Below are 115,343 nucleotides of genomic sequence, written 5' to 3'. Positions count from 1 at the left end.
TCGGGAAGCTCAAGGGCTTCGGTGATGGCAGGGGACAAGCCACAGGCGATATCGAAGAACCCTGCCCAGCAGCCGCCAAGGTCCTTGGCCCTGAGGGCAAGCTCAAAGTAAGTGAGGGCAATGGTGCCCATCAGCACGGTCATTCTCTCTTCGCCGGCGGCATGGGCTGCCACGAGGTGGGGAGCACCCCTGAATATCATATCGTTTCCCATCTCAGATATCTTGAGGATCGTGGGCATTGAGAGGGCCTGGGCCAGGGGGTGGCCTTTCGCCACCATCTCTTTCATCCAGTCAAGCACAAGGCTCTCAAGCTTTGAAAGGTTCTTCCGGTCATGGATGACCTTCCAGTGGACCGGCTGGAGGTTATGGCCCGAGGGGGCGTGGGAGGCAAGGGCAATCACTTCATATATCACTTCCCTTGGCACTTCCTTTTCCTGGTATGAGCGGATCGACCGCCTGGAGAGGAGGAACTGCCTTATCTGGCCGCCTGAAGGATCAAGGGCTTTCTCAAGGGGCATGCAGTCGCCGGGGAGCATATCCTTATGGGCTACAGCGCTTTTCGGGCACACGGCCACGCAGTGACCGCACACGATGCAGGCCCGCTCGGCGCGGGGATGGACAGAGGGAACGGCCTGATCCCTGCGGATTATTATCCTTGTAGGGCACACGTCAACGCAGGCGCCGCACTGGATACAGAGATCCTGGTCAAAAGTGAGCGAGCTCATAGGTAACCTCCTTATCCGGGCTTTTCTCCCGATTATACCAGATGGGCCCCCTGGTGACAAGGAGAGCCCCGCTTTTCAAGTGCAGGATTACAAGGGACCGCAGAGAATAGAATACTCTATGTTTACCATCAAAGAGATGCCGAGAGGCGGAACGCTCGTAGAAAATGACGGTTTCCTGCTGCAGGTGGGAGCCTACCCTGAAACGATCAAGGACACGATGACGTCAGAACGGGGCGTGCCGGACCTGTACCTGCTGCCCGACGACCTCTTCGATACCGGCCTGGGCATAAGCATCAGTGACCTTGAGTTCCCTGTCTATTTCAATTTTTACCTTAAGAAGAAAAAGTGCCGCTTCATCTGCAGGAGGAACCAGGTAAAGCCGATACTGAAAATGCTCAAGGAGGCCGTGTTCGGCCCCACCGTTCTCTTCACCGGACAGGAGTTTCCGCGGGGCGAGGAGACGCCCGGCTACCCCGATCTGAGGAAGGAGATGCTGTCGTACAAAATTGACCCGGCCCTGCCGGGAGGGCGCCTCCGCCTCAAGCACATAATCGAGGTCCATACTTTTGACGGCGGCAATAAGGTTCAGGTGGACGGCGTGACGATTTCGGCGCCGGCCCACAACTCTTACCTCTTCGAGGCATGCGGGGAGCACTGCGAGTATCGCTTCAGGCCGAAAGATGAGGTGCTTCTCCCCTGCGCCCTCCCTGAGGCATGCATTCCCGGTGAGTGCTCTTATGTTCCCCCTCTCTTCGGCGTCACTGTAATAGGGAGCGGTCATGGATTCGACCCCGGGGCCGACACTTCAGGCTTTATTGTCTGGATAGACGGGAAAGGCATCCTTGTGGACCCTCCTGTCAACTCGACGGCCTGGCTGAAGCACAACAGGGTCAATACAAGGCAGATAGAGGACCTGATTCTCACCCACTGCCATGCCGATCACGATTCCGGAACCCTTCAGAAGATCCTGGAAGAGGGGCGCATCAGGGTTCACACGACGGAGACCATAATGCACAGCTTCGTCACCAAGTACTCCTCACTGATAGGGCTGAGCCGCCGGGAATTCCGGAGCCTCTTCGAGTTTGAGCCGGTCACCATCGGCAAGGCTACCACGCTCGCAGGTGCGGAGTTCCTCTTCAGATATACTCTTCATTCCATTCCTACCATCAATTTCGAAGTGACATTCCAGGGTAAGTCCTTTTTCTATTCATCTGACACGCTGAATGACCCCTCGGCCATCCGGTCCCTTCACGAGAAGGGCATTCTCTCAGAAGGCAGGATGAACGATCTGCTGAAGGTCCCTTTTGATGACAGCCTGGTCTTCCACGAGGCGGGAGTCCCGCCCATTCACACCCCCATCGCAATCCTTGCGGAGCTTCCCGACTTGGTGAAAGAGCATCTCTACCTTGTCCATGTCTCGGAGAAGACCATTCCGGCCGGGAAGGGGCTGAAGCTTGCCCTCCCCGGCGTCGTCAACACTCTTGCCATCGATGTCCCCCTTCCCGAGGCAAGCCCTGCGTACAGGATACTGGACGTGATGGCTCATATCGATCTTTTCTCGTCGATGACGGTGAAGAAGGCCCTGGAGTTTCTGGAGATCACCCACCACAGCGTTCATGAGCCCGGGGAGATCATAATAAAGCGCAATACCCCGGGAGACAGGTTTTTCATGCTCCAGTCGGGAGAGGTGGAGGTCATCAGCGAGAATCTCCCGAAGAGCGTCGTGTACGGCCGATATGACTATTTCGGCGAGACGGCCCTCATCCTTGGAGAGCCCAGGAATGCCGACATAAAGGCCCTGACGCGCACCGAGCTCATATATATCAATGCCAACGACTTTCTCCACTTCATCCGCGGCACTGGCCTTGCCCAGATTTTCAAAAGGCTCAACGCCAACAGGCTCTTCGGGGCACGGTGGCTCTTCGAGAAGCACCGTATCCTCGATGGGCTCACGCCCCTGCAAAAGAACCAGCTCATGTGCATGATGGAGATCAGGGAGATTCGGAAGGGAGCCTCCCTTTTCCGGAAGGGTGAGCCCGTCTCGTCGTACTTCCTTATAGATACCGGCACCGTTCAGATCAGCAGGGACGGCAAGGAGGCTCCTGCCGGCTCCGGCACCCTTGTAGGTGAGTTTGACCGTAACCTCGATGCGGCGCGCTATTCATCAGAGGCACAGGCTCTCAGCGATGTGAGGGCATACCGGATAGATGCCATTGATATGAAGGCTTTTTTCAAGGCCAATCCGGGAACTTATGTAAGGCTTGTCAAGTCGGCAAAGATCTGAGCGCCCAGGCTGTATGAACCAGCATAACCAGCCCAAATCCCAGCTCAAGGCAATTCTGACTGCCGATATCAAAGGCTTTTCCTCCCTTCTCAAAGAGGACGAGGATGGAGTAATACGCCTTCTCACCACGAAGTACTATACCCTTGCTGCCGAAGAGTCGGAACGGGCCGGCGGTATGCTGTTCCGCAAGGAGGGCGATGCCGTCTGGTGTGCCTTCGACAGCGCCATCGCAAGCATTCGCGCGGCTGTCGCCATCCAGGAGAAGTTTTTCGAATGGCGCCTGGACCCCGGCACTCCCTCGGTGCATCTGCGCGTCGGTATTCATTTCGGCGAGGTGACCATCACGGAGGAAGGCGATATCCTGGGCCATACCCTCTCGGTGGCAAAGCGCCTGGAAAGATCCTGCGAGATGGACGGAATCCATGTCTCCGAGCCTCTTTACCGGCAGGTCTCCCATCTTCCCTGTGGAGTGACCTTTACTGAGTGCAGCTCCATCAGTCTCAAGGGGATAGGAGATTACCGGTCGTTCAAGGGAAGGCTTCTGGAAGAGCGGTGCATTGAGATTGATCGCTCCCTCAGCGAGAGAGCACGGCTCCTGTCACGATCACGGGTGGTCATTGGTGCTTATCTTGACAGCCTTCCTGATGAGAGAGAGCGCGGAAGGTGGGAACGTGCCGCGCTCAGGGCTGCATTGAGCTATGGCGGGGTGCTCGCCGAGCTGCCGGACTCGGTCTTCATGCTTGTCTTTCCCCCTCAGGTGAATATTGCCGATCTGCTCTCTGAGCCTGAGCTCAAAGGGCCCCGCCGCTCGGTGGGATTCGGCCCTGTTATGATGGAATGCCCCAAAGGAGGCACCGTTGAAAAAATATGGGGTGCTCCCGCTATGGAGGTGTGCTCCTCGCTGACGGAAACAGGACTTGACCCCGGGGAGACCATCATCCTGGAAAGCCTGCTCCACCATTTTTCACTCCCTGTCATCTCCTATGGAGATTCCCAGGGCCAGGAGGCAGGGCGCCTCTACCGCTTCCGCCCGGGAGAGGGATCCCATAATCCCCCTGCCGGCGGCTGCCGCGCAGGCACCGTGACGCTCTTCCCCGCCGTGAAGCCTGCAGATATTGTTATCGGTCATACCAGGGGCCATGGGAAAAACTTTCCAGAGGGACTCAAGCCTCTTGCCATGGATTCAGGTGCCGGCGATGCCTGCCCGTTTCTTGATAGTGAGGCTGAAGCCCTGCTTGAGGGAGATCGGGGCGTGGGCCTTGCTTTTGCTGCCGCTTACCTCTCCTCACTGGATATGAAAAAGCTTCCGCCGCGTGTTGCGGCACTGGGCACCCTCTCACCTGACGGTTCTTTTACCGCGCCGGATGGCTTCGAAGAGCGGCTTTCCATTCTCTCTTCAGCATGCCCTGCCCCATCGTTGCTGCTTGCCCCTCCAGGGACGCCGGCCCTCCCGGGAGTGCCCGTCAAGGTGATCGCGAATATCAGGGAGCTTCGCCAGTGGCTCGGCTCCCTGGCAGGCGCCGCCTGCCATGAAGAGTTTATCAGCCAGGCCTGGAGGGAGAGGAAGATTGTCCTCGTCACCGCGGGCCCTGCGGGCGGGAGCGTCGAGAGAGAGTCGCTGGAGATTTTATGGAGGAGTGCGGCAGGACTGGAGAACCCTTCGCCAAGCTCCCTGGAAACCGTCGCGGAAATGGCCGAAGAGCTGCTCGGGCGCGGTGGGATGCTTGATTGTTTTGCGAAGTGGAGCGGGAGTCTTGAAGAGAGCTCCCTTGTCGGCCTCGTGAGCAGGCTTGATCCGCCCCTTGTGGTGACGCTCTTTCCCGACAGGCGATGGAAGGAGAGCTTCGCGCATTGCCCGCCGGACCAGGGCGCTTATACGCCGGCACTCCGCGTGGCAGAACTTGCTGGCAGCGTGGAAAAGCCCGAGACCCTGGCCCTCACGGAAGCCGATTCAGAGAAGATGCTCAGGCGCCTGCCAGGCCTCTCGCAATGGCAGAAAGCTTTATCGGAGCACCTTTTTCTGCTGATGTGCACTGACGGCAGCGAGCAGGCGCTGAAAGATTTTATCCGCAGGATCCGCCAGGTATTTCCTCCCGCACCGGAGCAGAAAATTCTCCTGATAAGCCGGGAGGCAGGGGAGGGGGCAGCCTCCTGGTGGGGGCGGCGCGGGGTGATGATAGTGAGGAGGGACCCCGAGGAGCTCTTCTCCTCTCTCCTCATGGCTTGTCGGCAGGGCACACCGGCTGCTTCTGCCCCTCTCAAGGCAAGGGCTTTGCCCTCCAGGCCATACAAGTTCCTGAATTATTTCTGCCCCGAAGACCGATCCATCTTCTTCGGCAGGGAGCAGGAAAGTGAAGCCCTTCTCACCGCTGTCACGACGTCGCCCTGGCTTGTGATCTTCGGCCTCTCCGGCTCAGGGAAGACTTCGCTTCTGAACGCGGGCGTGGCTTCGCGCCTGAAGCGTCCTCATCACATGGTCCTCCGCCTTCGTACCCTCAAAGACCCGCTGGTAACGCTCAGGGAACATCTTGAGGCTCTCGGGATCCCTGTGGTAAGCGGCACTGGCTCATTGAGGCTCATGATGGAAGCCTCCGCCGCCCTGGTTCCAGGCCATGTGGTAATAATCTATGACCAGTTCGAGGAGTTCTTCCTGCGCTGCTCTCCCGGCGAGCGCGCCCTTTTCATAGAGGAAGTCTCCGTTTTCATGGCCCGGCCTCCTCTCCGCTGCCACCTCATAATAGCGCTGCGAGAGGACTTCCTGCCCGAGATGTCGCAGTTTGAGAAGGCTTTTCCCGCTGTCCTGAAAAGCCGCTACCGTGTCCGTCGCCTCACTGTGGAGCAGGCAAGGAGATCACTGATGGGACCTGCGGCCCTCTTCGGCATTGCCGTTGAAGAAAAGCTCGCTGACGAGCTCCTCGTGTGCCTCTTTGAAGACGGTATCGATCCCCCCGAGCTTCAGATCGTCATGGACAGCCTTTACACCGCCCGCGACAAAAAGCGAAGGCTGATATCCATGGAGACATTGCGAGATCTTGGCGGAGTAAAGGCTATTCTCTCGCAGTATATCAATGAGGCGCTCCAGGGAATGGGTCGGGACCAGGAAGCCTGCCGGGGAGTCATGAGGCGAATGATCACAGACCAGGGAACAAAGGCAGTGGTGGCGCTGAAGGACCTCAAGGCGCCAGAGGAGCCGCCGGCAGAGATCGAGCGCCTCATGGCGCTTCTGGTCAATGCCCGCCTGGTCAGGACTTTCAGCGAGGGAGGTGAGAGGCGCTATGAGCTGGCCCATGAGCACATGATAGAAGAAGTGGGCTCATGGGTTTCAGATAAAGAGGTAGTGATCAGGCATGTCTCCACGGTGCTCAGGGCCGAGCTGCTGAACTGGCGGAAGCACGGCAGTGTCGTGGGGCTTGACAGGCTTGCCATAATCCACAGGGAGCGCCATCTTCTCAGGATAGGGGAGCAGGAGCATGGAATGCTCATCATGGCATCAGCCATCCATGGCTATCACCTTGAAGACTGGCTTGAGAAGAGCCAGTGGCGCGGGCAGGGCCTTGCCATCCTTCTCAGGATGCTGGAGGACGGCGAAACCAGGGGTGCCGTCGCCCGCGGGATAATAGAGTGCCTCTTTTACCTGGATATGGGAGCTGGTGAGCTTGAGGTGCTCTTTGCCGCAATGCAGAGGCATGGGAATCCCCATCTTCTTGAGCGCCTCAGGAAGATGGCTGACGGGACCGGGCGGGGGCGCCTCTACGATGAGCTGGCGCTGAGGGTGCACCGCCGCTATTTTGGGAAGCCCGCAATGGCCCTGGTGCAGGGCGGGCCTGCCCTCTTAGGCTCGACGCGCACCGAAAAGGACGCCAGGAAAGCGAAGCTCCGCCCCGACCTCCATCCCATGATAGAGAGCGAGAGTGATCTCCACGAGGCTGAGATTCCCCCTTTCTGTATCGACCGCTGTCTCACGACCAACGAGGAATATGCTGAATATCTCCCGGCCTGTCACTTTCCGCCTGATGAAGGCCGCCACCCTGTCGTGGACGTGAGCTGGTATGATGCCGAGAAGTACGCTGCCTGGATCGGAAAGATGCTTCCCACAGAGGAGCAATGGGAGAAAGCGGCGAGGGGGACGGACGGGCGGCGCTTCCCCTGGGGCGAAGAGTATGACGCTCATCGTGCCAACACTGCGGAATCAGGCCTGAAGAGGACCGTGGAGGTCACAAGCCACCCTGAAGGGGCAAGCCCTTGCGGGTGCCTGGGAATGGTGGGAAACGTCTGGGAGTGGACGTCCACCCCCTGGTCCCCCGGCAGCCCTCTTTTCGCCAAAAAGGGGGGATGTGCCGTGAACTTCATGGCCCTGGCGCAGGCCCCGGGGCGTTACGGTGACCTGCCTTACGTGATATCGCAGTGGATTGGGTTCCGCCTTTGCTGCGAGGCTGAATAGAGCCCGCCGCTCTTACCGGGGCAGCAGGTATTCAGGGGAGGGAATCATGGCTTCAGAATCAGGATCAGGAGCGCTCAGGACGGTCCTCGTCATCGAGTGCCTCCGGCCCGGGGAGAGCCCTCCGATCCTCATAGGGGGGAAAAGCCGCCAGAATTCTGCCGAGAGCTGTATACTGGCCCATGGGGGGCAGGTGCATGGGAAGTGGGAGGGAGACCTCTGGGTTTCCTTTGGAAGCGCCATTGAAGCCGTGAATGCGGCCATAGCCATTCAGCGGGCTTTTGCCGCCCCGGGGCTCGAGCCTCCCATGCCGATTGAGCACAGGCCGCGCATTGGCGCCCATACCGGTGAGATGGCGGCAGCATTTTATGCCGGGCCGGATGATGAGCCTTTCAGAAGCGCCGTGTATCTGAAGAACTGCTGCAGCGGCGGGGCGATTGCCCTTTCGGGCACTCTTCTCTCCGGCCTGGAAGGACGGCATCTCCCCCTGGCCATTCACGAGATGGCGATAGACGATCTTTCGAGCCCTTCGCCGGCCTTCAAGGCATTCCTTGGCATACTTCAGGCCGTGGAGGATTCCTCTTCACGGGGAGCTCAGCCTGGCCGTAAGTGGATTGTCCTGGCGGCGGACCTTGGGGCTCTTGCATCCCAGGCACAGGTGGCATGGGAGCGCGAGGCAATGAGGGTGGCTTCATCTCTCGGGGGGCGCTGGTACAGGGCAAAGGACGGCACCGGCTTTCTCATGGCAGAGGCGGGATCCAAGGCTCTCGATGCAATGCTGCAGGAAAAGCTGGAAGGTCCAAGAGCCGTTCTTGCCGCAGGGGAAGTATTGGTATCTGACCCGGCGGAGAGGGTGACGATCCTGTCCGGAAAGACCGTTGAGCATTGCCTCGGTGCTCTGAGATGCGGCGGGGAGAAGCCTCTCCTCATCGCCACGGAAGAGGCAGTGAGCATGGCAGGCTCCCGCCGCTCGTGGGAGCCATACGGGAGGCTTGGCTATGAAGGCCCCCTGCTATATAAAAGCGTGCCGGGCCCTCCATTCCCCTTCTACGGCATCCCTCAGCGGATTACTGCGACAGGCAGGCATGGCCTGGTGGACTTCATCACAGGCGCCGGGCGGGGCCTTGTGCCTGCCGCCGGCAGCGTGATGTCAAGGATTCACCGCCTCGTTGCGGAGGCTGATCCCGTCTGGAAATCTCTTTATCCAGTGCTCTCACCTTCCCAGGCTGAGCTTCTTGAAGGCGATGATGGCTGCGGTCTTGCAGTGCTGCTTGGCTTCCTTGCCGCGGGGAGCGGGAGCGGCTTTGATTTCAATGTTGCTGCGGCAGGAGCTGTGGAAGACGAGGGTGCAATCGGCGCCGGCCACCACCTGGAATCCTCTCTGCCAGGCTTTTGCCTTGTTGCTCCTCCAGGCATTATGAAAGGTGAAGTGAGCATCGGGAGTGTCCATGAGGCGCTCCTGTGGGTACAATCGCTCAGGCAGGAGGCTGTCAACCGGTCCCTGGCAGAGGCCAGCACCGCTGGAAAGCTGGTGGTCATTATCAGCGGGCCTTTCGGCGGTGCCGATGAGGCTCCGTCCCTGGCCGGGGCTCTTGAAGAAGCCCTGGGGATTGACCCTCAGGGGAAGGATATAGCCGGGCTTGCCGAGGAAATGGAAGCGGGACCGGGCAGAGATGCGCTCCTGTGCGTTTTTAATCAATGGTGCTCGTCCCTGGAGGCTTCGCCATTGCCTTCAAAGCTCTCCTCCCTCAGGCCGGCGAGGACAATCTCCCTTTTCCCCGATCCGCGGCTTGAGGGGAGCTCTGTGAAAGCCCTGGGAGGATCTGTGTCTCAGCCTGTACTGAGCGAGGCGGGCTTTGAGAAGATCCTGTCCGGCCTCTTCAGGATGGGAGATCGCCATGGCGAGCTAATGGCCACTCACCCGGTTCTCCTGTGCAGCCATCCTCTCACCGATATGATCCTTCGAATATTTATAAAGTTTATGCGCCAGGAAGTAAGCGCAGGTCCCACTATGCCCATGGCATTGGTATGCCCCGGGATAACGGCGGTGGCGAGGCATTACTGGGAGCGCCGCGGAGTGAGAGTTCTCGAAGGGAGCGCCGTAGAAGTCCTGGATAAGGTTGCCTGTGCCGCCGGCACCATGCCATCGGTTTCAGAGGAGCCTCGAGCCCTGGCGGAGAGCATTGCTGCGCCGTATAAATTTCTTGAGTCTTTTGAGGAGCAGGACCGCTCCATCTTCTTTGGCCGTGATGGGGAAGTCCCCCAGGTGCGGGAGAGAATACTCTCCCACGCTGTCACTGTCGTCTATGGCCGCTCCGGCGTGGGAAAGACATCGCTTCTCAAGGCAGGCGTTCTCCCCTCTCTTCCCCCCCCGCAGAACCTGAGCATCGTTATCCGATGCATTGATGACCCCCTTGCCGCAATTAACAGGAGCCTTTCCCAGTGCCTTCTCACCGGCGCCGGGGAGGCATCTCTTCCCGATCTCGCAGGCCGGCTCCTGGCGCACCTCTCGGGCAGCCTGATCATCCTTATAGACCAGTTCGAGGAATTTTTCGTGCGCCTGACCCGGGAACACCAGAGGCGCTTCTGCGAGGAGATCGCCCTGGCAATCGCGTCAGTGCCCTCCCGTCTCCATGTGATCTTTTCCCTGCGGGAGGATTTTCTTGCCTCCATGGCAGACCTGGAGCCCTGGCTTCCCGGGGTACTGGACAACCGTTACCGCCTTGGTGCACTCAGTGACGAGCAGGCCCGCCTTGCCATCGAGGGGCCCGCCGGGCTGTTCGACGTCTCTGTCGAGAAGGAGCTTGCCGATACGCTCATCAATGAGCTCAGGGGAGAGGGCGTTGATCCACCTGAGCTTCAGATTGTCCTTGACAGGCTTTATGCCTCCCGCAACGTCAGAAGCCGCTCCATGACGATGGAAAGCTACCGGGCTCTCGGCGGGGTGAGCTCCATTCTTGTCGATTACCTGCGAAGGACTATTGCCGATGATATGAGAGATATCACCGGCAATCTTCCCCGCAGGCTCATGGGAGCAATGGTAACCGATCACGGCACGAAGGCCGTCGTCACCATCGCGGACATCGCCTGCCGTGTGGGCGTCCCCGAGTCCGACGCAGCCTCGATGATGGAGCGCTTCGTGCAGGCCCGCATTGTCCGGAGCCTCTCCGATGAGGAAGGGCAGACTCTGTACGAGCTTGTCCATGAATACCTGCTCTCTGAGATCAGGAGCTGGGCCACCGAGGAAGACCTCGAGGTGCGCCACGGGGAGCTCATTGTCCGCTCAGAGCTTGAAAGCTGGCAGCACTTCGGGAGCCTCATAAGCCCTGACCGCCTCGATCTGCTCTACAAGGTGCGCCTCTGCCTTTCCCTCAGCGCCGATGAGCTTGCGCTGGTAGTTCGCGCCAGCGCTATCCACCAGCGCCCCATTGAGGGCTGGACGCACCATGCCCTGTTCCATGAGGCAGGGGTGCCCGTGCTGCTTGAGATGCTTGATGATCCCTCTCTCGATGGCTTTATAAAGAGGGCGGTCATAGAGTCCTTATTTCCCCTTGCCATAAGCGGGGAAGCCCTGGAAAAAATCCTGGAGGCTGCTGAATCGGTAGGCCACCCGGCACTGATGGCCAAGCTCAGGGAATCTGAAGTCGCCGGAAGCCGCACGGTCCTTATTGACGAGATGAATGCCCGCGTAAAGAGGCGTTTTACCGGCCCCCGCAGGATGGCGAAGGTAGAGGCGGGGCCCTTCCTGTTCGGCTCTACGCGTGAGAACAGGGAGCTTCGCAAGAAGCTTCTCGGGGCCCACCTCCATCACTCCATAGACCACGAGGCCGATATTGGCGAAGAGTGGCTCGAGACTTTTTATATAGACCTCTGCCCTGTGACCAACGAGGAGTACGCCGAGTTCAGGCCGGGGCACCTTCAGCGCTATCCTCCCGGGCAGGACCGTTATCCCGTGACGCGCCTGAGCTGGCATGACGCCAGGGACTATGCGGCATGGCTCGGCAAGGAGCTGCCCTCGGCGCAGCAATGGGAAAAGGCAGCCCGCGGCCCCGAAGGCCGCCTCTTTCCATGGGGAAACGAGTTCTCACCGGCGCTGTTGAACTCTGCAGAGTCAGGGCTCGCCTCTACGACGCCGGTAGGTATGTACCCGCAAGGTGCGAGCCCATACGGGTGTCTTGACATGGCAGGAAACGTGTGGGAGTGGACCTGCAGCGAGTATGAGGGAAAGGGCCCCCTGAAAGTGCAGAAAGGGGGTAGCTTCGCCGATTATGAGCCGCAGCAGCAGGCTTCGTCGCTCCAGGACGGCCATCCCGATTTTATTATACTGCTGGTCGGCTTCCGGACTGTCTCCACAGGAAATATGGCAGGACAGGGGCACTTCATGCTATAATTCACCATAGGGCCCAATTTCTCAGGAAAGGGAGGCCTTGCCATCAGGGAGCTTTCGCTTATTATATATTTTACCGTCACAGGACTCATCCAGGAGCTTTTTCTCTTTATCTACGAGTCCCTGCTCTTCGGGGGAAAGCTCTGGTGGTGGAGGCTCAATTTCTGCTATTTCATTGAATATTTCTGGGGGATTCACTGGATTGTCCGGCGCGAGGCAAAGAAGCTTCCCGGCGACGAGGTGAGCTACACATGCGGCGAGACGCCGCCAAGTACCCTGAGGGCCGTGCTTCGCGCCCTCACCCTCCGGGAGGGTGACGAGTTCGTGGACCTGGGATGCGGCAGAGGGCAGACCATCTTTTTCTCCCGCCTTCTCTTCGGTCTCAAGGCAAGGGGCTATGATCTCGTGGCGCCCTTCATCCTGAAGGCCAGGCTTATCAACTGCTTCCTCAGGCTGAGCGACGTGGATTTTTTCTGCCAGTCCCTCACCATGGCGGACCTTCACCTCGCGCGGGTAATCTACCTCGTCTCCACGACCTTCAGCGACGAGTTAATGAAAGAGGTGATGGAAAAGCTCCGGGAGGCCCCTGCCGGCGCTTACGTCGTGTCGGTGTCGCGCCCCCTGGAGGAAGAGTTTCTTGAGCGCTTCAGGAAGGAATACCTTCTCTTCACGTGGGGTCATGCGCCGGTCTATTACTACACCAGGAAGGGAGAGCCCGGCCCTTTACCAGATGAGGGCCTTATCTCGGCTCAATCCCGACGGTGATCTGAATTACTGCACTGCCGGGACGATCCCTCCAGGAGCTTTCCTGTTTGACATGAGAGCGGACCCATATTATAATTTATGTGCAGGTGAAGAAATTCCAGAGAGACGGTTCCGGGAGGCACCATGGAAATAAGGCCCTCAGAGATAAGAACCCCCCAGTCGGTCCGGATTGAACAGGCAGCGAGACCGGACCTTCAGGATTCGCCACCGGAAGCTCCGGCTCAGGGCTGCCTCAATGACCGCCTCGCGCCATCTCCGCCCCCGCCCATGGACCTGGCGAGGGCTTCTGCGCTCATTTCCGAGACCACGGGAAAAATGGAGGAGCTCTGGAGGGAGAAGCCTTCGAAGTGGATTGACAACATCACGATAAATGACGAGGGAACTCTCTTTGCCGAAGGCGCCGGTGAGACCTGCCTGATCTCCGCCGACGGCTCGGCGAAAGGGAAGATAAGCGGCTACAGCGGCTGTGTCAACGGACTCGCCCCGGGTCCCGGCAACACCCTCTTTGTGGCGACGAACCAGGGCGACCCTGACGGCATCTTTGCCTTTGACGGAACCACCGGCAGGGAAAAATGGCACCGCGACGCCAAGGGAGATACTTTTTTCGGCGGCGTCACCCCTTCGCCTGACGGCACGCTTTTTGCCTCGATTACCCCCTATCAGGGAAGCTCCGCGGAAGACCGCCTTGTGGCCCTTGACGGGGGGAGCGGAGAGACGGCCTGGCAGTTCAGAGCGGGCGGGAGAATACAGGGAAAACCCCTGCTTGGTCCCGAAAACACGGTGATTTTGGGCTCCCATGATCACAAGCTTTATTCCCTTGACCGGAAGACAGGAAAAAAGCGCTGGGATTTCGATTCCGGCGGGCCCATCGCCTGCGGTATAATACACGGTCCCGACGGCACCATAATCGGCATCACCAGGGAGGGCAGTCTCTTTGCTGTTGACGGCGTGAGCGGCGCCGGGAAATGGGCTGTCCCGACAGGGGAGAAGGGATACACGTCAGGTGCGCCGGCCTGCAGCGCCGACGGCACAGTCTTCGTCATCACCCCCGATACCGAAGGGGTGCTGAAAGCCTTTGACGGCAGGACAGGGGCGCTCCGCTGGGAGGACCGCAGAGAGAAGTGGGTCAAGGCCTCGCTGGTGGCTGACGGTGAAGGCACCCTCTACGTGGGCTGCAAGGACAGCGAGAAGGTGATCCTCTATGACGGCGCCACCGGCAGGGTGAAAGAGGAGATCAAGGTGGGAGAGCAGGTTGACGCCCTCGCTTACGATGATGAGAGAAAAGTGCTTTACTGCGGCACTTCCGACGGCTCTGTCATTGCCTTCTCAAGGCCCGGAGCAGGAGAGCCCGCAGAGAATGTCACCGCGGAAGCACCGGGGAATGGCAGGCCGGAACTGCAGGACGAGGAGGATTTTATCGTCATAGACAGCCTCAGGCTCCCCAAGAAAAAGCAGGGCCTGTGAAAGAACACATACTCGCCCGGGGAGAAATCCTCAAGGAGCGCTACCGTATAGAGAGTGTCATCGGAAGAGGCGCTTACGGCGTTGTGTACCTCGCCGGCGATCTCCATGTCGCCGGCGCTGCCTGGGCCGTGAAGGAGATGTGGGAGGGAGCCCTCAGCGGCGATGAGCGTGCCGAAGCGCTTGAGCTCTTTGAAAAGGAAGCTTCCCTTCTCTCCGAGCTTAACCATACGGGAATCCCCAAGGTCGTTGATCACTTTTCACTTGGCATGCGCCATTACATGGTGATGGAGTACATAGAAGGCGCCACCATCGACAAGGTGGCAGAGAGGCCTGACCCAAAGACCGCGGCGGGATGGGCGATAAAAATCTGTGACATTCTCGAGTACCTCCACGGCCATGAACCCTCGCCGGTGATATTCAGAGACCTCAAGCCTTCCAATATCCTTATGACCCCCCGGGGCAGGCTCTCTCTCATTGACTTCGGCATCGCGCGCCTCTTCAATCCCGGCAAGACGAAGGATACCCATGTCATGGGGACTCCCGGCTTTTCGCCGCCCGAGCAGTACGGCACGGGCCAGTCCGACACCCGCAGCGACATATACTCACTTGGAGCGACCTTATACAGTCTGCTCTCCGGCGAGGACGTGGCGCAGTTCAGGTTTTCCTTCCCGCCCCTCTCGAAGTACAATCCCGCCGTGACCCCTGCCCTTGAAGCCATCGTGGGGAAATGCCTTGCCGCCAACCCTGGAGACAGATACCAGTCGGTAAGGGAATTGAGGGATCACCTGAAAGCCTTTGAGGAGGGGAAGGCCTCTCTGCCGCCTCCCGCCGTGACCCGGTCGCTGGCTTCCCCATCCCCTGCGAAGCACTCCAGTCTGCCGCCTGTGCTCTGGATCTGGATTCTATATTTTGCAGTATTGTTTTTAAAGAGTCATGATTATGAGATGCTGATCTATGCTCTCCTTGGCCTTATGGTCATTTTCCTGGCCTCCCTCTTGCTGATAGTAGTCAGTTATGCGACAGGAAAAAGCACTCTTCGGAACGGTACCCTGGTAAGCCTTTTGCTCGCAGGGGTCTTTATAGTCCTCATCCCTAATTTTGTGAGGGCCACGGGGTCCCATGGAGGTCAGCTCACGGCCTGCAAGAGCAACCTGAAGAACCTGGGCACCGCGATGGAGATGTATTCGACGGACAACGCGGGGCGCTACCCTCCGGCTCTTTCCTTTGTGACGCCAAATTATCTTAAAGTAATTCCCACATGCGCTTCAGCAGGGGAGAGCACCTACCGCTATATCTATACCGTCATTCCTGATACCTATACATTGTGGTGCTCGGGAAGCTTTCATAAAAGTGTGACAAATAAACAGGACTTTCCCCAGTATGACTCCGTTCAGGGACTTATAGAATAGAGGTTTTCACGACGCTCCCCGGGGGTGAGGATTTTCTGCAGGGCGCCCATGCTCAGAAAGCTGGGAGATAAAGAGGGCATTCGCCGCGAAATAGCCGAGGGTGGTGAGCTTGTGGAAGCTCTCGGCATTGTAGTTGCCTTCCTTTTTCGTCCCCACGTATATGATTCCCACAAGATCGTTTCTGACCACCAGGGGAATGCACATGATGGATTTTTCATCCCTGAAAAACCTCCGTGAGAGCTCATCGTCACCAACCTCGGCAATGAGAAGGGGCTCCTTGCCCTCCAGGACCTTGGTGAGGGGCTCATCGGGGCATTCAAGCAGGCGGGAGAGCACAAAGGTCTCCCTGTAAGGTGAGATTATCCTCCGTAAGGAAGGCTTCTCCTTCTCTACTGAGAGGATGATGCAGGAATCATAATCAATGAGCTTTCTTATTATGGAGAGCATGATATCATAAGCCTTCTCATGGTTGAAGCGCCCGCTGAACTGCTGGTTCATCTCGTAAAAAATCGTGAGCTCATCGACTTTCTGCTTCAGGTCCTTGTTCAGGAGCCTGTTCAGGCCTTCCTCAGTCTGGAGCCTCTTGTCCAGATCCTGGATGAGCGCCTCACGCTCCACCTGGTTCTTCAGGATGTGGCTTCTGGTGAGAAAGTCAAGGGCCGGCCTCAAAGCGAGAAGGGGAGGAAGCATGACGAGAATGCTCCATGGAATGGCGGCGCATATGAGGTAAAAGGATGCCGTGAGAAGGCTTAATGGTGCTGCCAGGAGATTAAGGGCAATGAGCTTGCCCCTCGTGGCCAGCCAGGCTTTTCCCTGATCCTCCTCGAGCAGGCCCTTTGCAAGCAGTCCCGTCCCATAGAATAAGAGAGCGTATACAATGAGCGCGCCGGCGAGAGGAACAAGAATCCCCGGGGCAATGGTGTCCTGGCTCCCATGGAGCCTGCTGAAGGCAAAGGAGACCGCCATTATGATAAAAATCCCCGATGAGAGGTCAAAGATGCGATGCCAGGAAGGCTGGCGGTTCCTCACGATGGTGAGGACGGTGAGGGATATAAGGGCAATGGCCACGGTAAGTGAGGGATTCCCGAGAATGATGAGCGAGGTAAGGTAGAGGGGAAGGGAGGGGCTCGCATAGCCGAGGGAGAGTACTTCCACGGCCAGCAGCTCCAGGAGCACTGCGGAAGCGGTGAGGATAAGGACAATCCCCGCAGTCCCCCCGATAAGCTTTATCCCGGCGAGGTAAAGCAGCAGAATGACGGCCGCAAGTATGCCAAGAGAGAGGACGGCGGTCCTTGACCTGTACGTCTCTTCTTCTTCTTTTCTCCAGGGCGGCAGGCTCTTTTTTTTATCCTTTTTCAAGGCCGTCGTTCACCCCCATTTAGACCTTTGACACCAGGCGGATATTTCCTTTCTGATTCGTTGCGTCTCAAAGGGCTTGAGGAGGCCGCCACGGGGAAATCCTCCCCTGTCCCTGCTGATGCAGAATAGAGGAATTGCCTTGTGATGATGTAGTATTCTTCCAGAGGGGGATAATCCCCCCTCAGGAGCAAAGCATGGCTATAAATGAGAAATTCAGGCTGCTCACCTCCCAGATAGACATCACCACCTTTGAGGGCTTTGTCCAGGTCGCCTTACGGCTCGGGGCAAGCGACATCCATTTTGAGCCCATGGAGCATGACCTGAGGGTGAGGGTGCGAATTGACGGTGAGCTCGAGGAGGTGGCGAGAATGAACCACTCCGCCTCGTCGTCGAAGCCCCATCCCATCATCGTCCAGATTAAGGCCCGCAGCGAGCTGAACCTCAAGTCAAGGGTCCCGGAAGACGGCAGGTGCGAGATATGGGCTGACGATGCCCTCCTCAGCATCAGGGTATCAACGATACCCCAGGTCTTTGGCGAGAAGATTGTCGTGCGCCTCTTCGACAAGTCAAAGGTGGCAGAGCTTCACTGCCTGGGCTTCCGGGACCATAACCTTGGCCTCCTCAAGCAGATGGTGGAGAAGAACTCAGGGATAGTCCTTGTCACGGGCCCCACGGGCTCAGGCAAAACCACGACTCTATACACCATACTCAACTATCTGAACAACCCGCACAGGAACCTCATTACCGTCGAGGACCCCGTGGAATACTTCCTCCCGGGGATCAACCAGATACAGGTCGATCCCAAGGGCGGCGTGACCTTCGACACGGCGCTGAGGGCCATCCTGAGACAGGACCCCGATATACTCATGGTAGGCGAGATCAGGGACAGGGAAACGGCTGATATCGCATTCCACGCTGCTCTTACAGGCCACCTGGTCCTGTCAACAGTCCACGCCAATGACACTATCGGCGCTATTATGAGGGTTTTTGACCTTGGGGTGCCTACGGTCCTCGCGGCGCAGGCGATGAACGGCATCATATCCCAGCGGCTCGTAAGCCATCTCTGCCCGAAGTGCCGGGTCTGCAGCGTCCACCCTCCCCTTGACGGCATTCTGACCTATGAGCCGAAAGGGTGTGATTTCTGTCACTCCACCGGCGTGAGGGGCAGGCAGGGAGTCCAGGAGCTGCTTGTATTCAGTGATACTTTCAGAAAGATTATGAGCAGCACCTTCAACAGCGAGGAGCTTCTCATGATAGCCCTCAAGGAAGGCATGGAGACCCTGAAGCAGGATGCCCTCGTGAAGACAACCGAGGGCTCCATAAGCTACCGTGACGCACTGGCGATAACTGATGAGTCCCTTGACAGGATCATGCCTCTGATGAAGATTGCCTTCCCTGTGGATGCTGATTTCTAGCACCTGCACCCCATGGCGCTCATTGTGAAAGGACTTTTATGGCCTACAGGATGATGCTCAGGACCGTGATTGCCTTTGTGCTGGTGGCAATTGTGGCAGGCGGCGCCGTGGAAGCGCAGGAGCTCAAGATGGTGAAGCTTTCCTATGCCAGGGCCGCAGACCTCCTTCCCGTGGTGAAGTCCTTTCTCTCAAAGGACGGCATGATTATCGTCGATGAGAGGCTCAACGCCTTCATGATCAAGGATAATCCCGAGAGCCTCGCCAAGGTGCTTGGCATCATCTCGGCGCTGGATGTGAAGACGCCGATGGTCTCCCTGGAAGTGTCGTTCAGCGGGAGCGGCTCGAGAAGCCTGAGTGGCGTCGATCTCTCTATTTATGCCAGGTCAGCAGACAAGGGAACTGCCGCCGTCGTAACCGGCAGCGAACTGCAGAGCCAGGCGCAGTACAGCAGCACCGGCACCTACATGGTGATGGCCACCTCAGGGACGCCGACAAAGCTGCTTTTTTCCGAGACAGTCCCCGTTGCGATTTACCGCCCGCTTTATGACTATGCCGTAAGGAACGGCTACCTGGCTCAGTCCATGGTGATAGAAAACGTGCAGTCGGGGTTCTTCGCCATTCCCCGAGTGGGCGCCGGGGATATCATCACCCTCGACATAATGCCGGGCTTCAGCTGCAGGAGCCAGGGGAATCCCCTCCTCGTGAGGTTCACGGCGGCCCAGACTTCAGTGTGCCTGAAGGACGGGCAGCCGATGACCATAGGCCTGGTATCGGGGAAAGAGCAGGCCCTTACCGACGCGATTTTCGGGAGCCTGGGGATGGCGGGCTCCAGCGATTTTTCCATAACGGTCACTGCGAGGATAGTGGACCGCTGAGATAATAAAAGGAGGAACGATAATGGCGATCAGGACAAAAACAGGGCTCGAGGAAGTAAAGGCCGTATACGGAGGCCCCGAGGGGGTGCTCTGGAAGCTTATCATGGGCGAGCAGATTCACCTCGGGGGGTTCCAGTCCTCGATGGACCTTGCGGAGCGTGCGGGGATCCAGAGCGGCATGAGGGGCATCGATCTCTGCTGCTGCAACGGCGCCGGCATGAGATTCCTCGTGAGGTTCCGCGGCGTTTCCACCATGCTCGGTGTTGACGCCACGCCACAGATGGTAGAGCTCGGGAAGCGCCTCTGCGAGGAGGAGGGCATGTCGGAGAAAATAACCTTTCATCTTTCAGACTGCACCTCGAGCGGCCTGCCAGGGCAGATGGCCGATTTCATCTGGGGAGAGGATGCATGGTGCTATGTCGTTGACAAGGCAAAGCTCATCTCCGAAGCGGCGCGGATGGTGGAGCCGGGGGGGATCATCGCCTTCACCGACTGGGTCGAGGGGAAGCCGGGGCTCACGGACAAAGAAGCCGAGCGTTATTTTGCCTTTATGAAATTCCCCAATGTGGAGAGCCTTGAAGGGTATGGGAAGCTTCTTGAAAAGAGCGGATGCGAGGTCGTCACTGCTCTCGATACGGGCCGCTTTGCTCCCTGTGTCGATCTCTACATCCAGATGCTGAGCAGGCAGCTCACCTATGACGCCCTCAAGATCATCTCCTTCAACAAGGGAATGATGGAGTTCCTCGCCGGCGAGATGGCTTTCATGAAAACCCTCACCGACTCGGGAAAGATTGCCCAGGGCCTTATAGTCGCCAGAAAGAAGTAGATGGAAAGAGCGGTTCTTTTCTCCTGTGCCTTTGTGCCTGTCGAATGGATAGAAGCCCATGGATTCACTCCACGGAAGGTGATACCCGGGCAAGGCAATGATCACTCACTCCCGGGAGCCGCCATGGGGCTCTGTCCCTATGCGGGCGCCTTTGCACGCGAAGCATGCGCCTCCGGCGATGCTTCCGCGATCATTGTCACGACGCTCTGCGACCAGATGCGCCGCATTTCCGAGGTAATCGGCGAAACTGCAGGAGTGCCCCTGTTCCTGATGAATGTGCCTTCCACGTGGGAGCAGGAAGGGGCCCGCGCCCTCTACCGTGTTGAGCTGGCGAGGCTTGGCGCGTTCCTGGAGGACCTGGGCGGAAGGGCGCCCTCCCAGAAGGCCCTTGCTGAAGTGATGATCCAGTATGAGAAAGGGCGGGCAGGCCCCTCCCCCAGTCCGCGCCAGGGAGTAAGGCTTGCAATAACAGGCGGCCCCGCCTCGCATTTTCACCGGTCATTCTATCACTATGTCGAGGGGAAGGGCGGCACCGTCGTGCTTGACGCCACTGACAGCGGCGAGCGGAGCTTCCCCGGACCTTATGACAGGAGCCTCTTGGAGCGCTCTCCCTTTGAAGCGATGGCCGATGCCTATTTCGGCACCATCACCCACCCCGCAAGAAGGCCGAACAGGGAGCTTTACCGCTGGCTTGAGCGGGAGCTTCACCGCCGGGCTGTGGAAGGCATCGTGCTGCTGAGGTACCTCTGGTGCGATCTGTGGCATGCCGAGGCTGCCGTGATGAGGGAGCGCTTCTCAGTGCCCCTTCTGGATATTGACATTGAGGGCTGCGGCTCACCGGGAGATGTCCTCGATGCAAGGACATCTCAGCGGCTTTGTGCCTTCCTGGAGATGCTGAAATGAGCGATAAACCCGATCAGATAACCCTCGAAGGCTGGGACAGCCGCTACGAAGAGCTCCTGCGCAAGGGGCTTGCCGAACCCTGGTACGGCGGTCCTCTCAGGCGCCATGCGCAAGAGGGCGATCTCAGGCTCTGCATGATGGAGTTTGACAACTCGGCGGCGGCCCTTCGGCTATGGAATTTCCTTCTCACCGAGGAGGAGCGCCTTCACCGCGCGAGAGGTGAGGGAAAGAAAATTGTGGGAGTCATGAAGGACCTGGGGACCATCCCCGTGATGGCCTATTCCCTCCCTGATACGGTGGCCTTCTATCCCGACGGCGCATGGTGGATTCCCTGCATAAAGCAGATGAAGACCGACATGCTCACTGTCGCAGACAGCCTTGGCATTGATGATTCATTCTGCCCCGTGAGGGCAATGGTGGGGGCTTTTCTGACGGGAAAGCACTTCCCCTTGCCCGATCTTCTCACATGCAGCGTGGGCGCTACCTGCGATGATTTTTCCGCGATTGCCTCCCGCCTTGAAAGCATGGGCTTCCCTGTACTGTGGTGGGAGATTCCTCACCGCCGCGAGCCTTCTGCCGGGGAGCCCTCATTATCCCGCCCGGAAGGGAAGAGGGTGGCGAAAGCCCACCTGGATTTTGTGCGATCAGAGCTTGAGCGGGTCAAGGCCGCCCTGGAAAGCCTTGCGGGATCGAGGCTCACCGAAAAGCTCATGACTTCGGGTATCAGGAAGGCCAATGCCATCAGGAGGCTTCTTGATGAGCTCCGCTTCCTGGTATTCACTGCCCGGAAGTGCCCCCTTCCCTCGCTGGAGCTCCTCATCGCCGAGATGCTCGCCATTCATTTCTGCTCCGACAGGGAGGAGACGGCCCATGTCCTCAGGGACCTGCTGAGGGAAGTAAAAAGACGGGTGAAGGCCGGGGAAGGAACAGGAAGGGCCGATGCGGCCCGTGTCTTCTGGGTGAATCCCGTGGCCGACCTGCGGGCCATGAACCTCATGGAGAAATGCGGAGCCAGGATCTGCGGCACCGATTATCTTTTTTTCCACGCCCTCGATGAAATACCTGAAGATATGCCGCCCATGGAGGCCCTTGCTTTCATGGCCCTCATGGACCCCATGGTGGGGACCGCTTCAGAGAGGGCCCTGAGGATCCTGCATGAGATGAAGAAATACGGTGCCGAGGGGCTGGTCATCTCAAGAATTCCCGGGGCGAGCCACTGCGCTACCGAGGGGGCCATCATACGGTCCATTGTGCAGAAGGAAGGGAATTACCCCGTCGTGGAGATTGAAGTGCCGCCCCTGTCGGATTCCCTCGCCCCGGCCCTTCATACGAGCCTTGAAGCCCTCGTGGAGATGATATGGAGGAGAAGGCAGGACTGATCCGGCCTTCTCCTTTCTGACAGGAGCCTTTCGAAAAGGGCGCAGTATGCCTCGACGCGCCGATCCCACCCATGCTCTGCGGCCATCATCCTCATCACCTCATTGCGCCTTTCCCGCGGCGGCTCCTTTATGAGAGAGAGGGCTTTCTCCACGAGATCGCCCGCACTGCCGTAGCGGAACACGAAGCCGTAGCATGCCGACAGGACGAGTCTGTTGTTCACGATCCGCTCCTCGGAGATGACAGGGAGCCCCCCGCGAAGGTAGCTGATAATCTTGGAGATGTCATTGTCAAAGGGCCAGGGCCCCGCTGCGAGAGCAAGGCCCCCATGGGCGAAGGCGAGGTAATCCCAGAGGCGCTCTTCAGGCACTTCGCCGTGGCAGGTGATTTTATGGCTCAAGGGAATTGCCATACCGCCTCCGTACATGGCGCTCTTGTTTTCCCCCACGAAGTGAATGGCCGTGCCGCCCGGAAGAAGATCCGCCGCCTCGTTGAGCAGCTCTGCCATCCGCGGCGCGCAGATGCTCCCCGCGAAGAGGATTACTTTTTCATCGGGAGGGTAAGGGCTTTTTCCGGGGGGAGGTAATTCAGGCGGGCATCCCGTGGGGATGAGCGTCACGGGGAGCATCTCACCGTATCGTTCCCGCCATCGCAGCTCATTCTCCCTGTTATTGAGCACCAGGTGCGCCGCTTTTTCAGCGATAAGCTCCTGGCATTCAAGGAGCTCAGCCCTGCCGCCCTCGTCCCGCTCAGGGAGCTTTTCGTCAACCACCCTCACGATTCTCGCCACTACGGGCACATCAATGGCAAGGGCGTATCTTATCGAGGGATGATAACAGGTCTTGACGATATCGTAACGCCCCCCTTCCAGGGCCCCCAGGGGCTTTGCCCTCACTGTCCCCCCGAAGAGAAGTGTCTCTTTTTCCAAGGGTGCAATGATGTCCGTCTCGATGCCCTTTTCATAAAAGCCCGTGGTAAGGGCCCTGAGGCGGATTATGTCGATTCTCGAGAGGGGGCTGTCGGGGTTCCTGTGAAAGATCACTGCGAGGCGCATAGGAGGCTATTCTCCGGGAGCAGGGCTATCACCTTTCTTTCACCGCCCGCCGCCAGCGGAAGCAGGAGTGAAGGCTGCCGCGATGAACTCTCCCTGGAGAGGTCCCGGCAGAAATTCCATGAAGAAAAAGGTCTGCATCATCACTCCCCGTTATCCTCCCTTCGAGTGGGGCGGCCTCGCTCTCACCGTGTCCCGCGTGGCCCGCTATGCCCGTCACGGCGGCTATGATGTCCATGTGGCCCGCCTTGTGAGGGGCGGCACCCCCCTTGTGTTTCTCGATGAGAGCAGGAGAACTGAGGTGGTCGAGGGGATCACCGTTCATACCATCGAGGCGGGAAGCGACCGTGAGCCTCCCGGGGGATGGAAGCCCGGCGACTGCCGCCACACCCTCATGCTCATGATGTACCACGATTCCCTTGAGCTTCTTCACCGCCAAGAGCGCTTCGATCTGATCCACTCCTTTTTCCTTTTCCCCGCGGGGTACGTGGGAGGGCTTATGGCACGGTCCCAGGGCATTCCCTCGGTGGTGACCCTTGTGGGGAATGACGTGCACCGCCACATTTTTTCTCCTGAAAAAATCGCCGCGCTGAGATGCGCCCTTGAATGGGCTCACACCGTCGTGGCCCTCTCTTCCCGTCTTCTCTCCCTGGCCGGAACCCTTGCCCCCCTTGGGGGGAAAAGCCGCGTTATCCATAATTCTGTCGAGATCCCCGCGGAGCAGTGGTCTCCCTCGGCCCGTTACGGGAAGCCCTTCCGCATAGGAGCGGCGGGTATCTTCAAGTATGCCAAGGGCCTCCCTTATCTTTTCAGGGCCCTTTCCCTGATGAGGGAGAGGGCTGAAGTCACCCTTGAGCTCGCAGGGACCGTGCGGCCCGACGAGCTTCCTGTGTATGAGGAGGCGCTGCGGCGCACCGGGACAGCCTCGCTGGTGAAGGCTCCTGTCCCTCTCAAAAGGGAAGAGATGGCTCCCTGGCTCACTGCACTCGATGCATTCGTGCTCCCCTCGCTCTCTGAAGGCTGCCCCAACGTGCTCATGGAGGCCATGGCCTGCGGTGTTCCCTCGGTGGCCACTGAAGCGGGCTGCAACAGCGAGCTCATTGAAGACGGGCGCTCAGGCCTGCTGGTCCCCAGCGGTGATGGCCCGGCGCTTGCCGGCGCCCTGGCAAGGCTCCGTGAAGACCCTGAAATGGCGGAGAAACTGGGCCGCGGCGGCCGCGAAAGGATGAGGGCCTTCACTGCCGGGAAGGAAGCGGCGCAATGGATGGAGGTTTATCATGGGCTCTGTCCCCACGAATAAGGGAGAAAACAGGATTGCCTATCCTCCCGATCACTGGATCCGCTCCGGCGATGCCGCCGGGGCCCTCGCCTTCTATCTCGAGCAGCAGAAGAAGCCTTACAGCAGGGTGAAGACAGCTTTTATAAGGGAGCTCCTGGGCCCTCTTGAGGGGAAGCGTGTTCTTGACTTCGGGTGCGGCGGGGGAGTGTTCGCTATCTACAGCGCCCGATCAGGGGCACGGAGCACCGTGGCCGTTGACGCCCAGGCAGAAACCCTTCAGATTGCCCGCCTTCACGCTTCCAGGGAAGGGGTGGAGCGGGCCCTCCAGTTCATTGAAGGCGATTCCCTTGTCCCTGTGAAGGATCAGGAGAAGTTCGACGCCGTGGTAATGAAGGATGTGCTGGAGCATGTCATTGATGACAGGGCCCTGCTCTCAGATGCCGCGGGAATCCTGGCGCCGGGGGGGAGCCTTGTGATTGCGACGCAGAACAGCTTCTCCCTCAACTGGCTTATTGAAGGCTCTTACAGGCGGCTTGTGGAGAAGAACCGCGCCTGGTGCGGCTGGGACCCCACCCATGTGAGGTTCTACACTCCCTGGAGCCTCATGGGAAAACTTGGTGATGCAGGGCTTGCCGTCAACGCATGGAGGAGCGCCTGGATCATCCCCTACCGTTGGCCTCCTTGGGCTGAAAAGCCGCCCCTCACACTTGAGGGCTTCTCGGCCTTCGACGGCGTGGCAGGCAGAGTTTTCCCTTTCAGCATCGCCGGGTGGAATATCATCGCCCGTGCTGCAAGGAGGAACGATGGCTCACTCTGACGTGCACCCCACGCACCGCTTTCAGAAATGGCAGGTATGGCCCGGCTCCTATGACAACCCCCTGCCCGACGGGAACTACCCATTTCCCGGGGAACCTTCAAGGCTTTTCTCACGCACCACTCCCGTGGCCTCCATGGGATCATGCTTCGCCCGCGAGATAAAGAGGGTTCTTATTGAGAGGGGATACCGCTACCTCACCGAGGAAGCCTGGCATCCCGCCTCAAAGCACGCGAGCGCCGCCTGGGAGCGCACCTACAACCTTTTCTCGATGCGGCAGATCTTTGAATACACCTTTGGGGACTGGAAGCCGCAGCTCCGATGGTGGCTGGCCCCCCGCTCCGGCAAGGCGCAGGATCCCTACAGGAGGATCATAGTCTATGACTCTCAGGCAGCGGCCGAGGAGGATTTTGAGAGGCACCGCCAGTGCTCGCTGAAAGCCCTCACCACTGCGGAGGTCCTCTTTCTCACCCTCGGCCTCACCGAGCTGTGGGAGGACAGGGAGGACGGCTCGGTAATATGCCTTCCTTCCGGTCCCTACGTGACTGAAGGCGGCGACATGTCCCGCTACCGCTTCAGGGTGAGCCGCTATGCCGAAAACTACCGGCAGCTCGAGAGGATATATGCGCTCATGAAAGCCCATAACCCTTCGTGCACCATTGTCGTCACCGTCTCGCCCGTGCACCTCTGGGCCACTTTCCGCGAAGACAGCGACGTCATATCGGCAAGCTGCAACTCCAAGTCAACGCTCAGGGCCCTTGTTGACGAGTTTGTGGCCTCCCATCAAGGCATGCTGTATTTTCCCTCGTATGAGATGGCCACCATTTACGGCCCCCTGATGGGGCACCTTCCCTTTTCAGAGGGTCGCGAGCCTTTCCACGTGAACGCCGCGATGGTGGAGTATATCATGGAACAGTTCCTGGACCATTACGGGGAAAAAGGCGGGTAGGTGATAAACTCCTCCCTGCTGCCTGTTTCAGCGGCAAAGGATATCTTCAGGGAGCCATCGGCCATATCCTCGCGGCATGCCTCTCCGGATGGTTCAAAGGGAAGAAGAAGCCACAGCAGGGACACAGGCAGGGACGCAAGGGCTCTGAACCTCAGGGAAGGCGCCGGCCTGTCAGTGCCCCTGAGAGCGGCCCACCCGCGCGGCGGGCTCGCCACCCCTTCCTCGCAGTCCATGGAGAGCTTTATGGCGCCGGGAAGCGCGATGAGGGTGAAGGTGTGCCCGGCAATGCCCGGGGCTTTCACTGAAAGCTTCTCACGGTCAATGACCAGGGGGCCGGGCCTCCATTTCCAGCCTGTCACGATCTCATGCAGACCTGTGCCGCTGTATTGGTCGGCAATTATCCAGTATGCCTCCCTCACAAAAATGACGGTCCTCCTCACGAGGACTTCCCCGGCGCCGGAGGAAGGGAGGAGAGCCGTCCCGGAGGCCGCGGCGTACAGGGGGGCCTGGCAAAGCCTTGCGTCGCTCCTGCCTTTTCTCTCGTTGAAGCACATCCTGGAGGCCTGGCGCTCCAGGCCGTCAATGGAAAGGGAGGTGTGGGAAAGAGCGCTTCTGTAATAGTCCGTCATGGGGCCGGGAGTGTAGCGGGAGATTCCCGGATCGATAAGGATCCTTTCGCCATGGGCACTGAGGTCGAGGGAGAGCACATCGTTGTGGCTGTGGGAGACGCCGGGAGGCCCTGAGCGGAATATCAGGTGGAGGGAACCGCCGTCATGGCCTGAGCGCAGTGAGGCAAGGCCTGCCGTTGGAAACAGTCGGTTTTTCACCTGCGGCGGCTCACCGGCATGACCCCGGGAGCCGATGAAAAGAAAATCCCGCCGCCCCAGGATCTTGCCCGCCCTCTCAAGTGAGGGGCAGAAATCGTATTCATAGCCCCAGGAGTCGTTCAGGGAGGGCCAGGTAAAATCGGGCCGCGCCATGGAGGCGAGATAATCGTAGCCTTTTTCCAGCGTTTCGGAAAACCGGCGGGGGAGAGTCTTCCCCCGGGCGCCGGTGGAGATCAGGACCTCGAGGGCGCTGTCAAGGCATATGGCCTGGTAAAGAGGCGAGAGCTCGTAATGGGCGCCGTCGTCAAGAAACTGGCGCTCCATCTCTTCCAGAAGCCAGTCCGTGCCTGTGGCGGCCCAGGATTCAGCCTCCCGGAACAGGGGGAGGGCCAGCCCTCCGAGGGCCAGGGCCGAGGCCTCGACGATGCGCCAGTTGCCGGGGTGCCCCCTGTGGTCCGCCAGATGGCGGCAATGCTCCCAGAAGGAGCGCAGCATCAGCTTTTTCGTGGACTCCCTGAAGCTCCTGTGGCTCCAGGCGATTCCCGCTGCCCAGAGCCACTCCTTAAGGCGCCATGCCGCCGAGAGAGTCTCCCACTGGGGGCTCGCGCCGCCGTTTGAGTCAAGCGGCACGGGGTATGCATTTATCCACCGGCGAAGCAGCCTGTCAAGGACCACGATGATTGAATCATTCTCTGTTTTCGCGAATACTTCAAGAAGGCTCTTCACGAAGTGATGGCGGTGAAGAAAGTGGAGCACCTCATATTCACCGCCCCGGAGCTTTTTCCACTCCCAGGGACCGGGCAGCTTCAAGCCCATGAAAGTCCCTTTGAGAAGTCTTCGATGCTCTTCAAGAGGGCAGGGGAGGGGTGGGGGAACGCCAAGGCCGGCGTCACCCGGGCAGAATGGAGGCGGCAATGCGGGGAATGAGAGATTACCTCTCTTCAGTGCAAGGCTTTTCCTGAGGCCAGCGCTTGTGAGCCTTGGCCCTTGTCGCTGTTCCCGCGCCATGCCTGAAAGGGAGGCAATAATCACTTCCAGGGGGCTTTTTTCAAGGGAGTGCTTTTCCCCGGCAAAGATCAGCCTGAGCCTGGAGGCTCCCTGCCATCCTCCGGGGGTGCCAAGGATGCCGAAGGACTCGCGGGGAAATAAAAGCTCTGCGGTGCTCTCCCCTGCTACCGGCTCGCTGTCCCCTGAAAGGTGGACCGCTCCGCCGGCTTCCTCAATTCTCATGCCGGCCCTGATCTCCCTGGCGCCTCTGTTCGTCACGGCGAGCTTCAGGCAGTCAATCCCTTCAAGGATCCCGCCATCTATGTCGAAAGTAATCACGAGGGGACCTTCCGGGGAGGAAAAGCGCCCTTTCCCGCCGGGGCCGGGAGATGCCCTCGTGGTGAAATCATTGCAGGAAAAAATATCTCTGGTGAAAAGTATTCTGTCAGGGCGAAAGTCTGTCTCGGGAAGGGGCGGAGTGCGCATACCAGGAGATTTCCCGCCGGGGGCCTCTCTCCCTCCTTCAGGCCATGAGGGCTTTTCCGCGGGAAGGAAAAAACCTCTGCGGGTGGCAAATCACCATGAGAAGATACTTGTTCCAGTGAAAATCCATAGTGCCGGAGCATGGTGCTGCCGGGAGAAGGAGCCTGAGGGATGTCAGCCCTTTATATCGCAAGGCATCAGGAGACAGAGGCCAACCGTGAAGAGCTTGTGCTGGGGGCTTCAGACTCGCCTCTCACTGATGAAGGCCGCAAAGGGGCGCTGCAGCTTTCCAGAATGCTCAGGGGCAGGGGAATTGCCCTCATCATCTCATCTCCCCTCAGAAGGGCCGAGGCAACTGCCAGGGTTATTGCGGAGATCTGCGGTGCCCCTTTCAGCATTGATGGAGACTATGGCGAGCTTTCATGCGGCTCATGGGAGGGACGCCCCCGCAGAGAGATACTCCCCGCGGGAGGGCCCCTCAGGAGTGCCTGGGCTGATGCGCCTCCCGGCGGCGAGAGTTTTGAAGATGCGGCAGGGCGGATCGCAAGAGTGCTGGAGAGAGCACTCTTTTACAGGAAAAGGCATACGGTGCTCATGGTGGGCCATGGCGCGGCGAACCAGCTTCTGCTGGCGCTCTTTATGGGACTGGACCGCGATCCTCACCGCTTTCCCCTGCAGCCCTCCAGCCTCGTGTATTTTTTTGAGGGATTCTCTCCGTTGAAAGCAAAGTGGCTTGATGCCGGCGGCGCTTCGGGAGAAGGGCTGGTGGTGCCTCAATGAAGAATCGCAAGGTGCTCCTGATAGAGCCGCCTTTTTACCGCCTGCACAGCGAGCATTACGGCCTCTGGGCCCTTCCCCTCTGGATGGGATACCTTGCAGGGGCCGTCACCAGGAAGGCCCGGTGGGAATGCCGTCTTTTCAATGCCGATTATGTGAAGGACCGGCGCAGCTTTGACGTGGAGCACCTCACGGGGGAGGGATTTTCCCGCTACGTGAGGCTGCTTGGCGACATGAGCGCTCCACAATGGGATGAGATAAGGGAGCTGATTGCCAGGGAAAAGCCAGGCATTGTCGGCGTATCGGTGAAGTCGCCTTCCCTTGCCTCTGCAAAGGCCGTGGCGCGGTCCGTGAAGGCCGTCGGCAAGGCCATTGTCACCGTGGCGGGGGGACCCCATGCCACAGCGGCGCCCGGCGAACTTCTCGGTGACGGCCTCTTTGACTTCTGTATCGCCGGCGAGGGGGAGAAGGCTTTTGTCTCGCTGCTTGAGGCCCTGGGCTCAGGGGAAAGCGCCGCCTCCCTCAAATCCGTGGTGGCCATCCATGATGGCTCTCTTCATGCCTCCCCGCGGGAAGCCATTGAAGAAGACCTCGATGCTCTTGGCTTTCCTCACGAGGCGCTTGAAGAGACACTGCTTGGATATCAGCATTATGGCGCTGATGCCTTCAGCCATCTCATGGCTTCCAGGGGGTGCCCCCGCCGCTGTTTTTTCTGCGGCTCCCGGCAGGTCTGGGGCACCAGGGTGAGGTGCCGGTCGCCGCGCCATGTAGTGAGCGAGCTGCGGGCGCTGAAGGCACTGGGCATCCGGCATTTTCACTTTGATGATGACACTTTCGGCGTAAGCCCGCGATACCTCAAGGATCTCTGCAGTGCCATCAATGAAGGCCTTCCCGGCATTTCATGGGGATGCGAGACCCACGTGAGCCTCGTGGACAAGGAGAATCTCGTGGCTATGAAAAAGGCGGGCTGCACCGTCATCCAGATCGGGATAGAATCGGGAAGCGACACCATGCTTCGCGGGATGAACAAGGGATTTACGGCGGAAGAGGCCCTCAGGGCCTGCGGCCTCATAAGGGATATGGGCATAAGGCTTGAGGCCTTTTTCATGGCGGGCCTTCCCGGCGAGACAGAGGAGATGCTTGGTGAGACCATCAGCATGGTGAGAAGCCTTGAATGCGACAAGGTCATCTACAGCATCTTCACTCCTTACAGGGGCACCGAAGCCTACAATTACTGCAGGGAAAAAGGGCTTATAGGCGACAGGTACGATCCCTCCCTCCACAGCCACCAGAGCCCCCTGAACTGCTTCAGCGGCTCCATGACCCTGGAGAGATTCAGGGAGCGCGCCCGGGAGCTTGAATCTATCGTAGCTGAGAAGAACAGATATGGGGCTTACGTGAAAGCCAGCCCTCCAGATCCTTCACCATCTGCTCCCCGATGAGGAACCGGTCAAAAGCGGCGCGCGAAGCGCTTTTATCCCTGGCGAGGAGCTCCCTGATGAGAGGTGAGGCGTCTGCCTCCAGGAAGCGCTTTGCATCGATGACTGCAAGCTGCCCGCCGGTAAGAGCCGCCGCTCTCCTTTCCTGCTCCCCGCTCGGGTGGTGCTCGGGGATGATGAGGGCCCGCGCCCCTGTCATGAGGACCTCCGTGACGGTGTTGTAGCCTGCACGGCAGATGTAGAGGTCCGAGAGACTGATAAGATCGACAAGGTTTGCCGTGAAGGGGATGAGCCTTGCCTTCAGGCCATGGCTGCTTCGCAGGCTCCCGAGGGTCTCACCGTCAAGGTAAGGGTCAAGTATTATTATCACCTGGTGGCTCCTCGGCAGACCCAGGCTTTCAATGGCCTCCATAAGGTGTGCCGCCATTGCGCCAATATCGCCATGCCTCCCGAGGCTCGCCACGATAACGGGGCGCCCGTCCAGGCAGAAGCGCCGGCGGACCTCTTCCCCCTTCATAAGCTCACCGGGATTCGCGGTGCAGATTTTTCCCACGTAGTTGATCTGCTTTTCCAGGGCGGGATCGTCCCCGTAGAACTCCCTGTTGACGTCAACGGTGCCGCGCTCCTCGAAGACATAGATAAAGTCAAAAACACCGGCCGCATCCATGCACTTTCCCTCCCGGTCCTGAAAGGAGGGCACGGTAAGCCGCGGGGTCCCCGCCACGATACCCCTGGAAAGGTGCACGAGGGCGAAATCCTCAGGTGATCCGCGGCGCCGGTCTTTCTCCATGACCAGAGGGAGGGCCTCGCCAAGAAGGCCTCCCATGGTGTGCTCTATGAAAACTGCCTGGGGCTTGAAAAAATTGAAGCCCTCCAGAATGATCTTTTTGCGGTATTCCACGAGATCAGCGGTATTCATCGACTTGAGGTAGCGTGGCGAAAAATGCTGGCCCGGGACGCTGATATCGGTCTTGAGGGCCGGGAGCTTGATGACCTCGATGCCTTCACGGAAGAAAATGTGGGGTACCGAGGTCCCCGAGATGACGAGAAAGTCCACGTCAGGCCTGGAGCGCCTCATGCCGGTTATGATGGCAAGGCTCCTGAAGGCATGGCCCAGGCCAATGGCGTTATGGGAATAGAGCAGAACCCGCGTAAGATGTTCTTGCATGTGAGAAGGCTCCCCCCTTGTGGCCGTATTATAGCGCAAAGTGAAAGATCGGTCAAATGTGAAATAGGAGTCTGTCCCCATTGAGCGAATAGATGCACAATGACCGTCTCATTGATGCAGTGGCTCCGCTTTCTGTTCAGGTCACTCCGCCACAGGGAGTGCCGCCTTTTTTTCATCGGCCAGTGCGGCGCCCTCGTGGGGGGATGGATGCAGACCCTCGCGATGAACTGGCTCGTCTTCAAGATAGCGGGCTCGGCATCAATGCTCGGCTTTGTATACCTTGTCAACCAGGGCGCCACTTTCCTTGTGGCACCCCTGGCAGGCGTTTACCTCGACCGCCTGGACCGCCGGAAGGTGTACCGCATCACCCAGGGCCTCACCATGATGCTGAATATTTTCTCGGGAATCCTGGTCTTCACGGGATCGATGACCCTGCCCCATGTCTTTATCATCAACCTCATCATGGGCCTGGTGAGCGGCGTTGACATGCCGGCAGGCCAGACCATGCTCTCTGACGTGACGGGGAGAAAAGAGGATCTCGGCAATGTCATCGCTCTCAACGGCGCCCTGATAAACGGCGCCAAAATCGTGGGCCCCCTCGTTGCCGGCGTGGTCGTTGATGATTTCGGCCTCTCCGCCTGTTTCATCCTGAGCGGTCTCTGCTATGTCACGATGCTAATCGCCCTCTCGCTTTTCACTGTGAAGCCGGCAGGCGCCGAGGCAAAAAGAGGAGACTTCCTGAAGGATTTCAGGGAGGGCTTTCGCTATGTATGCACATCACCGGCCATTATGGCAACGCTCGCTCTCTACTTTCTTCTCTGCGTTATGAACAGGCCAATGCTCATACTGCGCCCTGCTTTTGTGGGCGGCGTCTTCTCCAGGGGCGCCGAGGGCTATGGACTGCTTATGGCGGCCATGGGAGCAGGCTCACTGTGTGGCGCCCTTTATATGGCTGCGATGAAAGACTCGCGGGGTATGGGGAAGGTCCTCGTGGTGTCTGCGTGTCTGCTGGGTCTTGGCCAGATCGGGTTTTCCCTTGCCGCGGCAGCTGTCGTGATGTTCTTCTGTGAGCTTGTCATTGGCATCGGTATGAGGGCCCAGATGGTGGCATCCAACACTTACCTCCAGGAGGTGGTGGACGAGGGAAAGCGCGGCCGCGTCATGAGCTTCTTCTCGACTACTTTTGTCGCAGCCTCTCTTATCGGTGATGTCATCGCCGCAGAGGGACCTGCCCTTTTGACCCTCAAGGGGACTCTTATGTGGAGCGGCGTGCTGTGCATCGCCGGCGGCCTGCTCTTTCTCCCCTGGCTCCCGCTTCTCAGGAAAACAACAGAGGCCCATATGGGGAAGCAAAAGGCGGTATAATCCCCAACCACTTTGTGAGGCTTTTATAGAGCCTCTCACCGCGGGGAATCTGTCCTGCCTTTTCGTGCAGGCACAATGCACTGCCTTGTCGTATATTTATTCACAGCCAGGTGAGTATTTCCCAGTCGGAGAGGATAATGAGGCATAGCAGGCTTTCGGAGGCATGATGGCTGCCTTGCGGAACTGCCGTCCCGTCGATGAAGTGCTGCCGCCCGGCAGAATGTCCGTGCTGGGCTTCCAGCATGTGCTTGCCATGTACGCCGGCGCCGTGGCAGTGCCGCTCATCCTGGGCTCAACGCTCAGCCTGACGAAGCAGCAGGTGGCTATGCTCATCAATGCGGATCTTTTCACCTGCGGAATCGCCACGCTGCTGCAGACTCTCGGGCTGACAAGGTTCATAGGCATAAGGCTTCCGGTGCTGCTGGGCGTGAGCTTCGCTTCGCTCTCCACCATGATCACCGTGGGAAAAACGCTGGGGATGCCTTATGTATACGGCTCCATTCTTGTCTCCGGGCTTTTCGTGCTGCTCTTTGCGAAGTTCCTGAGCAGGCTCCGCCCCCTTTTCCCCCCGCTCGTAGTCGGGACGGTGCTGGTCATAATAGGCGCAAGCCTCATGCAGGTGGGCTTCCGGTGGGCCGCGGGAGGTGCCGACTCTCCGGACTTCGGCGCCCCGGTGCATTTTATCACGGCCATATCGGTCCTCCTGGTCATCATCCTTATCACCCGCTTCGGGAAGGGATTTTTCACCTCAATTGCCGTCCTCACGGCGATGATTGGCGGCACGGCCTGCTGGTTCTTCATGGGGAGAATCAGCCTGGCAGGAATTGACGCCGAGCCCTGGGTGGCCTTCATCAGGCCTTTCTGGTTCGGCATGCCCCGCTTTGACCTCATAGCCATCGCCAACATGATCCTCGTGGCATGTGTCAATGTCGTGGAATCAATGGGTGTGTTCATCTCGGCGGGCTCTATATGTGACGTCCCCGTTGAAGAAAAGGAGATCGCCGCGGGCCTCAGGTCGGAAGGGCTTGCCGTCATCCTGGGAAGCTGCCTTAACTCCTTTCCCTATGTCACCTTTGGCCAGAACCTGGGGCTTCTTTCCCTCACGAGGGTAAAAAGCCGCTTCGTCGTGGCGCTGGCGGGAGCTTTCCTGGTTATCCTGGGGCTCTTCCCGAAGATCGGCTTCCTTGTGGCGTCTATTCCCGAAGCCGTGCTGGGCGGCGCCGCCCTGGTGATGTTCGGCATGGTGATAGCCGCGGGCCTCAATATCCTGAAGGAAGTTGATTTCTCCGCCCTGGAGAACCAGTTCACGGCCGCCGTCGCCTTTGGCGTAGGCCTTGGAGTATCCCTTACCCCCCAGGCATTTTCCAGGCTCCCGGAAGCCCTGCAGCTCATATTCTCAAACGGAATAGTGGTGGGAACTCTGACGGCCGTGCTGCTCTGCTGCCTCTTCAGCGGTAAAAAAGAAAAACCCGGGACCGCTCCCTAGCTTCGAAAACCCGGGAAAGCTCCCCTGGCCTACCAGCACGTCATCTCTTCACCGGTGTTCTGGACCAGCGGAATTGCCTTTCCCGCGACGCTCATTTCCCGGAGCTTTTCTGCAAGCTCTTCGGCGGTGACTCCTCCAAGGCCCGCGAGGTCCAGAGCTTCCATGAGGCTCTTGAATTGCGGCGTACCGGGTCCGGTGAGCCCATGCTCCGCGAGGTAGAGCTCAAGAAAAGGCCGCGCGCCCTCGTCCCATGGTGAGGATCCGCAGGCATCAAGCGCCCAGTCAAGATGGAAAACCCTGAAGCCCCTCTTGTCCCACACAAGAGCCCTGTCTCCCCGGGCTGAGACGGCCACCCCCGGATGACCCATGCGGAAGTCTTCGGAGCGCCCGCCGCCGATGCTTTTCAGGCACCGGCCGCTTTTCGTGTCCCATACCTGGAAGGACCCGTCGAGGCTCACCGACACGGCAGCCCTGCCGTCTGAAGTGAAGTCCATTGACGTGATGCCGGGCTGCTGCCCTTCAAGGCGGTGCACGATGCCCCCTGTTTTCACATTCCACAGCAGGGCCGTGCCGCCAGCGTCAAGCGCCGCAGAGAAGAGGCCATCCCTGGAGAATGCAAGGATCTCCCCGAGGCCCATGATGGTGTGGACAGGCACATCATGCTCCACGTCGATAAAATAGGTGTAAGAGACGCCGCCCTGCTTCATGACGGCGAGGGCCATCCTGCCGCAGGGAGAGATAGAGAGGTCCTCGGGGAGGGCGCATTCCACTTCTCCTGCTTTCAGGCCTGTTAGGAGATCGTAAATGGCAAGCCTGCCGTCATGGCAGAGGACTGCCCTCATACCGTCAACGGAAAATGCTGCCTTTACCTGGCCTGCCCTGATTTTCGCGGCGCCGCCCAGCGCTCCCAGGGGCCTGAGGACCTGGCCCTTCGCAATATCCCAGAGATAGACCGGATTGTCCTTCTCCGCGGTCTCAATGACACCACCGTAAGGATCATATTTCCCCATTATCACCAGGGCCTTCGCCCCGCCGGGATCGATACCGATCGATACGGCGGGATCCTTTCTCTTCACCGCCTCTTTCATTGTCGAAAGATCCCATATGGCTGTCTCCAGGAAGCCCATGAAGACGGCAAAGCTCCCCTTGCGCGTGAGAGCCCCCCGGTGGAGGAGATGGAGGGGAGTTGTCACGGCGCCTTCCTCCCAGCAGTCATTGAGAGCGCCGCGCCTGCAAAGCCGGGAAAGCCTGGTCCAGAATTGCAGGACCTCGGGGAGGCGCCCGCATCCCTCGATGGCTTTCGCCCTCTCATAGGCCTCCACTGCCGCAGTGATGGCGCCCTGCTCAAGGGCTGCCGAGATTGATGAAAGCTGTTTTTTTAGCTCCTTTTCCGCCTTGACGGCCTCCTCGCTCCCGCCGGGGGAAGCCACGAGGAAGGAAGCCCCGGGGAAACGGGGGTCCTGGGGATACCGCCACAGGGTAAGGGAGGTCTCCGTAGAGGCAAGGGCAAAGTACGAGCGGGGCGCCAGCGTGATCCCCCCCGCGACGGACTTGAGCTCGAGGGTTCTGAGGCACTGGAGGGTCTCCATGTCCAGAACCATGAGTTCCGAGCCGCGGTGGTCAAAGGCAAGGCGCAGGCAGTGGGTGGCCACAAGCTCCCGGGATGAGAGGGAGCCTTTCAAGGTCCTGATGCACCGGCTGCCGAGGACATCCCAGAGCCTGAAAAAACCATCCTGATAGGTGAGGGCCAGTGTGCCGGCGCTGGAAATGGCCACGCGGGCGCCGGAAAACTCCCTGGCCAAACCCCCTGATTTGGTATCCCAGACCCTCACCACATTGAAAGCCGAAGAGAAGAGAGGGTTTCCCTCGACGGCGAGGGCAAGGTTCCCCGCGGCATCCGTCGCTTCGTGAAGGGAGTGGATGATTTTTCCCTTTTCAAGGTCCCATATGGTGAGGCACCCACTGCTCTTGAGGTTGCCCATCGTCCGGGTCGCCGCTATGCGCCCGTCATTTGACACCGCGAGGTCATAGATTCCCATGGTTCTGTCTTTCAGAGTCTTCAAGGGTGATCCTGTCTTCGCATCAAGCATGAGAAGCGATCCATCATAGACGGCCGCCACGAGGACCTTCCCGTCACCGGTAAACTCAAGGCCCGGGAAGTAGAAGGGAAAGAACTCACCTTCCGGCTGCACCACAGGGGCCCTGTTTCCCCTGCTCCAGAGGAGGCTCCCCGTGGCGGTGTCCCAGGCACGGATCTCATTTAGCTCCAGGTGGCATGCTGCCGCTATGGTGCCCTGGGGGGAGAGGGCAATCTTTCCCAGGGGGAAAGCACCCCCGCACTCGATGGTCCTCACGGGGCGGTAACCTTCGCGCACTTCTTTCCGCGCATCCTGGATGAGTGCAAGCTCATCGGCAGGGGCGCCCTTCTCCGCGGCGTTGAAATCAGCAAGGGCGGCCTCATCATCGCCGCGCTCCCTGTTGATGAGGCCCCTCATGAAAGCCTTTTCCCTCACCATAGTGGTGCTCACTGCATCAAGCTTCTCCAGCAGCGCCCTGTCGGTAATCCTGCCGATATACCAGCAGAGAAGGCTATGGTTATAGACGGCATGGAGGTTGCCCGGATCAAGGGCCAGGGCTTCACCAAGGACGCCGAGGGCTTCACTGCCTCTTCCCAGGTCGATGAGCGAGATGCCGCGGTTGCTCAGCGTGCCGGCAAGGAGCCTCACCGCCTTGATGTCTTCTTCAGGGTATTCTTCGCCGGTCAAGTCCCGGTATATCGCGAGGAGCTCGCCGCGGGCCTCGCTGCAGCTCTGAAAGCGGTCCCGGGGATTTTTGGCGAGGCATTTCAGCATGAAGGCCCCAAGACGCGGAGGGATGTCCTTCCTCAGCGTCGCGGGATCGGGAGGCGCCACGCCGATGTGCCGGGCCCGCACGAGCTCCATGGCCTCGGTGCCGCTGTCGAAGGGCCTCGCGCCGCAGCATATTTCAAAGAGCATCACGCCGAAGGCGTATATGTCGCTCCAGGGCCCTATTGCGCCGTACTGCCTGGACCACTGCTCGGGAGGCATGTAGGAGGGGGTGCCGATGGAGCCCCCGTCATCGCCATGTGAGCCGCCCTGTGCGCCTGTGCTGCCTGAAGCGGCGGCACCGCCCGAAGCACCGGCTGCCGAGAGCCCTGAGGCGATGCCGAAATCGCCCACCTTGAGGCCCGGCCTCTCTCCCTCTGCGACCAGGCAGTTCTCAGGCTTTATGTCGCGGTGAAGAAGGCCCTTCATATGGGCATAGGCGAGGCCCGAGAGGCACTGGAGGGCAAGATCGATGATAAGCCTGAATTCATAGACCTTTTCCTGTTTCATCCAGTCCCTGAGGGTCCCGCCAGCCACGAACTCGCTGAAGATCCGGGGGAGGCCTCCCAGGAGCCTCACGTAGAAGCAGCTCACCACGTGGGGGTGGAGCCCCAGGTTGACCCAGCCCTCGCATTCTCTAAGAAAAAGCTCCAGGTGCCCGGGGCTCCCGATTAACTCGGGCCTCAGGGACTTCACCGCCATGTCCCTGTTCCAGAGGCGGTGCCGCACCCTGTGGACGGTGCCGAAGGCGCCCTGCCCCAGCACTGCCATGACTTCATAGAGGCCGAGGATCAGGTCGCCAGGCTGCCAGTTGGCCGGGACCCGGCCTTCGGCGGCGGCCAGGTCCTCTTCCGGTATGTCACCCCTGTAGGAGAGGGATGGCCCGGAGCCGTCGGGGCCTGTCTGCCCTCTCCCCGTTGAAAGGGTCGGGTTTTCCGAAGACGAATCAGTTGTTGCCATAGGGTCTGTCCTTGATAACCGTGATGACTCACCGGTGGGGATTTCCTTGCCTCAGTGATAGGCGAGGGCGTCAATGTTGAAGTAGACTGTCTCCCGGCCCGCCTGGGTCTGCACCTCGAAGACATCATAGGAGCTCGCGGCGTCCTCTATTTTCTGCCTCCCTACCAGGGAAAGGCCCTCGATGTTCTCGAGCACGGCGTATTCCTCCTTGATGGAGATGACCTGGTACGCCGTCTCCTTGCTTCTCCCGTCACCTGAGGCCTGGAGGGAGTTGAGAAGCCCTTTGTAGACATAGGCGTGAAACTGCTGCATCTGGGCGTTGCCTGTCTTGTTGTGAGCAAAGGCACTCCAGAAGTGGGAGTTGATTTCCACGGGGTTGTATGAGAAAATATGGCGGGTGAGCTCCAGCAGCTTATTCCACTGCCCCTGGTTCCCCAGGGCGTCCACCATCTTGGTGTCTTCAAGCCTCTGCATGTCGTAGGGGGAGTAAAGCGATGACCGGGAGTAAGCCTTGCGCAGAAGGGTGAAGTCCACCGTAGGATCGCTCTTGCGGACTTTCCCGAGGAGCTCTTTCAAAAGGCTGTCGTAGTCGGTGGTATCCTTCTCCCTCTCAAGGCGGCGCATCTCCTTCTTCTCTTTTTCCCACGTGACATAGCGCGCAAGCTCCTCGGCCTCGGAAGCTGCCGCGGCGGGCTGCTGCCCTGCCGCAGCCCCTGGATTGATGTACTTCTGGAAGCCCTTGGGAGGTGCTCCCGCGGGAGCCTCCTGGGTTGCCTGGGGTTTATACCCCGGCGCCGGCTGGGCCGCAGGCTTGTAGCCCGGCGGGCTCTGCGGGGCTGGCTTATAACCAGGCGCTGCCTGGGGTCCCCCCGGCTGTGCGCCCTGCTTTTTGCCGCCCGTGGGCCGCCTCGCGCCGGAGCTGAACTGCTCCACGAGGGCGGTGACATCTCTTCTCTTCCCCGACCTGACAAACTGCAGGACCGTCATGCCCTGTATTTTCGCATTGAGATCGGCGCCCCAGTCAAGGAGCACCTCCACCTGGTGTGTGTCGGCATAGGCAATCGATGAGAGGAGAGGCGTCATATGCTGCGTGGTCTCGGTGTTCACGTTGGCGCCCGCCTCCAGCAGCATCTCCGCGATGGCGCCGCTTTTCGAGATATGGAGGGGCGTTATCATTTCATTGGTCTGCGCGTTCACATCGGCGCCCCGGGAGATGAGAAAGGCCACCATGTCTCTCAGGTCTTTGTACACGGCGAAGTGGAGGGGCGTTTTCCATTCGGCGGGCTCCTTCACATTGATCGGGGCGCCCTTGTCCAGCAGGAGCTTTGCGATGTCCATGTAGCCGTAGCAGGCCGCGTGGTGGAGGGCTACGAGGCCGTCGTCATAAGCCACGTCAAGGGGCATCCCCCTGGCGATGAGCGTCTCGATCACGGCCTTGCTGCCACCCTCGGCTGCGGCGAGAAAGAGCTGCTTGATGGCATTATTCTTCACATCGGCATCGGACCCCATTGAGAGCAGGAGCTCGGCCGTCGGTATATCCTTGTAGACTGCCGCCAGCTCGAGCACGTTCACATTCTGATCGGTGACTGCATTGATATCAGCCCCTTTTTCAACGAGGAGCTTTATCACCTCAGGTTTTTTTGATGCCACGGCCCCAAACAATGCCGACATGCCGACTTTTCCCTTGATGTTGATGTCAGCGCCCATGGAGAGAAGAAAATCAGTGGCCTCCAGGTACCCGTTCCTTGCAGTGAGGAACAGGGCAGTGTTTCCGGTCTTCCCGGTGTCGAGTTCGTTGATCCGGGCTCCTTTTTTCAGCAGGAGCTCCAGCAGAACCACGTTGCCCTCAAGGGCGGCAAGGTGAAGGGGGGTGAGGCCTTCCTTGTTTTTTTCGTTGACGATCCGGGGATCTTTCGCAAGGATCTCTGTCACCTTGCCGATGTCGCTTTTCGTGACAGCGTCATGCAGGGCGCCGCTTCCCTTGAAAAGACTTCCCATGTGCCACCTCTTTCTCTTGTTCCAGTATACCCTGCCTCCAGAAAATGGTCAGGCCGTAAGAAAGTGAAGGACTGGGAGTCCGGAAGGTGCAGGATTTTCCAGGAAAATGGGCCCGCGCTCGGGAGGCATCGTTCCTGAAAAGGCATGAGAGGGAGCTCTTTTCAGTCCTGTTATAAAGATTTTTCCTGCCCTGGGAATGTTCCTTCATGAGGCAGCCCGCGAGCAGATTCTCCCCTCAGCGCTTTGCCAGCGCCGGCAGCTCCCGTGCCGCCTGGACCAGAAAAGGCTCTTCCCTCATGAGGTCGCCGTAGCAGACCTGCGCCGAGGCCTTGCAGCTTCCCCTGCAGGTCTCTTTCAGAGAGCAGGGTGCGCAGAAGGGGGGAATGGCATCGATAAAAACTTTAAGGCGGGGGCTTTCAAGAATCTCCTTGACGGACATTTCGAGCAGGTTGCCGAGGATTACCGTGCTGTGGTTACAGGGGCGCACGTTACCGCAGGGATCTATGGTGTAATAGGCGCTGTCGGTCCCCACGGGGCAGAATCCTGATCCCACGCGGCGATACTTCTCCATGGGGAACACGCAGGGGGGCATGGGAATGGCGCAGCTCACGGGGATGCCGGTTTTTTCAGAGAGGCGCTCCGCGGAGTCCAGGGTTTTCCGCAGGCTCTCAATGGAGGGCAGGAGGCTCTCCATGATCTCCACGGCGCCGCCTCCTGGATTGAAGCGGTTGAGCATAATCCCGTCCACGCCCAGAGCGAAGGCAAGCTCGAAGGTTTTTTCGAAGTCCCCGATGTTCTTCTTTGTCGCCACGAAGACAGTGACTACTTTTCCGCCACGCTCCTTGATGTCGGCGACGGCGTTGACCACCTTGTCGAAGGAAGGGGCTCCGCTCATGCCGTTGTGGACCTCTCTCCTGTTGGAGAGCAGGGGAAGCTCAAAGATTTCAACGCCCAGGTCGATACATTTCCCAATTTTCTCGCCGGTGAGAAGAGAGCCGTTGGTGATAAGGGAAGTCCCTATGCCGAGGGAGTGGATATGGGCGAGGATGACAAAAAAATCCCTATGCAGCAGGGGCTCGCCTCCCGAGAGGGTGAGAAACTGGCACCCTGTCTCCTCCTTAAGCTTCCCGACGAGGCCTTTCCACCCTTCGGTGTCCAGCTTTTCTTCAGGGTACGGCCCGCCGAGCTTCCACACGTTGAAGCAGTGGGGGCAGGAATGGTTGCAGCGCTGGGTGAGCTCCAGGATATAGACAGGCCCTCCTGCCTTTTCTTCTTCCATAGTGCACCTGCCTGGATTGTGATGGCATGAAACAAAGAAAGGAGGGAAAGCCATGCTCTCCCTCCCTGATGGCATGCATTCTAAGACATTACTCTTCGGCTTTCAGCTTCTGTGCCATATCGACGGTGATTGAGCCGTCGTTGAGCGCGTTGTTGATGGCCTCCGTCTTATACTGCGCCAGAAGCTTGGGGTCTGCATCGCTTTTTCCCGCAAGCTTGCTGTACATGTAGCATGTGATACCGCCGGGCTTCCACCCCTTGTCCATTCCGTCCCTGGGGACCTCAGCCTCTTTCTTCGCCTCGCCTTTATCCTGCGGGGGCTGATATACATTCCCGCTTCCGCCGACTTTGCCAACGTCCATGTGATCCACCTCTTCTTTCAATATAATATTCTGTCTCTATTATGAGGGAAGATGCCCTTTTGATAAAGTTCTTTCCGGCAAGAGGTAATTTCGGGGGAGTAAGTGGTAAAAAACGGGCACTCTTGCTCTCAAGGCGCTTTTCTGATAAAATGAGGGGACCTTCCCAGGAGAATTGAGACCATGAAAAAGGCCTTCCAGATGCCCAATACCCTCGCCCTCATCTTTTATACCGTCATGCTCATGGCGGTCTGCACATGGATAATCCCCGGAGGCGAATACGACAGGATCGAGTCGCATGGGAAACAGGTGCCCGTGGCGGGGTCCTTCAGGTTCATCGAGCACGTGCCCCAGAGCATCCAGATCTTCACGGCGCCGGTGAAGGGCTTCGCCGATGCCGTGTCGATTATCGCCTTTCTTCTCATAATCGGGGGAGCTTTCGGCGTGATCCAGGAGACAGGGGCCGTGGCGGCTTTCATAAAGCAGACGGCTCTCCACCTGGGAAGGAACAGCACGCTCAGGGTCCTTTTCATCCCCGTGATAATGATGCTCTTCTCGCTTGGCGGGGCCATTTTCGGCATGTGCGAGGAGACCATGCCCTTCATCCTCATCATCGTGCCCCTGGCTCTCTCCCTGGGGTACGACTCCCTCGTGGGGACGGCCATACCCTTCCTGGGCGCCGCGGCGGGCTTCGGCGGGGCATTTTTCAATCCCTTCACCGTGGGCATTGCCCAGGGCTTTGCAGGGCTCCCCCTTTATTCAGGCCTGCCCTACAGGATTATCGTCTGGTCCGTCACGACGGCAGTCACAATAGCCTTTGTAATGTGGTACGCCGCGAGGGTCCACAGGGACCCGTCGATCTCCCCCGTCTATGACCTGGACCAGGAGAAGAGGGAAAAGCTCCATGTCCAGCAGGACGAGGGGGGAGAGGTGACGGCGCGCCACACGGCCATCCTTCTCATCTTTCTCGCGGGCATTGTGCTCCTTGTCGTAGGCATCCTGAAATTCAAATGGTTCATCGAGGAGATCGCCGCGCTTTTCTTCGCCCTGGGCATCATATGCGGCTATGCGGGTGGCCTCAGCTCCGACAGCATCGCCAAGTCGTACATGGCCGGCGCCAAGGACATGATAAATCCCGTCTTGATCATCGCATGCGCCAGGGGTATCCTGATCATTGCGCTTGATGGAAAGATCCTGGACACCATCCTTTACTACCTGGCATCTTTCATATCCCATTTCCCGCCCCTGGTGACGGCCTGGTCAATGTTCTTCGTGCAGAGCATCATAAATTTCTTTGTCCACTCGGGCACCGGGCAGGCAGCCCTCACCATCCCCATCATGGCGCCCCTGAGCGATCTTGTGGGCGTCACCAGGCAGACGGCCGTGCTGGCCTTCCAGCTCTGCGAGCTTGTGAACCCGGTCCTTCCCACTTCCGCCGTCACCATGGGAATCCTTGGGCTCGCAGGCATCCCATGGAACCGCTGGATCAAGTGGTTCCTCCCCCTCCTGGCCCTCTACGTGCTGCTGGCCATGGCGCTCCTTGTCTGGCCCGTGCTTGCCCAGTGGAACTGATTCCCGAAAGAAGGTGACTTTCATGCTGACCCTTATAAAAAACGGCGAAGTTTATATACCTGAGAGCCTTGGGAAAAAAGATATCGCCTTTGCCGCCGGAAAAATCATTCATATCGCCGACTTGATTGAAAGCGGCAGCTTTCCCCTTCCCGTGGAAGTGATTGATGCAGCAGGGATGCTTGTCGTTCCGGGCTTCATCGACGGCCACGTTCACATCACGGGAGGCGGCGGGGAAGGCGGGTTCAAAACCAGGACACCGGAGATAAGGCTCTCTGACGCCACCACTGCTGGTGTCACTACCGTGGTGGGCTGCCTGGGCACCGACGGCATCATGCGCTCCATGGCAGTGCTCCTCGCCAAGGCGAGGGCCCTCGAGGAAGAGGGGATAAGCACATTCATCTACACGGGCTCATACCAGGTCCCTGTGCGGACCCTCACGGGAAGCATAGAAGATGATCTGATGATTGTGGACAAGATAATAGGGGTGGGCGAGATTGCCCTCTCCGATCACCGCTCCTCGCAGCCGCAGGTGGAAGAAATAGCGAAGATTGCCGCGGCAGCCCGCGTGGCAGGAATGCTTTCAGGGAAGGCGGGGATAGTGAACATCCACATGGGTGACGGGAAAAGAATGCTCTCCTTGCTGGAGGAGCTGGTGGACACCACCGAGATCCCCTATTCACAGTTCCTGCCTACCCATATCGGGAGAAATCCCGATCTCTTCAAGGCCGGCATCGGGTATGCGAAAAAGGGAGGCTTTATTGATTTCACCACCAGCACCACCGGGCAGTTCCTCGAGGAGGGCGAGGTGAAGACGTCGAAGGCTCTCAGGATATGCCTTGACGAGGGCGTGGACGCCGGCCGCATCACTTTCAGCTCTGACGGGCAGGGGAGCCTTCCGGAGTTTGATGCGAAGGGGCACCTGAAAGGCCTCACCGTGGGCACCTGTGCCTCTCTTTTCAGGGAAGTGAGGGACGCCATCCTGGAAGAGAAAGTCGCTATTGCCACGGCTCTCAGGGTGGTCACTTCAACACCTGCGGCCCTTCTGAAGCTCCCCGGCAAGGGGCGCATCGTGACAGGCTGCGATGCCGACCTGGTTCTGCTGAAGGGCGATGACCTCTCCATTGACACGGTAATCGCCAGGGGGAAAGTCATGGTGAGGGAAGGCGCCGCGGTGTGCAGGGGCGTCTTTGAGCCGGCATGAAAAGCCCCCCCCGGTGTCCCGGGAAGGGGCCCCTTTTATCACCGCTAGTTGGCCACCCCCGCCCCGGGCTCAATGGATGACTTTTTCTTGTACTGGGCCAGCTTGTCCTTGAGGACTGTCATTGCATCGGTGATGGTTCTCTTGAGCTGATCTCGTTCGGCCGTGGAAGTGCCGTCGAGAAAGGTGTCTATCTGGATGACATTCTTCTTGGTGGCGAAGATGGAGTTAAGCTCGTGGTTTATCTTGATGTCGCCGAGAAGGGGGATTTTCAGGATATTCTTGATATCGGTGCTGAACATGTGGATAAGGTCGTCGGGATCGGCAAGGAAGTTCTTCACCTCGGCCTGGAAGGTGAGGGTGGCTATGTTTCCCACGACCTTGGAGGCAAGGCCGCCTGTCTTGCGGTCGAGGGTGATTATGATGGAGTAGAGGACCTCGTCGCCGACGGTCTTGAAGCGGATCTGCTGGAAATCACTGTTCGACATGATGCCGATTACGGGGTAGCCCATTTCTGTCATCGCCGTGATAATCTCTCCCATCATTATCTCGTCCTTGCTTTCCAGAATCTCCTGGTGATGGGAAAAATTTGAGATAAAAGAGAATATGCCCATTTCATGGCTCCTTTCTTTTACACCTTGATGGCGAGGCGCCCGTCAAGGTACTTCTTGAGGGAGTGCACCGTCGCGTCGATATGGCTGTTGAGGAGGTCAATGTTGACATGGTAGGTGTGCTTGATATAGAGGTCCAGGTTGAAGATGAGAGGGATCTGGGCATAAATGTAGCCGCCCGTGAGGTCGGCGTCGCAGGTGATGACGCCGGGCTCCTTGTTGATGATGAAGGTGCTCTTGATTTCCGCCTTGAAGGTGTTCCACACTGCCCCGATGTCGGAGACCTTCTCGCCGTAGCCGATGACCACGTCGGCCATGTGGCCCTGGACCTTGGCCACCGTGAGATCCTCCGAGAGGTTGTTGAGGCGGAAGATGAGGCGTGTCTTATCAGTGAGGTTCTCAAAGCGGAGGAAATGGTTCACTCCGTCGGAGTTGAGATCGATGAGGGAATAGCCGCGCTTCACGTTCGACGTGATGACGGATCCCAGAAAGATCTCATCGAGCTTCTGGTTGCTGAAGATCTCGTTGTAGCGGTCCCAGCTGTACTTCACCAGCTCCACGAAAATTTTTTCTTTTTCTTCATCAGTCATTCTTTCTCTCCTTTCCTGTGAGGGGGATTTTATAAAGGGGCTCCCCATGAGTTTCTCCTCAAGGCGCCTTCTCCCTTCATGCCCCCGTAAATACTGCATTCCAGGCTGTCTCACCCTGAAGGATAACCTTGAAAGATGAAAGAACCCCTAGGTATGGAATGGAGGAGAATCAACCTCGTCTTCGCCTGCGTGGTAGTCGCAGTCACCGCCTTTTCATTCCTCCCGGTTCTTGAAAACGGCTTTGTATGGGATGATTTTGACTACGTGGTGCACAACGAGGCGGTGCAACGCCTTACCTGGCAGAGTGCCGCCGACATCTTCAATCCTGCTGATTCCCCGGGCTCCTTTGCCCTCTCATTCTCAAAGTCCCTATACACGCCCCTTACTATCCTGTCCTTTGCCCTTGAGTATCCCTTCTACGGGGAAAACGCGGGGGGGTACCATGCAGGCAACCTCGTGCTCCATCTCCTGAACTGCATGCTGGTGTACTGGCTCATTCTCATCCTTTCCCGGAAGCCACTTGTTTCTTTTATCGCGGCCCTTTTCTTCGGCATCCACCCGCTCCATGTGGAGTCAGTGGCATGGATCTCCGAGAGGAAGGATGTGCTTTATGCTTTTTTCTATCTTGCTTCTCTTATCGCCTGGCTCCTCTGGCGGGGCGGGGGGAAGCAGGCGCATCTCTTCCTTTCCCTGGCTCTCTTTCTGCTGTCGCTCCTTGCCAAGCCCATGGCGCTCACCTTACCGGCCATTCTTTTTCTTTTTGACTATCTCCAGAAGCGGAAGTTCTCTGCCTCAAGCTTCCGGGAAAAGGTGCCATTTATCCTCATGGATCTTATCTATTTCGCCTTCCTCGTCATATTTCATATCTGGCCCAGGAGCGCCGGCGCCGGCACCGGGCTCGGCATCCTTCAGAAGCTCCAGGTAGCCTGTTCCCTTGTGGTTTTCTATCTCGGAAAATTCATCGCCCCGGTGAACCTTATGTGCGTCTATCCCTATCCTGAAGGCACCACATTCCCTTCCCTCTTTCTCCACGGGACCCTCATCTTTCTCTGCATCGCCTCTTCGGTGGCGCTGGCAGGGAGGTACACGGGCAAAGTGCCTTTCGGCTTCCTCTTCTTTGTGCTCACCCTGGTGCCGGTTCTCCAACTGACGCCTATCCCGCCCGGCATCGCCGCCGATCGTTACACCTACATTCCCTTCATCGGCCTTCTCTTTATAGTTGCTGAAGGAGGGGCTTTGCTGTGGGAGAGGTCAGGCAGGCCCCAGAGAACGGTCCTGGTGCTCCTGCTGCTCGCAGCGGCCGTCGCCTCTTCGTCAGCGACAAGGGAGCGCTGCCGCACCTGGGCCGACCCTGTAACCCTTTTCAGCGACCTTATCGCCAAGAATCCCGGCGAGGCCGTGGGCTACCTGAACCGCTCCGAGGCCCTCATCAGGAAGGGCGATTTCGACGGGGCACTGGACGATCTCAACAGGGTCATCGCAATGGGTGTCCGGAGCGATACGGCCCATGCAGACAGGGCCAGGATTCTCTTTGCCAGGGGAGCCTGCCGTGACGCCCTGGCGGACCTGGACAGGGCGGTAAGCCTGAGCCCCTCCTCTGCCGCCCATTACTTCAACAGGGGAGTGTGCCATGAAAAGCTTGGCGACGAAGACGAAGCCCTGGCGGACTATGGCCGCGCCGTGGCCCTCGGATTCGGCCCGCCAGCCGCCGCTTTCAGGGAGGGCCTTCTTTACGGGAAAAGAAAGGATTACAGGAAAGCCCGGGAGAGCATGACCGAGGCCCTCAGGAGGGGCGGATCCCAGCCTCTCATTTACCTCATGCGGGGAGAGTTCTGCTGGAAGGGCGGCGATACTGAGGCAGCGGAAAAGGACCTCACGATGGCTGTCGGTGATGACCCTGCCGTTGCCGAAAAAGCTCGCTACACGCTGGCGAGCCTTTACCGTGAAACGGGAAGGCTTGAGAAAGCGCTTGCATGCTATGAAGAGATAATAAGAGTAAATCCGAAGGCTTACCCCGCCTATGAAGCAAGGGCCCTCATATTCGCGGGCCGGGAGGATTACCGGAGCGCCAGGGAGGAGCTGGAGCGCCTCCGCGCCTCGGGGGGATCGACGGCGGATCCCCTTCTTTTGAGGATAGAGGGTGCCGTGGAGCGCTGAAATGGCCCTGGAGCTATAGTGCAGGCTCAACGTGGTTCACGAGCCATCCAATCCTCGGCCTGAGAGCCCAGGTTTCAGGGTGCTGTTCAATGGCAACCATCCCCGCGAGAAACTCCATCTTTCCCGTGTAACCGCTGAGGACACACTTCACCGGGGCCTTTGAAAGGGAAAGGGGGAAAGAATCAATGGTGATGCCGGTTTCTGAGGGATCAGGATCATGCCATGTGAGAAGGGGGTTTTCCTTTTTGCCTTCGATATAGGGGAAGAAGGAGCCGATCCACCCGCTGAAGGTCTCGATTGCATTGCCGTAGCCGTCAGACTCGCTCCGGTGGCGCTGGTAGATGTTTCTCCAGAAGCCCCGGTCTACATCGCCCTGCGATGCCCTCACAAAATGATCCAGCACGGGAAGGAGCTTCTCTACCCACAAATCCAGGCCGAATCTCCTGAAGGTATCGAACCTGTTCCTTATTTCAAGCCAGTCAGCGGCAGTGCCCTCGAGGGTGACGGAGGGAATGCCGCAGAGGCAGCAGAAGGTGTAGCGGAAGAAGGACTGCACGCAGTCCATCAGGGCGACCTCAAAGGCCGCGCGCTCCATCCTGCCCGTGGTGCTGAAAGTGCAGACGAGAAAGTCCCTCATCTCCTCGTTCAGGTGGCTCCGTATCTGCCTGCTGAACTCGCTGAAGACATCCTCCCATGGGTTTTCAAGAGACCCCATGCAGAAATCATCCCGCCTTACTATGAGTTCCATCTGCCCCCGGTGCTTCACGAAGTGGCACCGCGCCGCTTCAGGATCCCTGTTGACATGCTGTGAGAGTCCCTGGATTATGGAAAGCCATATCATATCGGGTGAGAGCACAAGGGGGCGGTGCTCCACGAAGGCGAGATAGACGGCATGGAGAAGGACGTTCACGTGGCCGGAGCAGACGACAGGATGGAAATAGTCGGCGCAGGCCTCCAGGTCCGGATACTGCATCCTGAGCAGGTCGATCGTGCGGCGTTCTCCCAGCGGCTTCGTTGCCATTTCCACGTCGGCCACGGTGAAGGTGACGGAAGGAACGTCCTTCCACTCCCTTCTCTCGATATTCCTTTCACTGGAGTCCCGGGGTGCCGCCCATATGAGGCGTGCATGATCGGCGGGGGGAACGGGAGCCTTGCTTTTTTCCCCGTAGAGCTTTATCAGTGCCTTCTCAATTTCCTCTGCAGCGGAGATTACAGGATTCACGGCAAGCCATGTGAGGCGCTCGATTTCATCGATGACGAAGGGATTGCCGGGGAAGGGCATCGCCACCTTCAGCACCCCTTTGTGGAGCGAGAGGGGAACCACGTTATAGAGATCGGCAATGTCCCTTGGCAGCACCTTCGAGAGGGCGGTATCGGCCTGATATTCTTCAAGGGAAAGATATTCCAGCCCCATGCTCCGCGCCTCGGCCTCATCGATTTCCTCTGTGGACAGAAGGCCCATCTCAAGTATCGCCTCCTGGAGGCTTACCCGGCTTCTTTTCGCATGGTGGCGGGCGCGCTCATACTGCCTTGCGGTGATAAAGCCCTGCTCCAGGAGCATAATGCCGATATCTGCCTCAGGATTCATGGTCATTTCCTCCTCCAGGAGATTTTTGCCTCTGAAGACGTTATATATAGTATTTCTCCCAAGGTAAACCCCTGACATCCCGGACCCTTCAGAATAAAGTGAAAACTTCCGATTTCATGAAGGATGATTGCTCCTGTGGTGAGAAGGATGGAATAGGGGGGCGGGCGCTTTAAAAAGGTGAAGGGCAAAAGGTATGACAAGAATATTGATTGCAGAAAGCGATGCCTCTGAAGCCCGGTCCCTGGAGTCGCTCCTCAGGGCCATGGGATATGACGTTGCTTTGCCGGTCTTTTCACCGGGAGAGCTGGCGGCGAAGGCGGCAGAGCTCATGCCCGACGTGATTCTTGCCGGTATCGAGATGAGCGGTGATCTCGACAAAGCCGGGGCTGCCCTTCAGCTCGCGGCGGGGTATTGCATTCCCGTCATATTTCTTGCCGCTTCCAGCAATGGAGAGGCCTTTGGCAGGGTAAACGCCGAAGCCTGCCACGGGCTCATAGAAAAGCCCTTTCACAAGGAGAAGGTCTCCCTTGCAATCCAGATGGCCCTGCACAGGAAAAAGCTTGAAGATCTCTCTGTACAGCAGGAAAAGAGGATAAAGGAGGGTGAGGCCCGCTTCGCGAGCTACTTCCAGCTTCCTCTTCTCGGCATTGCCATTACGTCGCCGCAAAAAGGCTGGCTCGAAGTGAATGACCGCCTTTGTGAGATGCTGGGCTACTCCAGGGAAGAGCTCTGCAGCCTCACCTGGGCCGAGCTGACGCACCCCGATGATCTCTCTGCTGATGTGGAGCAGTTCAACCGCCTGCTGGCCGGTGAAATTGACTGGTATTCCCTTTACAAGCGCTTTATACGCCATGACGGAGAGACCGTGCATGTGGATCTGGCGGTGCGATGCGTACGGGAGAAGGATGGAGCTGTCGGTTATTTCACCGCCATCCTGCAGGATATTACGGAGCGCAAGATAGCGGAGAGGGCTCTCATTGAGAGCGAGGAGTTTCTGGAGAGCGTCGTTGAAAATATTCCCGACATGCTGTTCGTGAAAGACGCCAGGGAGCTCCGCTTCGTGCGTTTCAACAAGGCGGGCGAGGAGCTTCTCGGCTATGAGAGAAACGATCTTTACGGGAAGAATGACTATGATTTCTTTCCCCGGGAGGAAGCCGATTTCTTCGTGGAAAAGGACAGGGCGGTTCTTGCCGGCGGGCAGCTCCTCGACATTCCCGAGGAAAAGATCCATACACGGAACAAAGGCGAAAGAATTCTCCACACCAAGAAGATCCCCATAATTGATAAGGAAGGCAGGCCCCGGTTTCTGCTGGGCATCTCTGATGACATCACCGAGAGAAAGCAGTCCGAGGAGCAGATAAGGTCATCATTGAGAGAGAAGGAGGTCCTCCTCAGGGAGATCCATCACAGGGTGAAAAACAACATGCAGGTTGTCTCAAGCCTCCTGAGCCTCCAGGCGGGCAATTTGAAGGACCCTGCGGTGAAAGAGGTTTTCAGGGAGGCCCAGAACCGCGTGAAGACCATGGCCCTTGTTCATGAGAAGCTTTACAAGTCAGAGAGCCTCTCGCTGGTGAATTTCAGCGGGTATCTCAGGGACTTTGCGGCTTTTATCAATGCTTCCTACGGGAGAAGCAATGTCACCCTCTCCGTGGAAGCCGAGAGCCTTTCTTTCACCATCAGCACGGCGATACCGCTGGGGCTCATAGTCCATGAGCTTCTCTCCAACGCGATGAAACACGCTTTCCCCGGTGAGAAAAAGGGAGCAGTGCGGCTTGCCCTCTCCCAGTCAGAAGATGGAACGGTGACTCTTGCCGTCAGCGACAACGGTGTAGGATTTCCTTGCGATTATGACTTTGAAAACCCCTCCACGCTGGGCCTGCAGCTCGTATCAGACCTGGCAAGCCAGATTCAGGGAACCTTTGGCATCTACCCGGACGCGGGGACAAAATTCATGGTCACATTCAAGCCCCAGAAGGAGTGAAGCCATGGCAGGATTTCATGTTTCACTGAATACCAGACTCCCTGTAGCTGAGGCACTTGGGAAGATGCATCAGTTCCTCCAGGAGATGAAAAAGGAGTATGGCGACCAGATAAGCAGGCTCTCTGAGCAATGGGATGATCACTCATGCCGGTTCGGCTTTCACATCATGGGCTTCGGCATCTCGGGATCCATTATTGTCGGGGCCTCCCGTGTTGATATCAAAGGAGACCTTCCCTTTGCAGCCTTTCTTTTCAAGGACCAGATAGAGGGCACGATTCGCCAGAAAGCCGCTGAGCTTCTCGCCTGACACAATCTTTCATCGGTGCTCTATGACTGCTTCTGCTCCTCCGGCTTTTTCTGCTGCTCCTGCTGCTCCTGCTGCTGCTTCTGCTGCTCCAGTTGCTTCTGCTCTTCCTTGCCGGCCTTCAGCGCCTTGTTTATCTGCTTGTTGAGCCGCACGATTTCCCTGAGGCTTATGTGATACTTGTAAATGAAGGCCACGAGGGAATCGTAGAGGCCGTCAGCCTGCTCCTTGGAGACGCCAAGGTCGTAGAGTCGCTTTCTCCACCTTCCCCCTGCCTCCTTGAGTTTCTTCATGCTCACCTTGTTCTGCACGAAGGTAAGGCCGATATCGCTGATGCGGTAAATGACGGGCACGAGGTCGGCGGCCATGATCTTATGCTTTTTTGAAAACTCCAGCAGCAGGTTGAAAACGCCGTCCACTTCCTCTTTAGATGCGATGTTCTTTGCACCTTCCCCTGCAGTGTCGCCCTGGGCACCCGCATCCTCTTTCATGCTCATCGCCACATCGGTGAGGGAGCCTCCCACGAGAAGGGTGTCCTCCACGGTGACATTGTATTTTTTCAGGAAGCTCTCGAGCTTGAGGCAGAACTCTCTCAGCGCATCGTGGGGCGCAACGACGAACTTGTCGGGATCCGCAGCCTTGAGGTGCTTCAGGTAGTCGTTGACGGACTTGATGAAGTCCTCCGTGGTGTCCGTGAGGAGTGCCACATCATCGTCGGAGCACTTGTATTTTTCAAGGACCTGCGAAACTTTATCGACGAGCTGATCGACATCGATCTTGTTGAGCTCTTCGCCGATTGTCCCCTTGAATTCCACCGTGTCGTCACCTGCCGCGAAGGCAGGGATGCTCCATTGCCCGAAGGCGATGAGTGCCAGAAGAATGAAAAGTGCCGCTGCTGTTTTTCTCATAAGGACCCTCCCTGAAACAAAAGTTGCAAATTTAGTGAGCTATTATTGTAGCAGAAAAGAGAAAGTATGGCAACCACGAAAAACCCAGGAAGGAAACCCTCTCTTAAAAAACTCTCGAAAGTCGGAAGGAACTCCCCGGAGGAGAGGAAAATTTATTATATATGCTACTCTTCTGAGTAAGACTGACTAAGAAGGAGTGATATCGATGGGGGACAAGAATCCCAAAAATGTGCAGAAAAAGAAGAAAGCTGCTGCAAAATCTGCGGCAAAGCCGGCAGCGAAGCCAGCAGCGAAGCCAGCGGCAGAAGCAGCGCCAGTAAAGAAAGCCAAATAATAAGCAGAGAAGACTTCACTCTCTGTTGTCTGCTGGAGCTTATGCTTTCTTTATCCAGCATCATAACCGGCGTAATCAGTGAATTCTGATCTTTTTCACGTTATCGAAGGCTCTGCTCTCCGGGTAATTCAAGTGAAGAGTCTTATTTTCTGTTTTCATTTTTCGGGATGAAACCATGGATGGGCACCAACCCTGCCTGTTCATGGTTTTTCCCGGTTTGCTTTGGAGGATGTCGCGGTGGGGAAAAGTAATGACAATCCGGCCCATGAGGGTCTGCAGAGGGAAACAGGCTCACTGGAAAAAAAGATAGAAGGCCTCAAGGCAGAGCTCTCCTTGATGGAATGCCGCCTGGAGGAGTCAGAATATGCGAACATCAAGTTTCTCTCCGGGACGGCCATGGAGTTCGTGGATTTTCTTGAAGGGCAGTCCGTGTACCGTTTCATCGGTGAAAAGCTCAGGGAGATCACGGGAGCCCTCTTTGCCTTCGTGAGCTCCTGCGACAAGGAATCGGGAGTCTTCTCCCCTGAAGTGGTGCTGGGCGATCAAGAGCCTTTGAGGGAGCTGCAGGCCATGCTCGGAGTGGACCTCTTGGCCATGAAGATGCCCATGACGGAAGAGGCCGTCGCCCCCCTTCTCTCCTGCAAGATTGTCACCCCTCCCCGGGGCATATTTGACCTGGCCTTCGAGAGGATTCCCCGGGAGGTGTGCCGCTTCATCGAGGAGAGGTTTTCCTTCGGAAACGTCCATGTCATGGGATTTTCCAGGAAAGGGAAGGTATTCGGGAGCGCCGCCCTCATCCTGGAGAAGGGAAGTGAGCTCAGGAACATCGAGCTTATAGAGGCCTTCATCAACCAGGCTTCAATCGTGCTGCAGCGCAAGGAGGCCGAAGACGCGCTGCGCAGAAGCGAGGAGCGCTTCAGGCTAATCTTTGAGAATGCCCTTGATGCCATAATATGGATGGACCCGGCGACCGGCACCATTGAGCTCTGCAACAGGTCCGCGGCGCACCTTCTGGAGACCGGGAGAGACAGCCTGATAGGCCTGGACTTCCATGAGATTTACAGCCCCGCCTCAAGGGAAGAGGTCCATGAGCAATTCAGGAAGCTTGCCGAAGAAGGCGCCGTTATTGACGGCGATTTTGAAGTGAAGTCCTCTTCAGGGAAGCATATCCCGGTTCATGTGACTGCCAACATGACGCAGGTGGGCAAGAAGCCCATAGTGCAGCAGATTATCCGGGATCACACCGAGAGAAAAAAGGCTCAGGACGAGATACTCAGGCTCAATGAGGAGCTTGAGCAGCGCGTCCGCGAGAGAACTGCCGATCTTGTGTATGCCAACAAGGAGCTTGAGGCTTTCAATTATTCCGTTTCCCATGACCTGAGGACTCCCCTTTCCATCATTGAAGGCTTCTCGGCCGTGATATTGGATGGCCCAGTCAGCGATCTTCCCGATGAGGAGCAGGAGCATATCCGGATTATCAATAAGAGTGCACGCGAAGCGCAGAAGCTTATAGCCGATCTCCTCTCACTCTCCAATACCGGCCGTAAGATAGTGGTGAAGGAGTGCATCGAGCTTTCCGGAATTGTGCTCTCTATCCTGGACGATCTCAAAAGCAAATGGAGCGGCCGGACACTAGATATCAGCACAGGCCCCCTTCCTTCCTGCCTCGCAGATCCCGCGCTCCTCAGGCAGGTCTTTGTGAACCTGATATCAAACGCGATCAAATTTACCGCAGCGCGGGAGAAGGCAGTGATTGAAATCGGCTCTGAGAGGCAAGGCGCCGAAAATGTGTATTTTGTGAAGGACAACGGGATAGGCTTTGCCATGCATGACGCAGACCGCATATTCGGAGTCTTTGAGCGCCTTAACCGTCCCGGTGAGTACGAGGGCTCCGGCGTGGGGCTCGCCATCGTGCAGCGCATAATAGAGAGGCACGGCGGCCGCATATGGGCTCATGCGGAAAAGGACGGGGGCGCGGCCTTCTATTTTACGCTTCCCTGCAAGGATGAGCCTCCCGCATAAGCTTTTTCCTGAAATCCGCAGCGCTCACGCAGGATGATGGCTTCTTATTCCGGCATTGCGGCGGAACCTTTAATCTGGTATAATACTCACGTTATTGGAAAGTAACGGCATCGGAGAAACACCTGCTCACCTCTTATGCAGGACCGCAAGAAAGGAGTGAAGACATGCTCTATTCAGAGGAAGTCGAGAAGATGATCTGCATCAGGAAGGGGCCGGACCACGGCCCCGCCCCCATTCCCCAGGAGGGGAAATGGGTGAAGGCGAGAGAGATTAAGGATATCTCAGGCCTTTCCCATGGCATCGGCTGGTGCGCTCCGCAGCAGGGCGGATGCAAGCTCACCTTGAACGTGAAGGATGGTATTATTATGGAATCCCTCGTGGAGACCATAGGGTGCTCGGGCATGACCCACTCTGCCGCGATGGCGGCGGAGATCCTCCAGGGGAAGACGGTGCTTGAGGCCCTCAACACGGATCTGGTCTGCGACGCTATCAACGTGGCCATGCGGGAGATTTTCAAGCAGCTCGCCTACGGGAGGACCCAGACGGCATTCTCCGAGGGAGGCCTTCCCGTGGGAGCAGGCCTCGAGGACCTGGGGAAGGGGCTCCGGTCCCAGGTGGCTACCATGTACGGCACAAGGGAAAAGGGTGTGCGCTACCTCGAGATGGCCGAAGGCTACGTGCTGAGCCTGGCACTTGACGATCACAATGAGGTGATCGGGTACAAGTTTGTGAACCTCGGGAAGATGATGGAGGATATTAAGAAGGGCATGGATCCCAAGGCGGCGATGGATAAGAGCACCGGCACCTACGGGAGATTCTCAGAGGCCGTCAAGGTCATCGATCCCCGCCATGAATAGCTGAAGGCCCAAGGAAAGGAGCGGAACAATGGTACAGTTTGAAGGATATCAGAGAAGGATTGAAGGGATAAAGAAATGCTGCGCCTCTTACGGCCTTGAGGGCCTTGAAGAGGCGAGGGAGCTCTGCCTCTCAAAAGGAATCGATGTCGATAAGATTGTGAAGGGCGTGCAGGCTATCGCTTTCGAGAACGCCGTGTGGGCTTACACCCTGGGCACGGCCATTGCCCTGAAAACGGGGGCTTCCAGGGCCTCAGAGGCGGCCAAGGCTATGGGGACAGGCCTCCAGGCCTTCTGTATTCCAGGGTCGGTGGCTGATGACCGCCAGGTGGGCCTGGGCCACGGCAACCTTGCGGCAATGCTGCTGAGGGAGGAGACCAAGTGCTTCTGCTTCCTGGCGGGCCACGAATCTTTCGCCGCCGCCGAGGGAGCCCTGGGAATTGCCAGGACTGCCAACAAGGTGCGCCGGGAGCCTCTCAAGGTCATCCTGAACGGGCTCGGCAAGGACGCCGCCTACATCATTGCCCGCATCAACGGCTTCACTTATGTGAAGACCGAATACGATTACCTTGCAGGGAAGCTGACTATTGTCGAGGAGCGGCCTTTTTCCAAGGGCGAGAAAGCCCTGGTGAGAGTGTTCGGCACCGATGACGCCAACGAGGGCGTGGCCATCATGATCCACGAGAAAGTGGATGTTTCCATCACCGGCAATTCCACGAATCCCACAAGGTTCCAGCACCTCGTCGCGGGCACTTACAAGAAGTGGGCAACTGAAAATGGGAAGAGCTATTTCTCTGTGGCTTCGGGAGGAGGCACCGGAAGGACCCTCCATCCCGACAATGTGGCGGCAGGCCCGGCGTCATACGGCCTCACCGATTCGATGGGGCGCATGCACAGCGATGCCCAGTTTGCAGGGTCATCTTCAGTGCCGGCCCATGTGGAGATGATGGGGCTCGTGGGCATGGGGAACAACCCCATGGTGGGCGCCACGGTGGCCCTTGCAGTGTCAGTGGAAGAGTCGCTGAAGGGAAGCGCGGCGCCGGTATAATTCAACAGGGAAGGCTATTTTTCCCCTTCGCGCGGGGCGCCTCCTTTATCCCCGGCCACCGAGGCCTTTATCATGAGGCCAAGCTTCTGGTTTTTTGTCCTGTCAGATGACTCATAGTGGAAGGAATCGCCGTTCTGGACCACCGTCTGAAATGACTGCTCCGTCGAAAAGCTCCCATGGGTGAGGGAAAACTTGATATCCATTTTTATAAGGGGGGGCGTGATGTTCTCCACGACCTGGGGCGTCACCTGGAGCACCATGAGGAAGCTTTTCTGAGACGGCTTTGCTTCCCTGTCGGTTTTCACCGGCCTGTCATTAAGCTCGGCTTTCTGATCGCCTACTTTGATGGTGGCAAGCTTATTCTCGACAGTGATGATCTTTGGCGAGAGCACTATAGAGTGGCCCTCCACCTCGGAGGCTATCTTCACCTCGATAAGGATGGCTTTCCCCTGGGGCTTCTGGGGAGCGCCTGCCATTATTTCAGGCCCGGTGGAGTCCTGGGAGGGGAAGTCGGCGGCATAAGAAATGCCGGTGAGCAAAAGAGCCGCTGCAATGGCGAGCATGGTGATTTTTCTCTTCATCGTGTCCTCCTTTTTTCTCTTTGATCCTCAAATGACATGGTGATATCCCCCTTTCCCTCTTCGGCAAGATAGAGGGAGACCATTTTCACCTCCTCTCCCCAAAGGGCGATGGAATACTGCGAGTCGTTGAGCTCAACGTGATAGTCAAAGACCGGGGCTTCCCCGGGGATAAGTGAATGGCCCCCCCCTTCAGCAGGAGAGGGAGAAGGCACCGGCAAGAAAGCTGTGCCTTTCAGGAAAAACAGGGCGCCTGCCACCACGAGGATCACCGCGAAGACCGGGGCGAAACGAAGAAAGCACTGCACTCTTCCTCCAAGGACACTTCCTTTTTTCTCCATAAGGTCAAAGGGATTGAGAGCAGGTGGAATCTCTTCTGGAAGGGCAGACACAATGGAATCAACGCGGCTGTAGCTTTCGAGCACTCCCCTGCACTGCGGGCATAAGGTAAGGTGCTCATCCCATGCGGCCTTCTCAGTGCCATCCATTTCGCCGTCAAGAAACCATGAGGCTCTTTCTTCAAAGTCCCCGCACTTCATCGGTGATCCCCTCTTTTTCAGCAATTTTTAAAGCTTCCCTGCGGGCCCTGGTCAGCATGACGCCCACGCTCCCGGGAGTTATATTCATTACCGCCGCAATTTCCTGGTAGTTCAGGCCAAGGTAAGTCTTGAGCACAAGAAGCGCCCTGTGCGAAGGGCTTATTTTTTCCAGGATGAGGCGCCCGAGCTCCCTGTGGGCCACTTCTTCTTCCAGGGGCCTGGCCTGCCTCTCCCCGGCGCCGGCAAGATATGGTATCTTTTCATACCAGCGGCGCTCGCGTCTCAGGCAGTCGAGGCAGTGGTTGGTTGCTATGGAGTAAAGCCACGAGGTGAGGGAGCACTCGCCCCGGAAGCTCCCAAGGTTCCTGAAGGCCTTCATGAAAACCTCCTGGACCATGTCCTGTGCCGTGGTTGCATTTCCTACAAGACGCCGGCAGAGGTTATAGACCTTCCTGTAGTGGTCATTGAAGAGTGCCGTCATTTCCTTTTCCCTGTAATCGGCCATTGCGCCTCATGGCTCCTTTTTTCCGCGATAAGCACTAATTGAATTTTCTGCCCCTTTTCACCTTTTTAGACGAAGAGGGAAGGAAAATATTAACAGCTTCCTGCCCGAAAAAGAGGTTCAAGGAAAAGCAAAAAGGGCAGGCGGACTATGCCGCCTGCCCTGCAGAATTCATGGAAGCCGAATGGATCTGCTATGCAGCCATTTCCTGGTCCGCCACCGAGTACCAGTCGGTGAGGTCGTCGCTTCCCATGTAGAGATCGCCGTCAGCCTGGGCTTGGTCGGCAGTCTGGCCGTCATGCGTTACCGCGGTGCCCTCTGCGCTTGCTGAAACATGGGTGTCGCCCGTTCCCGAGTATATGTCCATTGATTCCAGGGTGCCGTAGCCATTCTCCTCAGTGCCTCCCGTTGAGTTCATGGTCACCTTGGTGCCATCGGGGAGCACGTAGGTGCTGGTGGCTGAATCCCACTCCCACTGGCCGCCGTCAGATTCCGTCACATGGGGGTCTCCCCAGATCATTGATGACTCGCCCGTGGCAGGATCGGTCATCGTGGCTTCGCCGCTCTCAGGGTTATAGACTATCTGGTAGCCGCCCGGTGTCGTTGTCGTGGAGACGTTGTTCTCATCAACACTTACGTGGTAATTGTCGGGCGTCACCGTCACGTCGTTGCCGTTCTCATCGGTGTAAGTGGTGGCGGCATTATTGTCAATGGACACCGAGTCGCCGCCGTCGTTGATAGTGACGTTGTTATTGTCGCCGTAGATATTGATATTATATATATCGTTGTCATTTATCACGGTGGAGGTGCTGGTGTTCACGGGGTACGATGTGCTGTCAGTACTGGTGTCGCCGCTGTTCTGCTGGAAGGCGGGGCGCGGCGGGACCTTGTAGGTCTTGCTCATGCCGTCTTTTGTGACGTTCACGGTTCCACCCTGACCCCTGGTGAGATCGGCATCGAAGGAGCCCGTGTGGGACTCGCCGGTGGTCTTGTTGGTCCATGAGGCAGCACCCTTGGCATCAAGGGAGCCTGAAGCCTTGTCATAAGTGAAGCCTGCAGCGCCTTTGCCCGAGACATACTGGTTATTGACATTTGCGGCGCCTGAGCCGCGGGCGCCGTTCTCGTTCTGTGCCACGTTTCCGGCAGCGTTGAGGGTGCCACCATTGGGATTGACCCGCTTGATGACCCCGCCTTTTGAAGTGTCGGTGCCATCCGTTGAGACGGCCTTGTAACCGCCGTACTGGGTGGTGCCGCCGTATTGACCGTTCACCGTGGTCAGGGGCTGTGTGGTTATCTGTGCCATTTCAGTCTCCTCCTTTAATTCTTTCTGCCCCCATGATACCCCATGGGGCTCACGAAGGCCTTACAGAAAACTTACGGCTCACTTACAGATGTTGCCGTTTTGTTGATAAAATCTTAAACTTCCTGGAGAGCCGTCAAAAATATGTTAAAAGAGGCGCGGGGCAGCAAAACTTCCCTTCAAGGTCACAGAATTTTAACAGCAGTAACAGGATTTTAACATTCATGTTAAAAAATCAAGCGACGACAAAGAAAAGTTCATACTCTGCTTACAAATTGTTCATAGAGAGTTTACGGGTATTTTACATAATTTCGTTTATTCATGCCATTTTTGCAGTGATACTCAAGACAGGAGAACCAGTGCAGGAGGGCTAATGATGACGGGAATCAATGATAATTACAGGACTGCTCTCGAGAGAATCGCCCAGACCAGGACAATCCAGTTCCGCAGCCCCGCGGGGGAGAAGGCGGGGGAGGCTGAAAAGCCGCGGGGTGCCGCTGATGCCTATACGCAGTCCGATGACCTGAAGGATCTTGAGGAAGAGGAAGGAGCAGGCCCCCAGGAAAAGGGTGGCGCAAAGCCCCAGGAAGGGAACGCTGCACCCAAGGGGATCTTTCTCGGCCCCGACGTGAACATACCCCAGTACGCGGGATTTGCCGACAGGATGGGAAGCCACATGAACCAGGACGGAAGCCTCACGGCCCTCACCGATGAGGAGAAGAAAAACCTTGCCATGGCTCTCAGCGCTTATGACATAGACACCCTCACCAACCTTGAGAGGACCGGCCTGAAATTTAACATGGTCGATCACAGGAACCCTCCCCCTGACGGCTTTCCCGGCGGGATGAAGGAGTGGCAGTCCGAAAATCTCCAGGGATATTACACACCAAGGGACAATGCAATTGTGCTCAAGCAGGAGCAGATGGGCTCTAAACCGGGCACGCTGGGCTCCCTGGCGGGAATTGACACGGCGCGCCATGAGACGGCTCATGCCATTGACGACATGCTCTACCCCGACGGCTTCCTCCCCATCTACGGCACCGACAGGGATCCAAAGCTTCAGGACATGTACCAGGCATATAGGAATCGCGCCGGGCAGGACCAGAACAACCGTTTTGAGAGCTATCAGTGGGACAAGTTCAACTCCAAGGAATATTTTGCATGCGGAGTGCAGGCCTACGAATTTTCGCCGGAAACCAGGCAGATGCTGAAGGAGAAGGACCCCGAGCTCTATGCCTACGTGGAGAACTACCTGAATAGCTCAAAAGACCAGAGCCTTCCTGAGAAGCAGGAGATGCCCTTCCTGGGCAAGGTGGCCGACGGCATAGGGCAGGTGGTGAAAGGAATAGGCGATTTTATCGGCGGCATAGTGAAGGGTATCGGTGACTTCATCGGGGGAATATTCGGAGGCGGCAAAGGGCAGGGATAGGGGCTCCGTTCCAGGGCGAGGCATTGAAGAGAGGGCCCGGGGGAACGGTGCACCGCAGTCCGAAGGAGGCACAAGAAGGAGAGAGGCGGCTCTCTCTTTAATTTTTGATCACTATGGAAACTTATGGCGAGAGCCCCTGCCAGGGCTGCGATACAAACTGCTGCAGCAATTTCTACATCATCCTCGAGGACGTGAAAGACAGGGACTGGGTCCAGTGGCTCAGCTACCACAGGGGCGTCACGGTGAAAAAGCTCAAGGGCCGCTCGCTCCAGGTCTGGTTTGACTCCCCCTGCACTCACCTGAAGGAAGACGGCTCCTGCGCCATTTACAGGAAGAGGCCCCGGATGTGCAGGGACTTCACCTGCGAAAAGCTCCCCGCCCCGGAGGGCAAAAAGCGCTGACTCATCGCCTGCCGTTCCTTATCGTCTCTTGTAAGACTTCTCATAGGCCTGGCTTACTCTCGCTGATACCAGGTAGCCCAGCAGGACCACGAGGTAGATGACTCCCGTCACGGCCTCAAGGTAAGTCCAGAGTCTCGCCACGTGGGTGAAGGGCACCGTGTCGCCGTATCCCACCGTCGTGAGCGTGGTGTAACTGAAGAACAGCAGGGTCATCTTGAGCCTCTCCATCAGCACAATAGTGCCGTAATTATGCCAGGGAACGCCGTTGAAGAGGAAGGATCCATGGGAGCTGAGCTCGATCATGAAGTATATCTCTGACCATAGGATGCCCAGCAGGATATAGACCGAGGCGCCGCTGATGATATGATCATAAGTCACCTCCTCGCGGTGGCGAAGCGTGGCAAGTGCCCCGCCCATGATGAGAATAATTATGAGAAGCCGTATGAGGGCTCCAGGAAGGAAAAGCCCCAGCACCTCACCGGTAACGATATGGTAATCAATTATCAGGAAAGTGCCGATGAGCACAATGAGGCACGTCATCATTGCCCAGCTTTTTCGCATGAGCCTGAGGCCCGAGATGATGATGGCGAAGAATATCACGTGTATGAAGAGAAAGGGCATCTTTGTCTCCTTGACAAGGAGAGGACAGAAAACCAGATAGATGAGAAGGGAGACAAAGAGCCACGAAGAGGAGCTCTTGAAAAAATCAGTTGGCGACAGATGAAAGGAGCCTTTGTTTTCTTTTCCCCTTGTGACGGCCGGCGGTGCAGCGGCAGCGCTTTCACTGGCAGCCTCTTCGGCAGTGGCGCTCTCTCCGGCCGGCGTCTCTTCACAGGCTTCCCGGAGGCTTTGCTGGCGGTTGAGGAGGAAAAGCCCCACGAGCCTCGCCACAATAAGGGCAATGAAGAACTGGCCGATAACGGCCTCCAGGGTGGAGAAGCCCCTGGACATGATGGTGAGAGGCGCGCAGTCGCCATATCCCACGGAGGTGAGGGTAATGAAGCTGAAATAGAGAAGGGAGGAAAAAATGTCCATTGCCACTCTGAAGGTTATGGCATCGTTGACGCTCCGCGAGGGGAGCGAAGAATAGGAGCCGGGCCAGGTGAATTCAATCATGTAGTAAATAAGGGCCCACATTATGCCCATGAGGAAATAGACACAGATGGCGCCGCTTATCTCATTGCCGGTGACGCGCTTCGCATTGAGGACATTTGCGAGTATCACCGACGAGATATAGCCGAGAAAGATAAGCTCAACAGACGAGGTGATGACTATTTTCGTGCTGGTGGTGCCATTCAGGTTTGAGAGGTCCATTATGAGGGCAATGGCTATTATGGTGGCACCTGTAAGCAACCTCCGCTTCTCCTTGAGCACTATGGCGAAGCCCATGAAAACGATGGAGCCGAAGAGCAGGTCCAGGATAATGAGCCCTATGAAGTTCCTGTCGATGAGGGGAGAGACGATGATGAGCATCACTATGCTGACCAGCATCGCGGTGTAGCTGCTCCAGAAGCCCCGCGGGGTGGCCAATGGCGGTGCCCCCTTCCGGCCTTTTGCCTGCTCGGGCCCTTCCCGGCCCTGAGCCACGGGGCTCCCGTCTCTTTCCGGTCCTGTCCCGTTATGGTTGTCCACCGGTCTCTTCCTCTTTTCTGATAAGATCAAAGCAGAGGGAGCCGCTCCTCATGAAGGGGGAGAAGGCGGCTCCAGCACGTAAAGGGAGAAGCTGCAGTATTCCCTGAAGCCCATCCGCTCATAGACACTCCGTCCCACAGGCGTTGAGGTGAGAATGGCGATCCGGTATCCCAGCCTGCGGGCTTCCTGGAGGGGGATTGCTGTCAGGAGGGTCCCGATCCCATGGCGGCGTGCCTCGGGTATGATGCCCACGTTCCAGATACCGGCGATGCCGTTGCAGAGTGACATCGAGGAGATCCCCACAGGCTTCCCCTCCTGGAAGGCGATATAGTTCCGCCATGGGGTGGTGGTCTTGAAGCCGAGCATGAAGAAGAAGGAGTAGAATGCCAGCCCTATGAACTCGGGGAGCCTGAAGGCTTCACAGAAGAGAGTGATGCAGGTCTTCAGGAGATCGCGGTCCTCGATGAACTGGATTTTTACCCCTCCGGGCACGGGGTATTCCTCGTTCAGAAGGGCGATATCCAGCGCCATGCCGGGAGCATCACTGTCGTGCCTGAGCCCCTCCTGCACGAGGCGGGCCCCCAGGTCAGAGGGCCTTGAGGAAGGGCCGACCCACCAGACCATGGGAAGGCTGCGGAACCTGAATGGCTCCAGAGCGTTTTTGATCTTTTCATCGATGGCGGGCTCATCAAAGCGGGCACGGAGCAGGTTGTTCATGATGGGGTGGGGGACACCCGTGATGACGCTCACCATGTCGCTTTCGGAATGGATCGTAGCACCGGGCATGTGACTGAGAGTGCAGTAGGTGGTGATGATATTCTCCTCGATGGCGGTGACCATCTTGTCCGGGGGAAGAATATCCTGTCCCATGGTGTGCTCCTTGCGCAGGTCTTCTCAAGAGTTCTTTTCCCAGGATCGTAAAAATATCCTCCATGGAGACAGTGAGCGCAAGAACTCTCTATATGGCATCAGATCAAAAGAGAAAGTGAAGAGGCCTGTAATGAGGCGTTCTGGGTGAGCGCCTTCAAGAGTTCCGGTGTTAACAATCAGTGGACAATCTGAAAGCACTCAATCCCACGCGGTGCGCTGGCCTGGCGGTACGAAGCGGAGTGAGAAGTAGGTAGTTGATCCCATGGACGACCAGGTGAGCCGGCAGTTGGGCTTGAGGTAAATCAAGGTGGTGGTTCCCAGGTCTTTGTCATTCTTGACCTTGTCAGGCCGTCCCAGCTTTTTCATTACCTCGGCCTGGGTGCTCTTGTAAGTGATGCCCTCCGGTGAACTCCCCGGGAAGCTGCCGCTCAGCATAAGATCGTACGCCCTGCCGTTCTCGAACATCATGTTGACAGTCCATCCCGCCCCGCGGGCGATTATCTCGCAGAGTATCCCCGTAGGCCTGATGTCTGCGTCCTTGAAGAATTTCCTGACCGTGGTCTTCGCTTCATCGAGCGGCATTCCAAGCTGGAGCGGTCCGTATGAGCCTTTCTGGAGGTCGATCTTCCAGGTGTCGGAGGCTCCTGCAGAAAGGGCTGCCTGGGAAGAAATGGCCAGCAGAGCCACCAGGCACAGAGCTGAGAGAAAAAATCTTCGCATGAGTGTCATCAGGCTCCTTCAAATTCTTCAGAGTCCACGTAAGGCTCTTTTCTTCTCCCCATGAAGGAAACGATTTTCCCCGTGATGAGCCCGGCAATGCACGAGATGAATATTGTCGCCAGGATGCCGTTTAACTGCGACTCGCTCTGTATCCCTTTTACCAGGACTATTGCCGCGAGCCCGCCGAATATTCCCGGCAATCCATGGAGGTTAAGGACTCCGCAGGTATCGATTTTATGGGTACGAGCCGCCAGTCTGGGCTGGATCACCGCAAAGCCGAATGTTGAGATGATGCCTGCAAAAATACCGATTTCAAAGGCATAGGTCGGCACAGTGCTGTCGCAGACCGAGCCTATGGCGACACCGCCTGCAAGTGCTGCATTGGCTATATCTGCCGCAGAGATTTTGCCTCTCAGCTTTACTGAGGCAAAGTAGGTAGACAGCGTGGAGCCGCACAGCGCAAAAATCACGTTGACTGCCGTTCTGGGCACCGCTTCAGGAGCAACCAGGGCTGAGCAGAAGCTTGGCCAGAATATCCAGAGCACCATGCTTCCCAGCAGGGAATACCGCTCGCTGGTTTCATCACACTCAATCGGCGCTTCGCTCTCTTGCTGGGTAGTCATCGCCATCGCCACTCCAAGGCCAAAAAGGGCTCCAAAGGCATGAATCGCGATTGAGCCCCCCGTGTCAATGAATTTTCCCGTTATCAGGCCCATTCCACCATTCAGGATCTTCTCATTGAAGGCATAAAAAGGAACGAACAGCAAAGCCAGCAAAATGTACTGGCCCATTTTCAGGCGGCCGAGGACCGCTCCGGCGCAGATGAGCAGGCTTGCTGCTGCAAATTCAGCAAGAATAAGCCTGTCTATCAGTCTGCCTGGCGCTCCCACCACAAAATAGAGGGGGATTGCAGTGCTCACCAGCAGATAGGTGGCCGTGAGCGCTGAGCGGCCGTATCTTTTCAAGAACACCATGAGAAACCCGAAGCCCGCCATGAGCATTGCCATGATGTGAAGAGCCCGGTCATACTTCTGCACGTCTGTCAGGGCCGCCAGAGTGGTGCCAGGGACTTCCTCAGCAAAAGACATTCCTTTCATAATCAACAAAGCCAGGGCAATAAGAGGGAGAATTTTGAGCGGTTTTTTCATAGGATCTCCTTTTCGCCACCCCTGGCGGGGCTCACAAGCAGCGCCGTTCTTTGGCCTTATTATCATCAGCTTTATAATTATAGCACATGGAGGAGGAGCCAGTCCATAAAGAATCTGTATAATGACGGCCTCAAAAGAAGCTGGAAACCGGGATTCAGCGGTTGTTGAATCCAGGCTTCATATGGGCAAATATTCTCCAGTGCCGTATTCCAGCTTTATGGAGGGGCAGGGCAGAATCCTATCTGTCGAGGGGCTTGCCGTCAAGAGGCGGCTTTATCTGCTTAAGGTCAAGGCCAAAGCGCTTGACTATGGTGGGCGTTATGTCTTCCCTGTGCCCAGGGTGCTTTGCCCCTTTGTCGTTGGTGGCAAGGAATACGCGGGGTGCGTTATGGTGGTGCGTCATTCCTTCGTCAAAGCCATGGTCAGCCGTGACATAGACAAGAGTCCTGTCGTAGAGCTTGAGCTCCCGGAGCTTTTTCACGATCAGGCCAAGCGCCGTATCACAAGAGACAATGGCATCATTATACTCCTTGGAGTTCTCACCCTGCCTGTGTCCCATATGATCCACCTCACCGTAATGGATAAAGAAAAAGAAGGGCCTGTTCTTATACTTCTCCATGGTTTCAAGAGCTTTCCGGGTTACCGCTTCATTTTTCCCCAGGGCGTTTATGAAGAGATCCATGCCCTCCTTTGTGTAAAAGTAGGGCTGCCCTGGCTTGGCCCCTACATTCCCATTCTTTGCAATTATCGCTGCAGTGACGATGGCATTATTTCCAAGGGAGTTCTCAAGCCTCTCAAACACAGTGTATCCCTTCGGAATGGGACGATAGTTCTTATTGCTGTAAACCCCCGTTATCTCCGGCTTATAGCCTGTCAGGATCTGCGCCCACCCGGCCTTGGTATCGGTGGCTCCATTCACGTCTATGTCCACCATAGCCCCTTCGGAGCTCAGCTTCATGAGGTGGGGGATTTCATTTCTGGCTATGCACTCTTTCAGGTGCTCTCTCTGAACGCCATCCCACCCTATCAGGATTATGTTCTGCGGCCTGTTCTCCCTTGATGCTGCGCCGAGTGAGGCAGCCGCGATGACAAGAAGAGCCAGCACTGTGATTGCCAAAGCATAACGCTTCATAGTTTTGACCACCTTTCAAGAGCTTTCTCTTATATAGATCCCCGGAAGGGAAAATTGTTTCTCATCCCGGGTGAGAGTTTGTCGCACCACTGTTCAACTTAAAGGGCCGCCTATGAGCAGAATGACAAAGTTCATGAGTCAATTATACCACGAAGTCAGGTTCTGTCCCCCTGTATGTGCAGAACTCCCTGCCAGCCCGAAGAGGAAAATATCCCATGGCCTCAAAGCGAAAGCTCTGCAGGAGCAGCCTCCCACTTCTGCAATGGTGAAAGGCCTCTCCGGCCGCGTGGGAAGATGAAGGTGAGGCGGTGGGGCGCCCTGCCCCTGATGATGAGATAGCCCTCGTGGAGGCACCGCAGGTGGTGGGCAATGCAGAGGGTGATGAGATTGCCCTCGGTGTCGGGGCCGCCATGGGAGCGGTATTTGATATGGTGAGCATGAAGATTCCGACGGCACCGGCAGCCGGGGGCCTGGCACTGGTAGTGATCCCGGGCGAGAACGCGGCTGTGGAGATCCCTTTTTTCGGGAAGGTCCCAGGCGGCAAGGAAGGTGTCAAGGAGAGCCTCAATGAAGAGGGCAAGGTCCTCTCCACCCCAGAGCCTCACGGCGTGGTTCCAGAGGGGAACAAGGTCTTTTTTGATGAAGAAGCGGATGAGGGCGCCCCTGTCCGAGAGGTTCGACCCGAAGGTCCCCTCTTTCGGGGTCTCTCCCGAGAAGACGGAGAGGATCTCGGAGAGCTCGGGGTGCTCCCGGCCCCCGGTGACCTGCCAGATGGCGGGGGTGAGCCCATCCTGGCGTGAGGGGGGCCAAGGCTCGTGTGTACACATCTGGACTGCGGCGACCAAACCATTGTCCCCACTGGGTTTCGTGGCATTAGAGAGTGCAATGGAAACTCTCTTGACGGATCTCCCCGTGACGGCCACCTCGAAGACCTCGGGCTCAATGTCCCACTTTTTGTGGACAGCCCTCTTGGCAAAGCGGAGGAACCCCTCGACAGCCTGGATGAGGGTGGCGGCAGGAACCTCCTGGGCGTAGGAGAGCCACGCCTCCTTGACGCGGGTCCCCTCAATGAATACCCTGGCAAGATGCCGCGCCTGCTCGGGGGTGAGCTTTCCCACCTGCACAAGGTCCAGCATATCGGGATACTCTAAATAACCCCTTTCTAATGAGATTAAGGAATACGCGGTGCTCCGGGACATCCCGAGGCGCTCCCTGGTGTAATGGCCCAGGGAGAGGAAGCGCATGTCTTTGTAGAGGCCGAAATTGTTGAGAGTCCGCAGGAGCCTCCCCTGGTAGAAGGAGAGGGAGTGGCGCAGGGAAGCCATCTTCCGGAGCCTTGCGACCGTCTCGAAGGGATCGGCGGGAGGATGCACCAGGAACCCGTCAGGGGTGACGGCGGTATCGGCATCGGAGCAATAGCCTGCGGGAGCCTGAAACTCCCGGTGAAGCTCCACGGTGACGGGCTTCCAGGGCAGAAACTCCCAGAGGTGCGACACCTCTTCGAGGTCCTTGTGGACCTGCCGGGCAAGCTCTCTTTCCCGCTCGCCGAAGGAGGCCTCATCATCGAGGGAGCCGATGGCACCCGCCAGGGCACCAAGGAGAAGGGCTTTCTCCCCGAAGGTGGGATCGGCTCCGTTCTCCCTTGTATCGGAAGCATCAAGGCCATTCCGAGAATGTGCCCCATCGCCGTGGGTGGCGCAGTCGCCATGGGAAGCCTCACGGACTTCAGGCCCCTGCGCCTTTCCATCCTGCGCCCCGATGGCCACAAGCGGCACCGAAGCAGCGAACTCGGCAAGAAGAGCCTCCACGAAGCTCTCCGAAGGGAGCTCCGCTTCCTCCACTCTGCGGAAGACCTCGAGGGCCCGGTCCCACTTTGCGGCCACGGCGAGAGGAACCCTCACGCTCACGGGAATGGCTTTGCCCTCATCGTCGCCCTCACCGGGTCCAAAAGAATCAATGTCCTCCTTTCCTTGTGAATTCTGAATCTTGAAGCGACGCACTTCCTCCTCGAGACCCCGCACGGTGAGGCTCATGGCCTTTGAGAGCCACTCCGCCTCGGTCTCGGGCGTCACGACCTGGAAGAGATACCGCAGCGCGCTTTTGCGAAGCCTCCCACTCTCGAGAGCTTCCCTGATGAGGGGGAGCTTCTGAAGGGCCTTCGCGTTCCGCATAAGCTCATAGCAGCTCCTTGATGAGATCCCAAGCTCCTCGCGTACGAAGTCGGACACTCTCACATAGCCGAGCTTCTCGAGCTTCCCGTCAAGGGAGAGAAGGGCCTCCCCGATAAGGAGATCGAGCTTCACCCCCGCATGAGAGAGGCACCAGAGGTTCCAGTCCAGGACCTCCCCGGTGAGATCGCGGAATATATGGCGACAGTTCGAGCGCGAGAGCACCTCGTCGGCGCCGTACGTCACCAGCGGGAGGCCGGGACAAGCCTTGAAGATCTGTCCGCCCTCCATGGTGGCCTCATAGCCGGGATACTCGCGGATCGCACCGGTATTCACGACAGTCCTCCTTTCATGAGGTCTTGTATATTAATTGGATACTTATGTATCTCTATAAATATTATACAAAAATAATGTATTCATGTCAAAATGGTCGTGTGCAGAAATGCTTGTCATTATTGAATTTGAATGCCTTCGCTGGATGCCCGGCAGAGGGGCGAAAAGGGATATTTTGTGATTTTTTGGCTTAAAACTCCTGAATCTCCCTCCAGCGAAGAGAAAAGGCCTCCTGTGCGAGGGCGCAGAGGGAGGACTGGTAAAAGACGATGGCAGAAAAATATTTTCAGGCCTTCAGACTCTTTCAATGAATACCAATGATCCGACCTTTATAATTTCACATGTCAGAATACTATGCAAGATCTGCAAAGCGCGAATGATTCCGTGTGTTTTACTCAGCCATTGAGGTGTCCGATGCAGTAATGATCACAAGGTTGCGGCGGGAGTTGAAGGCTCAGCGCACTTGGATGTGTACTGTCTCGAAAATCCGGAGCTTGTGGAGGTGGTTCCTGCTGTCCCCGCAGGGAAGTGACCGGGTGGGACATATAAAAAAGCCCTGAAAAGGGCTTTTCGCGGTCAGGAATCCCGAAAGCCTTACTCCTTGTCGAAGACCTCGCCTGACTGGGCGAAGTAGAAGGGGAGCTCCGCCGCCTGCCTGATGAGCTTCTCGGCATCTGACTCAAGAGAAGCCGCCTTCTCGCGGTTTTCTCCCGCCCTGGCGGTGAGGGAGGCGCCCTCATCCTTGAGGCTCTCCCCCATGGAGCGCTGCGCTTCAGCGCCGTCCTTGCTCCCTTTTGCCCTGGTTTTAGCCGATTCCGATGAAGTCTTCTTTGACTCGGCCCTGGTCCTTTTCGTTTTGCCTTCGCCTGCCGCTGCCATAGCGCTCTCGGCTTTCCTCTCGAACTTTGCCTTGTCGCCCTGCCCGGTCTGCTCCTGCCTCCCGGCCTCTTCCATCATTGACTCGGCGACCCGCTCATCGACCTGTGACTGGCTCATGCGGGCCTTCATCATAAGCTCAGAGGCCTGCTCCTTTTTCACATGGGCCTTCTCGATCCCGGCCTCGCCGGACTGCTTTCCCGCCTGGGAGGCCCTCAGGTCCTCCTGGGCCCGGTCCTCGGCCTTCGCCGCCTCCTTGCTGTCGCTCTCGGCGGCCTCTGTCATCTTGCCGGCTTCAGCCTCTTCGGCCTCGGCCCTGACCTTGGCCTCGGCAGCTTCTTTTTCAAGCTCTGAGCCCTTCTGGGACTTCACGCCTCCCTGGGCGTCAAGGTTCTTGCTTTCTGCCTGGAGCCTCTGGGCCTGCTCCTTGAGGAGCCTTGCCTGGTCCACTGCTGAGCCCTGCTTGTCGTTTATCACTATTGCGTCGGGCTTCTCGGCGGGTCCCTCCTGGTTCATGCTCACCTGGGGGGGCTGGGCCATCAGGGCGTTATAAAAACCCGCCATTACGGCAGCGGCATCTTCCGACTTTTTCTTTTCCTTGATCTCGTCAATCATGGGCGCACCTCTTTACCAGAGTGATTCATCTTTATCATACCCCATTTTTCCCATGAGTGCCACGGCACTTTGCCCTCATGATGTAAAATAAATGTTAACTTTTGCCAGCGGCTATTCTCCTCTTCAGTAAACATCTGCAAATTGCCTCTACAGGTGTATCGGAACACAGGCCATTTCTGTCTGCCGGGAGAATGCCCTGGCTTCTCTCTGCGGAAAACCAGCGAAAAGTCCCCGGAAAAAGGAAAATGGGCGCCGTGGAATAATATCTCTTCGGAGGGTTTCCATGATAGCCCAGGGAAAATCCATAGAACTGAACGGCATTAAATACAATGTGCTTGACCTCCTCGGGGGCAGGGAGAGCCTTACCTACCGCGTGGTGGGAGCGAAGAGCGGGACTTTCTACGTGCTGCGCGTCATCAGGAAACCCACCCACTCCAGGGTGAAGGAGCTCTTCTCCGGGGGGAAGGAGGAAGCCCTCCGGGCAGCCTTCAATGATGACGCAGACCTCAGGAAGCGCTTCGGCGGGTTCTCGCAGGAGGCGGCGTTTGATACTTACTGTGCCGCGCTGGAAAAGCAGGTGATCCTCGAGGCGAAGATCCACAAGGAGACCAAGCACCCGGCCTTCTCCAGGTTTGTCTCCTTCAGCGAAGACAGCCAGGCCTATTACATCGTGCTCAGCTACCAGCAGGGCAAGGATTTCAAATACCTTGTGGAGCAGCAGGAGGCCCTCTCGGAGTCTCTGGTCATCAAGTGGATGAAAGAGGCCGCCGGGGCCCTCATCTACCTCAATACCCACAGGATCGCAAAGCTCCTCTACCATAACCTGGCCCCGCAGAACCTGATAGTAGACGGGCGGGGCGATCTCCACCTCGTAGACCTTCAAAAGGCAAGGATCCTCAATCCCGGCCAGGGTGAGCGCTGGCAGGAAGTCCTTTTCCCGGGGGACGACAGCCCCTTCACTCCTCTCGAGGGCTATATAAGCCCCCGCTCAGAGGTCTATGCCTTTGGCGCGGTATTTTATTACCTCCTCACGGGGATAATCCTTCCCAAGGCCCTGGAGAGAAAGAAATTTGACTCCCTCATCCCCCTCAGGGAGATGAAGCCCGAATATTCATCAACACTTGAGCTCGTCCTGGCCCTCTGCCTGGCCCTGGAGCCTGAGAACCGCCTTTACAGCCTTGAGACCGTCATCAAGGCACTTGAGATGCCGGACTTTGGAAGCCTCGCCGTGGAGCGCGAAGGCGAGAGCCTCAGGGAGATTCGCCTCGGGAGGATCAGGGAATACGAGGAGCAGTATATAGAGCTCCGTATAATGAAGCCAATAACCGATGAGGGTCTCCCCCTCAAGGTGAAGCGTTTTGAATACCGCCCCGATGACAGGGCGCCGCGGGGCTCGACAGCCCTCGAGTTCTTTGAGGCGCGGGAGCACCGCCACCTCACATGCGTGAGCCTCTTTTTCATGGCAGGCAGCCTCCCGCGCGGCATTTACAAGGGAGCAGTCACCCTTGAGACCAACTGGGGGACTCTGGAGCTCCCCCTCTCTTACGAGATGCCAAGGGAGCTTACGCTTCTGCCTTTTGTGCTTGTGCCGGCAGCATGCGCCATTGCTCTTTCTGCCGTGGTGTTTTTCTATCCGCACTCCGCGCCGGTAGCGACCAGCAAAACTAGCACCGCCGGCACCGCCGCCTTGGAAGCACCGGCGTGGCAGGCGGCGGCATGGAAAACGATGAAGGAGCGCACTTTTGATTACGCCAGGCCCCAGGTAATCCTCGGCGATCAGGACCTCTGGGAGCGGATGAATATCAATTCCGGGATTTTCGTGAAGCCGCAGGGCGATGAGCTTGCCATATTCGGCGTCGGCAATGACGACCGCAATGAGAGGACAGGGCTGCTCTCCAGTGTCTTCTACCCGCCTGCATCGAGCGTCACTGCCGGTATCACCGTCGAGGACAAGGCAAGGGAAAATGAGCTCTCGACGGCGGGGATGATGCTGCTGTCGGGAAATGGAAGGGCCGTCACCATTGAGTATGTCAAGCCAGGTACGCTGAGGATGGGCTCTTATGAAAAGAAATGGGAATACGAAGAATACCGGGTCCAGGGAGGCCAGGACGCCAGGAGATACCAGTTCATGCTCTTTTACAGCCGCGATGACGGCACTGTGCAGGGGATGTTCAACGGCGAAATGAAGGGTGAATTCCACGACGTGGCCCTCAATGATTTCGGCCTCTTCTATTATGCCATCCCCCATAAGAAAGGTGAAGCCCTTGATCTTGTCTTCAGCGAGCCTGTCATCGCTTTTGACATACCCCTCCCCAGGAGCCTCCCCTACTTCCAGATAGCCCGGGGGAAGGTGGATATAATGCGCGCACCCAGCAGGACTGCCACACGCGATATCACCACCAACAAGGACGAAGTGCTGAGGATGAAGGAGATAAGGGACGGCTGGTGCAGGGTGACTACTGTCATAGACAAAGGCAAATACGGGGGATGGGTGAGGCAGGAGGAAGTGAGGGATATCGCTCCCCGCGACGCCTTCCCACCCGAGTAGACAAGGGATAAGGAAAAGGTGCCCTATGAACTGGAAAATTCTTATTATAGCGGGAATTCTGGCCTGTGCCTTTCTGGCCGGCTCTCTTGAAGTACCAGGCAGGGAGGGGACTCTTCCCCCGCCTCTTGCGAAGGCCCTGAAGAACCCTGAGAGCGTCAAGGAGCTCGATCTCAGCTACCAGGATCTCAAGGCCGTCCCTCCGGAGATAGGAAAGCTTGTGAATCTTGAAAACCTTGACCTTAGCGGCAACAGCATCACCAGAATATCTCCCGAGCTTTTCAGCCTTGCGCGTCTGAAAGTTCTCTCTCTTGACAGGAACAACCTTACAGAGCTGCCGGACGGGTTCGGGAAGCTTGCCGCACTCGAGGACCTGAGCTTCCGCCATAACAGGCTGAAAAAGCTGCCTGATGATTTCGAGAAGATGAAGAGCCTCCACACACTCTGGCTTGAGCATAACCAGATGACGCCATTCCCTTCAGTGATAACGAGGCTTCCTTCAATCCAGACCCTCTACCTCACGGGAAACCATTTCCAGGCCGTGCCCCCGGCGATCGGCAGGCTGAAGAAGCTCCAGGCCCTCGAGCTTATGTGGAACAGGCTCGAAGGCATCCCTCCCGAGATAGGTGACCTTTCCAGCCTTACCTCGCTTGACCTGCGGGGCAACAAGATCAAGGCGCTGCCAAGAGAGATAGGGAAGCTTGGAAGGCTTGAATTCCTGTACCTGGGAGGGAATGGGCTCACCACCCTTCCAGAGGAGATTGGCGGACTCTCAAAGCTGCAGTTCCTCGCACTTGATCAGAACAGGCTCACCGCCCTTCCCGGGAGCCTTGGAAAGCTCACAGGCCTCAGGACGTTCCACCTTATAAAGAATCCTCTCTCAAGCGAGGAGAAAAAGAAGATAAAAGCCCTCCTTCCCGGCACGGCTGTGACATTCTGAGAATGAGAAAGGAGAAGTGCCTTCCATTGAAGCGCTTTATTATCATTGCTGCAATCGCGGGGCTTTTTCTTACCGCGGCAGCCCCTTCCCGGGCACTTGCGAAAAATATCGGCTTCTACTCGGGAACCTTTGATCCCCCCCACCAGGGCCATATTGCCCTGTCCCTCAAGGCCGTCGAGCTCCTTGACCTTGACAGGCTTTACATGCTTCCGAATTACGAGCCCTCTCACAAGCCCAATGCATCCTCCTTTGCGCAGCGCTATGAAATGATGGAGCTGGTTGTCATGAGGCACAAGGCACTCTGCCTCCCTGGCAGGGAGGAGTTCCCCAGGGCTTACATGGCGGGGGGCACTGAATACCTCACGGTACTCATTTCCAGAATCAGAGAGCTTGAAGGCGAAGAGGGAAATGCTTTTTTTCATCTCTGTGGCACCGATTCCTTCAACAGGATGAGGGAGAGCGGAAGGCTCCCTTCCGCCGGAGAGAACAGGATTGTTGCCGTATTCCGGAGGAAGGGCTATTCCGAAGTGATTACCGCCGGGGTGAAGGACCTTGAGGCCAGGGGAAAGGTAAGGTTCTTTGACGTCGATATCCCGGAGCTGAGCTCCTCCGCGGCAAGGGCCCTCTTTGCCAGGGGAGAGGTCCCTGATGAAACAGTGTGTCCCTGCTATATTTCCTGGTATGCGGAGCGGGAGAAGCTCTATGGCTTTCCTGAGAAGCCCCTCTCGCTTGGTGACCTCGAGAAAGCCGGGATTCAAGGTTTCACCGTGTCGGAGATGCCGCTGCCACCATTCTCTTTCAGCAGGCACATGAAAGAGCATCCTGCCGGGGATTTCACCATGAGCCATGGGAAAAGCTCCGCGGGATCCGGTGAGCTCCTTCCCTCAGAGGCGCCTCCCGGCCTCCTGTATCTCGTCGCTTCCAGAAAGACGCTTTTTTCCATAGTCTTCCTGCCCTTGCGGGAAGCCCTTCCCTGGGTCAGGTCCCGGGGCTATGAGAAGGCAGTGGTTTTTAAGCCTGAAAAGGCCGGTGAGGGAGAAGGCTTCTATTATGTGGCAGCCCTCAGGGACGGAAGGCTCCAGGTCTTTGCCGGAACCGCAAGGAGGGAGGCCTTCATGCCCCTCCTCGGGAAGTGGGAAAGGTTTCTCCTCATGAATCTCCTCATTGAGGCAGCGGGCTTCAGGATTTTTTCTCCCGAAGAACGCCGGTCCCTCATTATCCCCTTGGCGCTGATGGCAGGATCTTTCACTTCTGCTAAGAACTAAAACTGATAAAGCGCCTCCAATCCGGGGAAGACTGGCGGTGCTCAATAAAGGAGGGGAGAAATCAATGAGAAAAATCTTTGTCATGATAGTGCTTATTTCAGTCCTGGTGTCGTCTTCGCTCTTTTCGCCTGTTCCTGCCGCCTCTGAAAATGACGACGTGGTCACCATATCGAAGAGCATCAAGGCACTGGCCAATGCCGTGGAGCTCTGGGCGAACGCCCACAAGGGGAAGTATCCGACATCAGGCGAGTTTTACACTGACGAGTTCCTCAAATACGTCAAGAAAGCCGATGTGAACGAGTTCAAAAACAGCCTGCGCTGCCCCCTTTCGGGGAGGTATTTCAACTATCAGCGCCTCCAGAGCACCAAGGACTATATCATCTCCTGCCCAAGGCCTTACCAGTACGGCATGAAATCAATCTACTACCAGCGGAGCAAGGGCGTAGTCATACAGGAGCCGGCAAAATAAAAGAGGGCCGCTGTCCATCAACGGCCCTTCTTTTTGTTAGTGGGCTAGGTGGGATCACCGGGCTTCTGGGGCCCGCCGCTTCCGGGAGCTCCAGGAGGCGGTGCGCCGGGACCGCCGGGTCCGCCAGGACCGCCGCCGCCGGGTCCTTCGCCGGGGGCATCACCTTCCGGTCCCGCAGGGCCATCGTCAGTCTTGTTGAGTTCCGGCTTGGGGCCCTTGGCGTCCTGGGCCATCTGGTCTTCCAGCGAGTCATCATCAGACTCGAAGGAGTCCGTGGGGCTGTAATAGGAGCTTGAGTCAGAGCTCTCCTGCGGAGGCGGAGGGGGCGGCGCCTGCTGGGAGTCGCTGCTGCCCTGTGATGCCAGTGACTGCAGAAGCTGAATTATTGACGAGCCTGCCGAACCGATTGATCCAATGCTGCCTAACAAGTCCATTTTTTTCTTCCTCCTTCAACTGCGTGCTATGGTTTCATTGTAACGGCCGGTCCTCAAAAAAAACACAAGGGGAGCTCAAGAAAAGCTCAAAATACTGAATAGAAAGTTAATTCTTTCCGGGAGAGCGTTAATTTCCCGGCAGGGCCGACAGGCCTGCCATTTCAGCCATATATGCCATAAAGGTATTGGAAAAGATGAATCGAATGGAATTGAGGAAAGCCCCGATGGGGATGAGCAGGGAGGAATCGCAATGGAGCAGGAGGATGAACCGGGAGTTCCCGGCAAGGAGCAGGAAGGCTCATCGAGAGCTGCAAAGATTGTCACGATAGTAATGGCAGTGCTCTGCGCCATCGTGGGAATCTCCGTGATGGTATTCTACTTTTTCCTTGATGTGAGACTCACGGACAGGGCACGGTGCGAGGAGATCCTGCGGGTGACAATGAAAAGGCTCCAGAATGAGGATAACATCCCTGCGGATAAGAATGGCTACTATGATTTTGCCCCTTTCTGTGAGAAAAATGCCCCGGAAAAGCTAAAGGAGCCTTACCTGAGCCTGTCAAAGGTCTGTGAAGGCATTCCCCGAGATATCGGGAAGAGCCTTGGAAAGAAAAGGGAGAAGACTGAGAAGGCCTTGAAGGATTTCTCCCAGGTTCTTCCCGGGATTGAAAAGACTCTCGAAAAGCCTTCATTCATCATCCCGTCACGGGGAGATTACGGCTTGAACGGCCCGGTGAGCAATTACCTTGCCTTGAGAGCACTGGCTCAAAGCCTCGCCACTTACGGTCTCTACCAGGAAATGCAGAAAAATCCTGAAACGGCGGTGAAATGCTACATTCTCGACATACAATTCGGGGCAAAGCTTGCCATGAGCGGCAATCTCATCACGCAGATGATATCGGTGGCCATTCAGGCTATCGGAGACGTGCCTCTTCATTGCCTGCTTGCCGGGGGCGGCATGAAAAGCAGTTGTTACAAGGATATAATTGCCCGGCTCGAGAGCCTCCCTGCCGCAGACGGCAATTTCCTCGACGCCATGGATGAGGAATACACCAGGACTATAAACAATTTTGATTACTGGATGACAGGCCAGACAGCGAGGGCGCAGCAGTTTCCCGTGAATATCCGCCCTGAAAAGCTCAAGATCATTATCTTGCGCGAGAAGAAGCTTTATATGAACCTCTCTATCAAGTACCGTCCCTGCTTTGAAACTCTTTCCATGCCTGCCGATCTTGGCCTGAACCTCACTGCCGATCTCGCGGCTCTCCAAAAAAAGGGAGCGATACTCTGCTCCATCTATTATCCCAATGTCACCCGCGCCCTTGCCCATAAGAAGTTCATTCTCACCAGGATCTCCGCACTCAAGATATTGGCGGCCCTCCAGGCTTATAAAAGTGACAGGGGATCCTACCCGCCGCGGCTTGAAGATCTCTGCCCGGGCTATCTCAAAGAAGTGCCCCGCGATTACATGAGCAAGGAGGGAACCTTTCTCTATTCATTGAAAGACAAGTCCTTTACCCTCGCCTCCCAGTCATATATTTACCGCGAAATCACCACCAACAGGCTGACTGATGTATTCTCCTATTTTCCTCCCGACAAGAATGTCTTCATGCAGTGAAAATAGGGAAATGAAATTTACCTTTTTTTAACCTCTTTTATTTTTTTATGAGCTTTTTTTGGAGATCCTGTGAGGGAGCCCTGGTATCATGAGAATGCAGGGAATAAGAAGCAAAACAAAGGAGGCAACAAAAATGGATGCAATATCAGGAATCGGCTCAGGCGGTTACGGCTCGAAGTGGGACAATTACAAGGATTTTCTTGATAATCTGAAGAACGGCGGCACAAGCCAGACCCAGGGCCAGAAGCCCCCCAAGCCTCCCAAGCCACCGCAGAGCGGCGGAGGCGGAGATTCCGAATAAGGAGCACAACGCTCCAGGCCTTCCCCGGGCCGCCCTCTCTGGGCGGCTTCTTGTTTTATTATAAGCATCACACTATGGTATAATAGGTGAAAAAGGAGCCCCGCCTATGAAAGATATCTGCGCTTCCTGCACCACGAACTGCTGTGAGAATTACACCGTGTTCATCAATGGATTTGATCTCTACCGGATCGTGGAGCACACCGGACTTCACCCTTCAAAGTTCGTGAACCTTTACAGCGATGTGGAGGAGGGGGGCAGGGACTATCATTTCACCCTCGGGGAAGACCTGTGGCTCAAGATGAGCCTCACCAGCGAGGAGAAAGGCGCATGCACATTTCTTGAAAAATCTGAAGAGAGAGGAAAGTGCGCCATTCACCCATTCCGCCCCAATGTCTGCAGAGGGTACCCCTTTGAGCTTGTCAAGGGTAAGCTGCGCCACATCGAGAAAGTCTTCTGCCCCTCACGGTGGGAGCCCGGTGATGCGGAGAAGGAGAATTTCAGAAAGGCCATAGAAGCAATGGACAGTGATTACCGCGCCTATCATGCCATGGTAAAGCGCTGGAATGAAATGGCCGTGCGGGAACCTGGGAAACAGCACCATCCCGATGAATTCATGCGGTACGTGCTTGGAGAGGTAAAAAAGGCTCTGGCCAGTCCGTAAGTCTTACACTGACAGGTGCTCGAACTCAATAATCCTGGAAACACCCGGCGTTGTTGCTGATTCGCCTTTTATGGTCACCTTGCCTGAATGTTTGCCCGGCTGATAGGTTGCAGTGGCGCCTCCCTGCTCAGAGGTCTTTGCAATGGGATCGATGGTGCCGTCGCCTTCAATGATCCTGAACTTGATGGCCTCCCCGGCGGCAGGGTTCCCGTTGCTGTAAAAAAGCGATGCCTTGATGATGATGCCCGATGTATCGCCGTGGGAGAACTCTTTTTTATCTGATTCCAGGTCCAGCTTGTTTATTTTTATCAGCTTGACGGAGACTTTCTGGGGATCGCCGGGGGCCTCTTCAAGCACTGCCGAGATCACCTGCGTTCCCACGTCGGTGCCGGCAGTGTAGCAGTTGGTGAACTCGCCGTTTACCAGCTGCCCCGCCTCATCTTTGAGGCGCCCGTTTTCATCCCTGAGCGAGAAGGAGATGTTCCCTGAAAGGGGCTTCCCGGACTTGTCCATCGCGCAGACCTTGATGAAGCACTTGCTTTTACCGTCGGCAAGGAGGGTGTTGTTATCAACACTTATAGTCATCAGCGGCGCGCCTTTAACCGGATCAGCAGCGGGGGAAGGGAGCAGTGCCTCGGGGAGAGCCGCTTCCTGCGATGAGGAGATATTGATGGCTTCTTCCTCAACCGTTTCCGCCGGAGAGAGGATTTTCGTCGTCATTCTCACCAAGGGCTTCTGGGGAGCCGACTTTTTGAATGACCAGTCAAAGAGGTTCTCCAGGAAATTGGGGCGTACCGACAGGGATTTGCCTTCTCTTTCAACGGTAACGATCATTCCTATGACCTGGCTTCCCGGGACGGCCTCTATGTACTCGGAAGAGGGCATTTCCACCATCAGCGAGACATCATCAATCCTTCTGCCGTATCTCATCTTCCTCACCTTGGCGTACTTCACTTTTCCCTGGCTCCGGAAGAGAATTATCTCGCCCTTATTATAGCTCTGCCCCGAGTTTTTCTTCATCAGCGTGGCGATGTCGCCCCTTATCACCTTGGGCGGGCAGCCTTCGTCCTCGACCCGGAATCGGGCTCCCTGGCTTTTCAGCTGGTCATTCAGGAAGATGGTCTTTCTGACGAGACTTTCAGCCTGTTTTCTTCTTCTTTCGTGTTCCCCGGTGTCAAACATGGATTATCCCCTTTTTTGATATGCTGGCAGAAAGTGAGTAAAATTTTTGTTACAGGTGCTGTCGTTAATTCTCTTAATATTTTCTTTGTCCTCTAATTTCTTTTCATGCTGTTCGGCATGCCCTCAAGAGTTCCGGGGTCATTTCACGGAGGCCCCGCAGGAACCGCAGAAGGCATCGCCCTTTTTCATCGCCGCCCCGCACTGCCCGCAGAAAGGTGACTCCTGGATTTTCGGCTCCTGCGGTACCTCTTCTGAAGCAACCCGGGGAGTGCTCTTCTTCAGCTTTTTTATACCATTCCATGCCATGATGAAAAGGAAAAAGCCTATTACAAATCCCATGATGCATGAGAAAGTGCCAGTCTGCATCGCAAGCCCTCTTTCTGTAGATTCACGAAATGGTAAAAGTATTCTCCGGGACCTGCGGCGGTCCTTCCTGCCGGAAATTTTCAGGGAGCTCCCTCAGGTGTTTCCCCGCCCGCCAGCAGATTCTCGGTGCCGCATGCAGGGCAGCAGACCGACGGCGGAAGGGCATGCCCCTCCATGAGATGAAGGGGCAGCCTTATATTTTCTCCACAGTTCCTGCATGCGATGATCGTGGGGCGCACGGTCCCGCAGTAGGGGCAGTAGGGCGTATCCTCGCCGCTTTGCCCGCACTGCATGCAGTGGATGCCTCCTCCAGGAGCCGGCTTTTCCCCCTTTGCTCCCCTATCCGAGGCCAGGGAGTTTATATCCTCCTCGACGGACTCAATTGAAAAAGGCAGGGAGCTCCTGCAGGCGTTAATCCTGTTTTCGATACTGGTACGCATGTCCTGGCGGCTGTAAAAATCCTTTACCCCTCTCATTCTGGAGAGCTCCACCGGGAGCTTGTCATATTCGTCGAGAGAAGATTTGAGCTGCTTCCTGCTCTCGGCCAGTTCTTTTTCAAGCTCGGGGGAACGGCCATGCCTTATCCCCGCCGTCAGCTCCCCTGCTTTCCTGTCAAGCTCCCTGGCCCTGGCAATGTCCTCGCCGAGCTTTTTGAGATCCTCCTCCACGTTCCCCTCGAGGGTCTCTGTCCATTTTTCCCTGTTTGCCAGCAGCTTTTTCAGGGTAAACGTGGCAAAGCCCACAATGAGCAGGGCAGAGGCGATATAGAAATAATCCCTGAGCGGGCCGCCGTAAACGCCGTTGACTGCCAGGCCCAGGGTAAATATGGCGAGGGGCAGAGTCCTGGTGAGGGCGAACCTTATGTCTATTATCCATGAGACATGGAACACGAGGAATGGAAGTGAGAGCGCCGCTGCAAGGAGCATGGCGTTCATCGTTGAGACGTCGCCCCTGAAGCCCAGGACGGCAAATATGATGAAGAACAGCGAGTAGGTGAGGGCCAGAAGCAGGAAGTGGGCCCACCTGAAGCGGTGCAGGCCGCCGGGCTGGTAAAGCTCGGCAAGATACCAGAAGCCCGCGCCGAAAAGGAACACCGCCAGGGCCACGAGCTTGCAGAGAAGGAGCACCCTCCCGATGGGGCTCTGGGCCGCGGGGAGCTCAATCACGATGGGGCGGTAGGTGACAAGGTTGTCAAATTTCCATGTAATGGTGTTCCCTGCCATGGCGGTGGGCTGGAGGGCGTAGTCAGGTATGGAGAACGAAGGATTTCCTTCCATATCAAGCGTGATGGATATGGCCTTGACCCTGTTTGAGGGGGGGAGCATATACCTGAAGCTGTCCCTTCCCTGGGAGACAAAGGTCACATCGGCCGTGACGGGAGCAGTCCATGAAAGCTCAGAAGGCTTGTTCGCCTCGGTATTTGAAGGTCCTTTTCCATCGGCAGTGCCCGGGTCTTTGCCTATGGGCCTGCCTGCCCAGAATATGCCCTGCCCGTCATAGATGACGTTGTCAGGCTCATACTCGGTGCCGTTCGATGAGAGCTTCAGGGAGACGTCCCGGGCTTCCGTGGTATACTCGGGAAACCTGAAGTCCAGTATTACCCTTTTACCGGTCTCCTGCGGTGTAGAGAGGATGAAGCTGCCCTTGTAGCGGGCTTCATAGCGGGTATAGACATCCATGCCGATTCTCTTGTGGCTTGATGCGATTTTTATGGAGATATCGGCTGATTCTGTTACAGGGAAAATGCCGTCCTGGGGCCTTTTCAGCTCTTCGCCGGGAGGGTGGGCGGCCTTCTGGGCAACCTTGGAGGTCTCAAGGTCAATGCTGGATTTCATGGCCCTTGCCCTGGCCCTGAGAAAGTTGGGGATGAGTATGGCCGAAACGATGGCGATGATGGCCACCACGATCATCAGCTCTATGAGGGTGAAGGCCTTTCGTCTCTTTACCCTTAAGGGCCTCTCAATGGCAGTAAGCGGTTTATTTCTGCTCATGGTCACTCCTGCTTTATCTCTGTCATATATGCTCTTGAGTATAATGATACCGTCTGGTACACCCTTGAGCATGCTCTTTCTGTGATGAAATTCACCGCCATGGGCTCATTCCCTCCCGGCAGACTTGCGCCGGTTTTTGAGATATCAGCGCCTGAGGCGGCGGGCAAAGGCCTCGTGAACCCGCGCGTCGGGAAGGCAGAAGACCACCTGGGGAAAAGACCCGCCCTTCCTTTCGATATGCCTGGCCTTTACCACGTCAACAAGAAGCTGCGCCGCCGTCTCGTGGGCGATGCCTCCCGCCGTGCCAAGGGCACAGAGGGCCACAGCCGGAACCTGGAGCCTCAATGCTTCATCCAGGATGCGGCCCATGGCCGGCACAAGCCATCCCGGCGATTCCGGCGTGTGCTTCGGAGTCGAAACCACGTGGGCGATCCACTTCACTCCCGTGGATTCAAGGCCGAAGGAAGGTGTCACTACCACCGTTCCGAGTTTCCTGTCTGTCTTTGAAAGCTGCTCCCGGGCTGCGTCCTGGACCTCGACCCCCGCGGCCACCATCACTGCCTGGGCAGTGGCGCCGATCATCTGGCCCGTATGGTTGATGCCATAGGCAATCATCTCGCGGCCCGAGCCCTCGAGCCGCCCGGTGGAGAGCTCTATTAAAGCACCTTTTGTCTCTTCTCCCATGATTCCCCCCTTGTGAGTGCAGGTCTTATTTCAGTCGCTCCAGTTCTCGGAGAAGGCCCCTGTCGAGATATGGTAGACCTTCTCGAGATGGACCTTGGCCTCCCGGTATTTCAGGTCATCTATGAAGTAAAATATCACTTCCTCGTCGTCGCGGGAGATGATCCTCACCAGTGAAGGCTCACGGAGCAGGATGGGCGAGCCCTGGAACATGAGCTTCCAGGAGAGGAGCTTTTTCCATTCTACATGCTTCGTGCCGTCAGCTCCGCGATAAATGTCAATTACGGTCACCTTTTCCGTGTTGTACATGACGGCATAGAAGGCAAGGAGCTTGTTGCCGGGGTTCATGCGAAGGCAGTCACGGTCAATCACTTTCCTGCCTGCGGGATCGGGGGGGAACTCGGGGCTCTGGCTGAAGACCGCCCTGCATTGAAAAAAAAACAGCAGAAGGACAGTAATGAATGCGAAATGTTTCATGATATCCTCCTTCTTGTGCCTGCAATGCACCTTGCAGGGCACAACAGTCATGATTCGATGCAGTGAGGGTGATTTCCTGTACGGCTCTGGAGCGGAGCCGTGAGCCGGGATTCTGCCTTTCCTGAAAGGAATATCATCAATCCCTTCAAGAATTCTTTCAAGGTCCGGATTTCATTTTCGAGCACATGAGAGGGGGAAGGGCATGGCAGAGGCAAATCTCAAAAAAGGCGATTCCGTAGGGAAAAAGTACGAAGTCATCGGCGTGCTCTCGCAGAGCGAGAGAAGCACTGTCTATCTCGCCGAGGAGAAGGCGGCAAAAAACCGCCGCGCCATCAAGGAAATATGGAGCGGCATGCCTGAAGGCGAAGAGAAGAACCTGGCCAAGGATCACTTTGTCCGCGAGCTGAGAATACTGGGCTCCCTTGAGGAAGCGGGGATACCGCGCTTTACCGAGGGCCTCTCGCTGGGCTCCTGGCATTACCTCGTGATGGAGTATATCGATGGTGAGACCCTCGAGGTGATGAAAAAGCTCCGCGGCAGGCCTTTCCCTGTCAAAGAGGTCATTCACTGGGGACGCCATATTGCAAGGACCCTCCACTACCTACACAACAGGGAGACGCCCATTGTCCACAAGAACCTCCAGCCCGCCCACCTGGTGGTCTCCACCGACGGGGCAGTCAAGCTCATAGATTTCGGGATTGCAAGGTTTTTCTGCGACTTCAAGCTTAAAGACACCTTTATAATGGGAACGCCCGGTTTTGCCGCCCCGGAGCAGTATGGCAAGAAGCAGACCACCCATCTCACCGACATCTATGCCCTGGGCGCCACGCTCTATGCGCTCCTCACCGACGAGGACCCCCAGCGCTTTGTCTTCAATTTCCCCCCTCTCAGGAAATTCAACAGGGAAGTGCCGCCCTGGCTTGAAAAGCTCATCGCCCGCTGCCTTGAGGAGGACCCGAGGAGAAGGCCCAGGAATGCCTTCGTGATAAGGGAGGAGCTGGAAAAGAAAGGGATGAAGCTGTAACAGGAAGAGATGGGGCCGCTCCAGAAGCTACGCGCCTTCAGGAGGCTTTTTCCTTCTCAAGAGGGTATACAGGCGCCAGGCGACAAGAACCAGTATCACTGCCACGATGGTGCCGATGCAGAATCCGGTGCATGATTCCCAGGCCAGTATCTCCATGTCGGTGAATGACCTTGCAAAGGCATCAACTTCGGGGAGCCGTGACGGATCAGTGAAGGCGCCCATGATGAATACCATCCTGCCCATGGCGACACTCCAGTAGCCTGCGGTGCAATAAACCTTCCGGCTCCTATCTTCTGCTTTGATGATCGCGCCTTCAAACCGGGTGGAGCCCTCTCTGTAGGGTATCTGAGCCCATGATCGGGAAGAGAGAAAGCTCCTGAACTCGGAAGGCTTCTCATAGAGCACGTTCTGGGATAGCACCATGTATTTGTAAATAAATCGTTCTGCATTGGTAAAGTCCTGCGATGAAGGGTGCCGGACCATCATGAACACCAGATAATCATCATTCCGTGTGTTCACGGCGACATAGATTTCTCCGGGCGCCAGCTCATCATTTGTAGGTTCCTCGGGTGCATTCACTCCACTGCTCTGTTTGGCTTTTTTCACATAGTACCACTTCCAGCCTGCACCCGGTGAGGCAATTGAGTATGTACCGAGTGAAAGGCGGCTGCCGCTGAGCCTCTCAGGGGGAACGGGCTTGAGAGATGGGGAGAGGGGACTTGCCTCAAGGGAAGCGTCACAGGCTGAGAGGAGCAGGAGGAAAGCTGCGGCGATGATAAATACTTTTTTCATGAAATATAAGATTCCATGGCAGGAGATGGCATCCTTCAGGGGAAGGAGGGGGCCGGGGGAGGGGAATAAAATTTTTCCCAGGGCTACTATCAGGTTATAGAGTTATGAAAGGAGCTTTCCATGAAAAGAATACTCATGCTCACACTTCTTATGCTTCTCGCCGCTCAAGCGGTCCCGGCGGGGCAGAAGCCGTCATCGACGACCGCCCCGGCCGAAAAGGACTACAAGGCCTACCAGTCAGTCATCCAGCAGTGCGCCTCGATGGTAGGCAATGGTGAAGCCCAGAAGCTTGCCCAGCGCCATGGCCTCCAGATCCTGAATGTCACGTGGGAGGACACGGGACGCTACAAGGGCTCGTCCGTGGGCCCAAATATCAGCGACATGACCATCCAGGTGCAGCAGCAGGATCCCTCGACGCAGCAGTACCAGCTCACCTGCATGCCTGTCATCAGGTACCCCAATTTTGAAGACAAGAGCGGCGACATATCGCCCGACAGCTTCTACCTCCTCGTGGGAAACCAGAAGGGGCTCCCGCTGAAAAAGGTCACCCTCTCGAATTTTCTCAAGAACATCAGGCAGTATCTCACTGATTCCAAATCATGGAAGGGGAAGGGCCAGTCTCTTTTCGCTCCTTCCCGCGATACCCACGTGCTGGTGAGCGCCCAGGCCTGTTTCCTCCCCGTGCCCAAAAAGGGGATTGCAGAGTTTAATCCCGTTCTTTTCAATTACCAGTCTTATGAAGGCGATCCGGCTGTTCTTACCATCCTCTGCACCCGCGAGGGCACAAGCGCCACCGTCATTGACAACAAGCGCGACGGCTTTGCCGCGGGGATGACCTGGGGGCAGCGCCTCTTCTTCAACCAGAAGGGGGAGCGCGCCTCCCTCACAGGGACACGCCTGAGTGATTACAAGGAAGAGCGGGGCACGCAGAAAGCAACGGGGAAGAGCGCCGAAGCAGCAGGCCAGGGAGGCCTCAACATGGTGCTCCTTGTCCAGGTGCCTCTCAAACAGAAGAATCCCATGCGATTTAAAGGGCAGGAATGCAGCAGCGGGGCCCCTGGTGCTCCCTGCAAAGCGACCTGCTCCCGCAGCGACGTGGAAGAGGCCGTCATAGGCCATGGCAAGATTGAGGGGCCTTTCACCGAGCTGGCCGACCTTTCCATAGAGCGTGATGAAAAGTTCCCCGTGAGGGTCACCGTGCAGTTCTACAAGGCCACAAGCAACGGCGTGGTTTCTGAAAAAGATATCAGCGATATAGCGAGCCAGATCAACAAGGTTTACAAAGAGGCAGATTACGTGGGGAGCCTCGTGACAGGCGGCAAAACAGGGCGTCCCACCGAGTATGACGGCGACAAGTTCGAGCCCCCGGACTGGTGGGATTCATTCTGGAAGCGTCACCAGCAGAACACGGGCCTCACCCCCGAGGAGACCATCAGGATGCTCAGGAAGCTTTACGGCCCCAATTACACGCCGCGGAGCGAGAAGGAGCTCGAGGGAAAGATGAAGACTCTGAAAAAGAGCCAGTAACGGAGCATTCAAGTCAGGTGCCATGAGGGATCGGGCTTGTATCAATCAGCCGGCTCCTCATTCTTTGGTGCCCCGGCTCTGCTTTTCCATGTCTCCATCACCCGGTACAGCCCGAGACCCGCCAGGGCCGCAATGCCGGAAAAAATATACATGGCCGCATAGCCCGAACCGCTCGCGATTGCCCCGCAGAGAAAGGAGCCGACGAAGGAGCCGGCATCGGCAGCGGCAGTGAAGAGGGCATTGCCGGAGCCCCTGTCGCCGGTCCCGGCGCGCTCGAACATGAGGGCGTTCATCGCGGGGTACACAATGCCGTGGCCGCAGCCCAGGAAGAAGCCTATTGCCTGGGGGATGTGCCAGGGGGCCGCAAGGGCAAGCTGGCCCAGGGCCTGGAAAAAGATGCCGGGGATTATGACGGTGACCCGGCCGAAGCGGTCTGCTGCTCTCCCCGCCACGAGCCTGGAGAGAATGGCGCCGGCGGCGTAATAGGGAAAAAATGACGAAGCGCTCCCGAGGCCCGCGCTTTTGAGGTACGGCGCGGCAAAGTTGTGAATGGCTCCAATGGAGGCCCCGAACACGGCGGCGATGAACACGACGGCCAGCACTTCGGGGCGCCTGAGAAGACCGAAAAACCCGCTCTGTGCCTTGCCGGGGTGGTGATTTCCCGCGGGGAGAAAGAGTGTGCACAGGCTTCCCAGCAGCACAAGCAGCGAGGCGCCCCCGAAAAACAATGCGCTGTTGCCGTTCGCGAGCCGCATCATGTATTCCCCCGCCAGGGGGCCGGTGGCGTTGGAGGAGAGACCGGCGATGCCGAAAATGCCAATCCCCTCAGCGAGGCGGTCCTGTGGCACGTAGTCGGCGATCCAGGTCCAGATGGCCGTGAAGAAAAGGGCGAAGAAAAGGCCGTGGACCACCCTGAGAAGGGAGAGTGAAAAGAACGAGGCCTGAAGCCAGGGATAGAGCAGAATGAGCGCTCCCGAGGTGAAGGAACCGATTATGATGAAAAGCTTCCTGCCCTTCCTGTCTATCCATCCTCCGAAGAAAGGGCGCCCCGCGAAGGCCGCGAGGGAGGTGAGGCCCATGAGGAAGCCGATTTGCATGTCGTTTCTGCCCATCTCCTTGAGCTCCAGGGGGTAAAGGATGAAAAACTGGCCTCCCGTGGAGATAAGGAAGAACCCGCCAAGAGCCAGCAGGTAAGGCCACGTGAAGAGGAAGTGGCGTTTCCCGCCTATGGCGGGAGGAGGTGTGACTCTGTAATGTGTCATTGATTCAGTGCATGGGCCGGGATCTCTGCCTTGGAGGCCCTCTCGGGCAAAATTGGCGACGACTCACATTATAACAGACCAGCGATGGATCTTCAAGGACCTGCCTCCATGAGGCCTCTCAGCGCCTCACCAGGCGGAGAGCCACCCCGTCCCAAAGGGTATCAAGGGCCTCGTCGGACCACTGCTCCATGCCATATGAGGGATCACCGACTTCGATCCTGTTTTCTCCGAAGAAGCCGAAGAGCACCACTGAATGCTGGAGGCCAGGCGTCCAGCCCCATTCCCTCGAGTAAAGGGGATCTGCCCTCTGGCCCCTCCTCAATCCAAGGAAGAGGAGAGAGGGGTCGCTCCCGGCTTCACGGAGCCTTTTTCCGTTCCCATAAAAAATCTCGATTTTCCATGGGGTGCGGGCGGTCTTGAGGACCAGTCCCCGGTATACTCCCAGTCTCAAGGTGCCTCTCTTCCCCGTGAGGCAGAGCCTTGCCATCTCGCTCTCGGTGGCTTCGATGCCGCGGTGCCGGAGGAGTGTCGCCGCGGCGGCGGCAGCGCAGGTCACCGGCGATGTCTGCCTGCATATCCCTTCATCCCAGCGGTCCCTGCAGGCGGGCGGTCCTTCGAAAAGGTGGCCGAATGAGAGCCAGAGTGCCATCAATGCCAGGGGACCAAGCCAGAGGGCTCTCTGCCATGGTGCCTCACCGACGCTGTACCATGCGCAGCCAGCCATTGCCGCGGCAAAGAGCGGAGTCCAGTCTGCATAGACCATCACATTGCTCCATGGCAGAAGCAGGGCTGCCAGCAGGCAGTCTCTTGCGTACACGAGAAAAGCAATGACCATGAAAAGAAGAAATGCAATGCTGCCGGTTCTCTGCCGCCCCGTCAGTCCCGAAGCGGCACGCCTGCACAGCAGAAATATCCCTGCGCTCAGAGCCGTCATGACGGCGATGGCTGCCCAGAGGTCTCCCATCATTCCTCCTTGCCGGATATAGTTCCATACTGGCACCCATTTTACTTCTGAGTACTATGATGTCATATCCTGTGCTCAGGATTTATTGTTCAATGTGCTGTCAGGGATATTTCCGGGAAGGGCAGGGTCAGGCGGATGAAAGGAGTGGAGCCGAAGCTCACCGAAAAGATGGGGAAATGTCCTCTGGAGGATTCCATGAAAAGATGCCTGGTTTTTCTTCTGCTGCTGCTTTGCGGCACCCTGCAGGCCGTACCCGATACTTATGTCATCCTGCCCGGCGAAGGCTTCGGTCCTTATAAGGCATCGCTCGGCGCTCCCGCCATTGAAAAGCTCGTGAAGCCTGAGGAGTTCGGCGAGGGGGAGATGGGCGGCCTCCCCTCGGCCACGATCTTCATGATGGAGCCGAAGAAGCGAATCACCATCATCTTCGGTGAAAAAAGGCGCATCAAGACAATGAGCGTCAGGGGGCTTGAGTCGGTCTGGCACACCAGGGAGGGCATCACCCTCGGCACCACCCTCGCCACCCTGGAAAAGCTCAACGGTAAAGCCTTCCGGTTCCAGTCCTTCGAGGGAGAGCGCAGCGGGGAGATCCTTGACTGGGGCGGGGGAAAGCTCACCAGATCGATGCCCCGCGTGAAGGTCATCTTTGCATCACCCATGCATGCGAAGGGCTATGGCAAGCTTACCGGGGAAGAAAAGCTTGGGATCGAAAAGGAAGGGACCCTTTCTTCGTCAGATCCCGCGGCCCGGAAGCTCAACCCCGTGGTGTACTGCATAGAGCTGGCATTTTAATCCGCCGCCGGCGGCTCCGGAGCTAACGTGAGGCCTGCACGCTCACATGAGGCGTCAGGGCAATCAGGTAATCAAGCGCAGGCTCCCTCTCCAGGGGAGCATCTTTCACAGGAATAAATACTCTGAAGGTGGAGTGACCCCGCTCTGTCATCTGTTTTTCAATGTGATCGCTTGCTTCCCTGCCGTCTCCGAGAGCAATGGAGATGTGCCCGTAAGGGTGCTCCCTGGACTTGCTCCAGACCACCACGGAGCCGGGCTGCAGCGATTGCAGATCCTTCACGCTGACGGGGATCTCTTTGAAGGAATCCTGCGCTGCCAGTTGAGTGGCGCCCTGATAGGCAAATTTCCCTGTGAGGGTGATTCCCGATTTTTGAAGAGCTGCTTTTACTCCCCGGTAGCAATATCCTGTGGTATGCAGCTTCTTTGCAGCAGTGGAGGCGCACTTCGCGATTGTTTTTCCCGCGATGCTGTCATAGACAGTCTCAGGCTTCTCAACAACCGTTTCTATCCTGTCTTTTATATTTTCATTCCCTGCTCCCCCGGGGAGATTGCCATTACTGAGGGGTTGAGCGGCAATGGAGCCAAACTCACAGAGAAGGCCGAAGCCTATGATCGAGAGTCTGGCCAGGGAAGGGCCCAGGAGAGATTTAAGAGCCGAACAGGGCTTGAAAGAGAGTCGCTTCGCCTGCGGCATATCAGGATTATGGCCCAGGTGCACCTCGTCATGAAGAAGCGATGGAGCTGAGGGTTTTTCTTTCCTCTCGGCAAGAGAAGAGGTAATTATATTTGAGGGCTTTTTTGTGCAAGAAATGGGGGATCGGTTTATAGCTTCCATAGTGACCATCTTTTGTTGATCCTGCTCAGCTTCATTTTATAGAATACTCTCTCTCTTGTCAAGTGGCCGCATTGACTTATAAGATCGTGCGATTTTTCCCGATGGGGCCAATCGCGGGTCTGCCGTGGAGCATAGAGGGGCTTATAGTTTTTTCCTCTCACCGGTACATAACCTCACAGAACATGCTATAATATTCCGGAGCAGTACCCTTTGCTCACATGCCAATATCATATATGAAAGGAAGTGTTGTGATCATGAAAAGAATCCTCTGGAGCGCTCTTCTGGTAATGTTCCTCTTCAGCGCGGCGGCCTGCTTCGCAGCCCAGGAAATCCCGAACCTGGTAGGCACGTGGACCGCCAAGGCAGAGGGCGGTGTTATGGTGAAAGGTGAAAAGCCCGGCGCCAAGACCCATTATACCGAGCCATTCGGCACCCTGAGCGCTGAGATAACCATTGAAAAGCAGCAGGGCAGGGTGCTCCACGGCACCTTCAAGTCACCGAGGGCCACCGAGAAATTCATCGCCATCATCGGCAGAGACAATAAGAAGATGTATTATGCCGACGAGGATGGCTTTCTGGACGGGACCATAATTGACAAAAACACTCTCGAGGTCGTGTACCGCCACGTGACGGCCAAGGACGCCGTAGTGGCCGTGGGGGTATGGACCAGGAAAAAATAAGCGGCTGCAGAGATTTGCTGCCGATTTGCAAATATTGACAGCCTGTCCCCCAATTGTTACATAAATGCCGGCTCTCTTAACAATTCGGCAAAAGGCTTGAAACAGCGCCCTGCTATACTTTACCTATCAGGCAGGAAGGCGGTGGAAGGCAATGTCGGCACAGCAGGCGGAACTGAAAAAAGAGCAAGGGCGGGTCGAGAGTCTTTCAGAGCGGCACCAGGCTGCCGGCGAGAAAAGCCGGTCCATCAGGTCTGACGGAAGAGAGCGCTGCCGGCCGGGCGATCTTCTTTACCGTTGCTGGGATATTTACGTGGAGTCACCAGAGAAAGGCTTTTTACGGCTTTGACGGCTCTGCGAAGCTCCTGAGGGGACCTTCGGGGCTCAGGATGTCTGCCATTTCGCTGTATTTTATGGGAGCGTGGATTCCCTGTGACACATAGCTGTCAGTGAGATTGAAGAGAATGAGCGAGTCATCTGTGAGGAAAAAATCCTTCTCGTTCCATTTCTCAAGAGGCTCAATCCCCTCCCTGAACTCCTTTTTCGCAGCGGCACTGAGCCTGTCCCGGTAAGGCGCCCCTTTGCGGAACAGGCTTTTGAGGGTTATGGTGCCTCCCTTGGCAAGGTCAATTGTGAGGGCTGCATAGAGCTTCGTGGGATGGGCCGCGGCCTTGAGGTAGCCTATGCTGCTGTAATGGACGCTCAGGATGGCGCCTTTGATGATCTCGGCCGAGTAGTCCCGAATCTCTGTCCATGATGATTTGTCCCTGTTCCTTGGAAGCCTCATGAACTCCTTTTCCTTCTCATCAAGGTTCCCGGGGTAAAAAAAATCCTTGAGCATGGTGTTCATTTTGGCCTGGAGCTTTCTGTCCTTGAGACCCGCAAGCTGGGGATAAGAGTAGTCCACCACGCATATCTCGCCGCTCGATTGGAGGGTCATGCCCTTCTGGACGATCTGCGGGGCGCTCCCGGCGTCAGCTTTGCAGGGTGCGCCTTCAGGCATGAGCAAGAGGAGCAGGACCAGGAAAAGAGACAGAAAAGAAAGGAAAAGGAATCTTTTATGGGGCATCGGTCCCACCTCCCTTTCCATGAGTTCATCCTGCAGGGCTTTTTACCTCCTGCCATGAAACCGAAAAAACCCGGGAAACCCAGGTTTCTTACGGAAGTGGTCACTAAGCCTGATAGCACGGGGCTGCAGCGGAAAACTGCGCCAGCGCCTGGTTTTTAACCGAAGACAAACCCTCCATAGAGGCGCTTCCCGTTCGTGTCGGTCCCGTTATAGTAATTGGCGCTCCCGTAGCCGTCGGTCAGGCCCCTGTCCACGTACACCGCATGGGTGTCGCTCCAGGCCACTGCCCCGTCGGCCTGGGAGAGCTCAGACTCGGAGAGAGTGCGCACATTGTCTTCGAGGCCAAGGAGATGGGCGCTGTGATAAGGGTCATCTCCATTGTTGATGCTGTGAAGGGCGCGCTCATAAGATTTTGACCCTTCGTCGCCCTCGTTGAGGGCTCTCTTTGCCATTGCGGCGTAGCACATGGTGGCATAATCCTTGGCTTCGCCTTCACCCTTGAAGTTGCTCATGCGGTCTGCCGTCTGCAGCTCCTCGGGGGAGAGCTTCAGGTTGGTGCCGTCTTTCATGGTGAGGTTGTAGCCGTCAGCAGCGGAGCCTTCCACCTTGTCGAAGACATTGCCGCCGTATTTGTCCATGGCTGCCTTGATGGTGGACACGGCCGCGCAGTTCCCCTCGGCTCCCTGTCCCCACGAGTTGAAGAGGTCGCCCCACTTTGAGGAGCTGTCAACGGCGCCGCCAGCCTTCACGCTGTCGGGGCTGCTGGCGCTGCCGCCGCCCATCGCCTGCACCATGGTCTGGAGAAGGCCTACCATCTCCCTCATGAGGCCTATCACCTGGTCCTTGTAGTTGTCTTCAAGCTTTTTCTGCTCAGCTTCCTGAGCCTTCTCGGCTTTGTCGGCATCATTGGCTTCGCCCGACTTCCCGTCCTTTTCAGTCTCGCCGGCTTTTTTGCCGGTTCCGTCGTCGTTTCCCGCTTTCTCTGCTTCACCGCTCCTGGAGGGATCCTCCGCCTGCCCCTCAGTGCCTTCGGCCTTGCTCTCATCTGCGGCGGCGGCATCCTTCTTTTCGCCGCTGCTGTCGCCGAGAACCCACGATGACCAGGCGTTCCTGAAGGAGCTTTCCTTTGATTCGCCCGACTCTGCTGGAGCATCCACGCTGTCTCTGCGGGAGACTTCCTTCGAGAGGGATATGCTGTCCTGGGAGGCAGGTGCCGCCCCGGCTTCATTCACCTCATCCGCATCAGAGGTTTTATCACCGGCCTCATCGGCCGCTGAAGCCGACTGGGCCTGGCTGGCGGAAGACGGGCTGCTGGTATATGAATTGTCGTAGGAGGAGTCGCTTGACTCCGCCTCGTCGCACGATTCAACCGGTTCTATTTCGTCGCTCATATCAGTACTCCATGTATTTCCTGTCTTACCATCTTTTCAAGCGGCCCGCTGAAAGATAGATTAAAAAGCCTTGAAAAATAGCTGAAAAAGAAACTATTTTGCGCATTCTTTGTTAAATTATTATTCTTGCTGGAAACCTGCGCTGCAGAGCTGTTACAGGAATCGCCGCCGGGGCTGCGGAACATGGAGGGAAACGTTTTCAGGTGAGGTGTGAAATGAAGAGATATATTGCAGCGCTTGCCTTTATAATGATTACAGCCGCCTGCGGGGCCTGTGCCGAGGACATCAGGCTTGATGTGAAGGAGTTTACGCTGAAAAACGGCATGAGATTCATCGTGGTGCCGAGCCGTGTCAAACCGGCCTTCTCGGCTTACATGTTTTTTGATGCCGGTGCCATAAGGGAGGTTCCCGGCTCCACCGGCATCGCCCACCTTCTTGAGCACATGATGTTCAAGGGGACAAAGGATTTCGGCACCCTGGATTACAAGGCTGAGGAGCCCATTATGAAGGAGATTGACGCTCTTGCTGACCAGTGGTACAGGGAGAAGGAAAAAGAGAGAAATGCCTATGGAAGGCCTGACAAAGCTAAGATGCAGGCATGCCAGCATAAGATGAGAGCCCTTCTCGATATGCAAAGAAAGTATATCGTGAGCAACGAGCTCCAGAGGATTTACAGCGAGAACGGCAGCCTGAACTTCAACGCCTTCACAGACTCAGAAGTGGTCTGCTACCTTGTTGCCCTTCCTGCCAACAGGCTTGAGCTCTGGGCAGCCATAGAGAGCGACCGCATCGGCGGATCGGTGTTACGCGAGTTCTACTCTGAGCGCGATGTGGTGAACGAGGAGCGGCGGATGCGCGAGAACTCCCCATCGGCCTGCCTCTGGGAGGAATTCTACAGCATGCTCTACTCGAGCAGCCCTTACAGGAACCCTGTCATCGGCTATGAATCTGATATCTCCACGGTAAGACGAAAAGACGCCGCAGCCTTTTACCACTCTCTCTATGCTCCCAGCAATGCCGTTGTGGCGCTCGTCGGCGATATTGACGCGAAAAATGCAGAGCGTCTGATGAGAAAGTATTTTGAGCCTCTTCCCTCGAGAGCAAAGCCAGATATGCGCGTAATACTTGAGAAGGAGCAGCGGGGGGAGCGGCGCATAGACATCGAGGCCGATGCGAGCCCCGAGCTCATCATGGGCTTCCACGGCCCCCCCATTGGCTCAAAGGATTATTACGTCCTCAAGGTAATCTCCAGTCTCCTCACCCAGGGCCGCTCATCACGGCTGCAAAAGAGCCTTGTGATGGAGAAGAAGGTCGCCCGGTCGGTGAACTCATATTTCAATGTGGACCGCTTTGCCACCGCTCTCGAGATATCGTCGACACCTCTTGCGCCCCATGGAGCACAGGAGGTGGAAGACGCCGTCACCGCAGAGCTTGAAGCATTGAAGAAGACCTCCGTCGAGGGATATGAGCTTGAAAAGGTTCTGAACCTCATGGAGATGGGTTTCATCAACTCCCTAAGGCAGAATTCCAGGGTGGCTTATATGCTGGGCAGCGAGATTATCCGGTCAGGCGATTTCCGGAATTTTGACGAGCGCTCCCGCCTGAGGCAGGTGACACCTGATGATATCATGGCGGCGGCGGGGAAGTACTTCACGAAAAAAAACAGGACCGTCGCGGTCCTTACCAGGGAAAAACCTGGGCAGGCCGAAAAAGCCACCCCCCCCGTGAAGCAGCAGTCGCCGAAAGAGACGGCCCATGAGAGCAAGGAGAAAAAGAAAGCCGCGGCAGTGCTGCGCTCTTCGCCTGGTGCCCGGAGGGTTGCAAGGCTTCAGCTCCCTCCCCTGAAGATGAATTTTCCCGAGGTGGGGAAGGAGATCAAAAGAATTGTGCTGGGAAACGGCCTGGTGGTCTATCTCAGGGAAGATCACTCCCTTCCCCTTATCGACATGGATTTCATTTTCAAGGACGGTGCACTTTATGAAACCAAGGACAAGAAGGGCATTGCCAGGCTTACCACCTCCATGCTGAGAGGGGGAGGAACGGCAAAGAGAAGCGCTGAAAGCCTTGATGAGGCGCTGGACCGGCTGGGGGCCAGCTTCTCGGCATACCCCGACTCGCCGGAAAGAACGGACGTCGCCTTCTCCATTCTCTCGAGAAACTTTGACAAGGGCTACCCTCTCTTTGTCGAGGCAGTGACTGAGCCGTCATTCCAGGAGGACCGCCTCGACCTGCGGAAAAGCCAGGTGAGGGAGGATGAGCGCAGGAAGAATGATAATCCTTCCGATGCCGCCAGAAGAGAGTTCTCCACCATATTATTCGGCGATCATCCCTATGGATGGTTTAATGATCCCTGCTGGCCCGAGGTCCAGAAGATGACAAGGGCCGACGTGGAGGAGTGGTACAGGGCCAGGTATACGCCTGACAATGCCTGGCTTTATGTGGATGGCGATTTTAACACCGCCGGGATGACTGAGACTCTGGAGGAGACCTTCGGTGCCTGGAAGCCAGGCGAGGGCAGAAAGATGCCGGCTCAGCAGCTTGAGCTTTCAAAGAGCGGCGGGATCTATCACCTGCAGAAAAATATGAGCCAGAGCATCATCCTTATCGGCCACGAGGGAGTGGACCGCTACAGCAGCGACCGCTATGCCCTGGAGGTTATGGACTACATCCTGGGCCGCGGCAGCTTTGGATCGCGCCTCATGAAGAAGATACGGAGCGACGAAGGGCTTGCTTACGATGTGAGCTCGCTCCTGAATATGGATTATGCCCAGGGAGGCGCCTTTACCTGTTTTGCCCAGACAAAAGCAGCCTCGACAAGGAAAGTGATCGATATGATGAGGAGCGAGATTGAAGCCATGAAAAACTCTCCCCCGAGCCAGGGGGAGCTCAGGTGGGCAAAGGAGTCCCTTGTCAACCGCTTTGCCCACTACCTGGACAGCCATTCCCTGGGATACGATATGATGGGACTTGAGGTCCGGTCGATGCCCCGTGATTATTACAGGACCTATACTGCAAAGGTCAACGCAGTGACCCTCGAAGAGGTGAAAAAGGCTGCCGGGAAATATCTCCATCCGGACCGGCTTGCCATTCTCGTCGTGGGCGACAGGGAAAAACTGGGCGCTCAGCTTGAGGGCCTCGGCGGGGTGAAGGAGATCAGGCTCCAGCAATGAATCCTATGCCGGAGTTATCCTCATGAATGAACTTTTTCTCTCTTCCTGGCCGGAGCATCCTGGCGGGATTCAGCATTATGGGAAGCCGCAGTCTTGCAGAATGTTCAATGAAAGTTAACATTAGAGAGCTTGAGATAATAGCAGGAAGGCTTTACAATTAAGATGGAACAGTATGTGAGGCTTGGTGCACCTTATGGACAGAATCGACAGGATTTCAAGCCAGGGAAGCCCTCTTTCCCATGGATCGGGGAAGAATCCTTTGCTTTCAGGGGGGGAGCCCCTCGATATCCTGAAAAAGGGTGACGGCACTAATGACAGCGCCACCATAGGCGCAAATATTGCCCACAATCTGAAAGATTCCCCCATTTTTGACAAGCTGAACGCCCTCATTGCCGGTGCGCTCATGGTGTCCGGCGTGAAGGAGCTTTACAGCGGCCTCAAGGATCACGACCGTGTCAAGTTTCTGAAGGGCTCCAAGCAGACCATGTGGGGGACCTACCATGGGCTCCATGCCCTCGAGACAGTCTTCAAGACGGCCTTTTCGCTCACGCCGGGCCTCAGGATAGCAGGAGGCTTCCTCAATGCCGACCTGGGCCTTACGGGCATCTACAGGGATTACAAGGATGACAGGCACGTGGACAGGGACCTGGCGATGTCTCATGGGAGCGCCGCTTCATGGGGACTCCGCCATCTCTCCCTCGGCCTTAAGGACCTTGCGGGCACCAGATGGGCAGCTTCTCTTGTTGAAAAAGGGAGCCCTGCCCTCAAGGGCATAACGGCCAAGGCTCCCCTCATGGGAGCCATAGGCGCTGCTCTTGGCGTGGCGGGAGGCGCCCTTGATGTCGCCCTTGGCGCCCGGCTCTATAAAAAAGGCGTGGAGAAGGGCGAGAAGGAGTTGAAGGTCCTGGGGGCGCTTGACATGGGCGTGGGAGCGGCAATGAGCCTTTCCTGCGTGCTCTCGGGCCTCCCCTCCACACTTGTAATGGGGGCGGCAGGCATAGGGATGGTGTACCGCACATGGCGTACCGACAAGGACGAGATTAAGGGCTGTTTCCATATGGCAAAGGAAAAAGCCCATCAGATAAAAGACAGGGTGAAGGATTTTTTCCGCGAAAAATGAAATGGGGCCATTCTCACGGGGCCTTGATTTTGTAGGTTTTCCCGTCAAACTGGAACCAGCAGCAGTAATCGGAGTTTGCCGAAAAGACGATAAATATCTCGGGATACTTTCCCTTTGAAACCCTGAGGTGGATTCCCGTGTCAAGGCCTCCGTGCATCGCTTCCTTGTCAACAGAGAAGGGAGCGGTGCCCAGATCACGCTCATAGACGATTTTGCCCTCTTTCCTTATCTTGAAGCTCTTGGACGTCTCTTTCCTTGGGTCGGCGCTCTCGCCGGAGGTGATCTGGATTGTCTCCAGCACGCCGTCCTTGTCGGGGTCGCCTATCGTCTGGAAGAGGAGGTACTCGCTTTTTGCCTGCGAGGGTCCTGGTGCTGCGAAAAGCACGCCGAGAAGAATGAGAAAAAATACCAGCCTTTTCATTGATGCGTCACTTCTTTCTTATGCTCCAGAGTACATGATAGTGCAGATACATTCACCCCATTCTCTTTATTTCCTCTTTGAAGCTTTCGCCGCCAGTCTCCTCCTCTCCCGCGCTGACAGGTATGGTTTTCTCCCTAATCCTTGCCGCCGGGCCCGGGCGAGGGCGAAGGCGAAGGGGCCGACAGGGTGAGCTCAGGGAGGGTGAAGGCCTTGTCCAGCAAAAAATTGTATTTCCGCCCCTGGTAATACCTGAGGGTTTCGATGGAGAGCCTGCAGGTGTAGAGGTCCTGGGAGTTTTTTCTCCCGCTCATGCTGAAGGCTTTCACGTTCTTCGCCACGATGACGGCGCCGCTGATATCGCTGGTAAAAGATGCCGGCGCGGGCCCCGTGGCGGAAGTGGCGTCGAAGAGCGCCTTCTTTTTCGCGAGGAGATATATTTTCTCACCGCCATCGGCCGGAGAGAGGCTTCTGTCTTCAAAGAGATAATAGCAGGCCCAGTACTGCCACTGCGCCTGGCTGCCAGTGTCTCTCATGTAGGTTCCCCCATTATTCCTTGCCTCGGCAAGGATCCAGTATTTCCCATCGTTGTCATATATCATCGACGAGGCTGCCGTCTCCCTCAGGTCCCTCCCGAACCGGTCAAGCCCGATGACTGCACTGTTGTGAAGGTCGCTCATCACGTTGGTTTCGTGGAACCGTCTCCATGATGAGACGAAAAGGGCTGAACATAAGGTGAGGATAAGGGCCATAAGGCCCACACCTATGATAAGCTCAACGAGAGTGGCACCCCGGGACTTCCTGGAGAAACGGTCCATTATCTCACCTCTTGCATATCTTTGAAGAGAGCATGCACTGCTTTATCTGCAGGGAGCCCCTGTTCCCCGTGCTCTCCTGCCAGAAGACTTTCACCGTCACCTTGATAAGCTCTGTGGAGCCGGGCTCATATCTTGTATCGACATTGAACTGGTAATCGACACTGTGGGGCTTGTCTGATGACATCATACGGTAAGTATAAAGGCGGTAAGGCGGCACGGGGGGATAGAATGCCGCTCCGGCGTACTGCTGCGTGGCCGGGTCAGGGGTGTGATTGTTGAAAGTGGTGCCGTCATAAGTGCTGTTCTTGTCGATGTCACTCCATTTCATCACCCGGACCTTCTCGAGGATATCCTCGGCCAGCGTGAGGGCCACGTCCTGGTGGGTGGAGTTCTTTATCCTTACCTGTGAGAGAGGGATGAGCAGAAGGAAATACGAGATAATGAGGAGGAAGAGGAGCAGGGCAATTATCACCTCCACCAGGGTGAAGCCAGTCATATTTTTTCCTGTAATCCCAGCCTTCAGCACGGAGATCGTTCTCCTCCCCTTCTTCAGAATCTGTTGAGGGCGGCATAGACGGGCACAAAGAATGAAAGAATCATAAGCCCTATCATGACGCCCAGCAAGGTCACTGCCGCCGGTTCGATGATCTTGGTGAAGCTCTCAAGGCTCGTATTCAAATCCAGCTCGTAAAAGGCCGCTGTCCTGGAGAGCACCTCGGCAAGCTCTCCTGTCTCCTCGCCGACGCTCACCATCGCCACAAGGGTCTGCGGGAAGAAGGCGGGATAAGCCTCCATGCTCTCCCAGATGGTCTGTCCCTCCTTGATGTTTTCCGCGATGGATTGAAAGGCCCCGCCGATATAATAGTGGTCACACGTTTCTCCTGCGAGCATGAGGGCCTCGACAAGGTGGACTCCCGAGCTCACCAGTGAGGAGAGAGTGATAAGGGCATGGGTGATCACTGCCTTTACCTTCAGCTCCTTGATGACGGGGAGGGAGAGCACGAACTTCTCCCACCAGAGCTGGCCTCTTCTCGTGTTTCCTATATAAGCCCAGAGGGCGTAAAGGATGTAGAGAGCCACCACCACAGAAGGGATGAAGATGAAGCAGTTTCTGGTCAGGCCGAAGAGCTCCATCATTATCCTGGAGAAAAGGGGGAGCTCAAGGTCCAGGTCTTTTACCAGCGTCTCGAGGTGAGGGGTAATGGAGGAAAAGATGAGAAAGCCGCCGATGAGCGAGAGGGTTATCAGTATAAGGGGATACATGAGGGCGGTTTTCACTTTTTTCTTCAGGTGCGCTTCCCGTTCCAGCACGTCGGAAAGGTACTCGATGCTTTGCTGCAGGAAGCCTCCCTGCTCCGAGGCGCGGACCATGCTGCGGTGAAATCTTGTGAAGATGCCGGGGAAGAGGCCCAGGGACTCGGAAAAGGACCTTCCCTCTTCCAGGGATTTCTGTATGGCTGCAAAAATCTCGCGGGCACCGGCGCTTTCGGCCTGCTCGTTCAGGATGATGAAAGCCCTCTGGAGGGTCAGGCCGCTCTTGAGGATAATCGAGATCTCCCTGAAAAGAAAGGTGATGTTTTCAATGTGGTAGGTTCTGAGCTGAACGGCAAAGGGCTTCCGGGCCCTCTCAACGGAGATGATCTGGAAAGCCTTGTTTTCAATCTTCCTTATGGCGTCCTGGAGGCTCGAGGCCTTGACCTCGCCCCGCTCGATATTCAGCCTCAGGTTCTTGATCACATAGGAGAAGCGCTCCTCTTTCGGAGCCCCCGGGCTCTTTTTTTCCGTTCTGTACTTCTCCGGTGCTTTGTTGTGCATCGCTCTCCCTGTGATACTGTTTTTGGTCAGTCCTCTTCCCACGAGGTGACTGTCGGCTTACCCGCGGCACCAGTGCCGCCTCCGCTGCCGGCTTTTATCATGGCATTGCCTGCGATGGAAAGCTTGAGTCCTACCGCGGAGCCGTAAAGCTTGGTATCGCCATACATTCCGAGCTGCAGGGCGTTAAGGGAGCCATGTACTTCCACATTGCCGGCAACGGTGATAGTGTGGGCCTGGACATGGGCTTTCACAAGCGCAGCTCCATCTATGTGAAGAGGCTTGTGAGAGCCCTCCCTCACTATTATGAGGTCGTCGGCTTTTCCATCGCCGTTGATTGTCACATTGGCGAGGTTGCCGGAGGCTATTTCTGAAATGATGAGATATACCGGTTTTGTTGCCGAATTGATGTTGATCCTGGTGCCGGGCGCGACTTCTGTGAGGTAGGTGTATTTTGTGGTCAACTCCACCGTTCCCTGTACACTGCCAATTCTGAGGATTTCACCGGGCGCGGCATTGGCCGAGGGATCCTCGAAGGGGTAGCTCGCAATTGGAGGGGAGGGCATGGCAAGATCCGCTTTTGTCTCCAGGGTGGTGTTCAATGACCCTTGAGCGAGAGTCACCTGGCTTCCCGGTTTCTTGTAGATTGTAAGAGGCTTGGCAGGGGAAGTGGCCATTATGGTGGCTTTTTCGTCGAGGAGAGTGCCCACATCGCCTTCAATATTTATGGTCCCAGCGAGGGTCATCAACAAGCCGGGGTCGGTGGCGGGCATGGGAAAGTCAAAGTCGTACTGGCAGATGGCGTAATGGAAAGCTGCGCTCCTCTTGAATGTGGCCTTGACGGTGCTTTTCCAGACCTCCTCGCCCTCTTTCTCAAAGAAGCCCTCTGACGTGACGGTGCAGATTGAATTACTTGAGGTAAATTCCAGGGTGACCCTGTAATAACAATCATTTTCAGGATACAGCCTCTTGTAAGCAAAGGTGGAGGTGGCGCCGGGAGGAGTGTCATCGGTGAAAGCCTGGTCAGGGATGTTTCCCTGTATGGCCGAGAGATTGCTCCAGTCAGGGGATTTGTTGAGCGTGTAAGTGGCTTCGCTGATGCCCGCGAGAGCGGCCTGGCGGGTAGTACCTTCTTTGTTGTATTCCAGTGAATACCGGGCCTGCATTGTTGAAAGCCCTGCCACTGCGACGCCCAGGAGCACAAGTATGATGATGATGATAAGCACCATCACGAGGGCGAAGCCTTTTTGACAAAGCCTTTCCATCACCGTAACCCACCCCTTTTTTCCCTGATGCAGGTGAAAATAACTTCTGTTCACAGGAGCCGTGGTCCTTCACTATAATTATAGCAGAAAAAGGGAATTGTCTGTATGCGTGACAGGGGCCGAGCCGGCCTCTCAATGCTTGTGCAGCAGTGCCGCCACATCGCTTTGAGCGACCATCTCAGGCGTCCTTCCCTGGTGATCGGCAGCGTCTGTCCGTGCCCTGAATTTCAAAAGGAGCTCTATGATGGTCCTGGAGCCTCCCTCGGCAGCATAGTGGAGCGCTGTCATCCCGCTGTTGTCGCAGGTCTTTACCTCGGCACCTTTTTTTATGAGCTTTTCCACGAAAGAGATCTTGCCTTTCTCTATCGCAGCCATAAGGGGAGTCTTCCCGGCGCTGTCTGCCATGTTGATGCCTGCCCTGTTTTCTACCAGAAGCTTTGCGATCTCCCAGCGCTCCCATTCCACGGCAAGCATGAGAGGCGTCTTGCCCTGGCTGTTTTTCTGGTTCAGTTTAATGCCTTTGCTGATGAGGAGCCTGGCAATATCATCCTCGTAGGAGGCGATGGCGCCATGAATGAGGCTGTCTTTGCTTCTTGTGATGCAGTTGATGTCGGCTCCCTGGCTGACCAGAAATTTCACCATTTGTCTTTCCCCTTTTACGACGGCATTGTAGAGGGGCGTTTTTCCCTCGCGGTCAGCCACGTTAAGAAAGCTTGCGTTTATCTTGGAGCTGTAACAACATTCATAGAGATAAGACAGCATGAAGAAATTTTGAAGAAGGTGGAGGGGAGTATCGCCTTTTCGGTCCTTTATGTCCAGCCTTGCACCATTGTTTATCAGGGCCACGGCCAGTTCGTTGCGGTTGTTCTCAATGGCGTAGTGAAGAGGTGTGCGCCCCGCACCATCCTGGAGGTTCAGGAAGGAAGCCTCGTTCGGCATTTCTTTGTAAAGCAACAGATATAACATTATGTTTCCTTCGGCTGCCATCTTGTGGATTCTCATCATTCCCGAGGGATCGTAGACCAAGAGGGGGCCATTCCTTCTCGCCAGGATCTTCTCGATTTCAGGACTCCCGGAAAAGAAGGCAAGGTCTCTTGGCGTCATCCCCTCACGGTTCGCGAGGTCAAGCCTGGCCCCGAGGTTGATGAGAAGCTCCGCCATGGGCCTGTCGCCCCGCTGGGCGGCAAGATGAAGAGGAGTATTGCGGAAGTAGTCACACCCGTTAAGAGGGCATCCCTCTTCTATGAGGCGCTTCGCCCTGCTGATGTTTCCCTCCTGGACTGCATGCAGGAGATGGTCTGTAAGCTCCGGGCGGGATATTCTCATGGGAGCCGCCAGGCTCCATTGACTGACCTGGGAGGCCCACAGGGAAAGGGCAGAAAGTAAATCCTGGAAGATGGTCTTCCCCTGGCCGGCCGCGGGGCGGATTCTCTCGAGATCTTTTTTCATGGAAGAAGCTGACGGGTAGCGCTCGCGGGGGTCATGCCTGAGAGCCTTCTCAATTATGGCAGCGAGCCCCGGCGAGATGTCATGCCGAACCTTCTTGACAGGCTCAAAGTGAAATGGCCTGTCCTGGGGATTGATGCCCGTAAGAAGGTGGTGGAGAGTGGCCCCCAGGGAGTAAATGTCTGAGCGGGCATTGCTCTGGGACTTCCCGTACGTCTCCGGTGCCGCATAGCCGGGGGTTCCAAGCGCCACGGTATCGGCAGCCTTTCCAGGACGGTAAAAGCGGGCGATGTCGAAATCAATGAGCTTGAGGTGGCGCGCCGCGGTGACCACGATGTTGGCAGGCTTGAGATCGCGGAATATTATGCCGCGGCGGTGAAGGAATGTCAGCACGTCGCAGAGCATGAGGGCAAGCTCGATGGTCTCGTTCTCGCCAAGGAGCGACCTGCTGAGAAAATCCTCGAGGGAGATGCCGTCGATATACTCTTCAACGAGAAAGAACTCACCACCTGACGTGAAATAGTCTTCCAGGGCGGGGAGGTTCTCATGGGGGAATTTCGTGAGGATCTCCACTTCACGGTAAAACTTCTCAGTGATCTCCCCGAGGGTTGTGCCTGTCTCCCCCGGGCTTCTCGTCACCTTCATCGCAAATGGCTTCCCCTGGAAGTCCGCCACGAGGTAGACCCTGTTCATTCCTCCTTCGCCGAGAGACTTCAGGACTCTGTATTTGTTATAGACAACCGTGCCGTCAGGAATTACCCGGGAGGCCATAGATACACCTCGGGAGCCTCTCATGATATGCGTGAGTATATATTCTCCCCTGAGGCCCTGAAACATTCTCCCGGAAAAAACAATGGCAGCCGCCGGTTTTCCGGGAGCTGTCACTTTTATGCTCAAGAGCATGCCACAGGCCACGCGAAAAGCTCATTGCAATCAAAATCTTATTTCAGGCGTGAGTAAATATACAATGAAATAAGTAGTGCCGCCCTCAGTCGGGATGGACCACGCTGTCAACGGCGCCAAGCACCTTGCCGCCCAGCTTGAGGCCTGTCACGGCGGCGTCGCGGGCTCCCTGGGGAAGGTTGTTCCACTGCTCTGTCTGCTTTATGGCATCGGGAAGGCCCTTGATATCGGTCCCCAGCATCGCCGCTGCCGTTGCTTTCTTCAGGAATCCTCCGTTTGCGGCGCTCTTGAGCTTCTTCATATCCTCCTCGGGGACTCCTTCCTGGTTCTTTTCCGCCCGGGCAGCCTGCTTGTTCACCTTTTCCTTTGCCTGATGGATCTTTTCTCCCCAGCCGTCCTTGCCGTCAAATCCCAGCGCTTTCTTCGCCGCGTCACCGAAGGCATGCGCCATGCTGGAAGCCGTTCCTGAGCCTTGTGGCTTCTGCGGGGCTCCCTGAGTCTCAGCGGAGAGGCGGGTGCTTTCGGCGGGTGCCGCTTCGGTTTTCGGAGGAGGAGCCGGCGGCGGCGCCGGAGCCTTGGGGGCGCTGATATTCTGAGGTGATGCAATCCTTTGCGGTGACCCGGAAATTGTAGTATCTCCCATGAATATGGCCTCCTTATGTGGCAAATGAGCAGATCAGCCGTATTGTCCCGGCTATTTAATTATAGCAGCAGGCGCTATTGTATGGAAGAAGAGAAATGTTAACTTGTCATGCCATTGTGACATTTTTTCGTCATCTTTGTTACGAATTTGTAATAATTGCAGAAAAAGGGGGCGATGTCAAATTATTGACAAGCATGCCTGCTGGAAGATCTCTGGATGCCATCATCTAAAGGTACCTGTCAATGAACTGCGCCGCCTTTTTCAGAGCCCTTTTCCCTTCCGGTGAATCGGGGAGGATGGCCATGAACACATGGATCATCCCCTCGTAAAGGTCCAGCTTTACAGGGATTCCTGCCTGGTCCAGGGCCTGGTAGTGGCGGACATAGTTGCTCAGGAAAATCTCCTTGGTGCCTCCCTGGATCAGCGTCGGCGGGAATCCTTTCGAGTAATCTCCATAGACAGGAGAAACGTAGGGATTTTTCTGGTCCCCGGGCCTGGCGTAGGCATCGGCGCAGTGCTTGAGCTGCCTGGGGTAGGTATAGCTGGGATCGGCCTTTTCCAGTGTGGCATAGGTGTCGCCAGTGTCGGTGATATCTGACCATGGACACCACAGCACTGCTGCGGAAGGCATGGCGAGACCCCTGTCCCGCATCTTCAGTACTGCTCCCGCCGCAAGGCCCCCGCCCGCTGAGTCGCCCCAGATGGCTGTCCTGCCCGGGGGATACCCTTCCTTTTCGAGGGCTGCCAGCACGGCGATGACCTCGTCGGTCACCTTGTCCCAGGTGCCTTCCGGGGCAACAGTGTAATCAATTGATATGACGCGCAGCCCCGTGTAATAAGCCATAACAGCGGGGTTCCCTGCTGTCGATGACGCGCTGCCGGTGGTGTAGCCGCCTCCATGGAGGTATATCAGGATTTTTCCATTGTCCTTCCAGTGCTCAGGCCTGACCTCCACGACCGGCACTCCGCCCTTCTCTGCAGCCGTCACTGTCGCACCGAAGCGCTTGATGACGGCATCTGAGCTGGCTTTCCATAGTTTCTCGGCATCTTTGCGAAATTTCTTCCACCCTTCCCTGTCGTCAGGTGCAGGGTAGGGAGGAGCCAGGTGAGGATCAGGGAGCTTCCTGAGGAAATCCTGCCATTCCCCTGATACCGTCGGGGGAACATTCACGTATGACTCCCCTCCATGGGCTCCCGCGCTCAGCATGAGTGCCAGCAGAATGAAAAAAGCACTGCTGTTTCTTATGATTTTCAGCATTATTCCTCCTTTTCCCGGAGCCGGGGAAGAGCCTGGAGCACCATCGCTGTGCTTTCAGGGCATATACTGCACTGACCTTGTCATTCCCTCTCTCCCCGGTTGAGAGATCATTTAGCCGCAGCTGAAGGCCCAGTGTGTTCCATGATTGACAATTAGTAAACAATATTATATAATGTCTATAAATAAATAAACTAAAGGCAGAAATGTTTAATATGAATCAGCCGGCGGAACTTTTTTTCAGGGCTTCTATGGAAGAAATGATGAAGGGCCATGTTTTTGACAGCTCCCATGGAGAATACCGGTGCCTTTTCTGCGGGATGGCCTGGGAACAGGGCACAATCTACCAGGAGGGGCCGTCCCTGCATGACGCGGAGAAGGCGGTCTCACTTCATATCACTGCCGCCCATGGATCACCCTTTGAATATATTCTGTCCATGAACCGGAGGCATACCGGCCTCACTGACCATGCGAGAACAATGCTGCAGCTCTTCCACGAGGGATTGAGTGACAGCGAGATAGTCCGCAGGCTCGGCGGAGGAAGCACCTCGACAGTCAGAAACCACCGGTTTCTTCTCCGCGAGAGGGAGAAGCAGGCAACTGTCTTTCTTGCCCTCATGGGACTGCTGGAGAAGAAGGCATCGCGCAGGGAGAGGCTGATTCATCCTCACCCCACTGCCACTATGGTTGATGACCGTTACGTCATTACCGAAAAGGAGCGGGATGAAATTCTGAAAGCCTATTTCAGGGAGGGCACTGAAGGAACTCTGCTCCGTTTCCCCAGGAAGGAGAAGAGAAAGCTTGTGGTCCTCACCGCCATTGCAAACAGGTTCGAGAGAAAGAGGAATTATTCCGAAAAGGAGGTCAACGAACTCCTGAAAAGCGTTTATGATGACTATGTCACCGTGAGGCGCTATCTCATCGAGTACGGCTTTCTCGACAGGGAAAAGGATGGAAGCCGCTACTGGGTAAAATACTGAGCCCATGGGGAGAATGGAGATAAGCCGATGCCATCACACAAAGAGTTAAAGCTTCGCTACAAAGAGGCCCGCAAAGAAATGGGGATCTATCAGATACGGAACGTGAGGAACGGGAAGCTTCTCATCGAGTCAAGCCCCAATATCAGGGCCATCATCAACAGGAGCCGATTCTCGCTGAAATACGGCGTTCACAAGGACAGGGAGCTTCAGAAGGAATGGAATGAATTCGGAGAGGAGAGCTTCGCCATCGAGATTCTGGATCATCTTGAAGAGAGTGATGAGGCCGGGAGCGACAGCACTGAAGAGCTCAAAGCCCTGGAAGGGAAGTGGCTGAAAAAACTGGCGCGCCGCCGGGGGATCTACGAATGATCAGAACTTCACCTTTATTTTTTTCTCGCTGCTTCCGGGCGTCCTGACCGTAAGGGTCATCGCGGTGCCTTTCTGCCGCTGGAGCATATTGTTGAGCGCACAGATATCCTGCATCGGCGGATCCTGGCCGTCAATCTTGACAAGGAAGGTTCCCCCGTGTATTCCCGCTTTTGAGAGGGGCGTTCCTTTTATGATATCTCCGAACAGGACGGCAGCTCCTTCATAATATGCCATGCCGCCGCATCCTCTCAGCCCTTCGGGGCAGACCGGGGATACTCCGTCAGGATCGATTCTGACCGGGCATTTGTTCTCCCCTTTGCCGCGCGCCACCTCAAATATCAGCCCCCCTTCCTTTCCCACGTCAAGGGCTCCCCGCACTGTTTTCCCCTCTTCGGGAAGTTCCACATCACAGTGAATGGGCACACTGCCGGTGTTGAGGAAGAGGAGAGTGTCAATGATTTCTTCCTTTTCAATCTTTCCCGCCACCCCGGTGAGGCGGTAACGGGCAAAGCCGGGCCCGTCGAGATATCCCGAAAAAACCTCCCTGAGGCTCACCCTGCTATGGCCGTCGCAGACTGCCCTCAGGCGCCCGGTGGTGGAAGTCCTGTTCCTGCAGGAGGCTATATAATCCCTTATGGCCAGGCGGAAATTCTCAGGGCCCAGAATATGCTCCAGCATCTTGAGAAAGAGAGCCCCGCGGTAATAGGCCGATACGGTCTGCAGCATCCTGTTTTCAGCAGTCTGGGCCTTGCTCACGGGCGGTGCACAGTCAAGGTAGGGAAGGGAGAGGGCCTTGAGGCGGCGGAAGCTCTCCAGCTCACAGTCAAGTCCCAGGCACTGTTTAAGGGCGATGATCTCCGAGTATTTCCCGAATCCCTCGAAGAGCCAGTAATCCTTTGAAGCATCGGGGACTGCCATGTTTCCCCACCAGGTGTGGGAGACCTCATGGATAACGGTTCTCATGGGGAAGCCCATGTCATTGTTCCTGACTGGCTCAGTAAAAAGGGAGGGGGGGACAGTCATGGAATTGCAGAGCCCTGAATAGCCCCCCGGGAAGGCCATTATCTTATACTCGCCGCAGGGCGACGGGGCGAATCTCTGTTCAAAGAAGCGGTAACTCCCGTGGATTGTTGCTGCAAGTGTCTGTATGTTTTCCTCACGGGCCCCCGGGGGAAGGTAGAGATCCACGGCAAATCCGTCATCAAAAGTTTTCCTCACTTTTACCGCTTCCCTTGTGAAGAAATAGAGGCTTCGGTCTGTGAGGTCTTTGTACGCCGCCCAGCGGTAGATCTTCCTCCCCCCCTCCTGGCTGCAGCCGAGGAGCCTCCCGGATGCCATCACTTCGAATTTTCCCGGCACATCAAGGGTGAGCTCAAAGGGCGGGAGGGCCTTTATCTCACTGCCGCCAAGCCTGGGGAACCAGTTGTCAGTTCTCGTGATTGCCGCGTTGATATGGCATCCCGCGGGAGCAAGCCGGAACGCGAAAGGCCCGTAAGGATCTTTCGCGCCGCCTTCCGCTTCTTTCAGATCATATTCAATGAGGATCTGCCTTTCTCCGGCGGGGGATTCCGGTGGGTAGTCCGTCGAGAGCTCTCCACCGGCAAAACTGAATTCTATGGGCATGCCGGCGCCGTCAAAGACGGCCACCTCTTCAACAAGGGCGCCCTTGAAGTTCTGACCCAGGGTGAATATTACAGGGGAAGGACTGCGGTGGCCTCTGCCGGAGATGGTGGCCAGGGCTTTTACATGAAGGGACCTGCAGTCCTCCGGTATCGCCGCGCTTATTTTATAGCGTGTGATTTCCAGGGCATTCTGCGCTTCTGATGCCCGTGCACCGGTGAATGAAAATAGGGCAAGCATCAGAAGGGCGACCCCGGTATATTTATGAATCGACTGTTTTTTCATGTTCATTCCAAAGCCCGGGACCAAAACCCGGGAAGCTCCCCTATGGTTATTAATTGTTCGAACAGGGCCACTTTCCTTCGGGCCAATTGCGAGAAAAAGTTAAAATAAGAGTCTGTCCCTGTTTTACGGGAGGTTTCGATGCCATTTCTCCCGAAGTGGTGGGTGAAATGCCTCGCATGAACAGAAGGGGACGGTGATTCGCCTTGATAAATGTTGATTTCAGAGAAGTGGCCAGGAGCATGGTGAAGGCCCTCAGTATCCGCGAGGGAGAAGTGGTAAGCGTGAGGGGCGGCCTTCATATTGCGGCCTTCCTCGAGGAGATAGCCCTGGAGGTTCAATGTGCCGGCGCTTCAGTGATGCTTGAGATCATAAGTGATCATCTTGCAAGAAGAGTTGCCTTTGAAGTGCCGCTGGAATACCTGAAGCGTGCTTCCCTGCCGGCCCGGAAGAAGATCGAGATCACCGACTGCGTCATCTCCATAGGCTCAAGCGAAGACCCCCTGCTGCTCTCCGATCTCCCCGAAGAGAGAAGCCTTGCCATGGCCTCCGCTGCAATGCCCATAATGAAGCTGTTCAGCGAGATGAAAAAGACCAGGAAGCTCCGCACCCTTGGCATGGGCTTCCCAACCCCCGGGAGGGCTGAATTCTTCGGCCTGCCTTTCGAGGAATACCATGATCTCTTCTGGCGGGCCGTTCTTATCGATCTCCCGGCGATGCGCCGCAGGCAGAAAGCCATTGCGCCGTTTCTCGATAATGCGAAGAAAGTCCGCATCGAGTCTGAAAAAGGCACCGCAATCACGCTGTCACTGGAGGGAAGGCCTCTGCTGCTGGACTCGGGGATATTCGACGAGGAGGATATCGCCGCGGGAAACCTCACCACCAACTGGCCCTGCGGAGAGGTATGGGTTGCCCCCGTCGAGGAGAGCGCCGAAGGGGTGGCTGTTTTTGACCAGGTATTCCACCAGGGCAGGAGAATCAAGGACCTGCGGCTTGCCTTCAGCAAGGGCAGGGTAGTCGATTTTTCGGCGGAAGAAAACGCCGGCGTGTTTGCCTCAATGCTCCGTGAAGCTGAAGGGGACTGCGACGTGATGGCAGAGCTTGGCATAGGCACCAACCCCGAGGTGACAAAGGTCACAGGCGACACAATCCTCGATGAGAAGATTCTTGGCTCAGTCCACCTTGCAATCGGCAACAACAGCAGCTTCGGGGGGAACAGCACCTCGACCATGCACAAGGATATGGTGATAATGTGCCCGTCGCTCTTTGTAAATGAGAAGCCCCTTATCCTGGGGGGGAAATTCTGCGTGTAAAAGTATATCCTTTTTCTCCCTCTTTTTCCGAAGTTCAAGGGGTTTTTGAGCCCCCTCCGGCCTGTCCCCGGAGGGGGGAAAACCGTCTATTTGTACTTGGGAATCGTGATGGTCAATTCAGGAGACTGGTCGTTGGGATTGGTGCTGGCGGTGGGGTCCGCCGGGAAAGTGTCGTCGAATCCGAATGCATAGACCTTGCCATCGACTGCGAAACTGTGAAGGACTTTGGCGTACTCGCTGAAGCTCCCGGCCTTATAGTATTTATCAGGCTTGGGCTTATCGGTGGTCGTATCGCCTGGAGGACCATGAGTTCCCCAGTCGGCATAGCTCTGGAAAACGCCCCGGTTCAGTGCGGCGCCGATAAGGGCAGCCAGCTTTCCTGCTGCGGCCCAGCCTGGATTATCAAAAGTCTGAATCACGGTGCATGCGAACACCTGGCGGCTCGTCGGCTTGCTGACGGCAAAGATCTGATCCTGGCCGTCGCTTGTGCCTCCAGGAGCAGCTGTGCACTTTATCCGCAGCGTGTCGTCGGTGCTCGTCGGCTGGATCGCGTAGGTGAAGCCTCCGTATGACCAGGTCTGCGCCTGGTTTTCCGTCTTGGCATAGAACTTCCAGCCATCGTCAATGGATTGTGTATAGTACTTGCCCAGGTCCCCCGACGTGTCAAGGTTATCCATGGTCAGGTTGGGAGAGAGCACCCGCTTGACATGCTGTGCGTCGTCGTAGAGGATGCCCTGCCGGAATGCAGCGGGCATGCCCTGCAGAGCGGTCACGAAGTCCGAGCGGTTCTTCGTGGGATCGAAGCCGAATGTGCAGTCCAGACCGCTTGCCGTCGCGACGAAGTGCATGGTGAGCCCGAGAGCATAGAAATCCACCGCGCTGATATTGGCGACCACCTTCTTGTCTGGAGTGTCGCTGTCGAGCTCCATGAAATCAAAGATCGTGGCCTCTCCCTCGGGTGAGGGTGCCTGAAATCCCCATCCGTACTGCCAGACACCATTTTTGAAACCAGGGGGAGTCAAATTGGCGACGATGCCGGTCGTGAGGGGATTGCCGAGGGACACGTAGACCCTCCCGGATCGCATATTGGCGAGCGGCTGGTTGTAGCAGTATGTGTGCGCGGATCCTGTGACTGGAGACAGGCACGGCGCCGGGGAGGGGGCCGTCAGAGGGATGCTGTAGCCGGTGTTCGGATCAGGAGGCACTGCAGAGGTGTCACCGAATTGTGTCATCTCTCTCTTCACGCGGTCGTAGTAATAGGCAACGCAGATGTGTGAAGTGCCATCCGACGCCTTGACACTGTAAGGATCGTTGTTCAGGGGATTCGGTGTCCCGTCTCTCTTGGAAGAGTCATCGGGCGGAAGTATCAGGCCGGGATCCGTTACCACCGTGACATAAACCTGGTTATCCTCATAGCCCGAATTGTTGACGATCGTGACTTTGAAGGAACTTGGATCCGCAGGCGCCGTAGTCGAAAAACTGAGGACCGAAAAGATGACTCCATCCTCGCTCGCGACGTCCGGCACGATGGTGGTAACCTCGCCTGTCAGTCCGTCGCGGTGCAGCACGACGAGTTCCTTATGCACCGTCCCTGCGGGCAGGTTGTAATGCGGATCATCGATGGTGACGGGTTTGAGGAATTGCTGCCCCGAAGGCAGGAACGCGATGGACTGATTCACCACCTGGAAGCCTGCCTTGGATGGCGGTGAATTGTCCGCGGCGATGCCTATGGTAATTGTATCGTCCAGAGCTCCCGGTGGAATCGTGACCTTGGTACCGGTCAGTTCGCCGTTGCCATCGGGAACGGTTACGGTCCCCCCGGCAGGGCCGATTGTCGCGGAGGCTAGGGTTGGACCGATGCTGGGCACCTGGCTGCCGCTGCCCCCATCCCCGCCCCAGTAAGACATCCCCGTATCGCCGCTGCCCCCCGTGCATCCTGTGATGATGAGGGCGCATGCAATGCTCATCGCAATTACTGCTGTTGACCAAGTCTTTCTCACTATTCCTGCTCCTTTCATTGTTGCCTGCAATTTAGTAAAAATAATATACCTCTGTGACAGTGATAAGATCACGGCTGAGTGCAGTGCAGGCCTTCACTGTATCGTGTGCAGAGTGACTGTCAGAACAAAGCCCTTATTCTCTTCGCCTTCAATCAAATAATGCAGGAGAGGAAGCGAGGATTCCGCACATGGGAGAATTATACCATGAATTCTCGGCAATTACAATTTCCTCGCCTTTCACATCCTCTTTCAAGCAAATTGTTACAATTTTTCAACAAATCCCGTGGGATGTTACATTATGATAATATAAATGGACGACAATTCTGCTATAATGAGAGAAGGCAGCCAGGGTGCAGGCTGTTCATTTTCTCTCAAGGAGGCCCCAGATGGACGAGATTAAAAAGGTTGATTCTGCGAAAAGCAAGGAAGAAGCTCCTGCGGCGAAAAAGCCGGAACTTGAACATATGCGGGATACAAAAAGTGCGCAGGCGCCCAGGACCGGCGAACCGGACTCACCGAAGGAAAAGAGCGGCGATCTATCCCATTTCTCCAGGGAGGTGAAAGAGCAGTTCCTTGCGGGAGGGGCGGGAGTCTCTTCAAAGGCCCCTTCAACGGAGCCTCCTGTCAGGGTGGACGTCAATGCTGAGCCTGGTGAGAAGTATCCTGATGGGCCGGGGCCAAGGGTTGACCCCCTGTGGCCTCAGCTCTATGTGCCAGGACCCGACGTAAAGGCCGACGGCCCTGATATCAAGCCTATCGGCCCCAACCTTCAGATTAAGATTATTGGTCCCGACATCGATGCAATAGGACCTCATATCAAGGCGATAGGCCCTGACATCAAGGCGATAGGCCCTGATATCAAGGCGATCGGCCCTGACATCAAAGCGATAGGCCCTGACATCAAGGCGATAGGCCCTGACATCAAAGCGATAGGCCCTGACATCAAGGCGATAGGCCCTGACATCA

94 protein-coding genes (1 of these 94 only partly in view) are annotated in these 115,343 nt (G+C 56.8%); 47 read left to right on the top strand and 47 right to left on the bottom strand.

Annotation, left to right across the window (positions count from 1 at the left end):
- Positions 1–725: the 5' portion of a nitroreductase family protein gene (locus tag RDV48_19290; GenBank protein ID MDQ7824953.1), read on the bottom strand. The gene continues 97 nt to the left of window position 1, outside the view; only the first 725 of its 822 coding nucleotides appear in the window; it begins with the start codon at positions 723–725; its stop codon lies beyond the left edge, outside the window.
- A 118-nt stretch (positions 726–843) separates the two neighbouring features.
- Between RDV48_19290 and RDV48_19285 the strand changes: the two genes are divergently transcribed.
- From RDV48_19285 to RDV48_19275, 3 genes are read left to right on the top strand one after another with little or no spacing between them, the layout of a single operon-like run.
- The gene (locus RDV48_19285) at positions 844–3,009 is read left to right on the top strand and encodes a cyclic nucleotide-binding domain-containing protein (GenBank protein ID MDQ7824952.1); all 2,166 of its coding nucleotides are present in this window, start codon (positions 844–846) and stop codon (positions 3,007–3,009) included.
- Positions 3,010–3,022: 13 nt separating this feature from the next.
- Positions 3,023–7,450: an SUMF1/EgtB/PvdO family nonheme iron enzyme gene (locus RDV48_19280; GenBank protein MDQ7824951.1), complete on the top strand. Its 4,428-nt coding sequence runs from the start codon at positions 3,023–3,025 to the stop codon at positions 7,448–7,450.
- Positions 7,451–7,496: 46 nt separating this feature from the next.
- A complete protein-coding gene (locus RDV48_19275) occupies positions 7,497–11,837 on the top strand; it encodes an SUMF1/EgtB/PvdO family nonheme iron enzyme (protein ID MDQ7824950.1) in 4,341 nt (1,446 codons plus the stop codon).
- 21 nt (positions 11,838–11,858) lie between these two features.
- On the opposite strand, the gene RDV48_19270 is transcribed toward RDV48_19275, so the two are convergent.
- Entirely contained in the window at positions 11,859–12,032 is a 174-nt protein-coding gene (locus RDV48_19270; GenBank protein MDQ7824949.1) for a hypothetical protein, read from the bottom strand.
- Between the two features lie 42 nt (positions 12,033–12,074).
- Here RDV48_19270 and RDV48_19265 point away from each other — a divergent pair, with 42 nt between their 5' ends.
- The 3 genes from RDV48_19265 to RDV48_19255 all read left to right on the top strand — a co-directional run bounded on the left by RDV48_19265 (position 12,075) and on the right by RDV48_19255 (position 15,472).
- Entirely contained in the window at positions 12,075–12,599 is a 525-nt protein-coding gene (locus RDV48_19265; protein MDQ7824948.1) for a hypothetical protein, read from the top strand.
- Between the two features lie 123 nt (positions 12,600–12,722).
- Complete coding sequence (locus RDV48_19260) at positions 12,723–14,063, top strand: PQQ-like beta-propeller repeat protein (protein ID MDQ7824947.1); 1,341 nt, start codon at positions 12,723–12,725, stop codon at positions 14,061–14,063.
- Positions 14,060–15,472: a protein kinase gene (locus RDV48_19255; GenBank protein MDQ7824946.1), complete on the top strand. Its 1,413-nt coding sequence runs from the start codon at positions 14,060–14,062 to the stop codon at positions 15,470–15,472. The genes RDV48_19260 and RDV48_19255 overlap by 4 nt, the downstream gene beginning before the upstream one ends.
- A 6-nt stretch (positions 15,473–15,478) precedes the next feature.
- On the opposite strand, the gene RDV48_19250 is transcribed toward RDV48_19255, so the two are convergent.
- The gene (locus tag RDV48_19250; protein MDQ7824945.1) at positions 15,479–16,831 is read right to left on the bottom strand and encodes a GAF domain-containing protein; all 1,353 of its coding nucleotides are present in this window, start codon (positions 16,829–16,831) and stop codon (positions 15,479–15,481) included.
- A gap of 194 nt (positions 16,832–17,025) precedes the next feature.
- Between RDV48_19250 and RDV48_19245 the strand changes: the two genes are divergently transcribed.
- The 5 genes from RDV48_19245 to RDV48_19225 are packed head-to-tail and all read left to right on the top strand — an operon-like array spanning position 17,026 to position 22,229.
- Positions 17,026–18,246: a GspE/PulE family protein gene (locus RDV48_19245; protein MDQ7824944.1), complete on the top strand. Its 1,221-nt coding sequence runs from the start codon at positions 17,026–17,028 to the stop codon at positions 18,244–18,246.
- 38 nt (positions 18,247–18,284) lie between these two features.
- The gene (locus tag RDV48_19240; protein ID MDQ7824943.1) at positions 18,285–19,121 is read left to right on the top strand and encodes a secretin N-terminal domain-containing protein; all 837 of its coding nucleotides are present in this window, start codon (positions 18,285–18,287) and stop codon (positions 19,119–19,121) included.
- Positions 19,122–19,143: 22 nt separating this feature from the next.
- The gene (locus RDV48_19235) at positions 19,144–19,947 is read left to right on the top strand and encodes a methyltransferase domain-containing protein (GenBank protein MDQ7824942.1); all 804 of its coding nucleotides are present in this window, start codon (positions 19,144–19,146) and stop codon (positions 19,945–19,947) included.
- Positions 19,948–20,850 carry a 2-hydroxyacyl-CoA dehydratase family protein gene (locus tag RDV48_19230; GenBank protein ID MDQ7824941.1) on the top strand — a complete coding sequence of 301 codons (903 nt, stop codon included), beginning with the start codon at positions 19,948–19,950 and terminating at the stop codon, positions 20,848–20,850.
- Complete coding sequence (locus tag RDV48_19225) at positions 20,847–22,229, top strand: 2-hydroxyacyl-CoA dehydratase family protein (protein MDQ7824940.1); 1,383 nt, start codon at positions 20,847–20,849, stop codon at positions 22,227–22,229. Before RDV48_19230 ends, RDV48_19225 begins: the two co-directional genes overlap by 4 nt.
- Here RDV48_19225 and RDV48_19220 read toward each other — a convergent pair.
- Positions 22,175–23,281: a hypothetical protein gene (locus RDV48_19220; protein ID MDQ7824939.1), complete on the bottom strand. Its 1,107-nt coding sequence runs from the start codon at positions 23,279–23,281 to the stop codon at positions 22,175–22,177. The genes RDV48_19225 and RDV48_19220 overlap by 55 nt on opposite strands.
- Before the next feature lie 118 nt (positions 23,282–23,399).
- Here RDV48_19220 and RDV48_19215 point away from each other — a divergent pair, with 118 nt between their 5' ends.
- Genes RDV48_19215 through RDV48_19205 form a run of 3 tightly spaced genes read left to right on the top strand, consistent with a single transcriptional unit; the run spans position 23,400 to position 26,320 of the window.
- Positions 23,400–24,578 (top strand): glycosyltransferase, encoded by a 1,179-nt coding sequence (locus RDV48_19215; GenBank protein ID MDQ7824938.1) that lies wholly within the window; start codon positions 23,400–23,402, stop codon positions 24,576–24,578.
- Positions 24,556–25,374, top strand: a complete 819-nt coding sequence (locus tag RDV48_19210; protein ID MDQ7824937.1) for a methyltransferase domain-containing protein — start codon at positions 24,556–24,558, stop codon at positions 25,372–25,374. The genes RDV48_19215 and RDV48_19210 overlap by 23 nt, the downstream gene beginning before the upstream one ends.
- The gene (locus RDV48_19205; protein MDQ7824936.1) at positions 25,361–26,320 is read left to right on the top strand and encodes a GSCFA domain-containing protein; all 960 of its coding nucleotides are present in this window, start codon (positions 25,361–25,363) and stop codon (positions 26,318–26,320) included. The genes RDV48_19210 and RDV48_19205 overlap by 14 nt, the downstream gene beginning before the upstream one ends.
- Here RDV48_19205 and RDV48_19200 read toward each other — a convergent pair.
- Positions 26,299–28,620 carry an alginate lyase family protein gene (locus RDV48_19200; protein ID MDQ7824935.1) on the bottom strand — a complete coding sequence of 774 codons (2,322 nt, stop codon included), beginning with the start codon at positions 28,618–28,620 and terminating at the stop codon, positions 26,299–26,301. The genes RDV48_19205 and RDV48_19200 overlap by 22 nt on opposite strands.
- 168 nt (positions 28,621–28,788) lie before the next feature.
- Between RDV48_19200 and RDV48_19195 the strand changes: the two genes are divergently transcribed.
- Both RDV48_19195 and RDV48_19190 read left to right on the top strand, forming a co-directional pair.
- The gene (locus tag RDV48_19195) at positions 28,789–29,397 is read left to right on the top strand and encodes a histidine phosphatase family protein (GenBank protein ID MDQ7824934.1); all 609 of its coding nucleotides are present in this window, start codon (positions 28,789–28,791) and stop codon (positions 29,395–29,397) included.
- Positions 29,394–30,836, top strand: a complete 1,443-nt coding sequence (locus RDV48_19190) for a radical SAM protein (GenBank protein ID MDQ7824933.1) — start codon at positions 29,394–29,396, stop codon at positions 30,834–30,836. Before RDV48_19195 ends, RDV48_19190 begins: the two co-directional genes overlap by 4 nt.
- Here the strand turns inward: RDV48_19190 and RDV48_19185 are convergent.
- Positions 30,757–32,001, bottom strand: coding sequence for a glycosyltransferase (locus RDV48_19185; protein MDQ7824932.1), 1,245 nt, complete (start codon positions 31,999–32,001; stop codon positions 30,757–30,759). The genes RDV48_19190 and RDV48_19185 overlap by 80 nt on opposite strands.
- 99 nt (positions 32,002–32,100) lie before the next feature.
- On the opposite strand from RDV48_19185, the gene RDV48_19180 reads away from it, so the two are divergent.
- On the top strand, positions 32,101–33,366 hold the full coding sequence (locus tag RDV48_19180; protein MDQ7824931.1) for an MFS transporter: 1,266 nt from the start codon (positions 32,101–32,103) through the stop codon (positions 33,364–33,366).
- Positions 33,367–33,529: 163 nt separating this feature from the next.
- Entirely contained in the window at positions 33,530–34,852 is a 1,323-nt protein-coding gene (locus RDV48_19175; protein ID MDQ7824930.1) for a nucleobase:cation symporter-2 family protein, read from the top strand.
- Between the two features lie 29 nt (positions 34,853–34,881).
- Here the strand turns inward: RDV48_19175 and RDV48_19170 are convergent, their stop codons facing one another.
- From RDV48_19170 to RDV48_19155, 4 genes are all read right to left on the bottom strand, one after another.
- A complete protein-coding gene (locus tag RDV48_19170) occupies positions 34,882–38,658 on the bottom strand; it encodes a serine/threonine-protein kinase (protein MDQ7824929.1) in 3,777 nt (1,258 codons plus the stop codon).
- 51 nt (positions 38,659–38,709) lie between these two features.
- A complete protein-coding gene (locus RDV48_19165; protein ID MDQ7824928.1) occupies positions 38,710–40,656 on the bottom strand; it encodes an ankyrin repeat domain-containing protein in 1,947 nt (648 codons plus the stop codon).
- A gap of 235 nt (positions 40,657–40,891) precedes the next feature.
- Complete coding sequence (locus RDV48_19160) at positions 40,892–41,935, bottom strand: radical SAM protein (GenBank protein MDQ7824927.1); 1,044 nt, start codon at positions 41,933–41,935, stop codon at positions 40,892–40,894.
- Positions 41,936–42,023: 88 nt separating this feature from the next.
- Entirely contained in the window at positions 42,024–42,296 is a 273-nt protein-coding gene (locus RDV48_19155) for a hypothetical protein (protein MDQ7824926.1), read from the bottom strand.
- Positions 42,297–42,476: 180 nt separating this feature from the next.
- Between RDV48_19155 and RDV48_19150 the strand changes: the two genes are divergently transcribed.
- Complete coding sequence (locus tag RDV48_19150) at positions 42,477–43,865, top strand: YfcC family protein (GenBank protein ID MDQ7824925.1); 1,389 nt, start codon at positions 42,477–42,479, stop codon at positions 43,863–43,865.
- A gap of 22 nt (positions 43,866–43,887) precedes the next feature.
- Positions 43,888–45,066 (top strand): beta-aspartyl-peptidase, encoded by a 1,179-nt coding sequence (gene iadA / locus RDV48_19145; protein ID MDQ7824924.1) that lies wholly within the window; start codon positions 43,888–43,890, stop codon positions 45,064–45,066.
- A 44-nt stretch (positions 45,067–45,110) separates the two neighbouring features.
- On the opposite strand, the gene RDV48_19140 is transcribed toward iadA, so the two are convergent.
- Positions 45,111–45,677 (bottom strand): hypothetical protein, encoded by a 567-nt coding sequence (locus RDV48_19140; GenBank protein ID MDQ7824923.1) that lies wholly within the window; start codon positions 45,675–45,677, stop codon positions 45,111–45,113.
- Positions 45,678–45,694: 17 nt separating this feature from the next.
- Entirely contained in the window at positions 45,695–46,264 is a 570-nt protein-coding gene (locus RDV48_19135; GenBank protein ID MDQ7824922.1) for a hypothetical protein, read from the bottom strand.
- A gap of 153 nt (positions 46,265–46,417) precedes the next feature.
- Between RDV48_19135 and RDV48_19130 the strand changes: the two genes are divergently transcribed.
- Positions 46,418–48,421 carry a tetratricopeptide repeat protein gene (locus RDV48_19130; GenBank protein MDQ7824921.1) on the top strand — a complete coding sequence of 668 codons (2,004 nt, stop codon included), beginning with the start codon at positions 46,418–46,420 and terminating at the stop codon, positions 48,419–48,421.
- Positions 48,422–48,434: 13 nt separating this feature from the next.
- On the opposite strand, the gene RDV48_19125 is transcribed toward RDV48_19130, so the two are convergent.
- Entirely contained in the window at positions 48,435–50,009 is a 1,575-nt protein-coding gene (locus RDV48_19125) for a DUF4419 domain-containing protein (protein ID MDQ7824920.1), read from the bottom strand.
- A 193-nt stretch (positions 50,010–50,202) separates the two neighbouring features.
- On the opposite strand from RDV48_19125, the gene RDV48_19120 reads away from it, so the two are divergent.
- Complete coding sequence (locus tag RDV48_19120; GenBank protein ID MDQ7824919.1) at positions 50,203–51,990, top strand: PAS domain S-box protein; 1,788 nt, start codon at positions 50,203–50,205, stop codon at positions 51,988–51,990.
- Between the two features lie 4 nt (positions 51,991–51,994).
- Complete coding sequence (locus RDV48_19115) at positions 51,995–52,297, top strand: polyhydroxyalkanoic acid system family protein (protein ID MDQ7824918.1); 303 nt, start codon at positions 51,995–51,997, stop codon at positions 52,295–52,297.
- Positions 52,298–52,317: 20 nt separating this feature from the next.
- Here RDV48_19115 and RDV48_19110 read toward each other — a convergent pair whose 3' ends face one another.
- Positions 52,318–53,202 carry a hypothetical protein gene (locus RDV48_19110; protein MDQ7824917.1) on the bottom strand — a complete coding sequence of 295 codons (885 nt, stop codon included), beginning with the start codon at positions 53,200–53,202 and terminating at the stop codon, positions 52,318–52,320.
- 205 nt (positions 53,203–53,407) lie between these two features.
- Between RDV48_19110 and RDV48_19105 the strand changes: the two genes are divergently transcribed.
- The 4 genes from RDV48_19105 to RDV48_19090 all read left to right on the top strand — a co-directional run bounded on the left by RDV48_19105 (position 53,408) and on the right by RDV48_19090 (position 57,460).
- Entirely contained in the window at positions 53,408–53,536 is a 129-nt protein-coding gene (locus RDV48_19105; GenBank protein MDQ7824916.1) for a hypothetical protein, read from the top strand.
- A 237-nt stretch (positions 53,537–53,773) separates the two neighbouring features.
- Complete coding sequence (locus tag RDV48_19100; GenBank protein ID MDQ7824915.1) at positions 53,774–55,558, top strand: ATP-binding protein; 1,785 nt, start codon at positions 53,774–53,776, stop codon at positions 55,556–55,558.
- A 164-nt stretch (positions 55,559–55,722) separates the two neighbouring features.
- Entirely contained in the window at positions 55,723–56,415 is a 693-nt protein-coding gene (locus RDV48_19095) for a hypothetical protein (protein ID MDQ7824914.1), read from the top strand.
- A gap of 28 nt (positions 56,416–56,443) precedes the next feature.
- Positions 56,444–57,460 carry a GGGtGRT protein gene (locus RDV48_19090; GenBank protein ID MDQ7824913.1) on the top strand — a complete coding sequence of 339 codons (1,017 nt, stop codon included), beginning with the start codon at positions 56,444–56,446 and terminating at the stop codon, positions 57,458–57,460.
- A gap of 14 nt (positions 57,461–57,474) precedes the next feature.
- Here RDV48_19090 and RDV48_19085 read toward each other — a convergent pair whose 3' ends face one another.
- From RDV48_19085 to RDV48_19070, 4 genes are all read right to left on the bottom strand, one after another.
- Complete coding sequence (locus RDV48_19085; protein ID MDQ7824912.1) at positions 57,475–58,041, bottom strand: hypothetical protein; 567 nt, start codon at positions 58,039–58,041, stop codon at positions 57,475–57,477.
- A complete protein-coding gene (locus tag RDV48_19080; protein ID MDQ7824911.1) occupies positions 58,038–58,577 on the bottom strand; it encodes a zf-HC2 domain-containing protein in 540 nt (179 codons plus the stop codon). Before RDV48_19080 ends, RDV48_19085 begins: the two co-directional genes overlap by 4 nt.
- Complete coding sequence (locus RDV48_19075; GenBank protein ID MDQ7824910.1) at positions 58,558–59,082, bottom strand: RNA polymerase sigma factor; 525 nt, start codon at positions 59,080–59,082, stop codon at positions 58,558–58,560. Before RDV48_19075 ends, RDV48_19080 begins: the two co-directional genes overlap by 20 nt.
- 190 nt (positions 59,083–59,272) lie before the next feature.
- Positions 59,273–60,382 (bottom strand): DUF1521 domain-containing protein, encoded by a 1,110-nt coding sequence (locus tag RDV48_19070; GenBank protein ID MDQ7824909.1) that lies wholly within the window; start codon positions 60,380–60,382, stop codon positions 59,273–59,275.
- Between the two features lie 370 nt (positions 60,383–60,752).
- Here RDV48_19070 and RDV48_19065 point away from each other — a divergent pair, with 370 nt between their 5' ends.
- Together RDV48_19065 and RDV48_19060 are read left to right on the top strand one after the other, a co-directional pair.
- On the top strand, positions 60,753–61,808 hold the full coding sequence (locus RDV48_19065) for a hypothetical protein (GenBank protein MDQ7824908.1): 1,056 nt from the start codon (positions 60,753–60,755) through the stop codon (positions 61,806–61,808).
- Positions 61,809–61,921: 113 nt separating this feature from the next.
- Complete coding sequence (locus RDV48_19060; GenBank protein MDQ7824907.1) at positions 61,922–62,209, top strand: YkgJ family cysteine cluster protein; 288 nt, start codon at positions 61,922–61,924, stop codon at positions 62,207–62,209.
- Positions 62,210–62,227: 18 nt separating this feature from the next.
- Here the strand turns inward: RDV48_19060 and RDV48_19055 are convergent, their stop codons facing one another.
- The 7 genes from RDV48_19055 to RDV48_19025 form a co-directional block, all read right to left on the bottom strand.
- Positions 62,228–63,841, bottom strand: a complete 1,614-nt coding sequence (locus RDV48_19055) for a potassium channel family protein (GenBank protein ID MDQ7824906.1) — start codon at positions 63,839–63,841, stop codon at positions 62,228–62,230.
- A 48-nt stretch (positions 63,842–63,889) separates the two neighbouring features.
- Positions 63,890–64,711, bottom strand: coding sequence for a GNAT family N-acetyltransferase (locus RDV48_19050; protein ID MDQ7824905.1), 822 nt, complete (start codon positions 64,709–64,711; stop codon positions 63,890–63,892).
- A 198-nt stretch (positions 64,712–64,909) separates the two neighbouring features.
- The gene (locus RDV48_19045; GenBank protein ID MDQ7824904.1) at positions 64,910–65,431 is read right to left on the bottom strand and encodes a hypothetical protein; all 522 of its coding nucleotides are present in this window, start codon (positions 65,429–65,431) and stop codon (positions 64,910–64,912) included.
- Between the two features lie 8 nt (positions 65,432–65,439).
- Positions 65,440–66,579 carry an ammonium transporter gene (locus tag RDV48_19040; protein MDQ7824903.1) on the bottom strand — a complete coding sequence of 380 codons (1,140 nt, stop codon included), beginning with the start codon at positions 66,577–66,579 and terminating at the stop codon, positions 65,440–65,442.
- Positions 66,580–66,817: 238 nt separating this feature from the next.
- Positions 66,818–67,711 carry an alkaline phosphatase family protein gene (locus RDV48_19035; GenBank protein ID MDQ7824902.1) on the bottom strand — a complete coding sequence of 298 codons (894 nt, stop codon included), beginning with the start codon at positions 67,709–67,711 and terminating at the stop codon, positions 66,818–66,820.
- Positions 67,712–67,932: 221 nt separating this feature from the next.
- Positions 67,933–70,215 carry an HNH endonuclease signature motif containing protein gene (locus RDV48_19030; protein MDQ7824901.1) on the bottom strand — a complete coding sequence of 761 codons (2,283 nt, stop codon included), beginning with the start codon at positions 70,213–70,215 and terminating at the stop codon, positions 67,933–67,935.
- A 591-nt stretch (positions 70,216–70,806) separates the two neighbouring features.
- On the bottom strand, positions 70,807–71,703 hold the full coding sequence (locus tag RDV48_19025) for a hypothetical protein (GenBank protein MDQ7824900.1): 897 nt from the start codon (positions 71,701–71,703) through the stop codon (positions 70,807–70,809).
- A 283-nt stretch (positions 71,704–71,986) separates the two neighbouring features.
- Between RDV48_19025 and RDV48_19020 the strand changes: the two genes are divergently transcribed.
- From RDV48_19020 to RDV48_19005, 4 genes are all read left to right on the top strand, one after another.
- A complete protein-coding gene (locus tag RDV48_19020) occupies positions 71,987–74,251 on the top strand; it encodes a protein kinase (protein ID MDQ7824899.1) in 2,265 nt (754 codons plus the stop codon).
- A gap of 25 nt (positions 74,252–74,276) precedes the next feature.
- The gene (locus RDV48_19015; GenBank protein MDQ7824898.1) at positions 74,277–75,188 is read left to right on the top strand and encodes a leucine-rich repeat domain-containing protein; all 912 of its coding nucleotides are present in this window, start codon (positions 74,277–74,279) and stop codon (positions 75,186–75,188) included.
- A 26-nt stretch (positions 75,189–75,214) separates the two neighbouring features.
- Complete coding sequence (locus RDV48_19010; protein MDQ7824897.1) at positions 75,215–76,453, top strand: nicotinate-nicotinamide nucleotide adenylyltransferase; 1,239 nt, start codon at positions 75,215–75,217, stop codon at positions 76,451–76,453.
- A 64-nt stretch (positions 76,454–76,517) separates the two neighbouring features.
- The gene (locus RDV48_19005; GenBank protein ID MDQ7824896.1) at positions 76,518–76,922 is read left to right on the top strand and encodes a hypothetical protein; all 405 of its coding nucleotides are present in this window, start codon (positions 76,518–76,520) and stop codon (positions 76,920–76,922) included.
- A 44-nt stretch (positions 76,923–76,966) separates the two neighbouring features.
- On the opposite strand, the gene RDV48_19000 is transcribed toward RDV48_19005, so the two are convergent.
- Positions 76,967–77,356, bottom strand: a complete 390-nt coding sequence (locus tag RDV48_19000; GenBank protein MDQ7824895.1) for a hypothetical protein — start codon at positions 77,354–77,356, stop codon at positions 76,967–76,969.
- 250 nt (positions 77,357–77,606) lie between these two features.
- Between RDV48_19000 and RDV48_18995 the strand changes: the two genes are divergently transcribed.
- From RDV48_18995 to RDV48_18985, 3 genes are all read left to right on the top strand, one after another.
- The gene (locus tag RDV48_18995; GenBank protein ID MDQ7824894.1) at positions 77,607–78,971 is read left to right on the top strand and encodes a hypothetical protein; all 1,365 of its coding nucleotides are present in this window, start codon (positions 77,607–77,609) and stop codon (positions 78,969–78,971) included.
- A 133-nt stretch (positions 78,972–79,104) separates the two neighbouring features.
- A complete protein-coding gene (locus tag RDV48_18990) occupies positions 79,105–79,272 on the top strand; it encodes a hypothetical protein (protein MDQ7824893.1) in 168 nt (55 codons plus the stop codon).
- Between the two features lie 106 nt (positions 79,273–79,378).
- Positions 79,379–79,933 (top strand): YkgJ family cysteine cluster protein, encoded by a 555-nt coding sequence (locus tag RDV48_18985; GenBank protein ID MDQ7824892.1) that lies wholly within the window; start codon positions 79,379–79,381, stop codon positions 79,931–79,933.
- A 3-nt stretch (positions 79,934–79,936) separates the two neighbouring features.
- Here the strand turns inward: RDV48_18985 and RDV48_18980 are convergent, their stop codons facing one another.
- The 5 genes from RDV48_18980 to RDV48_18960 form a co-directional block, all read right to left on the bottom strand.
- The gene (locus RDV48_18980) at positions 79,937–81,115 is read right to left on the bottom strand and encodes an Ig-like domain-containing protein (protein ID MDQ7824891.1); all 1,179 of its coding nucleotides are present in this window, start codon (positions 81,113–81,115) and stop codon (positions 79,937–79,939) included.
- A gap of 138 nt (positions 81,116–81,253) precedes the next feature.
- Positions 81,254–81,481 (bottom strand): hypothetical protein, encoded by a 228-nt coding sequence (locus RDV48_18975; GenBank protein ID MDQ7824890.1) that lies wholly within the window; start codon positions 81,479–81,481, stop codon positions 81,254–81,256.
- An 80-nt stretch (positions 81,482–81,561) separates the two neighbouring features.
- Complete coding sequence (locus RDV48_18970) at positions 81,562–83,472, bottom strand: prepilin-type N-terminal cleavage/methylation domain-containing protein (GenBank protein MDQ7824889.1); 1,911 nt, start codon at positions 83,470–83,472, stop codon at positions 81,562–81,564.
- Between the two features lie 144 nt (positions 83,473–83,616).
- Positions 83,617–84,156, bottom strand: coding sequence for a macro domain-containing protein (locus tag RDV48_18965; GenBank protein ID MDQ7824888.1), 540 nt, complete (start codon positions 84,154–84,156; stop codon positions 83,617–83,619).
- 30 nt (positions 84,157–84,186) lie between these two features.
- Entirely contained in the window at positions 84,187–84,630 is a 444-nt protein-coding gene (locus tag RDV48_18960; protein MDQ7824887.1) for a hypothetical protein, read from the bottom strand.
- 202 nt (positions 84,631–84,832) lie between these two features.
- On the opposite strand from RDV48_18960, the gene RDV48_18955 reads away from it, so the two are divergent.
- Positions 84,833–85,654: a serine/threonine-protein kinase gene (locus RDV48_18955; protein MDQ7824886.1), complete on the top strand. Its 822-nt coding sequence runs from the start codon at positions 84,833–84,835 to the stop codon at positions 85,652–85,654.
- Positions 85,655–85,681: 27 nt separating this feature from the next.
- Here RDV48_18955 and RDV48_18950 read toward each other — a convergent pair whose 3' ends face one another.
- The gene (locus RDV48_18950; protein MDQ7824885.1) at positions 85,682–86,446 is read right to left on the bottom strand and encodes a hypothetical protein; all 765 of its coding nucleotides are present in this window, start codon (positions 86,444–86,446) and stop codon (positions 85,682–85,684) included.
- 120 nt (positions 86,447–86,566) lie between these two features.
- On the opposite strand from RDV48_18950, the gene RDV48_18945 reads away from it, so the two are divergent.
- The gene (locus RDV48_18945) at positions 86,567–87,973 is read left to right on the top strand and encodes a hypothetical protein (GenBank protein MDQ7824884.1); all 1,407 of its coding nucleotides are present in this window, start codon (positions 86,567–86,569) and stop codon (positions 87,971–87,973) included.
- A gap of 41 nt (positions 87,974–88,014) precedes the next feature.
- Here RDV48_18945 and RDV48_18940 read toward each other — a convergent pair whose 3' ends face one another.
- Positions 88,015–89,235: an MFS transporter gene (locus RDV48_18940; GenBank protein MDQ7824883.1), complete on the bottom strand. Its 1,221-nt coding sequence runs from the start codon at positions 89,233–89,235 to the stop codon at positions 88,015–88,017.
- A gap of 118 nt (positions 89,236–89,353) precedes the next feature.
- A complete protein-coding gene (locus RDV48_18935; protein ID MDQ7824882.1) occupies positions 89,354–90,202 on the bottom strand; it encodes a hypothetical protein in 849 nt (282 codons plus the stop codon).
- 192 nt (positions 90,203–90,394) lie between these two features.
- On the opposite strand from RDV48_18935, the gene RDV48_18930 reads away from it, so the two are divergent.
- Positions 90,395–90,991: a hypothetical protein gene (locus tag RDV48_18930; protein MDQ7824881.1), complete on the top strand. Its 597-nt coding sequence runs from the start codon at positions 90,395–90,397 to the stop codon at positions 90,989–90,991.
- Between the two features lie 22 nt (positions 90,992–91,013).
- On the opposite strand, the gene RDV48_18925 is transcribed toward RDV48_18930, so the two are convergent.
- Positions 91,014–91,826, bottom strand: coding sequence for a hypothetical protein (locus RDV48_18925; protein ID MDQ7824880.1), 813 nt, complete (start codon positions 91,824–91,826; stop codon positions 91,014–91,016).
- A 254-nt stretch (positions 91,827–92,080) separates the two neighbouring features.
- Here RDV48_18925 and RDV48_18920 point away from each other — a divergent pair, with 254 nt between their 5' ends.
- Complete coding sequence (locus tag RDV48_18920) at positions 92,081–92,506, top strand: hypothetical protein (GenBank protein ID MDQ7824879.1); 426 nt, start codon at positions 92,081–92,083, stop codon at positions 92,504–92,506.
- 151 nt (positions 92,507–92,657) lie between these two features.
- Complete coding sequence (locus RDV48_18915) at positions 92,658–92,852, top strand: hypothetical protein (protein MDQ7824878.1); 195 nt, start codon at positions 92,658–92,660, stop codon at positions 92,850–92,852.
- On the opposite strand, the gene RDV48_18910 is transcribed toward RDV48_18915, so the two are convergent.
- Positions 92,841–93,572, bottom strand: a complete 732-nt coding sequence (locus RDV48_18910; protein MDQ7824877.1) for a hypothetical protein — start codon at positions 93,570–93,572, stop codon at positions 92,841–92,843. The genes RDV48_18915 and RDV48_18910 overlap by 12 nt on opposite strands.
- Before the next feature lie 155 nt (positions 93,573–93,727).
- Positions 93,728–94,963, bottom strand: a complete 1,236-nt coding sequence (locus RDV48_18905; GenBank protein ID MDQ7824876.1) for a hypothetical protein — start codon at positions 94,961–94,963, stop codon at positions 93,728–93,730.
- A gap of 215 nt (positions 94,964–95,178) precedes the next feature.
- Between RDV48_18905 and RDV48_18900 the strand changes: the two genes are divergently transcribed.
- Positions 95,179–98,133, top strand: coding sequence for a pitrilysin family protein (locus RDV48_18900; GenBank protein ID MDQ7824875.1), 2,955 nt, complete (start codon positions 95,179–95,181; stop codon positions 98,131–98,133).
- A gap of 193 nt (positions 98,134–98,326) precedes the next feature.
- Complete coding sequence (locus RDV48_18895) at positions 98,327–99,253, top strand: hypothetical protein (GenBank protein MDQ7824874.1); 927 nt, start codon at positions 98,327–98,329, stop codon at positions 99,251–99,253.
- Positions 99,254–99,266: 13 nt separating this feature from the next.
- On the opposite strand, the gene RDV48_18890 is transcribed toward RDV48_18895, so the two are convergent.
- The 8 genes from RDV48_18890 to RDV48_18855 all read right to left on the bottom strand — a co-directional run bounded on the left by RDV48_18890 (position 99,267) and on the right by RDV48_18855 (position 107,816).
- Positions 99,267–99,674 carry a hypothetical protein gene (locus RDV48_18890; protein MDQ7824873.1) on the bottom strand — a complete coding sequence of 136 codons (408 nt, stop codon included), beginning with the start codon at positions 99,672–99,674 and terminating at the stop codon, positions 99,267–99,269.
- Positions 99,675–99,808: 134 nt separating this feature from the next.
- Complete coding sequence (locus RDV48_18885; protein MDQ7824872.1) at positions 99,809–100,489, bottom strand: hypothetical protein; 681 nt, start codon at positions 100,487–100,489, stop codon at positions 99,809–99,811.
- A 4-nt stretch (positions 100,490–100,493) separates the two neighbouring features.
- Positions 100,494–100,985, bottom strand: coding sequence for a hypothetical protein (locus RDV48_18880; GenBank protein ID MDQ7824871.1), 492 nt, complete (start codon positions 100,983–100,985; stop codon positions 100,494–100,496).
- 53 nt (positions 100,986–101,038) lie between these two features.
- Positions 101,039–102,304 (bottom strand): type II secretion system F family protein, encoded by a 1,266-nt coding sequence (locus tag RDV48_18875; protein MDQ7824870.1) that lies wholly within the window; start codon positions 102,302–102,304, stop codon positions 101,039–101,041.
- A gap of 26 nt (positions 102,305–102,330) precedes the next feature.
- A complete protein-coding gene (locus RDV48_18870) occupies positions 102,331–103,566 on the bottom strand; it encodes a hypothetical protein (GenBank protein MDQ7824869.1) in 1,236 nt (411 codons plus the stop codon).
- Between the two features lie 132 nt (positions 103,567–103,698).
- Positions 103,699–105,783 carry an ankyrin repeat domain-containing protein gene (locus RDV48_18865; protein MDQ7824868.1) on the bottom strand — a complete coding sequence of 695 codons (2,085 nt, stop codon included), beginning with the start codon at positions 105,781–105,783 and terminating at the stop codon, positions 103,699–103,701.
- 217 nt (positions 105,784–106,000) lie between these two features.
- Positions 106,001–106,558: a hypothetical protein gene (locus RDV48_18860; protein MDQ7824867.1), complete on the bottom strand. Its 558-nt coding sequence runs from the start codon at positions 106,556–106,558 to the stop codon at positions 106,001–106,003.
- A 226-nt stretch (positions 106,559–106,784) separates the two neighbouring features.
- On the bottom strand, positions 106,785–107,816 hold the full coding sequence (locus tag RDV48_18855; protein ID MDQ7824866.1) for an alpha/beta hydrolase: 1,032 nt from the start codon (positions 107,814–107,816) through the stop codon (positions 106,785–106,787).
- Positions 107,817–108,028: 212 nt separating this feature from the next.
- Here RDV48_18855 and RDV48_18850 point away from each other — a divergent pair, with 212 nt between their 5' ends.
- The gene (locus RDV48_18850) at positions 108,029–108,793 is read left to right on the top strand and encodes a DUF2087 domain-containing protein (GenBank protein ID MDQ7824865.1); all 765 of its coding nucleotides are present in this window, start codon (positions 108,029–108,031) and stop codon (positions 108,791–108,793) included.
- Positions 108,794–108,820: 27 nt separating this feature from the next.
- Positions 108,821–109,162: a GIY-YIG nuclease family protein gene (locus RDV48_18845; protein ID MDQ7824864.1), complete on the top strand. Its 342-nt coding sequence runs from the start codon at positions 108,821–108,823 to the stop codon at positions 109,160–109,162.
- On the opposite strand, the gene RDV48_18840 is transcribed toward RDV48_18845, so the two are convergent.
- Positions 109,163–111,073 (bottom strand): M1 family aminopeptidase, encoded by a 1,911-nt coding sequence (locus RDV48_18840; protein MDQ7824863.1) that lies wholly within the window; start codon positions 111,071–111,073, stop codon positions 109,163–109,165.
- Between the two features lie 197 nt (positions 111,074–111,270).
- On the opposite strand from RDV48_18840, the gene RDV48_18835 reads away from it, so the two are divergent.
- Positions 111,271–112,377, top strand: coding sequence for an aminopeptidase (locus RDV48_18835; protein MDQ7824862.1), 1,107 nt, complete (start codon positions 111,271–111,273; stop codon positions 112,375–112,377).
- 86 nt (positions 112,378–112,463) lie between these two features.
- On the opposite strand, the gene RDV48_18830 is transcribed toward RDV48_18835, so the two are convergent.
- Positions 112,464–114,395 carry a beta-1,3-glucanase family protein gene (locus tag RDV48_18830; GenBank protein ID MDQ7824861.1) on the bottom strand — a complete coding sequence of 644 codons (1,932 nt, stop codon included), beginning with the start codon at positions 114,393–114,395 and terminating at the stop codon, positions 112,464–112,466.
- 368 nt (positions 114,396–114,763) lie between these two features.
- On the opposite strand from RDV48_18830, the gene RDV48_18825 reads away from it, so the two are divergent.
- A partial coding sequence (locus tag RDV48_18825; GenBank protein MDQ7824860.1) for a hypothetical protein occupies positions 114,764–115,343 on the top strand: 580 nt, incomplete at its 3' end.

This window comes from Candidatus Eremiobacterota bacterium (genome assembly GCA_031082125.1).
In the GTDB taxonomy this organism is placed as follows: Bacteria; Vulcanimicrobiota; CADAWZ01; order CADAWZ01; family Ess09-12; genus Ess09-12.
This window is presented reverse-complemented; position numbering and strand designations above follow the sequence as displayed.

Coding starts and splice junctions, on each gene's coding strand:
- RDV48_19115 (MDQ7824918.1), top strand. CDS start 51,995: ATGGCAGGATTTCATGTTTCACTGAATACCAGACTCCCTGTAGCTGAG.
- RDV48_19110 (MDQ7824917.1), bottom strand. CDS start 53,202: ATGAGAAAAACAGCAGCGGCACTTTTCATTCTTCTGGCACTCATCGCC.
- RDV48_18950 (MDQ7824885.1), bottom strand. CDS start 86,446: ATGAAAAAAGTATTTATCATCGCCGCAGCTTTCCTCCTGCTCCTCTCA.
- RDV48_18875 (MDQ7824870.1), bottom strand. CDS start 102,304: ATGCACAACAAAGCACCGGAGAAGTACAGAACGGAAAAAAAGAGCCCG.
- RDV48_18860 (MDQ7824867.1), bottom strand. CDS start 106,558: ATGGGAGATACTACAATTTCCGGGTCACCGCAAAGGATTGCATCACCT.
- RDV48_18940 (MDQ7824883.1), bottom strand. CDS start 89,235: ATGACACATTACAGAGTCACACCTCCTCCCGCCATAGGCGGGAAACGC.
- RDV48_19045 (MDQ7824904.1), bottom strand. CDS start 65,431: ATGCGAAGATTTTTTCTCTCAGCTCTGTGCCTGGTGGCTCTGCTGGCC.
- RDV48_19015 (MDQ7824898.1), top strand. CDS start 74,277: ATGAACTGGAAAATTCTTATTATAGCGGGAATTCTGGCCTGTGCCTTT.
- RDV48_19220 (MDQ7824939.1), bottom strand. CDS start 23,281: ATGCGCCTCGCAGTGATCTTTCACAGGAACCCCGACAGCCCCCTCTCG.
- RDV48_19150 (MDQ7824925.1), top strand. CDS start 42,477: ATGAAAAAGGCCTTCCAGATGCCCAATACCCTCGCCCTCATCTTTTAT.
- RDV48_19090 (MDQ7824913.1), top strand. CDS start 56,444: ATGGTACAGTTTGAAGGATATCAGAGAAGGATTGAAGGGATAAAGAAA.
- RDV48_18905 (MDQ7824876.1), bottom strand. CDS start 94,963: ATGAGCGACGAAATAGAACCGGTTGAATCGTGCGACGAGGCGGAGTCA.
- RDV48_19125 (MDQ7824920.1), bottom strand. CDS start 50,009: ATGAATCCTGAGGCAGATATCGGCATTATGCTCCTGGAGCAGGGCTTT.
- RDV48_19065 (MDQ7824908.1), top strand. CDS start 60,753: ATGATGACGGGAATCAATGATAATTACAGGACTGCTCTCGAGAGAATC.
- RDV48_19190 (MDQ7824933.1), top strand. CDS start 29,394: ATGAAGAATCGCAAGGTGCTCCTGATAGAGCCGCCTTTTTACCGCCTG.
- RDV48_18865 (MDQ7824868.1), bottom strand. CDS start 105,783: ATGGCCTCCCGGGTAATTCCTGACGGCACGGTTGTCTATAACAAATAC.
- RDV48_19275 (MDQ7824950.1), top strand. CDS start 7,497: ATGGCTTCAGAATCAGGATCAGGAGCGCTCAGGACGGTCCTCGTCATC.
- RDV48_19185 (MDQ7824932.1), bottom strand. CDS start 32,001: ATGCAAGAACATCTTACGCGGGTTCTGCTCTATTCCCATAACGCCATT.
- RDV48_19035 (MDQ7824902.1), bottom strand. CDS start 67,711: ATGAAGCGTTATGCTTTGGCAATCACAGTGCTGGCTCTTCTTGTCATC.
- RDV48_19005 (MDQ7824896.1), top strand. CDS start 76,518: ATGAGAAAAATCTTTGTCATGATAGTGCTTATTTCAGTCCTGGTGTCG.
- RDV48_19170 (MDQ7824929.1), bottom strand. CDS start 38,658: ATGGCAACAACTGATTCGTCTTCGGAAAACCCGACCCTTTCAACGGGG.
- RDV48_19105 (MDQ7824916.1), top strand. CDS start 53,408: ATGGGGGACAAGAATCCCAAAAATGTGCAGAAAAAGAAGAAAGCTGCT.
- RDV48_18990 (MDQ7824893.1), top strand. CDS start 79,105: ATGGATGCAATATCAGGAATCGGCTCAGGCGGTTACGGCTCGAAGTGG.
- RDV48_19260 (MDQ7824947.1), top strand. CDS start 12,723: ATGGAAATAAGGCCCTCAGAGATAAGAACCCCCCAGTCGGTCCGGATT.
- RDV48_19095 (MDQ7824914.1), top strand. CDS start 55,723: ATGCTCTATTCAGAGGAAGTCGAGAAGATGATCTGCATCAGGAAGGGG.
- RDV48_19120 (MDQ7824919.1), top strand. CDS start 50,203: ATGACAAGAATATTGATTGCAGAAAGCGATGCCTCTGAAGCCCGGTCC.
- RDV48_18885 (MDQ7824872.1), bottom strand. CDS start 100,489: ATGGACCGTTTCTCCAGGAAGTCCCGGGGTGCCACTCTCGTTGAGCTT.
- RDV48_19175 (MDQ7824930.1), top strand. CDS start 33,530: ATGATGGCTGCCTTGCGGAACTGCCGTCCCGTCGATGAAGTGCTGCCG.
- RDV48_18840 (MDQ7824863.1), bottom strand. CDS start 111,073: ATGAACATGAAAAAACAGTCGATTCATAAATATACCGGGGTCGCCCTT.
- iadA (MDQ7824924.1), top strand. CDS start 43,888: ATGCTGACCCTTATAAAAAACGGCGAAGTTTATATACCTGAGAGCCTT.
- RDV48_19160 (MDQ7824927.1), bottom strand. CDS start 41,935: ATGGAAGAAGAAAAGGCAGGAGGGCCTGTCTATATCCTGGAGCTCACC.
- RDV48_18935 (MDQ7824882.1), bottom strand. CDS start 90,202: ATGATGGGAGACCTCTGGGCAGCCATCGCCGTCATGACGGCTCTGAGC.
- RDV48_19025 (MDQ7824900.1), bottom strand. CDS start 71,703: ATGATTGACGAGATCAAGGAAAAGAAAAAGTCGGAAGATGCCGCTGCC.
- RDV48_19195 (MDQ7824934.1), top strand. CDS start 28,789: ATGTCAGCCCTTTATATCGCAAGGCATCAGGAGACAGAGGCCAACCGT.
- RDV48_19050 (MDQ7824905.1), bottom strand. CDS start 64,711: ATGGGACAGGATATTCTTCCCCCGGACAAGATGGTCACCGCCATCGAG.
- RDV48_19070 (MDQ7824909.1), bottom strand. CDS start 60,382: ATGGCACAGATAACCACACAGCCCCTGACCACGGTGAACGGTCAATAC.
- RDV48_18915 (MDQ7824878.1), top strand. CDS start 92,658: ATGTCGGCACAGCAGGCGGAACTGAAAAAAGAGCAAGGGCGGGTCGAG.
- RDV48_18975 (MDQ7824890.1), bottom strand. CDS start 81,481: ATGCAGACTGGCACTTTCTCATGCATCATGGGATTTGTAATAGGCTTT.
- RDV48_19215 (MDQ7824938.1), top strand. CDS start 23,400: ATGAAGAAAAAGGTCTGCATCATCACTCCCCGTTATCCTCCCTTCGAG.
- RDV48_19285 (MDQ7824952.1), top strand. CDS start 844: ATGTTTACCATCAAAGAGATGCCGAGAGGCGGAACGCTCGTAGAAAAT.
- RDV48_18965 (MDQ7824888.1), bottom strand. CDS start 84,156: ATGGGAGAAGAGACAAAAGGTGCTTTAATAGAGCTCTCCACCGGGCGG.
- RDV48_19155 (MDQ7824926.1), bottom strand. CDS start 42,296: ATGGACGTTGGCAAAGTCGGCGGAAGCGGGAATGTATATCAGCCCCCG.
- RDV48_18845 (MDQ7824864.1), top strand. CDS start 108,821: ATGCCATCACACAAAGAGTTAAAGCTTCGCTACAAAGAGGCCCGCAAA.
- RDV48_19245 (MDQ7824944.1), top strand. CDS start 17,026: ATGGCTATAAATGAGAAATTCAGGCTGCTCACCTCCCAGATAGACATC.
- RDV48_19040 (MDQ7824903.1), bottom strand. CDS start 66,579: ATGAAAAAACCGCTCAAAATTCTCCCTCTTATTGCCCTGGCTTTGTTG.
- RDV48_18960 (MDQ7824887.1), bottom strand. CDS start 84,630: ATGAAACATTTCGCATTCATTACTGTCCTTCTGCTGTTTTTTTTTCAA.
- RDV48_18850 (MDQ7824865.1), top strand. CDS start 108,029: ATGAATCAGCCGGCGGAACTTTTTTTCAGGGCTTCTATGGAAGAAATG.
- RDV48_19080 (MDQ7824911.1), bottom strand. CDS start 58,577: ATGAAGTGCGGGGACTTTGAAGAAAGAGCCTCATGGTTTCTTGACGGC.
- RDV48_18980 (MDQ7824891.1), bottom strand. CDS start 81,115: ATGTTTGACACCGGGGAACACGAAAGAAGAAGAAAACAGGCTGAAAGT.
- RDV48_19060 (MDQ7824907.1), top strand. CDS start 61,922: ATGGAAACTTATGGCGAGAGCCCCTGCCAGGGCTGCGATACAAACTGC.
- RDV48_19240 (MDQ7824943.1), top strand. CDS start 18,285: ATGGCCTACAGGATGATGCTCAGGACCGTGATTGCCTTTGTGCTGGTG.
- RDV48_18985 (MDQ7824892.1), top strand. CDS start 79,379: ATGAAAGATATCTGCGCTTCCTGCACCACGAACTGCTGTGAGAATTAC.
- RDV48_18945 (MDQ7824884.1), top strand. CDS start 86,567: ATGAAAAGAATACTCATGCTCACACTTCTTATGCTTCTCGCCGCTCAA.
- RDV48_18855 (MDQ7824866.1), bottom strand. CDS start 107,816: ATGCTGAAAATCATAAGAAACAGCAGTGCTTTTTTCATTCTGCTGGCA.
- RDV48_18880 (MDQ7824871.1), bottom strand. CDS start 100,985: ATGACTGGCTTCACCCTGGTGGAGGTGATAATTGCCCTGCTCCTCTTC.
- RDV48_19140 (MDQ7824923.1), bottom strand. CDS start 45,677: ATGGGCATATTCTCTTTTATCTCAAATTTTTCCCATCACCAGGAGATT.
- RDV48_19135 (MDQ7824922.1), bottom strand. CDS start 46,264: ATGACTGATGAAGAAAAAGAAAAAATTTTCGTGGAGCTGGTGAAGTAC.
- RDV48_18890 (MDQ7824873.1), bottom strand. CDS start 99,674: ATGAAAAGGCTGGTATTTTTTCTCATTCTTCTCGGCGTGCTTTTCGCA.
- RDV48_19000 (MDQ7824895.1), bottom strand. CDS start 77,356: ATGGACTTGTTAGGCAGCATTGGATCAATCGGTTCGGCAGGCTCGTCA.
- RDV48_19165 (MDQ7824928.1), bottom strand. CDS start 40,656: ATGGGAAGTCTTTTCAAGGGAAGCGGCGCCCTGCATGACGCTGTCACG.
- RDV48_18995 (MDQ7824894.1), top strand. CDS start 77,607: ATGGAGCAGGAGGATGAACCGGGAGTTCCCGGCAAGGAGCAGGAAGGC.
- RDV48_18970 (MDQ7824889.1), bottom strand. CDS start 83,472: ATGAGCAGAAATAAACCGCTTACTGCCATTGAGAGGCCCTTAAGGGTA.
- RDV48_19230 (MDQ7824941.1), top strand. CDS start 19,948: ATGGAAAGAGCGGTTCTTTTCTCCTGTGCCTTTGTGCCTGTCGAATGG.
- RDV48_19200 (MDQ7824935.1), bottom strand. CDS start 28,620: ATGCGCACTCCGCCCCTTCCCGAGACAGACTTTCGCCCTGACAGAATA.
- RDV48_19075 (MDQ7824910.1), bottom strand. CDS start 59,082: ATGGCCGATTACAGGGAAAAGGAAATGACGGCACTCTTCAATGACCAC.
- RDV48_19085 (MDQ7824912.1), bottom strand. CDS start 58,041: ATGAAGAGAAAAATCACCATGCTCGCCATTGCAGCGGCTCTTTTGCTC.
- RDV48_18920 (MDQ7824879.1), top strand. CDS start 92,081: ATGAAAAGAATCCTCTGGAGCGCTCTTCTGGTAATGTTCCTCTTCAGC.
- RDV48_19225 (MDQ7824940.1), top strand. CDS start 20,847: ATGAGCGATAAACCCGATCAGATAACCCTCGAAGGCTGGGACAGCCGC.
- RDV48_19280 (MDQ7824951.1), top strand. CDS start 3,023: ATGAACCAGCATAACCAGCCCAAATCCCAGCTCAAGGCAATTCTGACT.
- RDV48_18870 (MDQ7824869.1), bottom strand. CDS start 103,566: ATGGAAAGGCTTTGTCAAAAAGGCTTCGCCCTCGTGATGGTGCTTATC.
- RDV48_19020 (MDQ7824899.1), top strand. CDS start 71,987: ATGATAGCCCAGGGAAAATCCATAGAACTGAACGGCATTAAATACAAT.
- RDV48_18910 (MDQ7824877.1), bottom strand. CDS start 93,572: ATGCCCCATAAAAGATTCCTTTTCCTTTCTTTTCTGTCTCTTTTCCTG.
- RDV48_18930 (MDQ7824881.1), top strand. CDS start 90,395: ATGAAAAGATGCCTGGTTTTTCTTCTGCTGCTGCTTTGCGGCACCCTG.
- RDV48_19210 (MDQ7824937.1), top strand. CDS start 24,556: ATGGGCTCTGTCCCCACGAATAAGGGAGAAAACAGGATTGCCTATCCT.
- RDV48_18895 (MDQ7824874.1), top strand. CDS start 98,327: ATGGACAGAATCGACAGGATTTCAAGCCAGGGAAGCCCTCTTTCCCAT.
- RDV48_18900 (MDQ7824875.1), top strand. CDS start 95,179: ATGAAGAGATATATTGCAGCGCTTGCCTTTATAATGATTACAGCCGCC.
- RDV48_19130 (MDQ7824921.1), top strand. CDS start 46,418: ATGGAATGGAGGAGAATCAACCTCGTCTTCGCCTGCGTGGTAGTCGCA.
- RDV48_19205 (MDQ7824936.1), top strand. CDS start 25,361: ATGGCTCACTCTGACGTGCACCCCACGCACCGCTTTCAGAAATGGCAG.
- RDV48_19180 (MDQ7824931.1), top strand. CDS start 32,101: ATGACCGTCTCATTGATGCAGTGGCTCCGCTTTCTGTTCAGGTCACTC.
- RDV48_19235 (MDQ7824942.1), top strand. CDS start 19,144: ATGGCGATCAGGACAAAAACAGGGCTCGAGGAAGTAAAGGCCGTATAC.
- RDV48_18955 (MDQ7824886.1), top strand. CDS start 84,833: ATGGCAGAGGCAAATCTCAAAAAAGGCGATTCCGTAGGGAAAAAGTAC.
- RDV48_18925 (MDQ7824880.1), bottom strand. CDS start 91,826: ATGGAAGCTATAAACCGATCCCCCATTTCTTGCACAAAAAAGCCCTCA.
- RDV48_18830 (MDQ7824861.1), bottom strand. CDS start 114,395: ATGAAAGGAGCAGGAATAGTGAGAAAGACTTGGTCAACAGCAGTAATT.